Annotated in this window: 86 protein-coding genes, 2 tRNA genes and 1 riboswitch (2 of these 89 cut by a window edge); of the genes, 36 read left to right on the top strand and 52 right to left on the bottom strand. The window is 59.1% G+C overall.

Annotation, left to right across the window (positions count from 1 at the left end):
* Nucleotides 1–199, bottom strand: partial view of an ABC transporter permease subunit gene (locus OZX71_RS02455; protein ID WP_348519530.1) — the 5' end (the start) only. The gene continues 734 nt to the left of window position 1, outside the view; only the first 199 of its 933 coding nucleotides appear in the window; the start codon lies at nt 197–199; its stop codon lies beyond the left edge, outside the window.
* Nucleotides 200–581: 382 nt separating this feature from the next.
* Between OZX71_RS02455 and OZX71_RS02450 the strand changes: the two genes are divergently transcribed.
* Together OZX71_RS02450 and OZX71_RS02445 are read left to right on the top strand one after the other, a co-directional pair.
* Nucleotides 582–1418: an IclR family transcriptional regulator gene (locus tag OZX71_RS02450; protein ID WP_277160383.1), complete on the top strand. Its 837-nt coding sequence runs from the start codon at nt 582–584 to the stop codon at nt 1416–1418.
* Between the two features lie 125 nt (nt 1419–1543).
* Complete coding sequence (locus OZX71_RS02445) at nt 1544–2233, top strand: YesL family protein (protein WP_277160382.1); 690 nt, start codon at nt 1544–1546, stop codon at nt 2231–2233.
* A gap of 26 nt (nt 2234–2259) precedes the next feature.
* On the opposite strand, the gene priA is transcribed toward OZX71_RS02445, so the two are convergent.
* From priA to OZX71_RS02365, 16 genes are all read right to left on the bottom strand, one after another.
* Nucleotides 2260–2982 (bottom strand): bifunctional 1-(5-phosphoribosyl)-5-((5-phosphoribosylamino)methylideneamino)imidazole-4-carboxamide isomerase/phosphoribosylanthranilate isomerase PriA, encoded by a 723-nt coding sequence (gene priA, locus OZX71_RS02440; RefSeq protein WP_277160381.1) that lies wholly within the window; start codon nt 2980–2982, stop codon nt 2260–2262.
* Nucleotides 2983–3146: 164 nt separating this feature from the next.
* On the bottom strand, nt 3147–3845 hold the full coding sequence (gene hisH / locus OZX71_RS02435) for an imidazole glycerol phosphate synthase subunit HisH (protein WP_277160380.1): 699 nt from the start codon (nt 3843–3845) through the stop codon (nt 3147–3149).
* Nucleotides 3846–4138: 293 nt separating this feature from the next.
* On the bottom strand, nt 4139–4885 hold the full coding sequence (locus OZX71_RS02430; RefSeq protein WP_277160379.1) for a hypothetical protein: 747 nt from the start codon (nt 4883–4885) through the stop codon (nt 4139–4141).
* The gene (gene hisB, locus OZX71_RS02425) at nt 4885–5487 is read right to left on the bottom strand and encodes an imidazoleglycerol-phosphate dehydratase HisB (protein ID WP_277160378.1); all 603 of its coding nucleotides are present in this window, start codon (nt 5485–5487) and stop codon (nt 4885–4887) included. Before hisB ends, OZX71_RS02430 begins: the two co-directional genes overlap by 1 nt.
* Nucleotides 5488–5654: 167 nt before the next feature.
* Nucleotides 5655–6818: a histidinol-phosphate transaminase gene (locus OZX71_RS02420; RefSeq protein WP_277160377.1), complete on the bottom strand. Its 1164-nt coding sequence runs from the start codon at nt 6816–6818 to the stop codon at nt 5655–5657.
* Nucleotides 6819–7023: 205 nt separating this feature from the next.
* Nucleotides 7024–7422 carry a GNAT family N-acetyltransferase gene (locus tag OZX71_RS02415; RefSeq protein WP_277160376.1) on the bottom strand — a complete coding sequence of 133 codons (399 nt, stop codon included), beginning with the start codon at nt 7420–7422 and terminating at the stop codon, nt 7024–7026.
* A gap of 82 nt (nt 7423–7504) precedes the next feature.
* Nucleotides 7505–8902 (bottom strand): histidinol dehydrogenase, encoded by a 1398-nt coding sequence (hisD, locus tag OZX71_RS02410; RefSeq protein ID WP_277160375.1) that lies wholly within the window; start codon nt 8900–8902, stop codon nt 7505–7507.
* A gap of 83 nt (nt 8903–8985) precedes the next feature.
* The gene (gene dnaE, locus OZX71_RS02405; protein WP_277160374.1) at nt 8986–12555 is read right to left on the bottom strand and encodes a DNA polymerase III subunit alpha; all 3570 of its coding nucleotides are present in this window, start codon (nt 12553–12555) and stop codon (nt 8986–8988) included.
* 95 nt (nt 12556–12650) lie between these two features.
* Entirely contained in the window at nt 12651–13574 is a 924-nt protein-coding gene (locus OZX71_RS02400; protein ID WP_277160373.1) for an RluA family pseudouridine synthase, read from the bottom strand.
* Entirely contained in the window at nt 13571–14137 is a 567-nt protein-coding gene (locus OZX71_RS02395) for a signal peptidase II (RefSeq protein WP_277160372.1), read from the bottom strand. Before OZX71_RS02395 ends, OZX71_RS02400 begins: the two co-directional genes overlap by 4 nt.
* 13 nt (nt 14138–14150) lie before the next feature.
* Nucleotides 14151–15422, bottom strand: coding sequence for a DivIVA domain-containing protein (locus tag OZX71_RS02390; protein WP_277160371.1), 1272 nt, complete (start codon nt 15420–15422; stop codon nt 14151–14153).
* Nucleotides 15423–15516: 94 nt separating this feature from the next.
* A complete protein-coding gene (locus OZX71_RS02385) occupies nt 15517–15795 on the bottom strand; it encodes a YggT family protein (RefSeq protein WP_277160370.1) in 279 nt (92 codons plus the stop codon).
* Between the two features lie 6 nt (nt 15796–15801).
* Nucleotides 15802–16287 carry a cell division protein SepF gene (locus tag OZX71_RS02380; protein WP_277160369.1) on the bottom strand — a complete coding sequence of 162 codons (486 nt, stop codon included), beginning with the start codon at nt 16285–16287 and terminating at the stop codon, nt 15802–15804.
* A gap of 21 nt (nt 16288–16308) precedes the next feature.
* Nucleotides 16309–17490 carry a cell division protein FtsZ gene (ftsZ, locus tag OZX71_RS02375; RefSeq protein WP_277160633.1) on the bottom strand — a complete coding sequence of 394 codons (1182 nt, stop codon included), beginning with the start codon at nt 17488–17490 and terminating at the stop codon, nt 16309–16311.
* Between the two features lie 342 nt (nt 17491–17832).
* Entirely contained in the window at nt 17833–19146 is a 1314-nt protein-coding gene (dusB, locus tag OZX71_RS02370; RefSeq protein ID WP_277160368.1) for a tRNA dihydrouridine synthase DusB, read from the bottom strand.
* 371 nt (nt 19147–19517) lie between these two features.
* Nucleotides 19518–21038: a glycine--tRNA ligase gene (locus OZX71_RS02365; RefSeq protein ID WP_277160367.1), complete on the bottom strand. Its 1521-nt coding sequence runs from the start codon at nt 21036–21038 to the stop codon at nt 19518–19520.
* Between the two features lie 167 nt (nt 21039–21205).
* On the opposite strand from OZX71_RS02365, the gene OZX71_RS02360 reads away from it, so the two are divergent.
* Together OZX71_RS02360 and OZX71_RS02355 are read left to right on the top strand one after the other, a co-directional pair.
* Entirely contained in the window at nt 21206–21583 is a 378-nt protein-coding gene (locus OZX71_RS02360) for a thiamine-binding protein (RefSeq protein WP_277160366.1), read from the top strand.
* An 88-nt stretch (nt 21584–21671) separates the two neighbouring features.
* Complete coding sequence (locus tag OZX71_RS02355; protein WP_277160365.1) at nt 21672–22721, top strand: LacI family DNA-binding transcriptional regulator; 1050 nt, start codon at nt 21672–21674, stop codon at nt 22719–22721.
* 165 nt (nt 22722–22886) lie between these two features.
* Here the strand turns inward: OZX71_RS02355 and OZX71_RS02350 are convergent, their stop codons facing one another.
* The 6 genes from OZX71_RS02350 to OZX71_RS02325 form a co-directional block, all read right to left on the bottom strand.
* Nucleotides 22887–23687, bottom strand: coding sequence for an isoprenyl transferase (locus OZX71_RS02350; protein WP_277160364.1), 801 nt, complete (start codon nt 23685–23687; stop codon nt 22887–22889).
* A gap of 2 nt (nt 23688–23689) precedes the next feature.
* The gene (recO, locus tag OZX71_RS02345) at nt 23690–24412 is read right to left on the bottom strand and encodes a DNA repair protein RecO (RefSeq protein WP_277160363.1); all 723 of its coding nucleotides are present in this window, start codon (nt 24410–24412) and stop codon (nt 23690–23692) included.
* A 143-nt stretch (nt 24413–24555) separates the two neighbouring features.
* Nucleotides 24556–26271 (bottom strand): alpha/beta hydrolase, encoded by a 1716-nt coding sequence (locus tag OZX71_RS02340; RefSeq protein WP_277160362.1) that lies wholly within the window; start codon nt 26269–26271, stop codon nt 24556–24558.
* Nucleotides 26272–26313: 42 nt separating this feature from the next.
* On the bottom strand, nt 26314–27570 hold the full coding sequence (locus tag OZX71_RS02335) for a DivIVA domain-containing protein (RefSeq protein WP_277160361.1): 1257 nt from the start codon (nt 27568–27570) through the stop codon (nt 26314–26316).
* A 123-nt stretch (nt 27571–27693) separates the two neighbouring features.
* Complete coding sequence (locus OZX71_RS02330; RefSeq protein ID WP_277160360.1) at nt 27694–28608, bottom strand: hypothetical protein; 915 nt, start codon at nt 28606–28608, stop codon at nt 27694–27696.
* Complete coding sequence (locus tag OZX71_RS02325; protein WP_277160359.1) at nt 28590–29081, bottom strand: hypothetical protein; 492 nt, start codon at nt 29079–29081, stop codon at nt 28590–28592. Before OZX71_RS02325 ends, OZX71_RS02330 begins: the two co-directional genes overlap by 19 nt.
* Before the next feature lie 314 nt (nt 29082–29395).
* On the opposite strand from OZX71_RS02325, the gene OZX71_RS02320 reads away from it, so the two are divergent.
* Nucleotides 29396–29469: transfer RNA gene (locus OZX71_RS02320), tRNA-Val, on the top strand.
* Nucleotides 29470–29824: 355 nt separating this feature from the next.
* Nucleotides 29825–31144 (top strand): serine hydroxymethyltransferase, encoded by a 1320-nt coding sequence (glyA, locus tag OZX71_RS02315; protein WP_277160358.1) that lies wholly within the window; start codon nt 29825–29827, stop codon nt 31142–31144.
* 224 nt (nt 31145–31368) lie between these two features.
* Here the strand turns inward: glyA and OZX71_RS02310 are convergent, their stop codons facing one another.
* Both OZX71_RS02310 and OZX71_RS02305 read right to left on the bottom strand, forming a co-directional pair.
* The gene (locus OZX71_RS02310; protein WP_277160357.1) at nt 31369–31785 is read right to left on the bottom strand and encodes a DUF3052 domain-containing protein; all 417 of its coding nucleotides are present in this window, start codon (nt 31783–31785) and stop codon (nt 31369–31371) included.
* Nucleotides 31786–31921: 136 nt separating this feature from the next.
* A complete protein-coding gene (locus OZX71_RS02305; protein ID WP_277160356.1) occupies nt 31922–32986 on the bottom strand; it encodes a S16 family serine protease in 1065 nt (354 codons plus the stop codon).
* Nucleotides 32987–33197: 211 nt separating this feature from the next.
* On the opposite strand from OZX71_RS02305, the gene OZX71_RS02300 reads away from it, so the two are divergent.
* Nucleotides 33198–34838 carry a zinc-dependent metalloprotease gene (locus tag OZX71_RS02300; protein WP_277160355.1) on the top strand — a complete coding sequence of 547 codons (1641 nt, stop codon included), beginning with the start codon at nt 33198–33200 and terminating at the stop codon, nt 34836–34838.
* 155 nt (nt 34839–34993) lie between these two features.
* On the opposite strand, the gene OZX71_RS02295 is transcribed toward OZX71_RS02300, so the two are convergent.
* Complete coding sequence (locus OZX71_RS02295; protein ID WP_277160354.1) at nt 34994–36496, bottom strand: ATP-dependent helicase; 1503 nt, start codon at nt 36494–36496, stop codon at nt 34994–34996.
* Nucleotides 36497–36587: 91 nt separating this feature from the next.
* On the opposite strand from OZX71_RS02295, the gene OZX71_RS02290 reads away from it, so the two are divergent.
* Entirely contained in the window at nt 36588–38414 is a 1827-nt protein-coding gene (locus OZX71_RS02290) for a phosphotransferase (RefSeq protein ID WP_277160353.1), read from the top strand.
* Nucleotides 38415–38589: 175 nt separating this feature from the next.
* On the top strand, nt 38590–38814 hold the full coding sequence (locus OZX71_RS02285) for a DUF3107 domain-containing protein (RefSeq protein WP_277160352.1): 225 nt from the start codon (nt 38590–38592) through the stop codon (nt 38812–38814).
* Nucleotides 38815–38994: 180 nt separating this feature from the next.
* Here the strand turns inward: OZX71_RS02285 and OZX71_RS02280 are convergent, their stop codons facing one another.
* Nucleotides 38995–39879, bottom strand: coding sequence for a PHP domain-containing protein (locus tag OZX71_RS02280; RefSeq protein ID WP_277160351.1), 885 nt, complete (start codon nt 39877–39879; stop codon nt 38995–38997).
* 104 nt (nt 39880–39983) lie between these two features.
* Between OZX71_RS02280 and OZX71_RS02275 the strand changes: the two genes are divergently transcribed.
* Nucleotides 39984–40658 carry a vitamin K epoxide reductase family protein gene (locus OZX71_RS02275; RefSeq protein WP_277160350.1) on the top strand — a complete coding sequence of 225 codons (675 nt, stop codon included), beginning with the start codon at nt 39984–39986 and terminating at the stop codon, nt 40656–40658.
* A gap of 140 nt (nt 40659–40798) precedes the next feature.
* On the opposite strand, the gene dapF is transcribed toward OZX71_RS02275, so the two are convergent.
* A complete protein-coding gene (gene dapF / locus OZX71_RS02270; protein WP_277160349.1) occupies nt 40799–41698 on the bottom strand; it encodes a diaminopimelate epimerase in 900 nt (299 codons plus the stop codon).
* Between the two features lie 216 nt (nt 41699–41914).
* Between dapF and murI the strand changes: the two genes are divergently transcribed.
* Together murI and OZX71_RS02260 are read left to right on the top strand one after the other, a co-directional pair.
* Nucleotides 41915–42691, top strand: coding sequence for a glutamate racemase (murI, locus tag OZX71_RS02265; RefSeq protein ID WP_277160348.1), 777 nt, complete (start codon nt 41915–41917; stop codon nt 42689–42691).
* A gap of 167 nt (nt 42692–42858) precedes the next feature.
* Nucleotides 42859–43704 (top strand): patatin family protein, encoded by an 846-nt coding sequence (locus tag OZX71_RS02260; protein WP_277160347.1) that lies wholly within the window; start codon nt 42859–42861, stop codon nt 43702–43704.
* A 341-nt stretch (nt 43705–44045) separates the two neighbouring features.
* Here the strand turns inward: OZX71_RS02260 and OZX71_RS02255 are convergent, their stop codons facing one another.
* Together OZX71_RS02255 and OZX71_RS02250 are read right to left on the bottom strand one after the other, a co-directional pair.
* Complete coding sequence (locus tag OZX71_RS02255; protein ID WP_277145582.1) at nt 44046–44942, bottom strand: SPFH domain-containing protein; 897 nt, start codon at nt 44940–44942, stop codon at nt 44046–44048.
* Nucleotides 44943–45188: 246 nt separating this feature from the next.
* On the bottom strand, nt 45189–46091 hold the full coding sequence (locus OZX71_RS02250; RefSeq protein WP_277160346.1) for a CrcB family protein: 903 nt from the start codon (nt 46089–46091) through the stop codon (nt 45189–45191).
* 443 nt (nt 46092–46534) lie between these two features.
* Here OZX71_RS02250 and OZX71_RS02245 point away from each other — a divergent pair, with 443 nt between their 5' ends.
* On the top strand, nt 46535–47947 hold the full coding sequence (locus tag OZX71_RS02245; protein WP_277160345.1) for an FAD-dependent oxidoreductase: 1413 nt from the start codon (nt 46535–46537) through the stop codon (nt 47945–47947).
* A 273-nt stretch (nt 47948–48220) separates the two neighbouring features.
* On the opposite strand, the gene OZX71_RS02240 is transcribed toward OZX71_RS02245, so the two are convergent.
* Nucleotides 48221–51106 (bottom strand): ABC transporter ATP-binding protein/permease, encoded by a 2886-nt coding sequence (locus OZX71_RS02240; protein ID WP_277160344.1) that lies wholly within the window; start codon nt 51104–51106, stop codon nt 48221–48223.
* A 17-nt stretch (nt 51107–51123) separates the two neighbouring features.
* Here OZX71_RS02240 and OZX71_RS02235 point away from each other — a divergent pair, with 17 nt between their 5' ends.
* The 5 genes from OZX71_RS02235 to OZX71_RS02215 all read left to right on the top strand — a co-directional run bounded on the left by OZX71_RS02235 (nt 51124) and on the right by OZX71_RS02215 (nt 55324).
* Nucleotides 51124–51393 (top strand): hypothetical protein, encoded by a 270-nt coding sequence (locus OZX71_RS02235; RefSeq protein WP_277160343.1) that lies wholly within the window; start codon nt 51124–51126, stop codon nt 51391–51393.
* A gap of 94 nt (nt 51394–51487) precedes the next feature.
* Entirely contained in the window at nt 51488–52654 is a 1167-nt protein-coding gene (locus OZX71_RS02230; RefSeq protein ID WP_277145587.1) for an ABC transporter ATP-binding protein, read from the top strand.
* The gene (locus OZX71_RS02225) at nt 52654–53421 is read left to right on the top strand and encodes an ABC transporter permease (RefSeq protein ID WP_277145588.1); all 768 of its coding nucleotides are present in this window, start codon (nt 52654–52656) and stop codon (nt 53419–53421) included. Before OZX71_RS02230 ends, OZX71_RS02225 begins: the two co-directional genes overlap by 1 nt.
* Nucleotides 53422–53502: 81 nt before the next feature.
* Nucleotides 53503–54237, top strand: a complete 735-nt coding sequence (locus OZX71_RS02220) for a TetR family transcriptional regulator (RefSeq protein ID WP_277160342.1) — start codon at nt 53503–53505, stop codon at nt 54235–54237.
* A 457-nt stretch (nt 54238–54694) separates the two neighbouring features.
* On the top strand, nt 54695–55324 hold the full coding sequence (locus tag OZX71_RS02215; protein ID WP_277160341.1) for an NAD(P)H-binding protein: 630 nt from the start codon (nt 54695–54697) through the stop codon (nt 55322–55324).
* Between the two features lie 141 nt (nt 55325–55465).
* Here OZX71_RS02215 and OZX71_RS02210 read toward each other — a convergent pair whose 3' ends face one another.
* Nucleotides 55466–56521, bottom strand: coding sequence for an acyltransferase family protein (locus tag OZX71_RS02210; protein ID WP_277160340.1), 1056 nt, complete (start codon nt 56519–56521; stop codon nt 55466–55468).
* 161 nt (nt 56522–56682) lie between these two features.
* Nucleotides 56683–56804, top strand: a riboswitch (TPP riboswitch).
* Between OZX71_RS02210 and OZX71_RS02205 the strand changes: the two genes are divergently transcribed.
* The 4 genes from OZX71_RS02205 to OZX71_RS02190 all read left to right on the top strand — a co-directional run bounded on the left by OZX71_RS02205 (nt 56796) and on the right by OZX71_RS02190 (nt 61428).
* Nucleotides 56796–57731 (top strand): hydroxyethylthiazole kinase, encoded by a 936-nt coding sequence (locus OZX71_RS02205; RefSeq protein WP_277160339.1) that lies wholly within the window; start codon nt 56796–56798, stop codon nt 57729–57731. (Overlaps the previous riboswitch by 9 nt.)
* A gap of 46 nt (nt 57732–57777) precedes the next feature.
* On the top strand, nt 57778–58515 hold the full coding sequence (locus OZX71_RS02200; RefSeq protein ID WP_277160338.1) for a thiamine phosphate synthase: 738 nt from the start codon (nt 57778–57780) through the stop codon (nt 58513–58515).
* Nucleotide 58516: 1 nt separating this feature from the next.
* Nucleotides 58517–59536, top strand: a complete 1020-nt coding sequence (locus OZX71_RS02195) for a hydroxymethylpyrimidine/phosphomethylpyrimidine kinase (protein WP_277160337.1) — start codon at nt 58517–58519, stop codon at nt 59534–59536.
* 74 nt (nt 59537–59610) lie between these two features.
* Entirely contained in the window at nt 59611–61428 is a 1818-nt protein-coding gene (locus OZX71_RS02190; RefSeq protein ID WP_277160336.1) for a bifunctional hydroxymethylpyrimidine kinase/phosphomethylpyrimidine kinase, read from the top strand.
* 12 nt (nt 61429–61440) lie between these two features.
* On the opposite strand, the gene OZX71_RS02185 is transcribed toward OZX71_RS02190, so the two are convergent.
* The 5 genes from OZX71_RS02185 to OZX71_RS02165 all read right to left on the bottom strand — a co-directional run bounded on the left by OZX71_RS02185 (nt 61441) and on the right by OZX71_RS02165 (nt 71404).
* The gene (locus tag OZX71_RS02185; RefSeq protein ID WP_277160334.1) at nt 61441–64953 is read right to left on the bottom strand and encodes an ABC transporter permease; all 3513 of its coding nucleotides are present in this window, start codon (nt 64951–64953) and stop codon (nt 61441–61443) included.
* 5 nt (nt 64954–64958) lie between these two features.
* Nucleotides 64959–65660, bottom strand: a complete 702-nt coding sequence (locus tag OZX71_RS02180) for an ABC transporter ATP-binding protein (RefSeq protein WP_277160333.1) — start codon at nt 65658–65660, stop codon at nt 64959–64961.
* A 135-nt stretch (nt 65661–65795) separates the two neighbouring features.
* Nucleotides 65796–67970, bottom strand: a complete 2175-nt coding sequence (locus OZX71_RS02175; protein WP_277160332.1) for a TetM/TetW/TetO/TetS family tetracycline resistance ribosomal protection protein — start codon at nt 67968–67970, stop codon at nt 65796–65798.
* 438 nt (nt 67971–68408) lie between these two features.
* Nucleotides 68409–70865 (bottom strand): heavy metal translocating P-type ATPase, encoded by a 2457-nt coding sequence (locus OZX71_RS02170; protein ID WP_277160331.1) that lies wholly within the window; start codon nt 70863–70865, stop codon nt 68409–68411.
* Nucleotides 70866–71011: 146 nt separating this feature from the next.
* Entirely contained in the window at nt 71012–71404 is a 393-nt protein-coding gene (locus OZX71_RS02165; RefSeq protein WP_277145600.1) for a cupredoxin domain-containing protein, read from the bottom strand.
* Nucleotides 71405–71718: 314 nt separating this feature from the next.
* Here OZX71_RS02165 and OZX71_RS02160 point away from each other — a divergent pair, with 314 nt between their 5' ends.
* The gene (locus OZX71_RS02160; RefSeq protein ID WP_277160632.1) at nt 71719–72030 is read left to right on the top strand and encodes a metal-sensitive transcriptional regulator; all 312 of its coding nucleotides are present in this window, start codon (nt 71719–71721) and stop codon (nt 72028–72030) included.
* 91 nt (nt 72031–72121) lie between these two features.
* On the opposite strand, the gene OZX71_RS02155 is transcribed toward OZX71_RS02160, so the two are convergent.
* On the bottom strand, nt 72122–74128 hold the full coding sequence (locus OZX71_RS02155) for an ABC transporter transmembrane domain-containing protein (RefSeq protein ID WP_277160631.1): 2007 nt from the start codon (nt 74126–74128) through the stop codon (nt 72122–72124).
* Nucleotides 74129–74198: 70 nt separating this feature from the next.
* Nucleotides 74199–76001, bottom strand: coding sequence for an ABC transporter ATP-binding protein (locus OZX71_RS02150; RefSeq protein ID WP_277160630.1), 1803 nt, complete (start codon nt 75999–76001; stop codon nt 74199–74201).
* A 456-nt stretch (nt 76002–76457) separates the two neighbouring features.
* Between OZX71_RS02150 and OZX71_RS02145 the strand changes: the two genes are divergently transcribed.
* The gene (locus tag OZX71_RS02145; protein ID WP_277160330.1) at nt 76458–77726 is read left to right on the top strand and encodes an MFS transporter; all 1269 of its coding nucleotides are present in this window, start codon (nt 76458–76460) and stop codon (nt 77724–77726) included.
* Nucleotides 77727–77897: 171 nt separating this feature from the next.
* Nucleotides 77898–78500, top strand: coding sequence for a TetR/AcrR family transcriptional regulator (locus tag OZX71_RS02140; RefSeq protein WP_277145602.1), 603 nt, complete (start codon nt 77898–77900; stop codon nt 78498–78500).
* Nucleotides 78501–78512: 12 nt separating this feature from the next.
* Here the strand turns inward: OZX71_RS02140 and OZX71_RS02135 are convergent, their stop codons facing one another.
* The 3 genes from OZX71_RS02135 to OZX71_RS02125 form a co-directional block, all read right to left on the bottom strand.
* The gene (locus OZX71_RS02135; protein WP_277160329.1) at nt 78513–79787 is read right to left on the bottom strand and encodes a glutamate-cysteine ligase family protein; all 1275 of its coding nucleotides are present in this window, start codon (nt 79785–79787) and stop codon (nt 78513–78515) included.
* A 266-nt stretch (nt 79788–80053) separates the two neighbouring features.
* The gene (locus OZX71_RS02130) at nt 80054–82399 is read right to left on the bottom strand and encodes a glycoside hydrolase family 3 N-terminal domain-containing protein (RefSeq protein WP_277160328.1); all 2346 of its coding nucleotides are present in this window, start codon (nt 82397–82399) and stop codon (nt 80054–80056) included.
* A 182-nt stretch (nt 82400–82581) separates the two neighbouring features.
* Nucleotides 82582–83919 (bottom strand): MFS transporter, encoded by a 1338-nt coding sequence (locus tag OZX71_RS02125; protein WP_277145605.1) that lies wholly within the window; start codon nt 83917–83919, stop codon nt 82582–82584.
* Between the two features lie 214 nt (nt 83920–84133).
* On the opposite strand from OZX71_RS02125, the gene OZX71_RS02120 reads away from it, so the two are divergent.
* Nucleotides 84134–86461, top strand: a complete 2328-nt coding sequence (locus OZX71_RS02120) for an alpha-L-rhamnosidase C-terminal domain-containing protein (RefSeq protein ID WP_277160327.1) — start codon at nt 84134–84136, stop codon at nt 86459–86461.
* A 24-nt stretch (nt 86462–86485) separates the two neighbouring features.
* On the opposite strand, the gene OZX71_RS02115 is transcribed toward OZX71_RS02120, so the two are convergent.
* Together OZX71_RS02115 and OZX71_RS02110 are read right to left on the bottom strand one after the other, a co-directional pair.
* A complete protein-coding gene (locus tag OZX71_RS02115) occupies nt 86486–87121 on the bottom strand; it encodes a TetR/AcrR family transcriptional regulator (RefSeq protein ID WP_277145607.1) in 636 nt (211 codons plus the stop codon).
* A gap of 70 nt (nt 87122–87191) precedes the next feature.
* Complete coding sequence (locus OZX71_RS02110; protein WP_277160326.1) at nt 87192–89387, bottom strand: beta-galactosidase; 2196 nt, start codon at nt 89385–89387, stop codon at nt 87192–87194.
* Between the two features lie 219 nt (nt 89388–89606).
* Here OZX71_RS02110 and OZX71_RS02105 point away from each other — a divergent pair, with 219 nt between their 5' ends.
* Nucleotides 89607–90734, top strand: a complete 1128-nt coding sequence (locus tag OZX71_RS02105; RefSeq protein WP_277160325.1) for a tRNA-dihydrouridine synthase — start codon at nt 89607–89609, stop codon at nt 90732–90734.
* A 228-nt stretch (nt 90735–90962) separates the two neighbouring features.
* Here the strand turns inward: OZX71_RS02105 and OZX71_RS02100 are convergent, their stop codons facing one another.
* The 3 genes from OZX71_RS02100 to nrdD form a co-directional block, all read right to left on the bottom strand.
* Nucleotides 90963–96047, bottom strand: a complete 5085-nt coding sequence (locus OZX71_RS02100; protein ID WP_277160324.1) for an acyl-CoA dehydratase activase-related protein — start codon at nt 96045–96047, stop codon at nt 90963–90965.
* A gap of 301 nt (nt 96048–96348) precedes the next feature.
* Nucleotides 96349–97068, bottom strand: a complete 720-nt coding sequence (gene nrdG, locus OZX71_RS02095; RefSeq protein WP_277160629.1) for an anaerobic ribonucleoside-triphosphate reductase activating protein — start codon at nt 97066–97068, stop codon at nt 96349–96351.
* A 196-nt stretch (nt 97069–97264) separates the two neighbouring features.
* A complete protein-coding gene (gene nrdD / locus OZX71_RS02090) occupies nt 97265–99661 on the bottom strand; it encodes an anaerobic ribonucleoside-triphosphate reductase (RefSeq protein ID WP_277160628.1) in 2397 nt (798 codons plus the stop codon).
* Nucleotides 99662–99986: 325 nt separating this feature from the next.
* On the opposite strand from nrdD, the gene xseA reads away from it, so the two are divergent.
* From xseA to pntB, 4 genes are all read left to right on the top strand, one after another.
* Nucleotides 99987–101315 carry an exodeoxyribonuclease VII large subunit gene (gene xseA / locus OZX71_RS02085; RefSeq protein WP_277160323.1) on the top strand — a complete coding sequence of 443 codons (1329 nt, stop codon included), beginning with the start codon at nt 99987–99989 and terminating at the stop codon, nt 101313–101315.
* Nucleotides 101316–101394: 79 nt separating this feature from the next.
* Nucleotides 101395–101721 carry an exodeoxyribonuclease VII small subunit gene (locus OZX71_RS02080; protein ID WP_277160322.1) on the top strand — a complete coding sequence of 109 codons (327 nt, stop codon included), beginning with the start codon at nt 101395–101397 and terminating at the stop codon, nt 101719–101721.
* 247 nt (nt 101722–101968) lie between these two features.
* Nucleotides 101969–103582 (top strand): Re/Si-specific NAD(P)(+) transhydrogenase subunit alpha, encoded by a 1614-nt coding sequence (locus OZX71_RS02075; RefSeq protein ID WP_348519527.1) that lies wholly within the window; start codon nt 101969–101971, stop codon nt 103580–103582.
* Nucleotides 103583–103586: 4 nt separating this feature from the next.
* A complete protein-coding gene (gene pntB, locus OZX71_RS02070; RefSeq protein ID WP_277160320.1) occupies nt 103587–104975 on the top strand; it encodes a Re/Si-specific NAD(P)(+) transhydrogenase subunit beta in 1389 nt (462 codons plus the stop codon).
* Nucleotides 104976–105074: 99 nt separating this feature from the next.
* Here the strand turns inward: pntB and OZX71_RS02065 are convergent, their stop codons facing one another.
* From OZX71_RS02065 to OZX71_RS02055, 3 genes are all read right to left on the bottom strand, one after another.
* Nucleotides 105075–105275 (bottom strand): hypothetical protein, encoded by a 201-nt coding sequence (locus tag OZX71_RS02065; protein WP_277145615.1) that lies wholly within the window; start codon nt 105273–105275, stop codon nt 105075–105077.
* Nucleotides 105276–105380: 105 nt separating this feature from the next.
* Nucleotides 105381–106451, bottom strand: coding sequence for an endonuclease/exonuclease/phosphatase family protein (locus OZX71_RS02060; RefSeq protein ID WP_277145616.1), 1071 nt, complete (start codon nt 106449–106451; stop codon nt 105381–105383).
* Nucleotides 106452–106715: 264 nt separating this feature from the next.
* Nucleotides 106716–108365, bottom strand: coding sequence for an ABC transporter substrate-binding protein (locus tag OZX71_RS02055; protein ID WP_277160319.1), 1650 nt, complete (start codon nt 108363–108365; stop codon nt 106716–106718).
* Between the two features lie 253 nt (nt 108366–108618).
* On the opposite strand from OZX71_RS02055, the gene OZX71_RS02050 reads away from it, so the two are divergent.
* Entirely contained in the window at nt 108619–109551 is a 933-nt protein-coding gene (locus tag OZX71_RS02050) for an isoaspartyl peptidase/L-asparaginase family protein (protein WP_277160318.1), read from the top strand.
* A 201-nt stretch (nt 109552–109752) separates the two neighbouring features.
* Here the strand turns inward: OZX71_RS02050 and OZX71_RS02045 are convergent.
* Nucleotides 109753–109825, bottom strand: a tRNA-Arg gene (locus OZX71_RS02045).
* Between the two features lie 264 nt (nt 109826–110089).
* Here OZX71_RS02045 and OZX71_RS02040 point away from each other — a divergent pair.
* Nucleotides 110090–110866 carry a DUF4391 domain-containing protein gene (locus OZX71_RS02040; RefSeq protein ID WP_277160317.1) on the top strand — a complete coding sequence of 259 codons (777 nt, stop codon included), beginning with the start codon at nt 110090–110092 and terminating at the stop codon, nt 110864–110866.
* Nucleotides 110867–111110: 244 nt separating this feature from the next.
* Here OZX71_RS02040 and OZX71_RS02035 read toward each other — a convergent pair whose 3' ends face one another.
* Nucleotides 111111–111563: a very short patch repair endonuclease gene (locus OZX71_RS02035; RefSeq protein ID WP_277160316.1), complete on the bottom strand. Its 453-nt coding sequence runs from the start codon at nt 111561–111563 to the stop codon at nt 111111–111113.
* Between the two features lie 274 nt (nt 111564–111837).
* Here OZX71_RS02035 and OZX71_RS02030 point away from each other — a divergent pair, with 274 nt between their 5' ends.
* The 3 genes from OZX71_RS02030 to OZX71_RS02020 all read left to right on the top strand — a co-directional run.
* The gene (locus OZX71_RS02030; RefSeq protein ID WP_277160315.1) at nt 111838–112863 is read left to right on the top strand and encodes a bile acid:sodium symporter family protein; all 1026 of its coding nucleotides are present in this window, start codon (nt 111838–111840) and stop codon (nt 112861–112863) included.
* A gap of 182 nt (nt 112864–113045) precedes the next feature.
* Nucleotides 113046–114104 carry a Gfo/Idh/MocA family oxidoreductase gene (locus tag OZX71_RS02025; protein WP_277160314.1) on the top strand — a complete coding sequence of 353 codons (1059 nt, stop codon included), beginning with the start codon at nt 113046–113048 and terminating at the stop codon, nt 114102–114104.
* A 260-nt stretch (nt 114105–114364) separates the two neighbouring features.
* On the top strand, nt 114365–115343 hold the 5' portion of the coding sequence (locus OZX71_RS02020; protein WP_277160313.1) for an ATP-binding protein. The gene runs 218 nt beyond the window's last position; the window shows 979 of its 1197 coding nt (coding positions 1–979); the start codon lies at nt 114365–114367; its stop codon lies off the right edge, out of view.

Here is a 115343-nt window from a genome sequence, read left to right as displayed (position 1 = left end):
TCTCAAACCACTGCAGCCCTACGAATTTGCTTTCCGAAAGCGGGATCGGCGGTTGATAATCAAAGAACGCGTAGATCCACCCGAACAACGGGATGTAGTTGGACAAGACGCAGAGCAAAAGAAACGGCGAGACAAGCAGCCACAACTTGAACCCGTGGGATATCCGCCGATGCCTGCCTCCCTTTGAACTACCTTGCACCTGTCTCTTGTGGTTTTTGGCTTTGCCAGCAATTGACTCTTGCACCAATGGGGCTTTAAGCGTGGCGTCTTTGCGTGACGATTCCACTATTCCTCCTTCTACTGCGACTTCATGAACAGTCCGAACCGTTGCGTCGACAACGACGACTCCGTCAGCTCTTCCTTGAAGATATCGGCCACAATCCAACGAACACTGCCCGACACCATTCACTACAATGACATGTACCCGCAAAAGCAAGGCATCGGTCTTTGTCGGCAACCCAGCACCGGTCAACTCGTTCGTTAGAACAAGTTATATCGTGAGGAAATCGAGACAAAAATTCCATTTCCACTCAGTGGAAAAACAGAAAGGTCCCAATTGCCTGCCTATTTATAATTAAGCCATGAACAAGCAGAATCGCTCATCAACGGCTCCGTGCGCCAAAACCGCATCCGAAAAAGCCGGTATGATCGAACGGATTTTCGCGATTCTCGATTGTTTTACCACAGAAGACCCACAACTCAACCTCACACAAATCTCCAACCGCTGCGGACTTCCGATAAGCACCACCAGCAGAATTCTTTCAGGTCTGGTCGCCCACGGAGCCGTGGAACGATGGCGCAACGGCAATTATTCAATCGGTATGCATCTGATCAATCTCGCCCAGACGGCGCAACCGATGCTCTCCATTCAGGAAACCGCCTCGCCTTGCCTGGACAATCTGGAACGAGCCACCAATCTTCATGTCCAGTTGGCTACCCTGCAAGGTACCGGCGCTCTCATCATCGACCGCAGGGACGGACATCAGCAGTTGCCTTTGTATTATCACGTCGGTGACGTTTTGCCTTTGGTCCCTACTGCCGTAGGCAGAGTCCTCTTGGCTTTCGCTTCCCCGGCATTGAAATCCAAGATTCTGGACAACGACGATTTTGTCTGGCCCTCGTATGAAGTCGAGAGGCCATCCGCGAAAGATATTTATGCAGAACTGGACAAAATTGAACATAATCGAATAACATTTTTCGATCTCACCAACATTCCCGTGAATTCGGTCGCCGTCCCCATCTTCGATCGCGGGATGACGGTCGTCGCAGCCATCAGCATCGTGGTCAAAACCGGAACCGTACCCCTTGCGCCCAAACTGGCCACACTGATCAAAGCCACCGCCATGGATATCCAGCGTAGACTTGCCGGCCCAAAATCAAAACGCATATTACCCCCTTGGGACGCAGGCGATCAATGACAGCCAATTTATACAAATATCCTAATTATATACAATTAATCAATCTAACGTTTATTATCGGGTAAGCCACAGTCACACCCGGACGGAACAGCGCCATCACCGATTCCAAAGGAGCCATCTTCGCCATGCATTTCAATATCAACAGCCCATTTTGGCGATTCATGACTCTATGTGTCCGCTACTTTATCCTGAACCTTCTATTCCTGCTTACCTGTATTCCTATCATCACTATCGCTTCCGCCAGAACAGCGCTTTACAGCACCGTCTTCGCCTACGACGACCATGAGGACATCAATCTGGGAGGGGAATACCTTCATCGCTTTGCACGCGAATTCCTGCGTTCATTAGCAGCATTTCTCATATTCGCTTTAATCGGCGCAATTATCGTTTTCGCCTTGTCCTTTTGGAATTCCTTGGGTTCAAACTCGTCCTATATCGTACTTCCGGTACTTGTCATAGCAGGAATCATACTATTGATGACCTTCGAATTCTACTGTCCTCTACAAGCCCGATTCGAGAACAGTTTCAAAGCCACACTGTTGAACGCGTTGAGGATACCATGGGCGACATTTGGCAAAACACTTGCTATCGTGGCCATAGACATCGCCGCAATCGCCTTGTTCGTATTCACCAAATACGTACGCATCGCTTGTCTGTTGCTGGGGTTCTCCTGGCTTGCCTATGCCAAATCGCTCATTTATCTGAAAATCTTCGAGCAAATCGGCCAAATGAGCCAGCGACAAGACCATTTGCCGGATACCTCCGGACCGATTTCCTCGAAAGACAACTCAATACCCACCGCTTCGCTGATGTAAATGGATGAAATTTTCGGCAGAAACGATTAACGTATGGCGGCCAAGGCCTCCTTGAGCGTGAAGGCGTGGGCGTAGAGGGATTTGCCGAGAATCGCCGCATCAACGCCGATGTTTTCAAGCGCCGCGACCGCGCGGATGTCGTCGAGACTGGAGATACCGCCGGAAGCCGTGACACGGGCCGGGGTGCGTTCGGCGACTTCGCGCAGCAGCGTGAGGTTCGGCCCGTCCATCATGCCGTCGTGGGCAACGTCGGTGACCACGTAGCGCCGGCAACCGGCTTTATCGAGCATGGCCATGGTCTCGAAGAGGTCGCCGCCTTTGCTCACCCAACCGCGACCGGCCAGGGTATGGCCTTTGACGTCCAGGCTGATGGCCACTTTGTCACCGTATTTTTCGATGACCCTGGCCGTCCACTCCGGGTTTTCCAGCGCGGCGGTGCCGATGTTGACACGTGCGGCGCCGGAAGCAAAAACGGCCTCAAGACTCGCATCGTCGCGGATGCCGCCGCTCATTTCGATATGGACCTTGCCGCCCAGTTTCTCGCCGATCTCACGCAGTTCCGAGCGGTTGTCACCGGTGCCGAACGCGGCGTCCAGATCGACCAGATGAATCCAATCCGCACCTTCGTCATACCACGCCTGCGCCGCCTGAAACGGGCTGCCGTAATCGGTTTCGGACCCCGACTTGCCCTGACGCAGGCGCACGACCTTGCCACCTCGGACATCAACGGCCGGAAGCAATGTCAGCATATTGTTCTCCTTGCTTTCAGTGGCGATTTCTTTCGACCACCGGTTAATAAGTAACACAGAATATCAAAACGCAACCGTTCGGAACACCGTCTGCAGCACCTCTGATGAGCCTATAATCCATACCTCTGCCCTGCCATAGACCACGGTTTTACAACGTTCCGGGTTCAGAGCATCGCCGCCCAGTTCTTGAGCAATTGAGCCCCCGCCTCCCCTGATTTCTCCGGATGGAACTGGGTGGCCGAAAGTGGGCCGCGTTCGTAGGACGCCACGAAACGGCTGCGCCCGTAATCGCAGAATCCCACCTTTTGCATACTCACCTCGTCGATGGACGATTGCGCGTGGCCGTGATAGCCGTCACTTCCCAATGCCACGGCATTCGCCGCCGCCACAGGACGCGCGGGAATGGAAGCACTCATGGAAGCGTAGGAGTGCACGAAATAGAAACGTTGGTCGCCAAGCCCGTCGAGAATCACCGAATCCTGTGGGGCGTCGATTGTGTCCCAACCCATATGCGGCACCACGTCCGCGTCGAGCAGATCCACGCTGCCATCGATGACGCCAAGCCCCCGTGCAGCCGTTCCGCCTTCCGTGCCCTGCGCGAACATGACCTGCAGGCCGACGCACACCCCCAGCACCGGGCGTCCGGCCTTGAGGCGCTCGACAATGATCCTGTCGCCGCCGACGGCCTTGAGACCGTCCATGCACGCCGCGAAAGCACCGACACCGGGCACCACCAGCCCATCGGCCTCAAGCGCCTGCCGGCGGTTGCTGGTCAGGGTCGGCTCGAGGCCGATATGGGCCAGCGCACGCATCATCGAGCGCACGTTGCCGAAGCCGTAATCGAACACCACCACTGCGGTCATGTCACTCCCCGTTTCTTTTTACGTATCTGAATAATTCCAGTATTGTCCAAATTTCCGCAATTCATCGCAATCATTCACCATGCGATATAGGCAGTCAATTCAGATGCTGCAAAACAGGGTATACAGCCTCAGGTTCGAACCTGCTCGGCCCGTCACGAAACCTCATGCCGTTTCTTTGGCTTTGCGGCAGAAACTTCCATCCACGCTTTGGCTTTGCGGCAGACACTTCCGTCCACGCTTTGCCACACCGCCAACTTAACGCCAATCGCCATCGCGCTCCAGGAAGACCTCGTTTACTGAATGCTCGGTTTGCCGCGCCCGCGTGGACGCGTGTGGTCGGCAATCACTCCCAAGGCCTTTTTACGGTCGAAATCCGCGGTCGCCACAATGTGTTCGCCTTGCTCTTTGAGCCCCGAAATATCGGTGATACCGAGCATCAGGTCCTCAACGCACCTCGGAGTGGTGGTGAACAACACCGGAGGCGCGAACTGCTGCCCCGGCTCACCAGCCACGTAAAGGGTGGAAACGAGCTTGTCCGCACGATTGACCGAAAGCACCGCGGGCATGCCGTTGACCACGCTGGTCAGATCCCTCGCAGCGCCTTCAGGGGCGTCGCCGTCGAGATTGTGCAGCACGGCGACGGCACCGTTTTCGTCGGCTAGGCAATCGGCGGAGATATCGGCGATCTGGCAGAACGCGGCGAGCAGATCCGCCGAAATCAACCTGGTGATCAGTATGGCAACCTTGGCGCGATTGCCGATAAGCCCTTCGAGCTCTTCGTCGAAGTCCATCTTGTCCAGTTCGTCGGTAATCTTGCGGTCGGACTGCTCTGAGGCGTCGTCTAAGCCGTTCGTGTCGGATTCGGCCGGTTCGTCCTTGCCGACGTTCTTGCCATCAGGGTCGTCTGCGAATTCCTTTTCGAAACCGGCCAGCGCCGCTTCGAGCTCTTCGTCGCTGAACAACCCGCCGTTATCGTCGCTGGAATTGGCCGGATCGTTGATTCCGTCGTTACGCTTGTCGTCATCGCGAGATTCGCTCATCACAGCGCCCCTTTCGTGCTGGGAATGATGCCGGCGATGCGCGGGTCCGGTTCAACCGCAAACCGCAGTGCACGGGCCAGCGCCTTGAACTCGGCTTCGGCGATATGATGCGGGTCGCGGCCTGCGAGCACCTGCATATGCAGGCACAGCTCGGCGTGGAAGGCGATGGATTCCATGACGTGACGCACCAGCGAGCCGGTGAAATGCCCGCCGATCATCGCATATTCGAACCCGGCCGGCTCACCAGAGCAGACGGCATACGGGCGGCCGGAGATATCGACCACGGCGCGGGCCAAGGCCTCGTCAAGCGGCACGGTGGCGTCGGCGAAACGGCGGATGCCGCGCTTGTCGCCCAGAGCCTGCTTCAACGCCTCGCCGAAGACAATGGCCGTGTCCTCGACGGTGTGGTGCACGTCGATGTCGGTGTCGCCGCTGGCCCGGATTTTCAGGTCGATCAGCGAATGCTTGCCGAGCGCGGTCATCATATGGTTGTAAAAAGGCACCGACGTGTCGATGTCGGTTTTGCCGGTGCCGTCAAGATTCAGGCTCAGCTCCACCTTGGACTCGCTGGTTTCGCGTACTATCGTCGCCGTTCTTGCCATATCCGCTCCTTTTCTCGCCGTTCACACTTCAATATCCATACCATCATAATTCATCGCGGAGCCAAGCGGAATCCTCCGATACATACACAATGTTTGCATTACAAAAGCAATGGATTCACGAGCGTTTAAAGACGACTGGCAAACGTAAGAAGGAGATACGTTAACCACTACTCGTTGTCGAGTTGTGCCAGCACTTGCGTCAACGCCTCGCGGAAACGGGCCATCTCCTCGTCAGTGCCCATGCACACGCGCAGCCAGCCGTCGGGGCCGACCACGCGAATCAGCACGCCGCGCTTCAGCAGCTCGTCGAAAATGCGGTCGCGATCCTCGAACGAGCCGCCGAAGAGCACGAAGTTCGATTGGGAATCCGCGACCTCAAGCGCCTTGCCATGCCAAGTCAGTGTCTTCAGCCACGCGGCGGTGGCCTCGCGGGTCTTGCGAAGATGCTCGACCTGACTCAGCTGCTCGTCGGTGTGTTTCAAGGCCGCAAGCGCCGTAGCCTGGGTGACTGCGGAAAGATGGTAGGGCATGCGCACGATGCGCACACAATCGATAATGCCCGGTGCGGCGGCAAGGTAGCCCACGCGTGCGCCGGCGAAGGCGAAAGCCTTGCTCATGGTGCGGCTCACCGCAAGGTTCGGGTAACCAGCCAGCAGTTCAAGCGCACTCGGCGTGCCGGGAGTGCGGAATTCGATGTAGGCCTCGTCCACCACGACCACAGGGTGCACGCCGGCTGCAGCGCCATCCACCTTGGCGTTTTGTGCGGTCTTAAGCACCGCCTCAAGCTGATCGGGCGGCAGAATGGTGCCAGTCGGGTTGTTCGGGCTGGTCAGCAGTATGATCGACGGCTGTTCGCGTTCCATCGCCGCAAGCAAAGCCTCAAGATTGAGCGAGAAATCGGGATTGCGATCAACCGTGACCCAACGTGTGAACGTGTCGCGCGCATATTCGGGGTACATCGAATAGGTCGGATCGGCCCCCAAAGCCTTGCGTCCCGGACCACCGAAAGCCTGGAAGAGCTGGAGCATGATCTCGTTGCTGCCGTTGGCGCCCCACAGCTGCTCGACGCCGAGCTTCACACCCGACTCGCGTTCAAGATAGCGCGAGAAAGCTTGACGCAGCGCAATATGCTCGCGGTCGGGGTAACGGTTCAAGCTCGGGGCGATCCTGCGGACGTCTTCGGCGATCTCGTTGACCACGGCCTGTGCGGGCTGGTACGGGTTCTCGTTGACGTTCAGACACACCGGCACGTCGAGCTGTGGCGCACCATACGGCACCTCCCCGATCAGGTCATTACGCAGCGGCAGTCCCTGCGGAATCGTATCGGTCATCTTGCTCTTCCCTTCATTTCAACAATGTCCTATTTCTAGCGTCCGATACCGGCCATGCAAGAAAACGGTCACTGAACCACTCTAAATGACCACTTTCTAGCATCTCATCAGCTCGATGCAAGAAACCGGCCACTAAGCTGCCATAAATAAGCACTTTTCTGCGTCCAGCAACGTTCGTGCCGAAAAACAGTCAGTCACAGCGAACTTAGAATGGACGTCTGGCGATGATGAATGCGTTGTCGGCATGGTGGAAACCGATGCGAGGATAATATTGCATCGCACCGCTTGCCGCCAACAGCACCAACGACACATCCGGACCAATCGTACTGCGAACACCGTCAACCAATTTTCGGCCGATACCTTGGCGCTGGTAATCGCTGTCAACTGCCAGATCCGAGAGATAACAGGCATAGCTGAAATCGGTCAAGGCACGTGCCACGCCGACAAGGCGTTCGCCATCCCACGCCGTCCATAAGACATCGGCATTGTCGAGCATTCCCTGCAACCTGGCCAAATCCTTGGTCGGACGATGGATTCCGGATCGATCGAATACGCAAGCAAGTTGCCCGGCGGTAATGTTCCGCTCATGCGCGTAAACGATCATATCCGATTCCCTCCAGATAATTTCAATAGCCTCGGAATCAGCGACTTCAGACCGCCGATCCCGAGGCCGAAAATGAACGAGGCTACTTGCGCAGGCCGGCCTTGCGTTCCTGGTCCTTCAAGGTGGCCTTGTCGTATGGGTCGTCGACGAAACGGCTCAGCACGCACTCGCCGTGGGCCGGCAGATCTTCGGAGACGGCGAAGGCGTTGATCAGCGACGCCAAGGGCTTCAAACCCTGCTCGTCGTATTCGATGACCTCGACCGGCTTCATGAAGGTGTGCACCCCCAGACCGCAGGCGAAGCGGGCGGTGCCGCCGGTGGGCAGCACGTGGTTGGATCCGGACATGTAATCGCCCAGCGGAACCGGCGAATACGGGCCGCGGAAGATGGCGCCGGCGTTCTTGATGCGCGGCACGACCTCGTCGGGATTTTCGGTCTGGATCTCCAAGTGTTCGGCGGCGTAGGCGTTGGCGGCATCCACCGACTGGTCGAGCCCGTCGGTCAGGATGATGCCGGACTGGCGACCGGTCAGCGACGTGGCGACACGTTCGTGCGACATGGTGCGCGGCACGCGCTCATCCAGGCTTTCCTGCGTCTTCTTGGCAAGTTCCTCGCTGTCCGTGATCAATACGGAACCGGCCAGCTCGTCGTGCTCAGCCTGACCGATCAAATCGGCGGCCACCCAGCTCGGGTTGGCGGTCTTATCCGCGAGAATCGCGATCTCGGTAGGCCCTGCGACCGCGTCGATGCCGACGATGCCGGAGACCATCGATTTGGCCGTGGCCACGAAGATGTTGCCCGGACCGGTAATCTTGTCGACCGGTTCACAGAGCACTTCCCCGTCCTGCGGCTCGCTGCCGTTGGCGCCGTAGGCGAACATGGCGACGGCCTGTGCCCCGCCGACCGCGTAGACCTCGTCGACGCCGAGAATGGCGCAGGTGGCGAGGATGGTCTTGTTCGGCAGACCGTCGTTGTCGGCGGCGGGAGGGGTGGCGATGGCCAGCGAAGAGACGCCCGCGACCTGGGCCGGCACGGCGTTCATGATCACGGAAGTGGGATAGACCGCCTTGCCGCCGGGCACATACAGGCCCACGCGCTCGACCGGGATCCAGCGCTCAGCGACACGTGCGCCCTCGGCCAGGTCGGTGTAGAAGTCCTTGGGAACCTGAGAATGGCAGACCTTGCGGATACGACGTACCGATTCCTCGATGGCGGCGCGAACCTCGGGATCGAGCTCTTCGAGCGCACTTTGCATCGCTTCGACGGGCACGCGCAAATGGTGCGGGCGAATGTGATCGAATTTCTCCTCGAAATCACGCAAGGCCGCGGCTCCACGGGCCTTGACGTCATCGAGGATAGGGCGCACAGCGCTGCTGGCTTCGTTCGTACCCATTTCGGCACGAGGCATGGCCTCCAGCATTTGCGCGCGGGTGAGGCGCTTTCCGCGCAGATCGATAATTCGCATGGTGTTATTTTCCATACTTTCTTATCATATTCTGAACAATCTCTCAGTATGAGACCCAACTCACATTCTGAGATTCATCGTTCCTCGGACATTGGCGCCTACGCTGCGGGCAGGCACTTGGCGCCGAAAAGAATCTTGATTTCGGCGAACAGCGACGTATCGCGTTTGACGCGGAACCGGTCGCCAAACGTGAGCACCTGGGCGTTGCCGGCAGAATCCATAATGGCCAGTTTCACCTCGCAGACCCCCGGGTGCTTGGTGAGTATCTGCCCCAGATGCATGACGTGCGAGCGATTCAGCGCGGTCTGAGGCAAGGTGAGCACCAACGGGCGTTCGTCCTCGGCCACCAGGTTCGGCACTTCCATTTCGTTGGCCCGCAGGCTCACCGTCTCGTCACGCAGCTCGACCTGCCCGCGAATCTGCACCACCTCATCGACGGCCATCGATTCGGCGGCCGACGTGTAGGCGCGCCCGAAGAACATGCATTGTATGGAACTTTCCATGTCTTCGATGGTGACGATGGCCCACGGATTGCCCTTCTTGGAGACACGGCGGTCGACGGAAGTGATGAGCCCGGCGATGGTGACCTGCGCCCGGTCGTCCATGTTTTTGGCGCTGTTGAGCAGCTGGGCGATGGACATGTCGCGCAGACTGTTCAACACCGACGCCATACCGGAAAGCGGGTGGTCGGAGACGTAGAGGCCCAGCATCTCGCGCTCGAAGTTCAGTTTTGTCTTCTTGTCCCATTCCTCGATATCAGGGACGCTGACCTGGGCGTCGCCCATCGCGTCCTCGCCGGACCCGTCACCATCGCCGTCGCCACCGAGGTCGGCGAAGAGGTCGAACTGGCCCTCAGCCTCCTTGCGTTTGAGGCTGATGACGGAATCGATGGCGGTCTCGTGGATCTGGAAGAGCGCACGGCGGTTCGGGTCGATGGAATCGAAGGCACCCGCCTTGATCAGCGATTCGATGCATCTCTTGTTGAGCGAATCGAGCGGAACCCGGCGAATGAAGTCCATGAAGTTGACATACTTGCCGCGCTTGCTTTCACGCTCGGTGATAATACCGTCAACCGCCTTGTCGCCGACATTGCGGATGGCGCCCAGGCCGAAGCGGATGATGTCGCCGACAGGGGCGTATTCAAGCCGGGACTCGTTGACGTCCGGCGGCAAGACCTTGATGCCCATGCGCCGCGCCTCGCCCAGGTAGAGCGCGGTCTTGTCCTTGTTGCTGCGTTCGTTCTGCAGCAGGGCGGCCATGAACTCGACCGGATAGTGGGTCTTCAAGTAGGCGGTCCAGTAGGAGATCAGCCCGTAGGCGGCGGAATGGGCCTTGTTGAACGCGTAGCCCGCGAACGGCACGAAGATGTCCCAGACGTCCTGTGCGGCCTTGCGCGAGTAGCCGTGCTCCTTCATGCCCTCGAAGAACGGCACCTGCTCTTTAGCCAGCACCTCGGGCTTTTTCTTGCCCATGGCGCGGCGCAGCACATCCGCTCGGCCCAGCGAGTAACCGGCCAGTATTCGCGCTGCAGACTGCACCTGCTCCTGATAGACGATCAGGCCGTAGGTCTCGTCGAGCACGGGCGCCAGCGCCTCGGCCACCTCGTCGTTGATCGGAGTGATCGGCTGCAGGCCGTTCTTGCGCTTGGCATAGTTGTTGTGCGAATCCACATCCATCGGGCCCGGGCGATAAAGGGCGATCAATGCCGAAATATCGTTGAAGTTGTCGGGCTTGAGGCTTTTGAGCAGCGCGCGCATGCCGTCGCCATCGAGCTGGAAGACGCCGAGGGTGTCGCCCCGGGTCAACAGGTCGTAGGTCGGCCTGTCATCCAGCGGAATCTTGGTGTAGTCGATGGACTGCTTGCCATTGAGCTCGATGTTCTTCAGGGTGTCTCGGATGACCGTCAAGTTGGACAGGCCCAGGAAGTCGTTCTTGACCAGCCCCAGCGTTTCGCAGGTATGGTATTCGAAGGTCGTGGTCACCGTGCCGTCGGTGCGTTCCAGCAGCGGCGAGGTGTCGGTGATCGGCGTGGCCGACATGATAGTGGCGCAGGCGTGCACACCGGTCTGGCGGATCAGCCCTTCGATGCCCTTGGCTTCCTCGGTGATGCGTTTGGCGTCCGGGTCGGAATCGTAGAGCTCGCGGAATTCGCGTGCTTCGGCGTATTTCTTGCTGGTCGGGTCGAACATCTCCTTAAGGCTCGCGTCCTTGCCGTTCTTGCTCGGTGGCAGCGCCTTGACGATGCGGTCGCCCACAGAGAACTCGTAGCCCATGATGCGCGCGGAGTCCTTCAAGGCCTGCTTGGTTTTGATGGTGCCGTATATGACGCACTGCGCCACCTTGTCGTGCCCGTATTTGTCGGCCACATAGTCGAGCACCTTCTGTCGGCCTTCTGGGTCGAAATCGATATCGATATCAGGCAGGGAGACACGCTCGGGGTTGAGGAAGCGTTCGAAGATCAGGCCGTGTTTCAACGGGTCGAGTTCGGTGATACCCATCGCGTAGGCCACCATGGAGCCTGCCGCCGAGCCACGGCCCGGGCCGACCATCACGCCGTGGGTCTTGGCCCAGTTGATGTAGTCGGCGACGACGAGGAAGTAGCCGCAGAACTGCATCTGGCAGATCACACCGCACTCGTAGTCGGCCTGGCGGCGCACATCGTCGGGCACGTTGCCGTCGTAACGCTTCTCAAGACCCTGCTGCACGTCGTGCAAGAAGAGCGAGGTTTCGTCCCATCCGTCCGGGCAGTCGAAAAGCGGCATGAACGCGCCGTCCTCGTGGTCGTCGAACATGACGTTGCAGCGTTCGGCTACTTCCAGCGTGTTGTCGCAGGCCTCGGGCAGGTCCTTGAAGAGCGCTCTCATCTCTTCGGCCGATTTGATGTAATACCCTGAGCCGTCGAACTTGAAGCGGTTCGGGTCGTCCAGGTGCGAACCGGAGTTGATGCAGAGCATCGCGTCCTGCGAGCCTCGGTCGGCCTCGTGGACATAGTGGGAATCGTTGGTGGCGATGATGGGGGCGCCGAGGTCTTTTGCGATCTTGAGCAGGTCGGTGGAGACGCGCTTCTCGATTTCGAGATTATGGTCCATCAGTTCGATATAGAAATTATCCTTACCGAAGATATCCTGCAGCTGGTGCGCGGCACGCAAGGCCTCTTTGTACTGCCCCAGGCGCAGTCGCGTCTGGATGATGCCGGACGGGCAGCCGGAGGTGCCGATGACGCCTTTGTGATACGTTTCGAGCACGTCGTAATCCATACGCGGCCACTTACCGACGCGGCCTTCCAGATTGGCCACAGACGAAGCCTTCATCAGGTTGACCAAGCCTTCGTCGTTTTCGGCCCAGAGGGTCATATGGGTGATGAAGCCGCCACCGGAAACGTCGTCGCTGCGCTGGGCTTCGGTGCCCCAGTGCACACGGGTCTTGTCGGTACGCGACGTTTCAGGCGTGACGTACGCTTCGATGCCGATAATCGGCTTGATACCGGCGCTTACGGCAGTATTCCACATCTCGTAGGCACCGTGCATATTGCCGTGGTCGGTGATGCCGATGGCCGGCATTTCAAGTTCTTTGGCTCGGTTGATCAGGTCGGGAATCTTGGACGCACCGTCGAGCAACGAATAATGCGTGTGGTTATGCAGCTGAACAAAATTTCCCGAATTGGCCATAGTCTCCACGATACCGAATCGACCAGACCCGAACGCTTTTCCGTACGCTGAAATTTGGAATTGGCAGTACCGCCGTCGCGGGATAAACCACACAGTCAGAAGGAAAGCTTGTCCTCGCGCACGATATTCAGCGCATGCGCCAAATCGGCGGGATAGCGGGACTCGACTACGGTGCGAACGTGGGTGCGCGGGTGTTTGAACTCCAGACGCATCGCGTGCAGCCATTGGCGCGTCAGACCCAGGCGTTGCGCGAATACGGGGTTGGCGCCGTACATCGGGTCGCCTACCAGCGGATGGCCGATGGAAGAGAAATGCACCCGAATCTGATGGGTGCGTCCCGTCTCGAGATTGACGCTCACGAGCGTCGCCTCGTTGAAACGCTCCAACACGTCGAAATGCGTGATCGCCCTTTTGCCGAGCGGTGTGACGGTGAAACGGAAATCCGAGACTTTGGCCCGTCCGATGGGCGCCTCGATGGTCGCCTTGTCGTTGACGAGGTTACCCTGCGCCAAGGCATGATAGATTTTGGTCACTTCATGATGGGCGAATTGACGGCGCATCTGAAGGTATGCCAAATCCGATTTGCAGACCAGCATCAATCCGCTGGTACCGACATCGAGTCTGCTGACGATACCATGCCTGCCGGGAGCCCCCATGGAAGTGATATGCACTCCCCGGGCCAGAAGACTACCCAGCACCGTCGGCCCCGTCCAGCCCGCAGAGGCGTGGGCCGCGACACCGACCGGCTTGTCCACCACGACGATATCGTCGTCCTCATAGACGACGGCCATGCCTTCCGCCAACGGTTCAGGCTCGGGATCAGGCTCGACGATATCGAATTCGACGGTATCGCCACCGGTCAGCGTCCCGGATTTCGAAATATGTCTTTGTAATACAGAAACCTCACCGGCTTCGATCAGCTCGACGGCCTTGGAACGCGAAACACCGAGCATCTTGGCGACAGCGACGTCGAAACGCTTGCCAATCAACGCATCCGGGGCGGGAACCAGTCGACTCATCGGCCGTCCGCTCCCCTGCTTTCGGCGCTATCTGCAGATTGTTCTTTGCTCTCCTGGCTCTCTTTCATATCTTTTGCGCTGAACGGCACATTCGCCAACAACAAGACAACGATAAGCACCGCCGCGATTCCGAGTTCTATATCCGCTACATTGCCGACCGACCAGCCGTAGTTCAGGAAGTCCACAACCGAACCGTTGAGGAACCCGTGAGCAAAAACAACACGGTCGATGAGATTGCCGAAAGCCCCGGCGAACGCCAACGTCAGCGCAGCCGTCCACCACAGCGAAACCGTGGTCATAGCCAGATACACGAGTACCACACAAGCCACCAGCGCCAGGCAGGAAATAAGCCAAGTGACCGACGAACCCATTCCAAGCGAAGCTCCAGGGTTATGTACCAATGTCAAGCCCAACAGTTTCGGGACAACAATGATGGTCCTGCCGTCGGCCAGTGCGGCTTGCGCCCACAGTTTGGTCAGGCGGTCGACCAGCAACGCCACGACGGCAACGATAACGAAAACGGCCACACGATCGCGCGGCCGTTTAGGGGATGTATTCTTCATATCGATGGCCGAATCAGTCCTTGGATTCTTCCATCTTGTTGTACGTGTTCGTATCGCTGACCTGGGAGACAAGCTGGCCCAGGAACTCGGTCAGGCGGGTACGGTATTCGGTCTCGAACTGCTTGAGGCTCTGGATATTGGACTCGATGACCTTGGACTGCGAGGCAAGGTTGTCGCGCACCTGCTGCGCATAGGTCTCGGCAGCGGCACGGGTCTTCTGATCGTATTCGCCGGCACGACGCTGGACTTCGGCCTCATAGGTATCGGCCGAAGAATGCTTCTGGGTGGAATAATCGTCGGCAGCGGTACGGGTCTTCTGCGCGTACGCATCGGCTTCCGAACGGGTCTGCTTGGAATATTCCTCGGCCTTGCCGCGGGTCTGCTTGGCGTACTCGTCGGATTCGTTGCGGGTGCGGGTCGAATAGTCGTTGGCCTTGTTGACCAGATCGTTGTACTTGGACTGGCTGGCGTCGGTAATCTCCTTGGCCTTGGCCTTGCCCTTATCCACATACTGATCATGCAGCTGCATGGCGAGCGTCAACATGGCGGTCGCACGTTCGGGCTCGCTGGAAGCACCGGCCGCGGCTCCTGCGATCTTCTGGAGGCTGCCGGTCTCGGTGTTCGGCTCGATCTTGGAAACCTGGGCACGCAGCTGGTTCTCACGCTGCTTGGATTCCTCAAGCTGGCGGGAAAGATCCTGCAACTGCCGGGCCTGCTGGCTTGCATTGGAAAGCTGCTTCTTGGCCTGCTCGAGTTCACGGGACAGCTTCTCGTTGCCGTTGCGGAATTCATCGCGCTCGTGCTGGACCGCGACAAGCTGGTTGTCGATGTCCTTCTTGCCTGCGGCCTGTGCCGCCTGGGCTGTGAGTTGATCGATCTGCGAATTCAAGCGGTCAACCTGATCCTTCAACTGCTTGTTCTGCTCGGCGAGCGCCCTGTTGCTTTCCTCGGCCTCGGCAAGCTTGGAGGCATCCACACTTGCGTTAGGCTGGTTGGCGGTGCTCTGTTGCTGGCTTGCCGCCGTCTTCAGGGTCTGGTTCTCGCGGCTCAGGGCCTGCACCTGGCTGGTCAGATCGGAAATCTTGGAATTGAGCTTGCTGACGTCCGGACCCAGCGACTGCGTCGACTGGCCGTTGCCGTTCGCCATGGCTTGCTTGCCGAGAGCTTCGACGGTCTCGGTCACCTGATCGAGGAAGTCGTCGACCTCTTCGACATCGTATCCTTCTTTAAAACGTACAGTTTGGAAGGCATGTTCCCTGATATCTTTCGGCGTTAACAGTGCCATATACTTTTACACCTCACTTTGGGCATAATGCCTCTGATTTTTACTCTTGAATACATGCTACACCATGCAGTATACCCTCACACCGGAAAGATACTCAGATGATGAATCCCACCACGGCCAGAATGAACCATAGAACCATCGGCGTGACATCCAATCCACCATTGCCCATCCGAATGATGGGAATGTAGCGACGCAACCAGCGCAGCGGCGGATCGGTCAGCACATAGAAGACATTGACGATCGACCCCATCACGCGCCCTGGGCGCCAACGCGGCATCAGCACAAACACCCAGTCGATCAGCACCCTGATAAAGAGCACCGTCTCATAGACACCGATGAGCCACTTGATCAGATAAAGAATGGTGAACAGCATAAAACCTCAGAACAAATCGTCTTCGGATTCATCGGATGAGGACTGGTCCACCTTGATGTTGACCTGGGCCGGGCTCAACAGGAAAACCCTTGGCGTGACGCGTTCCAGCGACCCGCGGACCCCGAAGACCACACCGGCCGAGAAATCCACGATTCGGTAGGCGATGGCTTCCGAAACACCGGTGAGGTTCAAGACCACGGGAATGCCGTCACGGATGGCACGGCCAACCTTTTGGGCTTCGTCATAGGTCTTGGGGTGAATAGTGGTGATGCGGTTGATACGACCTGCCGGGAAAGGCTTGGCGGTTCGCGTTGAGGAAGGACTGTCCTGAGAGCGGGTAGCCGGAGTCGCTTGTGACGTAATAGGCGTCACGGTAGTGTCCGAATCGAAATCAGAGGATGCGCCATCTTCGATTTCCTGCGCTTCGTCATCATCATCAACGACATCAGCCATACCGAGATATGACATCGCCTTTTTCATGTATCCAGCCATAAAAATCCTTTCGTCTGCTCTTTAGCGCAGGAAATCGGGGATATCGAGATCGCCGGGATCGTCGGGCGAGGACGATTCGTCTGGATCATCATACGGACCGGTCTCCGGGGTATGCGCGACGGTCGGAGTGTCCAAATCGGGCACATGGCGCACCAGAGGAGTCTGCGGTTCGGTCTCATAGGTGTGGGCGGCAGACCCTGCCGAATTTGAAACCGTATCGAGGCTCTCGGCGTCCTTCTTGCCTTCGGCGTCGAAACCGGCCGCGATGACGGTGACACGGACCTCGTCTCCATAGGCGTCGTCCAGAGCGAGACCCCAGATGATCTGCGCCTCCGGATGGATGGCCTTGCGCACCAGCTCGGTGGCGTCGCTGGCCTCCTGCAGCTTGAGGTCGGTCGGGCCGGCGATGTTGATGAGCGCACCGTGCGCACCCTCGATGCTCTCTTCCAAAAGCGGGGAGCTGATGGCGATCTCGGCGGCCTGGGTGGCGCGGTCCTCGCCGCGAGCCGAGCCGATCCCGAACAGGGCCGTGCCCGCGCCGCGCAGGATGGCGGTGACATCGGAGAAGTCGACGTGGATATAGGAGTTCATCGTGATGAGGTCGGTGATGCCCTGCACGCCGGCCAGCAACGCGGTATCGGCGGTCTTGAAGGCATCGACGATGCCGATGGTCTTGTCGGAGAGCTCCAGAAGACGGTCGTTGGGAATGACGATGAGCGCGTCGACTTCCTTGCGCAGATTCTCGATGCCGAGCTTGGCCGAAGCCGCACGCTGCGGGCCTTCGAAAGCAAACGGACGGGTGACCACCGCGATGGTCAAAGCACCCTGCTGGTGCGCCGCACGCGCGACGATGGGGCTGGCGCCGGTACCGGTGCCGCCACCCTCACCGCAGGTGACGAAGACCATGTCGGCGCCCTTGAGCGCTTCTTCGATATCCGACTGGTGATCCTGCGCGGCCTTGGCGCCTTTTTCGGGGTCAGCCCCGGCTCCCAGCCCGCGGCTGGAATGGTCGCTCAGGGAAATCTTGACATCCGCGTCACTGCGGAGCAGATCTTTCGCGTCGGTATTGATAGCTACAAATTCAACGTTCTGCAAGCCTTCGGCAATCATACGATTGACGGCGTTGCCACCGGCACCGCCGACACCGACCACCTTGATGCTCGTCTTATCGTTGAAATTGTCATTCTGGGCAATCTCGCTCACCATAGTCTCCTGTCACTTCACGGTTATGCCTATTACTCTATCGCAGAACACGCCTAAATTAAGACTATTTCCCGGGGTGTACCACATGTTTTTTGATTTCTTTATTCCGAATCGTTGATATGAACGGATAACTGACGTGGCGGAGTGGAGATATACAATGTTCGGGACGCTCCGGGCTGAGCCGTCAAGCAGGAAGTCCAGTGGACTTCCTGTAGGCTCAGTGAGCGCGATATATCGAGCGCGAAGGCAAAATCTAAAGATTTTGTACAGGCCAAGTCTTTACGCCCGAACATCGTATATCTCCACTCCGCCACTCAACCACACGAATTCTATTGTGTCTAATCAGTAGCTGGCGTCCATCGGGTCGTCGCCGAACAGCCGCTCGCGCTCCTCGTGGGTCGTGGTGCGTGAATCGAACCAGCCGTATGGGACGTGGACCTTTTTCGCGTAGCGAACACGGCCGCGGGGCTTGTCGGTGACGCGCTCGGGATAGGTGACGGTTGGGTCGAGCTTGTCCATCACGGCCTTGACATCGTCCAACGTCTCGGACTCCATGAACGCGCGCCGGGTCGAGCCACCGACCGGGAAGCCTTTGAGATACCACGCGATGTGCTTGCGCAGGTCGTGCACGGCCATCGTCTCGTCGCCGTCGTAGAAGCGCAGAAGCAACTGACCATGCGCCATGATGATCTGGAAGACCCCGCCCAACGTCGGGCTGAAACGTTCGTTGGAACCGGCGAAGGCGTGCTTGATGTCGGAGAAGATCCACGGGCGGCCTTGGCAGCCACGCCCGATGGCGACTCCGGCACAACCGGTCTGGCGCACCATTTCCAGCGCGTCCTCGGCGCCCCAGATGTCGCCGTTGCCGAACACCGGCACGTCCACGGCGTCCACGAGTTCGGCGATGCGGCTCCAGTCGGAGTGACCGCCGTAGTATTCGGCGGTCGTGCGCGCATGCAGCGTCACCGCCGCGCAGCCCTCATCCTCGGCGATACGGGCCGCATCAAGGAAGGTGGTGTGCTCGGCGTCGATGCCCACGCGGATTTTGGCGGTCACCGGGATATTCGCGTCGCGGCACACCTCGACCACTCGATGGATGAGCTCGCGGAACAGATCCGTTTTCCAAGGCAGCGCCGAGCCGCCACCTCGCTTGGTGACCTTGGGCACCGGGCAGCCGAAGTTGAGGTCGACGTGGTCGGCCAGATTGCCGTCGACCACCATGCGGGCGGCCTGCGCGGTGATGTTGGGATCGACGCCGTAGAGCTGGAGCGAACGAATCTTCTCGGTCGGTGCGAAACGGCACAGGCGCAGCGCCTTGGGATTGCGGGCCACGAGCGCGCGTGCAGTGACCATCTCGGCCACGTAGAGCCCGTCGGGCCCGTAGGCGCGGCAGATCGAGCGGAACGGCCAGTTGGTCACGCCTGCCATCGGAGAGAGCACCACCGGCGTCTGAACGTGGATGGGTCCCAAATCGACCGGAGCGATTTTCGGCAGCGGCTTGCCGTCGGCGTCGGCCTCGTATTCGCCGGCCGCGGCACTGGTTTCGCTCGGATCGAGCCCGGGAAGCCCCTTGAGCTCCTCGTCCCAGCCCTCATCAAAGTGCTGCCGAGCCTCCGAATAATCCACTTTCTTCAGCCATTCCTCAAAGTTCTTCACGTATCCCCTATTCGCTTATTAACTTTCAAATTCGCCAACAATATTCTTACTGACGTGCTTGGAGGTCGGGATATACAATGTTCGGGACGCTCCTTGGCCGCTCGGCCGTGTCTTACGCCCGAACATCGCATATCCCGACCTCCAAGACTCAACCTTTTATTCACTTACCAATCGAATAATTATTAAGAGATTGCTTCAAGCTGTTATAGCAAAGAATCAGAATATGATGAGTGCTTGGGGCTGGGATATGCGATGTCAGACCGTAAAGACTTGGCCTGAGCGGCCCGGAGCGTGTCGGACATTGTATATCCCAGCCCCAAGCACGTCAGTCCAAGTCTTGACAGTGTCTTTGCCTTATTCTTTTGAACGACTCAGTACAGGCCGCCTGCTTCGGCGACCTTGACGGGGGCGGACTCGTCGATGCCGGATTCACGAGCGAAATCGACGCCACCGTCGGCAGCGGTGTTGCCGACGATCGAGGCCGGACCTTCGGGGTAGCGCACGCGCTTCTCGCCGATGCGGTCGGCGACGTACTGGGCCACGTTGTCGAGGTCGACGCGCTCCTGCTTCATGGAGTCGCGCTCACGGATGGTCACCGCATGGTCGTCGGCCGTGTCGAAGTCGACCGTGATGCACAGTGGGGTGCCGATCTCGTCCTGACGACGGTAGCGACGGCCGATGGCGCCGGCCTCGTCGTAGTCGATCATCCAGTCGTGCTGGCGCAGCTCGGCGGCCAGATCATGGGCGATGCCCTGCAGCGGCGCCTTCTTGCTCAACGGGAAGACGGCGGCCTTGACCGGGGAAAGGCGCGGGTCGAGGCGAAGCACGGTACGGCGGTCGACGCCGCCCTTGGTGTTCGGCGCCTCGTCGACGGCGTAGGCGTCCACCAGGAAGGCCATCAGCGAACGGGTCAGGCCCGCCGCCGGCTCGATGACGTAGGGAATGTACTTCTTGCCGCTGGCCTGGTCGAAGAAGGTGAGGTCCTCGCCGGAGTGCTCCTGATGCGCGGAGAGGTCGAAGTCGGTGCGGTTGGCCACGCCTTCGAGCTCGCCCCAGTCGCCGCCCTTGAAGCCGAACTTGTATTCGATGTCGACGGTGCGCTTGGAATAATGCGCGAGCTTCTCCTTGGGATGCTCGTAATGGCGCAGGTTCTCCGGGTTGATCCCCAGGTCGGTGTACCAGCGGGTGCGGGTGTCGATCCAGTACTGGTGCCACTCCTCGTCCGTGCCGGGCTCGACGAAGAACTCCATCTCCATCTGCTCGAACTCGCGGGTGCGGAAGATGAAGTTGCCTGGGGTGATCTCGTTGCGGAAGGACTTGCCCATGTTGGCGATGCCGAACGGCGGCTTGCTGCGCGAAGAGGTCATCACGTTCTTGAAGTCCACGAAGATGCCCTGAGCGGTCTCCGGGCGCAGATAATGCAGGGAGTTCTCGTCGTCGACCGGGCCAAGGTGGGTGCGCAGCATCATGTTGAAGTCGCGCGGTTCCGTCCACTGGCCGCGGGTGCCGCAGTCGGGGCAGACGATGGACTTGAGACCGTCCTCGGGCATCTTGTCGCCGTGCTTCTCGGCGTAGGACTCCTGCAGCTTGTCGGCACGCTGGCGCTTGTGGCAGTTGAGGCATTCGATCAGCGGGTCGTTGAAGACCTTGACGTGGCCGGAGGCCTCCCAGACGGCGGAGGGCAGGATGATGGAGGTGTCGACACCGACGACGTCGCCACGGGTGACGACCATCGAACGCCACCATTCACGTTTGATATTGTCTTTCAGAGCGACGCCGAGCGGGCCGTAATCCCATGCGGAACGCGTGCCGCCGTAAATCTCCCCCGCGGGGAACACGAAACCACGACGCTTGGCCAGCGACACCACTTCATCAAGTTTGGATTGAGCCACGACACACCTTCCGATTATCGGCTTTAATCAGCCGTTCCATGACATTTGCTTGTGTGCCTACTTTATCGACATAGCGTGACACATCCGCCAAACGCGGCAACCAGCAATGCCAAGCCTTGCAGGTAGCATGCTACTGGTGATTCAAAGAGATGAAAAAGGAGATCGACATGAGTGAAAACCCCGACCGCAACGCCGTACAGCAAAGCGTTCCCACCGATCCGAAAACCGGCAAACCCTATATCAACACGGTTGCCGCAGTGGCCATCGCCCCCAGCGGGACGGGCTCGGAATTGAGCGAGTACGTGGCGCAATCCGTCAACGTGATTCGCCAGTCAGGACTGCCCAATGAGACCAACGCGATGTTCACCAACATCGAAGGCGATCTTGACGACGTGCTCAAAACCGTACGGGACGCCACCATGGTGTTGGCGGCCCAGGGCTATCGCACTGGCGTCACACTTAAACTCGACATACGTCCCGGTTTTTGCGGACAAATCAAAGAGAAACAGCAACTTGTTGACGACATTCTAAGTCAAACGAAATAAACCGCCAATTTCCAATGAAATGAGCATGAATTTTAAAGAGTAGTCATCGCGTTTTACTTAGTCCGTAAATGGGTATAGATTAAAAAGCATGATGACAATGAAAGACGTCGCGGAGAAGGCCGGAGTCTCGATCTCCACTGTCTCCTTGGTACTCAACAACAGGGATGCCGGGCGCGTAAAAACGCAAATTGCAGCAAAGGTGCGCGAGATAGCCGACGAACTCGGTTATAAGCCGAATCCGATGGCACGAAGCCTGCGTACCAGCAAAACCGGAATTCTGGGTTTCGTCGCCGACGAGATCTATGACATCCCCTATACCGCGCAGACTCTGCAGGGTGCTCAGGATGCTGCCAGCCATTACGGCTATATCATCCTGTTTGTGGACACGGACGGGTCGGCCAGCCAGACGGACCAGATTTCCGTGCTGCAGCGCTATGGCATGGACGGGTTCCTCTATTCCAAGCCGTCGAGCCAGGTCACCGAGGTTCCCGAAGACCTCGTGCATTCGCCGCTGGTGCTGATTTCCACCAACACGGTCGACAACCGCTTCCCCATCGTCGAGCCCGACGAATTCGCCGTCGGGCTCGACGCCACCAAGATGCTGATCGATTCCGGTGCCAAGAAAATCGCCTATATCGGCAATGCGGCTCCGACCATCGCCCAGGCCACCAGACTTGAAGGCTATCGCAGAGCGCTCCATGAAGCGAAGATTCCTTTCGATCAGAAAATGGTCGTCAACGTTTCGCAGGACGGCGACGCGCTCGGCATGGTCTCCGCGCTTTTCGATGACGTCAAGCCGGATGCGTTCTTCTGCTACAACGACGCACGCGCCTGGTACATCTACGAATGCGCCGCACGCCGCGGCCTCACCGTTGGCAAGGATCTGTCGGTCATCGGCGTGGGCAACGACAGCAATATCGTCGACACTTTCTCCCCCAAGCTGACCTCGGTGGCCATGCCCTATTACGAAATGGGCTATTGGGCGGTCTGCAAACTGGTATCGCTGATCGAGAAGCGTTCTTTGGGAGACAATCCGTTCCCCGACAATCTCATCGATTTGCCACCGATTGATTCCGCCATTCCGGCATGCATCCATTGCCAGATCATCGGCGACGAATCGGTTGTCGGCAAGAAATAAGACAGTCATATCTTTGAATTTCTGACGATAAGATACGTAGATAGATGATCGTTGCATTCGAGGTCGTCAGATATCAGTGATGGTTCTTCCCAATCAGTTTGGAAGAACCATCACTTGTTTTTTGTTGTCTACCTTGCGCGGTTTGTGCGCCGGCCCGGCGACTCGTCACTTTGCCTTGGTCTTGACTCCGCCGAAACGACGGTCGCGGTGAACGTAATGGTCGATGGAACGCCAGAGGGCTTTGCGTCCGTAATCAGGGAACAGTTCGGGAGCGAAATCGAGTTCCGCGTAGGCCGCTTCCCACGGCAGGAAGTTCGAGGTGCGCTGCTCGCCGGACGTGCGGATGACCAGATCGCAATCGGGAATATCGGGGTTGTAAAGATGGTCGGCAATCATCGATTCGGTGACGCGATCGCCGCTGATCCTGCCGTCTCGCACATCACGGGCGATGGCCGCCGCGGCGTCGGCGATTTCGGAACGGCCGCCGTAATTGATGCAGAAGACCACGTCGATGGTCGAGTTGTGCTTGGTCCGCTCCATGGCCACCTCGAGCTCGTCGATCACCGACTTCCAGAGCCTCGGCCGCCTGCCGGACCAGCGCACGCGCACCCCCCACTCGTCCATCTGCGCCACCCGGCGGTGGATGATGTCTCGGGAGAAGCCCATCAGGAAACGCACTTCCTGCGGGCTGCGCTTCCAGTTTTCCGTGGAGAAGGTATACAGGCTCAGGTAGCGCACACCAGCCTCGATGGCGCCGGCGATGGTGTCGAACACGACCGGCTCGGCGGCCTGATGGCCGTGCGTGCGGGTCAGGCCGCGCTGCTGGGCCCAGCGCCCGTTGCCATCCATGATCACGCCGACGTGACGGGGGACCTTGCCTTTCGGAAACGCCGGGATAATCGACGGATCGGAAAAGGGAGCCGCCGGAACGTCAAGCGAGGTATAGTCCACATGTTCAAAAGCCATACTTACGAATCTAGCAACTTCAGCGAGCGGATGGGGCGTTCGAGATAATATTCACCCCATTCTTCAACAAATCGCCGAATTTCGGCCTGCAAAGGTGCACGATCAAGTACTTTCCAGTCCCCTTCGACAAGCGCCTCCATCTGTTCACGTCCGTCCAGGTCGATACGTTTCGAATCCGGGGTGTGGTCGGTAGAGCACAGTATCCCGCCGGAGGCCACGGAAAAGTAATCGAGGTCGTCACGTCTGCCACAAACCGTACAGGAGGAAAGGCGCGGGGTCCAACCTGCCTGTGCCAAAGCCCGCATGACGTAGGAATCGCTGATGGCCTCGGCCGGATGGAGCGCACGTGCCAGAGCCGCCAGTGCAGCAATCAACAGCATGTATTGGCGCTGTGCCGGCTCGTGCTCCGTGGAAACCAGTTTGTCGGTCGTCTCGGCGATGACGTTGGCGGCGGTGTAGGCATCGTAGTCCACACAAATGCGCGCGGCGTAGGAGGAAATGGAAGCGGCCTGCGAAATGACGTCCAGCGAACGGCCCTCGGCGATGAGCAGATCGTCGCGCATGAACGGCTCCAGCCTGCCGCCAAAGCGCGATTTGGTGCGACGCACGCCCTTGGCGACGGCGCGCACTTTGCCGTGGGTGCGGGTCAGCAAGGTGATGATACGGTCGGCCTCGCCGAGTTTCACGGTTTTCAAGACCACGCCCTCGTCGCGATACAGCGCCATCCGCCTCACCTCCCCGATTCACTTCACAGATTCACTACACGGATTCATACTACGAGCACCACTTGTCGCATGGACGAAACCACAGTATCCATCGACATTCATGTCTATCGAAATCAAGCCGATACGCCATCCGACATGTCTGATCAGAAAATGAACAAGCCCCAGAACGCGAAGAACAGCAGGACGCTGAACATCGCCGCCGCGACCAGCCAGAAGAAGACACGGCCGAACCGTTTCGAAGCGAACACCGGCTCCCGGCCGCTGACCACATCGCTGATCGCCCCTTTGCGCGGCGGGAATTGCGCCAGTCCACGCACCTGTGCCACTTCGATGCAACGGGCCAGAATACGGGCCCAGGCCCAGACAACCAGCGTCGAAACCACCTGGATGACCGGCCAGCTCCAATACATCATGCCGGGGTCTTCCGTAGGCGCACCGCCCCAACCAAGCCTGACCACGGCCATGATGACCTGCCCAAGTCCCGCAGCGAAGAGCACGAACGTCGCCAACGTCGTCACGGCAACGGCCAAAAGCTCACTGCCGAAGCCCCGCATGAAACCGAACACCTTGTTATGATTACGACGAACCAGACGCCAACCCTTCATCGCACAGCCGATCAGCGCCATGAGCAACGCCGCAGCAAGCAGAACCACCATGCCGACGTTGACGATCGTGCCGTAGACGGTGAGGCTGCGATCCGCCTTCAGCTCCACCGGCACCGCGATGGATTGCCGGATGGTGGTGCCGGCGACGGGCTCGCTGCTCTGCTTGAGACCGGCGACGGTGCCCACGGCCCACGAGATGACGTCATTGATGTAATCATCCGCAAACGGAGTGCCGTTCTCCGCCTCGTCGCCGAGCCGAAGAACATGGTTGGCCACAGCATAGCTGCGCACCGTCACGTTGCGGTTACCGGCGCGATGGGCGGAATAGAGAATATGTTCCAGCCCCTCGACCTGCGCGGTCAGGACGTCTTTCGAGCCATAGACCACCATGGTCGGCACTGCGTAAGCCTCGCGCAGATCCACCGGAAAATCAAGGTTATGGAGCCCCATCATTTCGGTATCGGCATGGAAGAGCCTGCGCACGATTGATTGATAGCCGTTATTGGCACCGACCAGCGAGAAGTCCTGCCCGACGAAGAACCCCAAAGACTGTCGGGGGCCGTAGACCATTGGGCTCAAGAGGAGCTGGAAGGCGATGCGTTTGTCATATTTGATGACGTAGGGCGAAATCCATGTGCTCTCGGAAGTCGCGTAAAGACCGACCTTATCCGCATCGACATTGCGCTGCGTACGCAGGTAGCGCACGACCTGGTCATAGGCCTTGGCGCTTGCTGGATAATCGCGGGTGATGTCGTTGGTCGACCAGACGGGCTTGTCCATCACGGCAGTGACGAACCCGGCCGATGAAAGGTCCGCGGCAGCGTCACCGAAGCTGTTTTCCGCGGTTCCGTAGCCTGCACCGTGCATGAATACGACTCCGGGATGCCTGACGTTCGTGCCTACCGGGTCCTTCGGTGCCCGAAGAAGAACATGGACATGCTGAACCTCACCGGTGGCAGGCCGCCTGACGTCCAAAGTGACCGTACGCGAAGAGACCTTGAAACTGTCGCGATGCGCCAACGGCACACCTTGGGGATTATCGAACGTCACACCGGTATTCGGCGAAAGCGTGGACACCGACTGACCGGTCGGCTCCCTTTTCCACGGCACGCTGGTGAGATTGGAAACCGTGACAAGAATGCCCAAAAGCACGATAAAAATAGGGATGGTCACCAGAAGACGGCGACCAAGTCCCCACGACGTGTTGGCTTGATTATCGGCTGTATTGGACAGTTCGTTTGGCACAGTGCTCATGATAAACGACCCATGGCACAGCATTCGCTTTGAGTGGATGCCTCACTCACTGGCCTGCTGATCATCACCTTTGAAAGCGCTGTAATCAGGGAACGAGATATCAGGAATATCAACATCGGGATTGTTGAGCGCCGGTACCTGAGGAGCGCTGAAAGCCGCCGTCTCGGTGTTGTCGGAAGCATTCGCACTGGCCTGCGCCATGTTCGCCAAAGCGGCCAATGAGGAATTGGCATCCGTCGCAGTGTCTTGCGACGAAGCAGAAGCATTACTGTTATTGTCCTGTGTTCCGACGCCATCGGGCAAGTTCGGGATTACCGGGGCAGCGGCGTCGGGAACTGTCGTATTGAAATCGAACGTCGAAGAAGTCGCGCCGAAATCATCGGTCGACGCCGGCTGGGCATTCGTCTGGACCGCATCAAAGGAGCTCGATGATGCGGCAGGCTGCGTCGTTGTTGCCGGTTGTGCAGACTGATACGAGGAAGCGAGGGGCTGAGCGGCCGGAACCGTGGGATCGGCCGAGGGACCCGATACGTTATCGGCGATCAACGGGCTGACCGGAACATTGTTGAGCCCAGAAACCGGCTGCGACTGCGGGGCGACCGGAACCGTGCGTGCCCCAACTGGCTGGGCGGCTGCGGCAGCGGCAGCGTTCTTTTCGTTGTAATCGGTGATACGCGCATAAGACTCAACACGGCTCAACAGCTGAACGCACGCATCGAGATAATAATCAACCTGGCGCTCGTCGTAACCCCGGCTGCCCTTACGCTGGGTGAAAATAACGTTGGCCACGGTGCTTGAATTCAGATCGGCAAGGTCCTTGGCTTCCTCGCCGCTCATGGACCTGACGCCCAGATCATCTGCGGATTTGGTAATGATCTGATCGACCAGACGGTCCACCTGCTTGACATCATAGGAAGGACGCTTCTTCTCCCCACGAATGAAACGATCTTTGTGGCTGCGCTTGGCATGAGCGCTTATCATGCTGTAAAGCTGCTGGGTACGAGCCTGCCACGCGACAGCACCATTGCCTGCAATCTGGCGGGCCGTCTCCTTGTCGACGACCGCATGCTCAAGGCGCGCCAACGCGGCGTCGACCTCGGCAATGACGTAACCACCTTTGGTGAACGTAAACGCGGCGCTCTGAATGTCCTGCTGGGTAAGCTCGCCATCATTCCTGTCATACATCTCGTGGGCACGTTCCAGGAACTCATTCACCTGGTCAACGTCATAACCCCACTTGCGCTTTCCAGCATATTCTATTCCCGTCGAGCTTTGGTTGTTCTCCGACTGTTCAGCCATCAGTTCTGCCTCCTGAGGTGATCTACGCAATGTTCCCAGTATACGTGGCCGTTACGACGCAACCCGATGGCCCTACTACTTTCACTTAAACCAGAACGAATAAAGGACATCACCATCGACGACTCACTTCGCCGCCCACGCCGGCGGGCCGCCCAAAAACTCATGGTCCCCGTACAACCACGAACGGAAACGACACACCCACGCACGCAGGCCACGAGAGCGGGGCGCGGCGCCCGCGATGCGATCCCGGCACCAGGCCACGAACCCCTCCACATCGGGCAACACCGACCGATCCACCAACACACAACCGTCCAAATCCGCAAGTTTCACATCCGGTATAGCCGGGATGATGTCCATCGACGCCTTCCCGCCCGCCGAAGGAGACAACACCACCGCATGCTCCGTCAATCGCACGCAATCCAGCTGCGACCAAGAAGCACGCACCGTATACTCCTCGCCGTTCACACGACGCAGCAACACCACGCCGCCGCCATCGACCCACAGTCGGCACGGCGTCAGCCAACGCCTATCGAATACACCGTTCTTCCACTGCCCCACCGCACTGCGCATCTCCGGATCAGTTCCACTCGGCACCGGGAACCACTGCGACACCAATCTCGTCGACTGATTCATCACAACCCGACGAGGAAACGGACCACCGCAAAGCAGCAAACACACAGCAAGAAGCCCGACAAGAACAAGAACCCACCATTCATCATTAGGAAAATACAAGGTCCCATTACTCAGGAAAACCACCAGCAACAGCACAACGACAAACACGGAGCCCGGCACATAGATATGACGTAACCCACGCCCATAGGCGTTCGACGCCATGGCGAACTCCCACCACATCGGACCGGTCAACGTGAAATCAAACGACCAAGCACCCGGCGCAGACGAATCCGAAGACCGGCCGCCAGCCCCGACGGCACTCGACACATCGGCATCCACGTTCTGAACATAGCCCGGCACACCCTTGTAAACGGAATCCACATCCGCAAGCCTGATCACCTTGAAAATCATTTGACCTTCACCCATCTGACATACCGGTTCAACACCAAACCGGGAAACGAACCAATCGCCAACAGACAGATACCGAAGACCGCCCAATACCGGTCACGAGAGGCAAACACGCCCACCGCCGTGAGCACACACAGCACCGGCATATAACGGCACAGCAGCGACACCACACGTTTTACTCTCGCACTTCTATGCAATGCCAGCACCAACGCTCCCGCGCCCACAACCACCAATGTCAGCGCCGCCACCGCCAACGCAGCCAAATCAGGCCACGGCATCACACGCCCCAGAGCAACGGGATGGCGCACCAGCAGGTCGCCGGCCCCAAGGCAAATCGCCACCAAGCACCAGAGCAACAAGCCCATCAAAGCAAACAGGCCCCCGACAAACCCCATGATCACGCGCAGCCGCAACGGATGCAGCGACCAGAACTCATCATCCGACATCACCCACGGCCCAATCAGCTTCGAAAAACGATCACGCAGCCTCATCACTCACCCCCGATCGAACACACGGCACCGCGGTTCGCCTTCTTCAACCTTGATCTCTTTGCATTGCACGTCATCGTCACCGCCGTCTTCCGGCATGCTACCACCAAGCATCGTCGCAGAAAGCTCTTCATTATCACCATCCTCAGGTCGGAGGAGGCGTCACCATGACGTTTGAGAGACGGGGAAGGAAGATCGAAGGTCTCAAGAAAGTACAATCGTAAAACATAATGACCATATTCGCCGCCAACGGCACGGCACGCCAATCCGCCGACACCCCGCTGGGCAACGGTTGCGGTAAAGTAAAAAAGGTCTTCGGGCGATTAGCTCAGCTGGTTAGAGCGCCACCTTTACACGGTGGATGTCGGGGGTTCGAATCCCTCATCGCCCACGTTTTCGATTCCTCAGAATCCCACGATTCCCAAGGATTGTGGTTAATCAGAACCTTTCGACCGGATTCTGGCTTTGTTATTCCGGCTTTTACTCAAAGCCGCCTTGCTGATCACCCGGACTGCATTATCACCGTTAACGAACGATCAGTCCTCGTTAATATGAGTTTGTCCATAAATAGAACATGCAGGGCATGTTTCGGCTTCGTTCTGGCATAATGGCTGATACACAGCAAGGAGGCAAATCCTTTATCGCTGTGCAATCCGTGAAATCCATTCCCTTTAAGGACGGGCGGAGCGGAAGCAAATGCCGCATCGACGGCAGCAAAATATCACATCATCAAGAAGGAGTTCGAAATGGCTGAATCATTCAAAGCCGACACATCCAACCCTGCAGTCGTGCAGAGTTCGTCGGACGTGTTCAATGCACCCATCGCGATTGCGGACCCCGAAATCTCGTCGCTCATCGACGATGAGCTCAAGCGCCAGCAAAACGGTCTTGAGATGATCGCTTCCGAAAACTTCGTGCCTCGCGCCGTGCTTGACGCGCAGGGCTCCGTCTTGACCAACAAGTACGCGGAAGGCTACCCCGGACGCCGCTACTACGGCGGCTGCGAGTTCGTCGATGGCATCGAGACGCTCGCGCGCAACCGCGCCAAGGAGCTCTTCGGCGCCGAGTTCGCCAACGTCCAGCCCCATTCCGGCGCTCAGGCCAACGCCGCCGTCTATCAGGCGCTGATCAAGCCGGGCGACACCGTGCTCGGCCTGGCGCTCGATCATGGCGGCCACCTGACCCACGGCACCAAGATGAACTTCTCCGGCAAGTTCTACCACGCCGAATCCTACGGCGTGAATCCCGACACCTTCCTGATCGATCCCGAAATCGTACGCCAGCGCGCGCTCGAGGTCCATCCGCAGCTGATTATCGGCGGCTGGAGCGCCTACCCGCGCATCGAGGACTTCAAAGCGATGAAGGAGATCGCCGACGAGGTGGGCGCAAAGTTCTGGGTCGACATGGCCCACTTCGCCGGTATGGTGGCCGCGGGCCTGCACCCAAGCCCTGTCCCCTATGCCGACGTCGTCTCCTCGACCGCACACAAGACGCTGGGCGGACCGCGTTCCGGTTTCATCCTGGCCAAGAAGGAATACGGCAAGAAAATCAACTCCGCCGTCTTCCCAGGACAGCAGGGCGGGCCGTTGATGCATATCATCGCCGCCAAGGCCGTGGCCTTCAAGGTCGCCGGCACCGAGGCTTTCAAGCATCGCATGGAACGCACGCTCGAGGGCGCCAAGATTCTGGCCGAACGCCTCAACGCGCCCGATGTGGCGGCACAAGGCATCACCGTGCTGACCGGCGGCACCGACGTGCATCTGGTCATGGTCGACTTGCGTAATAGCGAGATGGACGGGCTGACCGGCGAAAACCTGCTCGCGCAGTGCGGCATCACCGTCAACCGCAACACCGTACCGTTCGACCCGCGCCCAGCCTCCGTGGCCTCCGGTCTGCGCATCGGCACCTCGGCGCTGGCTACCCGCGGTTTCGCCGCCCCGCAGTACGAAGAGGTCGCCGACATCATCGGCACCGCCCTCGCCGCAGGCCCGGATGCGGATGTGGAGGCGTTACACGCCCGCGTGACCAAGCTGACCGAAGATTTCCCGCTCTATCCGGGACTCTAGGCCGCAGCTGCATTCGAACAACGTCAAAGTCCCCATCGGCTTATCGTCGGCGGGGACTTTCTTCGTATTCTCCGTCATTGATCAAGATACAATACAAGCAATAACCGCGAATCCGAGTCCACAAAAGACGAAGATCTCCGCCAACAAGACGTCAGCAGAGACCTTTCATATTCTCAAGCGTATGTATTTTTAAAAACGGCTGGCTGCGCCAAACCGTTACAGCTTCAGCGTCCTTTGCCGAAGGCACGCAGACGAATGCCGTTCCAATCCTCGGAAACCGTCAGTGGCGTGGCCGCGTTCATACCGGCGGTCTTGGCGGCGGACTGTACCGTATTAGAGGCGGGAGCGCCCGGACGCCCCGGCTTGGGGGTAAGAATCCAGAGTGGGCCGTCTTCACCGATGACCCCATGTGCGTCCATGATGGTGTCGGCCAAGGCGTCCTCGTCATCGCCGTCGCGCCACCAGATGATGACGCCATCGACAGCAGAATCATAATCCTCATCGACCAGATCCTGATCGGTCAAATCCATGATTTTCTCTCGAGTGGATTCACTCACGTCGTCATCCCACAGCCATTCCTGTACGATGTCACCTTTGTGAAAACCGAACTCTTCAGCGTTTTTTGATGCCGTTTCATTCACCCTTCCAATATAGCAAACATACGGAACAGCACGCCCAAAGTCGCGGCACCGTATCCACATTGCGGGCAATACCAGACAGTTGGCGCAATCTGTTCAGTCAATATCCATCAAATCGTGCACATAGCCCTCCGCAAGGTCAATCCGCCGTGCAATGCGGCAGGTTATCGGCCCTGCCCTGCCCAATGGCCACCAAAGAGCGGTAGGCTTGCTCCAGCGTCGAGACTTTGACATCGCGCAGGCCGTTCGGCACATGGCCGACGACCTCGTCGCAATTGCTGGCGGGGGCGAGGAAATAGGTGGCGCCGTCACGTTTGGCTCCGAGCATTTTCAGCTGGATACCGCCGATTTTGCCGACCTTGCCTTTGCTGTCGATGGTACCGGTGCCCGCAATCGTCTTGCCGCCGGTCTCGTCGACGCCGGTGAGCTTGTCGATGATACCCAGCGCATACATCATGCCGGCTGAGGGACCACCGATGTCGTCGACGTGCATCTCCACCTTGGCGTGCGAGGCTCCGGCGATCTTGTGTCGCTTTGCAAACGCGAGCGCCGCCGTGGTGGCGGAGTCCTGGGAACCGGTCATCTGCTTGGCGGAGGTTTTTTCATATTCCTGAGAGCTCTGGCCTACGGGGAACACGGCTTCACTGGGCATGACCTGCTGATGGGGGTCGATCCATGCGATCAGGGTTTGGATGCCGAGCGCCGGCGAGCCCGGGACGCCCTGGGCGTTGACGGTCAGCAGCAGCAGCTTGCCACGGCTTTTGTGCGTGGTCGCGTCGGTGATGGCGATCACCTGCTTGCCGTCAGAGGTACCCAGCACGTCCTGCGTCGGACCAGGCGTTTCAATAACGTAAGGACTGGGCAGAAGCAGCACCAAAAAACACAGCACCGCACAAATAACGCCGGCAAAATACCGCAACGAATGACGCGAACAATAACGGGTGAAACGATGCCAGATACCAAGACGACCGCGAACGTCGATGGCCGCTTCATCGCTCTCGGCGCCCGTATCAAAAGGAGAATCGGCATCCGCACCGATCGGGCTTGCAGCATTGCCTGAAGCACGATTGCCTGAAGCCGGCACACCGATAATGCCGTCGAAATCATCGTTACCGGGCAACGACGAACCCGTCGTATCTTCGCCCACCGGTGATATAGGCGTCTGATGGCCTTGATACCTCTGGTCCTGATTGCTGCGTGACATAATCAACCAGTATGCTGCCTTGCCCAGACGCAACGCCTTCATAAAACCCACGAGCGTAACCAAAAGACATCGCCGGCCACGATATATTCCCAGCTTGGCCGCAATCTCGTCGGTAGCGGAAGATTACAGCGATAAGACCATAGAAGACAATAATATGGGAAGACAAACGGACGTTATATTGCCGGGACTTGAAAGATAAAGGACTATACCGATGGACGAAAACGCGATACACCAATGGTTGATCGACTGCTTCGGTCAGATGCAGGGCGACATGGCATTCCAACAGCTCAACGCACTGCCCGACGCGGTCAAAGACCAGCTCCTCGGCCAGGATCCGACCAAGCTGCCCAAACCCGCCGAAGTGAAGGCGCTGATGAACGCATTCACCACCAGCGGACTCAACACGGTAGGCGACATGCAGCAAAGCGCCGAGCAGGGGCCCGTCAACGTGAAACTGGCGACCTCACTGGCCTTGGCCATCGCCAATGACGAAGGCAGCGAGCAGACCGTCACGGCGAGCGAGGGCGAAGCCGTGCGTCAGGCGATGAGCGAGGCGAACCTTTGGCTTGACACCGCCAGCACCATCGACCCGGCTCCGGGCGAACCGCAGGTATTCACCCGCGCCGACTGGGTCAATGCGACGGTCGATTCGTGGGCGAAATTCGCCAGCCCGGTCGAGCAATCCATGAGCGATGCGCTTTCCAGCGTCGTTTCGGAGCGCTTCGGCGACGCCTTCGGTGACGGCGAGATAGCCGGTGTCTTTGCAGGACCGATTCCCGTGCCGATTCCTGACAATATGAAGGACCCGGCCAATCTCATCAAGATTCTCGGCAACACGGCTTTCTCCACGCAGCTCGGGCACGCGGCAGGCCAGCTTTCGCATGAAGTGCGCGGCAGCTTCGACCAGGGCATCGCTCTGCAGAAGAACCCTGCCGGGGCGCTGATCGCGCAGAACGCCATCGAATACGCCAAGACGCTGGAAATCGACCAGGCCGAAGTGCTGGCGTTCCTGGCGCTCGAGGAAGTGGCGCACGCCCGTCTCTTCGCCCATGTGCCATGGCTCATGCCCCGCTTCGAGGCACTGATCGGCAAGTACGCCCGTGGTATCAGCATCGACCTGGACGCCATGGAGGAACAGTTGCGTGATGCGACCTCGATGGATCCCGATTCGATTTCCGGGGCCGTGGATCTGACGAAGGTCGGCATCGCCGATACCCCAGAGCAGAAAGAGGCGCTCGAAAGCCTCGAGACGCTTCTGGCCTTGGTCGAAGGCTGGGTCGACGCGGTGACGTGGAAGGCCGGAGTGGCCCATATCCCGCACATCGACCAGTTGCGTGAGATGGTGCGCCGTGAACGTGCGGTCGGCGGACCGGCGGAACGTACCTTCGAAAGCCTGCTCGGCATGGAACTGCGCCCCAAGCGCATGCGCGAGGCCGCCGACATCTGGGAGAAGATCGGCGCGCAGGAGGGTGACAAGGCCCGTGACGAGAAGTGGTCACATCCCGATCTGTTGCCGAAGCTGCCGGGTATCGACGGCGAGCAAGCGCAGGTCGCCGACACCGAAACATCGCCATCCGACGCCGATACGAATCCTGACGCGAACATCACCGCCTTCGCCGCGGACGGCAGCGATACCACTGATTCCAAGCACGGCATCGACTGGGACGCCGAACTCGAGAAATTGCTTGACGCCCAGGGCGACGACGATGGCGAGAACAGCGAAACAACCGCCAAAGACGACAGCATCGAAACCGGCAAGGACGACGAATCATCGAAATCCGATAATGATGACGGCGCATCCGACAAAGGCGATGGCAACCAGCCGGATAATGGCGACAAACCGCAAAACTGAAGTCGTCTCTGAAGGCTGAAAACCGAATAGAGCAGCACAGGCAAAGGCCGGTATCGACATATCACAAGTCGATACCGGTCTTTCTTATGATCGCGCAATCATTGCCAGAGGCAGATTCCACAAACCGATCGAAAAGACCGATCGAATCCGCGAACCTACCAGAAACGGCTCGGGGTGCGCGAGAAGGTCGAGGTACCGTCCTTGCTGCGCGCGTAGGAAAGATGCAGGGAATCTTCGGCTCGGGTGACGGCCACGTAGAAGAGACGGCGCTCCTCCTCCAAGGCGTCGCCGGGGGGCGGGGAACCGTACGGCAACAGGCCTTCCGAACAACCGATGATGAACACGTGCTTGAATTCCAGACCCTTCGCGGCATGAATCGAAGAGACCGTGACCCCCGGTTCACGCCTGCTCGCCAAAATCTCCATGGCCTCGCGACGGCTTTCATTGCCGTCTTGAAGAACCGTGTCTTGCACCCCGACGTCGTGACGGGTGCGGTAGGCGATTCCCTGCGCTTTCAAGGCCTTGCAGACCACCTGCTGCTGGGCGTTGAGACGGGTCAGCACCGCGCATTGCGACGGTTTGGCGCCGCCGGCGATGAACTGGGCGATGCGACCGGCCACGCCCTGCGCCTCCTCGGCGTCGCTGTCATAGGCGGTTTTGACCACGCGCATGCCCTCGCTCTTGTCCCTGGCGGAGACCAGACGCAGATATTGGTCCCGATCCGGCGCACAGGAAAGGACACGGTTGGCCATCGAGACGACCTGAGGCGTGGAGCGGTAATCGGTATTGAGATTGATATCGGCGCGCAGATCGCCGAACTCCCCCGCGAAATTGAGCAGGTCGTAGCTCGAGGCCCCGGCAAATGAATAGATCGTCTGGGCCGGGTCGCCCACCACACACACATTGCGGTTGTCGCCCAGCCAAAGGTCCATCAGGCGATGTTGCAGGGGCGAGACATCCTGATACTCGTCGACGGTCAGCCAGCCGACGGACTGCCGAATCTGCGCGGCCTGCTCCTCAAAGCCCTCAAGCACATGGCAGGTCAAGAGAAGGATGTCGTTGAAGTCCATTTCGCCGCGTGAGGTCTTCTCCTGTTCATAGCAGGTGCAGACATCGGTGAAACGTTGCGGGTCAAGCCCGGCCGGCGGCAGCCTGTGAGTGGCCGCGCACACCCGCCCGTAATCCTCCGGGGCTATCAGCGAGACCTTGGCCCAGTTGATCTCGGCGAGCAGATCGCGCCTGGCGATACCGTCGTACTGGTCGGATCCGGTGGCCCGTTTGAGCGCTCTCGCGATGATCTCCTGAGGATCGGCGACGACGTGCGGGAAGGGAGCGATGCTGATGTCGTACCAGACCTTGCGCAATTGGTGCAAGGCGGCGGAATGGAAAGTGGCTGCGGTGACCTTGCCCGCAACGCCAAGCGATGCCAGTCGCTGCTTCATCTCATCGGCGGCCTTCACCGAAAACGTCACCGCGAGCGTCCGGCTCGGGTCCCACTCGCCTTTGGCACAGGCATAGGCGATGCGCCGTGTGACGGTGCGCGTCTTGCCTGCACCGGCACCGGCAACGATGCGAACCGGGCCGTCAAGGGCTGTGGCGGCAGCGCGTTGGGCGTCGTCAAGCCCTTGAAGCTTGGCCTGCGTATCCCTGGTGTCCATATCTGCCATTCTGCCAGCCACACCCGATAGCCCTGTAATTCCTTGAAAGCTGGCGAACTCAAGGACATAGGGGTGTATTAATCTGGTAGATGTGACTTTACGAAGCAAGTTTATGCTGGCGGCCCTCGCCTCAGCCGCCATGCCCGAGACATCCATGGCCGGGGTGTGCGAGTACAACCGCAGCGACAAGGCCGACAATGACGCCGGCATCGATTACGCCGTGGTGCAGGACACCGCAGGGCGGCAGTACGACGTGTTCGTATCCAGCGACCCCAAAGGCAAAAAGCTTCTCGCGGGACGTGCGAAAGCGGCTGGTGTTCTTGCCTCGTCCCATGAAATGAGCGGATTGGGCTTCGCGCTGGACCGCGCCTTGGCGTTCAGTACCGCGGGGAAAGGCAGCGCAACCGGCAAAAACTCGGTGCTGGTCGCACCACACGTCGAGGGAGAGGCACGCCGACTTGATTTGCTGACCTGCCAGGACGCGGCAAGCGTGGGCACCGCCATCGGAGCCATCCACCGCCAGCGCACGGATTTCCTCGACGATGCGAAATACCCGGCGTTCACCACCGGACAGATTCGCGCCCAGCTGACCGGCTGGATCAAACGGCTGCAACAGGCCGGCCATGTGCCGCCTGCCATCACCTCCAGCTGGGCCAAGATCATCGACGCCGAAGGCCTCTGGTCCTTCTCCACCACCCTGACCCATGGAGGGTTCGCGGACGGGGATTTCCTCTTCTCCGGTTCCACCATCACGGCTGTGAACAACTGGCAGGACATGCAGATCAACGACCCCGCACGCGACCTGGCTTGGATGTTCGCCAAAATGGACGGAGACCATCGCGATGCGCTGATGAACGCCTATGGCGGGATCATGGGCTCACGAATCGACGATCTCATTCTCCTTCGCGCCAACCTTTGGCTGCAGATGCAACAGGTCGGCGATTTCATCGAGGCGCTTTCACGCGCGGACAATGCCAGGATTCTGCAGTTCAAGGCGCAGGTCGAGCATCTTGCCCATCAGCTGACGGTGGTTGCCAACAAGGCCAAGGGTGCGGCAACCGCGGCTGCGGCGGTCGTACCTCCGAAAGACGATGCCTCCGCCAAAGAGCGCGAAGACCCACGCTTCTCCAAGCAGGACGAGGACGAAAGCGACAGGACCGGTTCCGCAGAAGTCACCAAACTTGTCGAGGCAAGCGACAGCACCGCCGACCGTCCGGTACATTTCGCACCCCAACGTTCCCGCGTCCTGGAAGATGACGACGATGACCGCACCGACGACCGGCAAAAGCCGACGGCACCAGTCAGGCCCCTCTACCCCGATATGCCGAATCCTTCATCTTCGGCCACGATGGTGCTGACCGAAGCCGAAAAGAAGCCCGTCTTGAGCGACGACGAAACAGAAGACCCCGAAGACGACAACAGCGCCGAAACGCAGGCCGATGACGGCAAAGACCGAACCGGCAAGCCCGAAGTCGCCTGGCACGTCCAGTATTCGCAAGAGGACGACGTCTACAACAGGGCGACAAAGAAGGGGAAAGTCGACCACGACGCCCCCACGGCCCTGATTCCCCTGCTTGAACAGGAACAGCAGGCATTGCACGATGCTCAGATGGGGCTTGAGGAAGCCGAGGAAAAGGCCGAAAAGAACCGTTCTCTATCAGGCACCAAGATCGAAGTCCAAGACGACCAGAGGGGTGGCGGCGCACAAGCGTCCGAATCCGGAATCGCCAAAGAACTGGATGACGCGGCCCAACAGGATGACACATCGAACGATGACGACACAGCCGATAATGACACGTCGGTATCCGACGAAACCGACCGTGACGCTCACGATTCCGACGATGCGGACAGCCAGCCCGAATCAGACGATTCCGCAGATGCCGACCATACCAGGTCAACGAGCGAAGACGAGAGGTAAAAGGCGCGCCCGGCCGACGGCAACCAGCACGTCTCTGTCTATATAAAACCAGCGAAACCGATCCGTTCTGTCGCCCGAGAGTGGACAAACGCGGCAATCCTAGCCAAAAGCGTAATGACCAGCCTTCGGGCACAATAAAACCTAAGAACAATCCCCAAAAGGAAAGAGGTAGCACATGGATGTCGAACTCGGAATCCAAAACGTGGCACGTCCGGTCAATTTCACGACCGAGCAAAGCGCCGAAGAAGTGAGCAAAGCCATTTCGGACGCCGTGTCGAAAGGCGAGCCGATCGATCTGGTCGACGACAAAGACCGCCATATTATGGTGCCGGCCGGTGCCCTGGGCTATGCCATCGTCGGTTCGGAGACCAAGCACGCTGTCGGGTTCGGAGCCCTGTAGACGAAACTTCGCGGCGATAATTACGCCTGCAGAATAACATATAGCAACTTTGCCCAGTTTTTTGTGACACATCTCACATAATTGGGCATTTTTCTTGTTCAACGTATGTTGTGCCGACATCACTGTTCCGAAGCCTGTGGTTCAAGACCCGGAAACGCAACGCCCACCAACAACAGCGGTTCATGAGACCAACCCGATGGCACCGCGTTGCACGATTTGCGCCACCACGTCATCGCCGGTCAGATTCTCCCCCAACTCGTTCGGCTTGCCGGCCCCATGCCAGTCCGAACCTCCGGTGACGAGCAAACCGAGCTCGTCGGCAAGTTTCAACAGACGCCGGCGCTCGTCGCTTCCGTTTCCACGATGCCACACCTCAAGACCGCCCAGTCCGGCATCGGCCAGTCTCCTGATTTGGAAATCGGAAAGCAAGCGCCTGTTGCGGCTGTAATCGCCGGGATGGGCGACGACACTCACCCCTCCGGCCTGCCGAACCACCTGCACGACCCGCAAAGCGGTAGGCGAAGGCGTCGGTATGTAATACTTGCTGGAAGACGAGATGGCTCCCGCAAACGCCTCGGAGCGCGTGCGATAGAACCCAGCCGCCACCAACGCATCGGCCATGTGGGGCCTACCCACCGTCGTTTTCTCGCCTTTTTTGATTTGGTCTCTCACATCGTCCCAGGTGATGGGGAAATCCTGTGCCAGACGCGAGACCATACGTCTGGCACGCTCGATACGGGCTTTGCGCGTCGAACGGAACAGCTCAACGATGCCTTCGTTTTCCGGGTCGTAGAGATAGGCAAGCATGTGAACGGAAACATGGTCGTCCTGTGCGGTGATTTCGCTGCCGCGCAACAACGGAAAACCGCGACTTTGCGCGGCAATCTGTGCATCATTCCAACCCGCAGTGGTATCATGGTCGGTGATTGCGACGCCGTGCAGTCCTTTTGCGCATGCAATGTCGACCAGTTCGGCGGGGGTCTTGGTACCATCGGAAAAGACCGTATGACAGTGGAGGTCCCAGCCGGAAACCGGTCCGCAATCGTTATATTCGTCGCTAGTCATAGACCTATCGTAGGCCTATGAGCCCGACAGCCGGTGAAATGCCAAGGGAACAGAAAGCAGGGATATGCATGTCGACTAAACACAGCGCAGCCGCCGTGAGGAACATGGAACGAGCATCGATCGCTCCCAACGGCCAACCGACCCTTGAATTTAGCGACAACCGCGAGCCCAAAGGGTTCTTCCATGGACCCATCTGGAACTATGGCGTGATGTGCCTCGGGGCGGGCATCGGCCTGTTCGCCTCGCTGATGCTGGCAGCCGATACCCTCAAGCTCGCCCGCAACCCGAACAAGGCGTTGGGCTGCGACGTGAACTCCGTGCTCTCCTGCTCCACCGTCGCGGAATCCTGGCAGGCCGAGATCATCAAGATCGGCGGGCTGAGCTTCCCGAACGCGTTCTTCGGCATCTGCTTCTATTCGGTCTTCGTCACCGTCGCGGTGGTCGGCGCCTGCAACGTCAAGCTTCCCTACTGGTTCTCGGCAGCGGCCTGGATCGGCGGCGTCACCTGCATCTCGTATGCCTATTGGCTGATGAGCCAGTCCATGTTCGTCATCAAGGCGCTCTGCCCTTGGTGCATGACCATGATGTTCGCCACCACGTTCATGTTCATGGGGCTGACGCATGCCACGGTAACGGTACAGAAAATCCCGCGCAAGCATTGGCGTAAGGGCCTCAATACCTACTATCGCATGCGGTACGACTGGATGGTCGACATCGTCTGGATCTTCGCGATCATCGCGCTGATCTTCGTGCGCGAAGGCGCCGCGATCTTCGCCTGATACACCTTTGGATTGTTATCAAAAACCCGCACAGCCGTCGTAAGAGACGACCGTACGGGTTTCTTTTTACTCGAATATCGGTTTCCAGTTTGCTTTTGCGGCGTTCAGATTGTTGTCGGTCGGTGAAACGTTTCCGCCTTTTACAGCAGCTCCACTTTCGCCACGATGAGCGCGGCACCGGTAAGCAGTACGTCGTCGTCGCCCACATCGACATGCACCAATCCCCCGCGAATGGCGATGTCCCAATGGCTCACTCCGGTTTTCGCCCTCAACGTCACCGCTGTGGCGCCAAGCCCGGTGCCGCAGGAAAGCGTCTCCCCGCACCCACGCTCATTGACCCGCATGGTGGCACGGCCTGTATCGGAGGCTTTGTCACAGGCGTCGATACGCACGAATTCGGCGTTCTGATCGGTCTCGATTGACGGCATGACCGTCGGCTTGACGACGAGATTCAGATCCTCGAGTGCGGGAAGCCCGGCCTTGCCGTCCTCCACGACGGAAACGACGTGGGGGTTGCCCATATCCACAAACGTCCCGGCGGCCTCACCATCAGTCCCGGCAATGGTGACCTTGTAGGTGTCCAAATCCCCGATTCTGCCGGCTCCCAAGCTCACCTGGAACACGTCGTCGCCGTATGGCGCCACCGCACCCAGCGAACGCAATGTCTTGACCCCGGCTCGCGTACCCAGTCTGAAAGGCGCGCCGCCCGGGGCCGCGGCAAAGCCGGCGCGCTGGGCAAGCAACGTCGTCACACGGGTGCCGTTGCCGCACATCTCGGCCAAGGTCCCGTCGGCATTGCGATAGTCCATGAACCATTGCGCATCGCCGTCGCGGCAAAGCGCCACCTGAAAAGCGGAAAGGTCGCTGACATACTCCGGTTTCGTCAGACGTATCAGGCCGTCGGCACCAATGCCGAAATGACGGTCGCAGACATGGCGAACCTCGTCGCCGGTCGGCTCGAAACGGCCCTCGCGGTCGATGTAGATGACGAAATCGTTGCCGGTACCGTGGCCTTTATAGACGAAGTGCGGAAGACTCATAAGCGACAGTCTACCTGTTGCCACGCTCAAGGGCGGCAAGTGAACGTGTCGGGATGCACCATCCGCCCGAGCCGGGCGCCGAGCGCCGCCGCAGCAGCAGATCCGACGATTCATCCAATTGGCTATCATGTGCATGTTCGCTGAAAACGATAGGATACAACAGCGAAATCGCTAAGCTTAGATCAGAACGGTTAGATCGTGGTGAAAGAGGACAGCATGGCATCAAACGCTCCGATAGGCGTGTTCGACTCGGGACTGGGCGGTATCTCGGTGGTGCGGGAAATACGCAGGCAAATGCCGAACGAGCGCATCATCTATTTCGGCGATTCGGCCAACGCCCCGTACGGTACCAAGACGCCTGAAAAGGTGCGCAGACTTTCCTTCGCCATCGTCGAACGCTTCATGCGCCTGGGCGTCAAGGCCATCGTCATCGCCTGCAACACCGCCACTTCGGCCGCCGTCGATGATCTGCGGGCGACCTACGACCTGCCCATCATCAGTATGGAACCGGCGCTGAAAGTGGCATGCGACCGTGGGAACGGAACACCGCAACGCGTCATCGTCGCCGCCACCCCGCTGACGCTTCGTGAAAAGAAGTTCACCGCGTTGATGCACCGTTTCAGCGCCACCAACACCATCTACCGCCAGCCTTGCCCGGACCTCGTGGAAATCGTGGAGCACGACCGGCTGGAAGACCACGAGCTGGTCATGGCCACCTTGCATCGCTATTTTGACGGCTATGACCTCGGCTCCATCGACTCCGTGGTGCTCGGCTGCACGCATTTCGTCTTTTACCGCGACTATTTCCGGCAGCTGCTTCCCGCCTCCACCGCCATCATCGACGGCAATGAAGGCACCGCCCGTCATCTGTACGACCTGCTGAAAGCCTCCGATGAGCTGGCCGATCCCACCGCCGTTGGCAGCGTGACGCTTCAGAACTCGGACACCAGCGAGCGCATGGCCGCCCTGGCCGCCAAACGCCTCGACTTCTGATCGGTTGTCAAACCCGTCTTTGCGCCTCGCAGACCTTCCTGAAGCGATAATTCGTCACCATATCACCGTTTGCACAACCTCCGGCCAAGGGCGAAACAATGTCCGTAAGGCGGACGTATGCTCGGTTAACCAAACAGCATGACTTCGGCTTTGAAGGAAGGTAAGAGATGACGAAAACTGCTTTGATCGACGTCGGCGGGGGCTTCCGTTCCATTTTCGGTGCGGGCGTGATGGACAAGCTCATGGACCTCGGCATCGCCGTCGACAAGTGCTACGGCGTCTCCGCGGGCAGCGCGAACATGATCTCCTATATCTCCGGCCAGCGCGGACGCACCTATACGTTCTATACGCAGTATGCCAGCCGCAAGGAATACGCGAGCGCCGACAACTTCATCAAGCTGCACAATTACGCCAATCTGGACTACATCTACGGCACGCTTTCGAATTCCGACGGCGAATATCCGGTGGATTATCCGGCCTTCGCCGCCTCCCCTACCAAGTTCACTGTGGTGGCCTGCGACGCCCGCAACGGCTACGCGCGCTATTTCGACAAGTCGGATGTGCACCAGGACGACTACGACATCATGAAAGCCTCCAGCGCGGTGCCGGTGGCCTGCGAACCCTACGTCATCGACGGGGTTCCCTATTACGACGGCGGCATCGCCGACCCGATTCCGGTCGAACTGGCAGTGCGCGAAGGCTACGACCGCATCGTGCTCATCCTCACCCACCGGCGTGATTTTGTGCGCGAGGCCAAGAAGGACGCCGCGCCCGCAGCGCTGCTGAAGCGGACATACCCAGCTGCCGCGGAACGGCTCAAGAACCGCTATCGCACCTACAACGAGGAGATGCAGGTCGCCGAAAAGCTCGCCGCCGAGGGCAAGGTGCTGATCCTGGCACCCGACGACCTGTGCGGGCTCGATACGCTGAGCAAGACCGACGAGGGCCTGGAAGCGATGTACCGCAAGGGACTCGATGCGGCCGATGCCATCCCCAAGTTTCTTGCCAGCTGACGGCCGAAGGAACCGATCTCATACCAGTGCAGGGAAACAGCCGCTTACGACCATTCACCCCCAGCAACAACATGCAAACCTGCCGGAAAACGGACTGCCGCAGCGGCGCACATGCAGTTTCCCAGCACCGCTATGTTCAACAATTGGCAGCATAAGCGTTGGGCGGACTCCACAGATGAGTGAGGAATCCGCCCAACGTAATGACACGACGTTGTGCCTAGGCCAATTGTCCAAATATTTGGACATCTTGACCAATATTGTCCATTATAGTAAACAAATTGTGACTCCGCTCACAAATCAGCAAAATTGTGGACCTTGTCGCGAACCTTGCCGATCCGTCTCTACTTCGCCTCGTTGGAGGTGACCATGGCCTTGGTGACCTCGTCGAAGAGCTGCTGGTAGCCGCCGGGCGTGGAGGCAGGAAGCACCACCGTCTTGGCGTTGCCAGATTCGCTCAGCGAGCGCATCACGTCGAGGTACTGGTTGAAGAGCACCACATTGTTGACGTCGGCGATGTTCATACCCACGGCCTGCAGGCTCTTGATCTGGTCGACGATGCCGTTGGCGATCTCGCGGCGGTAGTTGGCTTGACCCTCGCCCTGCAGACGGGTCTTTTCGGCGTCGGCGGTGGCCTGCGTCTCGATCTGGATGCGCTGGGCATCGGCGCGCTGGCGGGTGGCTTCCTTCTCGCGCTGGGCGGCGTTGATGGAATCCATCGCGGTCTTGACCGCAGGGCTCGGGTCGATGGCGGTGATCAGCGTCTTGACGACGGTGAAACCGAACTTCGCCATCTCGCCGCCCACCGTCTTCTGCACGTCGGCGGCCACGTCGTCCTTCTTGGCGAACGCGTCGTCGAGCGAGAGCGCGGGGATGGCGCTACGCAACGCGTCCTCGACGTAGCTGCGCAGCTGGCCGGCCGGATCGCGCAGCTCGTAGTATGCGGTGGCCACGTTGTTGGGATCGACACGGAACTGCGTGGAGGCGACGACGGTGACAAAGACGTTGTCGAGCGTCTTGGTCTCGAGTTTGACGTTCAGCTGGTTGACGCGCATGTTGGTCTTGGTGGCGATGCGGTCGACGAACGGAATCTTGAGATGAATACCGGCCAATTGCACCTTCAGGAACTTGCCGAAACGCTCGATGACATACGCCTGCTGCTGCGGCACCACGAAAATACCGGCGATGATGAGCGCGATGATGATTACCAGAACGACAATCAGGAAGATAAGTCCTACCATGATTTTCCTTTCCAACCCTTAACCTTCACAACAACACAAGCAATGCCGCCACCACGTCATCGGTCATGTGGCACCCTTTAGTCAAGCGTACCAGAACCCCTAAGGGCCTTGCGTATGGATAGCCCATGAGGCAGAAAGACCAATATTGAAAAGTCGACGGATTGCGCGTCAAAAGAAAATTCCATACCACATCTCCGGCCATGACAGCGACGCGGAGCCAAATCGAAACCTTACCTCATCCGCAACCTAGACCAGCATGCCAAGCAGCAGAAGCCCCAGGCTTACGGCCATCATGCCGGCCGTGTGGATGAAAGCCCAACCCGGTTTGCCGCCGAGTATCAGCTTCGCCCCTTCCACGCTGGCGGTGCTGAACGTCGAATAACCTCCAAGGAGCCCCGACGCAAGAAGATATTGCACCGTCGACGATCCGGTATTTCTCGCGCACCAACCGGTCACCAGGCCCATCGCGAGGCTCGCGGTAAGGTTGACGGCAATCGTGCCGCAGGGAAGGGGAAGACGGATATGGCTGTTGACCCACGCATCGACGCCGTAGCGCGCAAAAGCACCCAGACCGCCAAGCAGCGAGGCCACGACCAACAGGACCAACGCGCCGCCTTCCCGCCAGTGGCCCCAATCGGACAACAGCGCCAGAAGGACGAAACAGAAGAAGATGATGAAAGCGACCGTCATCAATGGGCGGCGATCGGGTTCTGCCGAGTCGCTGAATTCGACAGGCTGCGATGCGTTGATCCTGACGCGGCGTTTGCCAAAGACCTCGCCGATCTTCAACCCCAACATCGCGCACAAAAGACCGAAGATTACGCTGCCCAGCAGATACGACACGGCAACGCCCAAATGTCCGCCATTGACACGCTTCGCGACTTCAAGCATAAACGTGCTATACGTGGTGTACCCGCCGATCAGGCCGGTGCCGAGGCCAAGTCTCGTCACCTTCCACGTTCCGATATCCGCACCGAGACGGGACATATACGCCGTGACAAATCCGAGGAAGGCGGCCCCGGAAAGATTGATGCCCATCGTCATCGAAGGCCAGGCTGCATCGACAGGCGGCATCGCGCCCAAAGCCAAGCGGACCAAGGAACCGCAGGCCCCTCCGACGACAAGGCTTATCGCGATCATGGCAGACATTGCATTGACAGTTTTCGCCTTACCGCCCATGCTCACCGCCTCTCATACCCTCGACACTGCGTCCGGAGTCGATGGGTGCATGCGCTGAACATCGGTGAGCCGAAAGCATCATTCATGGTCCCCCAAAAAGTATCTCGGCAAGCCGACAATCGACGTCATACATACAGCAGTCGGCAAATGTCATATACATAAAAATCCGGTATGCGCTTCTTGCGAGGAACGATATGTAAAAATTCGACATTTATCGTGGGCCATCGCAAAATACTTGCCGTTATCGTATTTCAAGGTATGAATTCGGCTGAGAAATCAAACTTAAAACGTTTTAACCAATCCATAACCGCAACGAAACCGTCGAGTCTTTTAGGTATTATATTTGAAAAGGACAAGCATCACCCTTTTGTGAAGTAATACAGGGTTCCTGGAAATCGTCAAAGGGAGTTTTCATGACTACAGTCGCCGTCATTGGTTGCACGCACGCCGGAACGTTTGCCGCCACTTCCATTCTTCGTAACCATCCCGACTGGACGGTAGACGTATTCGAAAAGAACGACACCGTCTCCTTCCTTTCCTGCGGCATCGCCCTGTGGGTGGGCAACCACGTCAGCAGCACGGAAAAGATGTTCTATACCTCGCCCCAAGAGCTTGAAAAGGCCGGTGCGCACATGCACATGCGTCATGAGGTCAACGACATCAACGTCAAAGGCAAAAAACTCGACGCCACCGATCTCGAAACCGGCAAATCCAAGCAATACCGCTTCGACAAACTCGTCATCACCACCGGGTCCTCCCCCGCCACACCGTTCATCCAAGGCCTGCGCGAAGCATTGGACAACGGCCAGGCGATGCTGTGCAAAGACTACAACGACGGAAAGCGCATCGTCGAACGCACGAAGAGCATCAAGTCGGTCGTGGTGGTCGGCGCCGGATATATCGGCTGCGAGCTCGCCGAACAGCTGAGCACCCGCGGCATCAAGGTCACGCTGGTCGACGCCCTGCCGCATGTACTCGACAACAACTACGACGAAAACGTCACCGATCAGGCCGAGGCGGCATTCAAGGACCACGGCGTCACCTTGGCCATGAATCAGAAGGTTGTCGCTTTCCGTCCCGAGTTCGGCAGCGACGGCGTTGAATCCAGGGTCACCGTCGTCACCGAACTCGGGGAATATACCGCTGATCTGGCCGTCTTGGGGGCCGGTTTCGTGCCGAACACGAGCCTCGTCTCCGCCCAGCTGCGCACACTTGGCTACGGTGCCATCATCGTCGACAAATACATGCGTGCCGCCACCCCCGAAAACGACATCCTCGATGACGTCTTCGCCGCCGGCGACTGCGCGACCGTGCATTACAACCCGACAAACACCGACGAATATCGTCCCCTGGCCACCAACGCCATCCGCGAAGCGTCGCTGATCGGAGAAAACATCGAAGAGCCCACCAAGGAATACGCCGGCACACAGGCTACCAGCGCCATCCAGCTCTACGATCTGTCGATGTCCTCCAGCGGCATGACCCTCGATTTGGCCAATCGGCGTCATATCGAGGCGGATGCTGTCACCATAGAGGAAAACTACCGTCCGGAATTCATGCTTTCCACCACTCCCGTCATCGCAACCATCGTTTACGAACGCGCCACCGGTCGCATTCTCGGAGCCCAGTTTGCAGCGAAGCATGACATCTCAATGGCCGCGAACCTTATCTCCGTGGCAATCCAAGCAGGATTCACCGTTGACCAGCTGGCGGGTACCGACATGCTCTTCCAGCCCAACTTCGACAAGCCGGTCAACTTCGTCAGCTCCCTGGCCATGACCGCCGCAGCCAAGCGCAGCGGTGAGCTCCAGGCCGGCAAACGCTAGTCCGGCGTCACAATACCAACGAGACATTCGGCCCCGCCCACAAGACCTGACTTGCTGGCGGGGCCGAACTGTTGGTAAGGGATGTAGAGACACTCACAGAATCAGAGCCGAAATCGTGACTATCTCCGCGAATCCGTATGAGATACAGAGATAATCACAGAATCAGGGCGAATAATGTGATTATCTCTGCAGATTCGTGCGAGATGCAGAGATAATCACAGAAAACGGCACATTTTCGTGATTATCTCTGCACGGACGCCGATGCCAGCCAAACTACTCGGTGCGCAACGCAGTGGCTGGGTCCTGCTTGGCGGCCTTGCGCGACGGGATGAGCCCGCCGATCAAGGTGAGGACTACCGAAAGGACGATGAGCACGATCGCACCGGTCAGCGGCAGCGCGGCGTTGACCTGGTCGGTGCCCATAAAGTGGTGCATCACCGCGTTGCCCGGCACGATCAATATCAGTGTGACCACAATGCCGATCACCCCGGCGCACAGGCCGATGATGCCCGTCTCGGCGTTGAAGACCGTGGAGACGTTGTGCTTCGAGGCGCCCATCGCGCGCAGGATGCCGATCTCCTTGGTGCGCTCGAGCACCGAGATGTAGGTGATGATGCCGATCATGATCGAGGAGACCACCAGCGAGACCGCGACGAAGGCGATCAGCACGTAGGTGATGACGTTGATGATGGTGGTCACCGAGTTCATCATCAGGCCCGCATAATCGGTGTAGACGATGCGGTCCTTTTTCTTCGCGCCGTCGTTGTAGCGCTTGATGGCGTCCTCGATATCGTTCTTGGCGTCGAAGCTGTCGGCGTAGATCTTGATGGAGCTCGGGGCGTCGCGGCCGATGACGCCGAAATCGGCGAGATTGCCGGAGTAGGTGCCGGTGGAGACGTACTGGTTGTAGATCGAGACGAGCATGTTCTCGGGCGCCGTGGCGAGATAGTTGCTGAAGGCCTGCGCCACCTGCTGCTCGCCCATGCCGGAAATCGCCTCCTGCGGGTTGCTGGCCACGGCGGCATTGCCGGCGGCGGCCGCAGCGGCATTACGCTGCCGGGTGACGTCGGCGGACTGGTCGGCACTCGCCGCTCCCATGCCGCCGGGCGCCTGGGTCATCAGCGTCTTGGCCATGTTCGCCTGGTCCGAGACGGGCAGCGAGGCGACGTAGGCCTTGGCGTTGGCGGCCTTCGTCGCGTCGTCGGAAGGCGCAAAGGTCATGCCGTTCAAGATGTTGTGGGTGCGATCGGCCTTCTGTGCGGCCACGATCTCACTGGATTTCGCGTGGTCGATCAGCTGGTCGGTGAGCATGCGCGTGTAACCGATTCCCGGCGCCAACGGCGTGGTCTTGGCATTGGCATCGGCACGGATGACACCTACGACCTTGAGTTTCACCGCGGACCCGGAGTCCATGAGCTTGCCGATCTGGTCGGCGTCGTTGCCCACATATTTGTAATGGCCGTCCGCGCCCTTGACATACTGGTCGGCTGCGGGCAGCAAGGTCAACGACTGGTTCATCGCCTTGGAATAGTCGATGCGCTTGGTGTCGGTCTTGACCTTTTCGCCGCTGTTGAGCCGGTTCATCATGTCGTTGTAGTCGGCTGAAGGAAGCAGGCCGAGCTCGTAGACCTGGGTCAGCGGGATCTGGTTGTTCTTGTCGAGTACGAGGACCACCTGGTCGCTTGACTTGGGCCAGTGGCCTTTGACCATCCGGTAGTTGTCGCGGATCACCGAGCTGATGGGCTGCTTGTCGGCGTGCTCGCCGGGCATGATCTCGGCGAAGGCATCGGGGGCCTTGTTGGCGTCGGTTTTGCCGGTCAGCATCGCCATCTGTTTGGATTGCAGGTTCGAGATATCACCGGAGGACGAGTTGAGCCCGGCGATGGTGCTGGCCGCGCTCTGCATGCCCTGTGCCCCGCCGACTTTCACTCCGCTGACGTCAACGAGCGTGTCTTTCGAATCGTGGGTGAATACCGAGAATTTGGGGGCGTAGGAATATTGGATGCCGACGTCGCCGACATACTTGCGCACGTCGTTGCCCGGCTTGTCAAGATATTGCTTGAAGGGGCTCAGGTTGTTGGTGGTGATGCCGGAAGTCATCGACGAGGCGCCTTTGATGCTGGAATCGTCGGGATAGATGCCGTTGCGGCTCTTGCCCGATTCGTTCTTCTTGGCATCGGCGCTGGCCTGGGCGGTGTTCATGATCTTGTTCATGTCGAAGGTCTGCTCGTTGATCTCGATGGGATACGAGGTCAGCGTCTCCTTCTGGATGTCGGCGATATACCGGTTCACGCCTGTGGAGACCGAAAGGATCAGCGCGATGCCGATGATGCCGATCGAGCCGGCGAAGGAAGTCAGGATCGTACGGGCTTTCTTGCTCTTGAGGTTGTTGAAGCTCAGGGCCACCGCGGTGGCGAAGGACATCGAGGCCTTACCCATCGTGCGGTGGACGGCCGGCTTCTCGTCCGCCATTTCTTCGGCTTCGACGGGGCGTGAATCACCACGAATCACACCGTCCTTGAGTTCGACAATACGGTTGGCGTATTGATGGGCGAGGTCGGGGTTATGGGTGACCATGACGACCAAGCGGTCCTGCGCCACTTCCTTCAGAAGGTCCATGATCTGCACGGACGTCTCGGAATCGAGCGCTCCCGTAGGCTCGTCGGCGAGAACGATGCTCGGATCGTTGACCAACGCACGGGCGATGGCCACGCGCTGCATCTGACCGCCGGAAAGCTGGTTTGGTTTCTTGTTGATATGCTCGCCCAGGCCGACCTTTTCCAAGGCTTCTTTGGCACGCCTGCGACGCTCGACGCGGGAGACGCCGGAAATCGTCAAGGCCAGCTCGACGTTGGAGAGGATGGTCTGGTGCGGAATGAGGTTGTAGCTCTGGAAGACGAAGCCGACCGTGTGGTTGCGATAGGAGTCCCAGTCTCGGTCCTTGTATTTCCTGGTCGACGTACCGTTGATCACCAAATCGCCGTCGTCGTAGCGGTCGAGCCCGCCGATGATGTTCAGCAGGGTGGTCTTGCCGGAACCGGACGGGCCCAGAATGGCGACGAACTCGTTGTCGCGCAGGGTCAGGCTCACGTGGTCGAGCGCCTTCTGAATGAAATCACCGGTCTTGTATTGCTTGCTGATGTCTTTGATCTGTAGCACGAATTCCCGCCGCCTCTATGTATGTGCGTGTCTTCACCACACCGCACGTCGTCCTGCCACTTTACCCCGACGCACGGCCCGGTTCGCCGTCGGCGAGCGGTATGGAGAAATTGCGCCGCCGCGTCGAAAAGCAGGAAAACCACGTGCGGAATCTGCTTTTGAACGCGCTGAGTCAATGCGATGCGTCAAAAAGCAGCGTTATCACCCTTGCAATCTGCTTTTTGACGCAATCACACACTTCCCTGCGTCGAAAAGCAGAGAAAGGCGGCGCGGCTGCCGCTTTTTGACGCGATGAGTCCGATATCGCTCACACAGAGCACCCGATTATCGCCGTGAGCGAACAGAGCCGCCCTCGTTGTGAACAATGTTAACATCGTTTATGTGAACGCTGTTAACATCAGACAGGGCGACACCGAACATGGTCTCGCGATCGACTGTCATCATCTGAAGAAATCATTCGGCGACCATCAAGTGCTCAAAGGCATCGATCTTGCGCTCCCCTACGGCTCGATGCTCGGGTTGCTGGGACGCAACGGCGCCGGCAAATCGACGCTTATCTCGATCCTGACCGGCCTGAGCCGGCAGAGTTCGGGGCGGGCGACGGTCTGCGGCATCGACGTCAAGCACTCGAAATCCGGCGAACTCGGACACGCTGTCGGGCTGGCTCCGCAGCAACTGGGCCTCTACCCGCAGCTGACCGCCATGCAGAATCTCGTGAACTTCGGCATGCTGCAAGGATTGAGCGGAAAACGCGCCAAAGCCCGCGCAAGCGAACTGCTCGAGATCTTCTCCCTCGAATCTCAAGCCAAGCAAAAGGCATCCCGGCTTTCCGGCGGCCAACAACGCCGCCTGCATACCGCCATCGCTCTTGTACACCACCCACGCCTGTTGTTCCTCGATGAGCCGACCGTCGGCGCGGATATCGACGCCAGGGCCAGCATCTTTGAGGCTGTCAAAGCCATTGCGGCCGAAGGCACCGCCATCGTCTACACCAGTCATTATCTCGACGAGTTCGAACGACTCGGGGCCGACATCGCCTTCCTCGACGGCGGACAAATCGTCGAGAGCGGCACACAACGCGAAGTCATCGACCGGCACGCCGAAGCGGTGATCGAGGCGACGTTCGAAGGTGGCACACAACCAGACATACCCGGTTGGACAGTGGCTGACGCCCACCTGGAACGTCGGTATGGAAAGAGCGGCCCCGGCGAGGCGCTCGCCCAGCTGACAACCGTCTCCAACCGTCTTGGCCTGAGGCTGTCGGACGTGAAAGTCACTCGGGCCAGCCTTGAGAACGCCTACCATCACATCATCAGCGAGCCCGACAGCAAAGGTATCAACGATATTGCGGCTCAGATAAATACCGTCACCACAAGCAGCGAACCCAGCAAACCCACCGACTCCGAAATCCGCGATGAGGTCGTCACCGCATCCACCAAGAACGCCCCGAACGGGGCCGTAAAGGATTCCAGCGTCTCAGCCATGGCGCGCAACAGCGCTGATAACACCGCCAACAACCATACGCCAACCATGAAGGAGAACGACTGATGTCACTTCAACGCATTGGCGCCGCCACGCGCCTGAACCTCACCCTGCAGGCCCACGACCCGGCGGCCTTCCTCATCGACACCGCCGTGCCGATCATGCTCACCCCCTTCATGGTGCCGGGCATGAAGAACACCCTGCTGGCCGAAGGCTATCGCAACGTCAACGGCACCGAGCTGGCCGTGCCCGCCTTCGCCATCCTCTTCGCCTTCTTCACCGTGCAGTTCATCGTCGAGATGTTCTTCGACGAGCGCAAATGGGGCACGTGGGACCGGCTGCGCGTCTCGTCGACTCCGGTCGGGCAAGTCGTGGCCGGCAAGATTGTGGTGGCGCTGCTGATGGAGGTCGCCCAGTTCATCATCGTCGTCGCAGCGGCCGTGCCCATCGACGGCTATCGCATCCACGGCGACTTCTGGGCGCTGGCACTGACCGCGGCGGTGTTCCTGGTGATGGTCACGCTCTTCGGCGTCGCGATCACTCTCTTCGCCAACTCGCAGATGACGGCCATCTCCATCTCCGTGCTCATCGGCATGTTCGCCGCCTGCGTCGGCGGGGCCATCACCCCCGTGAGCACCTTCCCCGGCTGGGCCAAGCCCATAGCCAAGCTCTCGCCGATCTACTGGACCTTGAACGCCATCGAGCGCATCAGCCTCAAGGGCGCGCACGTCGGCGATACCCTCAAACCGACGGGCATCATCGTGGCCGTGAGCGTAGTATTGGCGTTGTTGGTGCTCATCGGATTCCACAGGCAGGCCAAAACAGACCGTTAGACAATGAGGCGTGTCCGTTGCCCGGCTCTCCGATTGGGCTTACCAGTATCGGAAGCCGGACAACGGATAAGCGGGGAGCATATGACAAGCAAAGCCGAAGCGGGAAAATCCAGCGCCAGCAAAGGCAGGGCCACGCTCAACCGCGAGACGCTTCTGAAAAACGCACTGGCCATCGTGGATGAGGACGGCCTTGACGGCCTGAGCCTTCGAGCACTGGGCAAGCGCATCGGCGTCTCCTACACGGCCCTGTACCGCCATCTGCCCGACAAAAATGCCCTTTTGAACGGCATCGCCGAACAGATCTGGCGAGAAACGCTTTCAGGAGTAAACAAGGATGCCGATTCCATCGCCCGAATAGGCGGTGATTGGCACGAATACATCCGTTATTATGCGCTGCATCTGCACACCACGTTGCTGCGCCACCCCAACGCCGCCGTTTTGGTGGCCACGCACCCGATCGACACCCTGGAGCAATATCAGCTCCTCGCCGAGGCCATCAAACCGTTCATACCCATACTTGCCGACGAAAATCAACCCACGGACTTGCTGGGCCTGATCCAAGGCGCCACCATCCTGACCACCGGTTATGTGCTGGCCGAGGCCGTCACTCCGTTCGGCGACACCGGGCGATCGAGCGTCGAACCGTCCGACGAGACCCGCGAGGAAGCCATGCGCCAATCCCCCGAACTGGCCATGTTGTTGGCACCGTTGAGAGACACCGACAACCCATGGAGCATGCAAGCCGAATACCGCAAGGCTCTCGACGCGCTGATTGAAGGCTGGAACGACGGGTCGACGAACCGACGGGGGCAATAGCGCAATCGACGACCATCACGGCCTGACAACCTTGGATTTCGCCGTCCCTCATCACTGCCAGCCGACGTCAACGCACCCCACACGAAGTTCGAATTCCCATTCAGGCCCGGAGTGCACAGCGGTCAAGTCACGGCAACGGCACAACCTTGATTTCTGCCATCAATGCGGTCAACGCTCGTTCCACCCCGACAAGCCACATGTCGCTTCACCTCATATGGTCTACCGGCTCACCCGCATTCGCCCCATGGCATATTCCACCGACAGTCAACAATGGCTCATTCGCTTGGAATACCAGCGTTTACGCGATATATCTACTATCTCACTAATCCACAGCCCACACAGCGCCTCGATTGACATTACAGTGACAAGTAGCGCCGCATATCAGTGCAACAACAGACTTTGACGCCAGGATGGGGGTCGAATCCACCCAAGCGCCGCAAAAACAAAGGAACCAATCATGAGCAAGAACATCGCAGTAGTCGCCGCCAACGGCAAGGCCGGACGGCGCATCGTCGACGAAGCCGTCAATCGCGGCATGGACGTCACCGCCGTCGTACGCGGCGAGAACAAGACCGCCGCCCAGCACGCCATTATCAAGAATCTTTATGATTTGACCGCCGACGACCTCGCCGGATTCGACGCGGTGGTGAGCGCCTTCGGCGTCTTCGACCCGGCGAAATTCGACGAATACAGCACCTCGCTCAAGCACTTGTCCGACATCCTCTCCGGCACCGACGCGCGCCTTTTGGTGGTCGGCGGCGCAGGCAGCCTCTACACCAACAAGGAGCACACGGCCCATCTTTCGGATTCGTTCCCCGATGAGATCAAGGGCGTGCCGCTGGCGATGGGCAAGGCGCTCGACGCTCTGCGCCGCCGCGACGACGTGCATTGGACCTACATCAGCCCCGCCGGCGATTTCCAGGCCGCGGGCCCGCGCACCGGCCACTACGTGCTTGCGGGCGAAGACTACACCACCGACGCGGACGGCAAGAGCGCCATCAGCTACGCCGACTACGCCATCGCCATGGTCGACGAGATCGAGTCCGACCATCCGCACGACCGCGAGCGCATCTCCGTACGCTGGTAATCGGTTATTTATCAGGTCAAAAAGTGCGTTTAAGGTTTCCTAAAACGCACTTTTTCAATATGTCAGGTCGAAAAGTGCGTTTTGAGTCTGCTAAAACGCACTTTTCGACCTGAAACCCGCTCAACACACACACCGCAGGCCCTATCCTTTCACCACAGCCTGCTTTCTGCGCAGTGAAGGGAAGTAGACGGCATTGATAGCGGGGATGCGGTAGAGCACCAGCGCCATGACGGCAATCAGCACCGACTTGACGGCGAAAATGAGGAACGGCTCGGCCTGATAGCCGATAATCGGCTGGATCTTGGACATGATGGTGACCCATGGCAGCACATCGTTTTCCAGCAGATGCGCGCAGAAAATCGCCAGCGTGTATCGTCCGATAAACGCCAATGCCGTATTCAGGTACGGTATCCAGCGATCGACGAGTTGCGAGGCTCCGATGATGCACAGCGAGCCGCATACCGATCCGACGATGGAGAGCAACGGGGTCTGCCCGTACACGTTGGTCGCCAAACCGAACGAGCTGTATTTCCATATCGCCAGGCCCCATACCGCCAGCGACGGCAGCCAGAGGACTGGCCAACGGCGGAAAAGCCCGATGACGTCAAACCGTTTCCCGAGACATCCCAAATACACGAACAACGACGCCGTCAGCCCCGCCTGCACGCTGAACGGCAGCCAGGCATAACGGGACGACAGATATCCAAGCGCGAAGAATCCAATAATCCACAAAGGCGTGGCAGGCAAGCGGTAGGCGATATGCACGAGCAGATGGGCCCAGAACAGCGCCAGAAGGAACCAGATGGCCCCGATACTCCTGGACATCGCAATCAACTCGTTGCCGGTATTCGCACCTGAACCGTACAACGCCGCGAGCAGCCAGGTACCCGTGACATGGGCCGTATCGTGGTGCAGGGCCAAGGCAAGCACGGCGTGAAGGACCACCACCGCGGCGGCGGTCAGCGCATAGGTGAGCAACAGTTCACGGGATTCCTTGCGCCAGGCGAAGGGACGGTCGGCATGCATGAAATAGCCCGACAGTATGAAGAACAACGGCATGTGGAACGAAAAACAGAATATATAGACCAGCCGGGCCGCACCGCTCATCGGCACGACCATCAGCACGCTATGGCCAAGGACCACGCATATCATGGCAATGCCTTTCGCAATGTCGAAATATCGTATTCTCGAGGCCATAGCCAATCTCCTGTGTCCAATCATCAACTGCCGCAAACAACCGTCTGCAGTATATCGTCGCCCCTTGCCTCCCTGCCAAATCCGCGACAGACGCATACTCCGCTTCCAGACCGTGACGGCAGAATCCACCGCTTGTCCAATGAAGCGCATAGCGTCTTGAGCTGTAAGTGCAGGGGAACCTGCGGGACCGCTTCGGCGTGCGCGCAAGTTGAGACGAGCACAACGCTCGACCCTTGGAACCTGTTGGTTAATACCATCGTAGGGAGACGCGAATATGGTCAATGACGCATACTCATCAGCAAACAACAATCTCGGCAATCTCAAGGATCTGGCGGCGGACGACCCGTTGCGTTCGAATATCCGCAAGGCCGCACAGACCGTGCGTGACACCACGCCGCTGGCACAGTCCTTCACCAACTTCGTGACCATCAACCTCGTGGCCAACGCCCAGCTGGCGGCGGGCGGCACCGCGGCTATGAGCTTCCTGCCCGACGACATCGCGGGCGGGGAGGCGGCGAGCGGAGCCAGTTACATCAACGTGGGCACGCTGCTGCCGTTCTACAAGGATGCATTAAAAGCAATCACCGAGAAATTCCACGCCGACCACCACCGCTGGGTGCTCGACCCGGTGGCTGCGGGAATGGGAACCACGCGCACCGCCATTTTGAAATCGTTCAAGGCGGTGCCTCCGACCATCATCCGCGGCAACGCTTCCGAGGTTATCAAGCTGCGCGAGATGTGGGAGCTGCCGATGAGCGAAGATACTACAGCTGCGACGGACAGCGCCGCACAGCAATCCAGCGGGCCGGTCGGTGTGGAATCTGCCGATGACGTCGAAGCGGCTGAAGCCTCGGCCAAGGCACTGGCCCGATTCATCGCCAAGTCCGACGCTCAGGGCCAAGGCGCGGTGGCTGTTTCCGGCGAAACCGATCTGGTCACCGACGGCGAGCACACCTATCGTCTGCCCGGCGGCAGTGCGATGATGACCAAGATCACCGGAGCCGGCTGCTCGTTGGGCGGTGTGACCGCGACCTATCTGGCCGTCGCCGACCCGCTGACCGCAGCCCTCGCCGCAAGCGCCCTCTATAACCGCGCCAGCGAAACCGGCGAGGCCAACTCGCACGGTCCGGGTTCCTTCCAGGTCGCTTTCTTGGACGGCCTCTGGTCGACCACGCCCGCGCAGATCGCCGTCTCGCCGATCCTCGCCTGAATACACCACACAGCGTATTACTTGACCACAGAGAATCGAGCCAATTATGACTGTCAACAATTCATCATTCGCATCCATGCGCAAGCACTTCGACCTGAGCTCCTACCTCGTGCTCGGACCGGCGGACACCAAATCGCGGCCCGTTCCCGACATCGTGCGACAGGCGCTGGCCGGTGGCATCACCTTCCTTCAGATTCGCGTCAAGCCCGGCGATGCCCGGGATATCGTCGAAATCGCGCGACAGAGCGCCGAGGTCATCGCCCAGGCCGGCGCGTCCGAAACCGTCCCACTGGTCATCGACGACCGCGTCGACGCGGCCTGGCAATGCCGCGATACCGGCATCAAGGTCGACGGCGTGCATATCGGGCAGGACGACATGAACCCGGCCGAAGCGCGCAAGCTGCTCGGACCGGACGCCATCATCGGGTTGAGCTGCAAGGTGCTCGATGAAGTCAAAGCCGCCAATGAGCTTCCCGACGGCACCATCGACTACATCGGCGCGGGGCCGCTGCATCCAAGCACCACCAAGCCAGACTGCATCGTCATCGGCGCCGATCACCAGCGCCACACGCAGGACACCGAATCCATCAACGGCCTATGCCGCGAATCGCGCTACCCCATCGTCGTGGGCGGCGGCGTGAAACTGGAAGACCTGCCGGAGCTGGCACAGACCGAGGCCGCCGGCTGGTTCGTCGTCTCGGCCATTGCCGGCGCCGACGACCCGCACGCCGTTGCCCGGGCCATGGTGGACTCGTGGAACGCCACACGCGCCAAGCGCCTCTGAGATGTCGCAGCGTACAACGCAAAGCGCTTCCAGCGTTCACTTTTATCAACTGCCGACGGTGCTCTCCATCGCAGGCAGCGATTCGTCTGGCGGGGCCGGCATCCAGGCCGACCTCAAGACGTTCATGGCCTGCGGCGTCTACGGGATGAGCGCCATCACCTCGATCACCGCACAGAACACCACGGGTGTGCGAGCCTCTGCCGCCACGTCGCCGGAGCTGTTGGCCGAGCAGATCGATGCCGTTTTCGAGGACATCCGGCCCGACGCCGTCAAAATCGGCATGGTGCCCAGTGCCGAACTCATCGAGGTCATCGCCGATCGACTCCGACACTTCAATGCCACCAACATCGTGGTCGACCCGGTGATGATCGCTTCCAGCGGCGAGAGGTTGAGCAGCAAGGCCTCGGTCGACGCATTGTGCACGAAGCTTCTGCCGCTGGCCACCCTAGTGACACCGAACATCCCCGAAGCCGAAACCATCGCGAATCTTGGGACTCAACGCGTCTGCGACGGCGGCGACACTTCTGCCGACACGGCGGATAACACCACAAAGCCAATCAACATCAACGACACGAGCGATACAATCATCGCCTCCGATTCAGCCGACACCGACAATAACAATCAGACGGTTGCAACGGTTGGCTCCACGCCAACGCACGAGCTCATCATCAGCGACGAAGCGAGCACCATCACTGCTGCCCGTACCATCGCTGAACGTTGTGGCGGCTGTGCAGTGCTCATCAAAGGCGGGCATCGGCACGGCGCGGCCAACGACCTGCTGTTCGACAACGGCGAGCACACGTGGTTCCGTCACACCCGCATCACCAACCCCAACACGCACGGCACCGGCTGCACGCTTTCCAGCGCCATCGCCGCAGGACTGGCCAAAGGCGAATCGTTGACCAAGGCCGTGCAAAACGCCAAGGACTACCTGACCGGTTGCATCGCCGCCGGCCTCGACCTCGGAGCCGGCTCAGGGCCGATGGACCACGCATGGGCTTGGCGCAACAGCCAAAACTAGATAGAGAGAACTGGGCGATCAACGATACTGCTCGTTATACTCATTGCAATCGAATTCGGGAGCATTCAGAACCATTGGATACCAATAATACGACAACCACATGCAACAACGATTCACAACAGGCCATCGCCAAGCTGCTGAACATGCAGCAACGTTACGACAAGAACCTCGGCACGACCCTGCCTTCCCGCCTACGCGTGCTTTCCATCGAAGGCTCCGACCCGATCGGCGGGGCTGGCACGATGGCGGATATGAAGGCGTTCACCGCGCAAGGCGTCTTCGGCTATGCGGCGATGACCAGCATCTTGGCGCAGAACACGCAAGGCGTCACCGATATCGTCAACGTCGAGCCGTCGTTCCTGCTCGCCCAGCTCAAGGCCGTGAGCGACGATGCGGATATCGACGCCATGAAAATCGGAATGCTCGGCACACCGGAATTGGTCGATACCGTACGAAAATGGCTGGAAGCGCTGCTGCAGGATTATGAGGCTCGCGGCAAACGCCGGCCCACAGTCGTGCTCGATCCGGTGATGTACGCCAAGTCCGGCGACAGTCTGCTCACTGCCGAGGCCGAAGCGGCATTGACCACCTTGATTCCGCTGGCCGACATCATCACGCCGAATGCGATGGAACTGGCCGCTCTCGACGCGATGAGCCATGAGACGAAATTAGACAGCGACAGTGCGCACGATAAAACTGCCGGAAACAAGCCTTCAGATACCACCATTTCGCCCGATATGCCAGCCAAAACCAAACACCATGTTCCGGTTCCTCATGCCCCCAAATCCTACGAAGACATGGAACAGCTGGCGACATCCGTGGCCATCCACTTCGGCGTCGCCGTCTACGCAAAGGGCGGGGCTTTGGCGTTGAACGGCAGTGCGGAATGCACCGATATCCTTGCGGTTCCGGCATCGTACGGCGAAACCGGTACAAACAACACAACGACAACCGATCAACCGACCGGACCCGTTTCGAAGCAGCCGGCGGTATCGGTAACCGTCACCCGCGTCGAAGGCGCGGCCGTTCGCACCCGCAACGTGCACGGCACCGGCGATACGCTTTCCAGCACGTTGGCGGCCTTGCGTCCACAGTGCGACGATTGGATCGAAACCGCGAAACGGGCCAAGTCGTGGATGACCGGAGCCATCGCCGCCGCCGACAATCTGCACGTCGGCCACGGCCACGGACCCGTGGATTTCACTTGGCAGCACTCCCCCACCGGACTGAGCTTCACCGAGGACTATTGGCGCCGCACCGCCGAAATCCGCGAGCGCATCGCCACCATGCCGTTCCTCGAACACATGCTCGACGGGACGTTGCCGCTTGACGACTTCTCGTTCTACCTGCATCAGGACGACATCTACCTGACCGATTACACCTCGCTGCTGGCGCTGGCGAGCAGCCGTGCCGCCGACCCGCACGAACGCGCGTTCTTCGCCGACGCCGCTTCGTACGGCCTGGAGGAAGGGCTGACGTTCCATCGACAATGGTATCGGGAGCACGGTTTCAGCACCGAACGCGCACCGATGAGCGAGACGACCGCCGCCTACCTCGGTCACGAACACCGCTTCACCGACACCGGTTCCTACTCCGCGCTGGTAGCCGTTCTCATGCCTTGCTATTGGGTCTATTCCGTGGTCGGCCAGGAAATGCAGGCACAGGTCCGCGAGCGCAGGCTCGACCTCGGCCACCACCCCTACGGCCTGTGGATCGGTATGTACGCCGACCCCGGTTTCGCCTCGCGCACGCTCGAGGAACTGCGTATCTGCGACAGGCTGGCGGCCGACTCGTCCATGGCCGATTACCACCGGATGATGGATGCCGCCTTGGGCTCGACCGAACACGAATACCGTTTCTTCAATCAGGCCTTGACCCGCCACAGCCGTTGACCGGTCAAGTTTTCAGTCGACGGACTTCAGCGCCTCAAGCATGTCAAGACGTTTAAGCTTGGTGCTGACAAACCATCCCAGCGCGGCGGTGATGAGCCCGACCACAACCACCGGCACCACGAACGGCAGCCAGCCGATCGACGGGTCGAACATCACGTCGTCCGGCGGGACAGCGGTGATGATATAGCGGTGCAGCCACGCGCCGAATCCGTAGCCGACGACGATGCCGAGCGCCGAGAGCAGGATAGTTTCACGGTAGATGTACATCGTGGTCTCGCCGTTGTAGAAGCCCAGCACCTTGATGGTCGACAGCTCGCGGACGCGCTCGGAGACGTTGAGGTTGGTGAGGTTGTAGAGGATGACTACGCCGAGCATGGTCGCCACGATGATCAGCACCCACATGATCTGATTCAAGGCCTTGACCACGACGTCGATCTGGTGCATCAGGGTCGTGTTCTGCACCACGCCTTGGATGCCCCCCAAGCGCATGAACGAGGCCGCCTGCCGCTTGGTGTTGGCCATGCTGCCGTCGCGCAAGGTGACCATATAGGCGTTGGTGGCGTAACGTTGCCCGAAAACCGCGCGATAGGCCGCGGGGCTCATCACCATAAAGTGGCCGAGATACATCTCGCAAACACCGGTGACCTTGACGCGGTAGGTTGTTCCGGCGCTGTTCTGGAAGTCGACGGTGCCGCCCTTCTTGGCGTGCACCAGATTCGCGAAGCGCTCGGAAATCACGGCCCCGTTGTTTTCAAGCGCCAACGGATGGTGGCCACGGCGCGCATTCAGCTTGATGTAGTCGTTGAAGCCCGCAGTGTCACGCGGCACGATCATGGTCACGGCCTGCTTGTCGCCGTTGCGTCCGGCGACCTTGCTCACAGACTCGTAATACACGGGCATGGAACGCTTGATATCCGGTTTCTCCAGTCGGCGATCGATGGCCCTGCTCTGCTGGTCAGTGACGTGAGCGTTTTGTGCAGCGATAAGATTGTAATGCATCACGCCGCCGAACTGGTGCTCGTTGATACCGGAGATCGAACCCTGCACCGCGAATCCCGCCGTCAGCAGCGCCACCGAACCACACACGCCGAAAATCGTCATAAACATGCGCTGTTTATAGCGGAAGATGTTGCGTGCGGTCACCTTGTGGGTGAAGTTCAGGCGGTTCCAGATAAAGGGAATGCGTTCCAGCAGGATCTTGGACCCGGCGCTCGGCGGTTTTGGCAGCATGAGCGCGGCCGGCCGTTCCTTCAGCTCGCGGGCCGCACTCCATACTGCCGGCACCACGGCGCTCAGCATGGCCAGCACAAAGGCAAGCAACGTGACCTGCCAGTGGAATCCGAGGCGGATAATCGGCACGTTGAAGCCGACCTTGTAGGCGTTGTAGACGATCATCGGCAGGAGCGTATGTCCGGCGAAGATGCCGATTGCCGCACCCAGAATCGAGGCGATGAAACCGTAGACGACGAATTTCTTCATCACATCGCGGTCGGAATAGCCCAGCCCTTTGAGCGTGCCGGCGTTGATACGCTCTTCGTCGACGAAACGGGTCATCGTGGTGAACGTAACCAGCGCCGCGACCAGATACATGAAGTACGGGAAGATGCGTGACAGCGAATCGACGATCACGGAAATCGAATCGTAGATCTTGTAGCCGTCGGCCCCGGGGGTCTCGCGCTTGGAATCCACGGAATAGACCGGCGCGTCCACGGCGTTCAACATCGCGGTGGCATCGTCGAGCTTGCGCTCAGCGGCTTTGATCTTCGATTTCGCGCCGGGCTCGGCCTGGTCGAACTGGGTCTTTTTGGCGTTGTATTCGCCGGTTTTATCGCTCAGTTGCGTCTGCGCGGCGTCGATCTGCGCTTGGGCCTGCTGCCGCCTGGCTGCCAACTGTTGCTGGGACTGCTGGACCTTGGAACGGGCTTGCGCAAGCTGTGCGGCAGCCTGGTCGAGCTTTGTCTTGGCCGCCGCAAGTTGCTGTTGTTTTTGGGCAAGCTGGATATTGCCGGCATCCGCCTGGGCTCGTTTGGCATCGAGCTGGGCCTGTGCCGCTTGAATCTGAGCAAGACCGGGCTTGTAGGTTCCGTCGATGAAAGCATCACGGCCTTGCGTCGCCTCCGCGTATTGCTGAGCGATGACTTGGGCTTGGGATTGGAGCTGCTGCAATTGCGCATTGAGTTGGGTGAGCTGGGCTTGCAGTGCGTCGTGCTCGGCACCGGAAAGTGAAGGAAGCTGAGCATTGCCGACGGCAATCTGCTGTTGCAACGCGGCTATACCCTGCGTGACCTTCTGTTGTGCGGCTATAACCTGAGAGACCGCATCATCAGCTTGCTTCTTGCCCGCCTCGAGCTTGGCCGAGTTCCCATCAATCTGCGCCTGCCCGGCTTTCAGCTGCGCGTAGGCATCGCTGACCTGCTGGCTCGCCGCCGCAATCTGCGCAGCCCCCGAATCATACTGCGCTTTGTTGGTATCGTATTCCCTCTGTCCCTGCGCAATCTTGGCTTGGGCTGCGGCGATCTGCTGCTGCGCCGACGCGACCTGCGTGGCCAGCTGCTGCTTGGAATCGGCCAGCTGCTGATTGCCGTTGTCAAGTTGAGTTTTCGCGTCGCTCAATTGCCGCCGAGCGCCTTCGAGCTGCGCTTTGGCGTCGTTGACCTGCTTTCGTCCGGTATTAATCTGCGGTTTGACCTGTTTTTCAATGGCCTGCCGCCGCGCCTTGGGACGTCCGGCAAGAATCCGGTCAAGCGCCTTTTTATGCACTTGCAACGCATCGTTGTAAGCTGCAGAATAGTGGTCGCGCATATGGTCGAGGTCGGTATAGGTCAGCCTGGCCATCATATAGTCGTCGGATTTGAACGCGCCCGGCGTCACCACCGCGTACCCGTCCAGCGAACCGGAGCCGGAGGTCGAAGGACCGCTGTTCACGTGACTCAGGATCTCGGTGGAATCCACGACCCCCACGACCTTGAAGCTGTCGTGACGCAGGACCTTACGGCCCAGGGCATCCGCTTTTTCGCTGATATGCATCGTGGAGCCGATAGGATACCGTCCTTGGTGCGCCGAGTCGACGGCCACCTCACGCGGCGTCTTCGGCATACGACCATTCACCAGATGGTAGGTCGAGACCTCTTTGGGTGCGGAAAGCACGCGGATGCTCTCGTCGCTGTGCGCCACGACGACGTCCTTGAGGTACCCGTATTCGATACGCGAGGCGCCGGGAGCCTTGTCGATCTGCTGACGGTCGGCCTTATCGAGTCCGTAGCTGGAAATGACGCTCAGATCGGCCAGATGATGCTCGGCGAAATAGGCGTTGCCGGTGTCACGCATATCAGGCCCGGAGACCGTAAGCCCGACCAACGCGAAGGAACCCAAGGCCACCAGGCAGACGATGGAGAAGAAACGGCCTTTTGATTTGGAAAACGACTGCCAGATATCGTGCCAAAGCATCCGTTTGGAACCGCGGAATCGTACGGTGTCAGGGCTTTCCTGCCTTGACCTCGAACGCCTCGTGTATTTATCTGTCATACCCCTCACCATTCGATGTCGTTGATGTCGGCCGGAGCTGCGTGTTCTTCGACGGACTGCACCCGGGCGTCGCGCATGTGGATGACGCGGTCGGCAATGGGAGCGATGGCGGCGTTGTGGGTGACGATGATGACGGTCGAGCCGAACGCACGCGACTGGTCCTGCAGGATGCGCAGCACCTGTTTGCCGGTGTTGTAATCCAACGCTCCGGTCGGTTCGTCGCACAGGAGAATCTTCGGTTTCTTGGCCACGGCGCGGGCGATGGCGACACGCTGCTGCTCGCCGCCGGAAAGCTGAGCCGGGAAATTGTCAAGCCGGTTTTCGAGTCCGACGTCGATGAGCGTCTGGGTCGGGTCGGCGGCATTCGGCACGATTTCGGCGGAAAGCTCGACGTTTTCGCGCGCCGTGAGGTTGGAGACAAGATTGTAGAACTGGAAGACGAAGCCGACGTCATAACGGCGGTAGGTCGTCAGCTGTCGGGCGTCATATTGCGCGATGTCGTTGCCGTCGACGATCACCTGACCGGCGTCGCAGGTGTCCATCCCGCCCAAAATATTGAGCAATGTCGATTTTCCGGCACCTGAGGCGCCAAGGATGACCACCAGCTCACCCTGGTTGATGGAAAAGGTGACGTCGTGGTTCGCATAAATGGTGGTATCCCCGGTTTTATATTGCTTCGTCTCGCCCCGCACGTCGATATATGACATTTCTCGTCCTCCACGCTTCATTCCGCGGTCGCCGATAACGGTCAAAACCGCGTTTCCCTATCGATAATAACGACCTGCGGGGATGAGGTGTGTCATCGTGAAATCGTTAGAAAATCAACAAAAATATGTCTAGTTTCAGCCTTGAAGCACTTGACCGAGATGTGCGAAATCGGGGACCTTGTTCCATTTGACCGCGTAGCCGGCGCCGTGGGCGCAGAAGACGGAATCGGGCGTGTTTTCAAGATCGGTTTCCGGATCATAGCCGGTTTGTTTGATGATTTCGTCGGCATTATGACAAGGTCGATAACCGGCGAAAACACAGGTCAACGAGCCTTGGCCGTGGGTGTAGGCATTGACTTCCATCGCATAATCGCGCATCTCGCTAACCGGGGCAGCACCTTCCAGCTCGGCGTAATCGCCGTCGGATCGCGGAGCGTCGAACGTACCGCTCATTCGCTGGATATCGGCCATCGCACGGCCCAACAAGTCCTGCGGCACCGCGAGACGGAAGCTGTAGAACGGCTCCAGAAGCCGGCACTTGCCCGCCGTCTTGAGCTCCATCAGGCCTTGACGCACCGCACGGTAGGTCGCCTCGCGGAAGTCGCCGCCTTCGGTATGCTTCTCGTGGCCGCGGCCGGCAATCAGCGATATCGTCATATCCGTGATCGGCGAACCGGTGAGGACGCCGAGGTGTTCCTTTTCACGCAAGTGGGCCAGAATCGCGCGCTGCCAGTTGCGGTCGAGATCGTCGAGGCTGCAACGGGACTCGAAATGCATGCCGCTGCCGCGCTCGCCCGGCTCAAGCTCCAGATGGACTTCGGCATAGTGACGCAACGGCTCAAAATGGCCAATTCCTTCAATCGGCGCGGTGATGGTCTCGCGATAAAGAATGCCGCCCGTATCGAAATGGACGTCAATACCGAAACGGTCGTGCATCATCTGGGTGATGATCTCAATCTGCACAGCGCCCATCAGCTGCACATGAATCTCGCCGAGCCGCGACACCCAGCGCACGCCCAGCGCCGGATCCTCGTCTTGGAGCGTACGCAACGCCACCAGTATCCTGTGCAACTGTGGCGTAACCTCAGCGGGCTTGGAGAGTTGCTGGGTTGATGACGAATCGTCGTTCGGTGTTTCGTCGACATGGTTTTGCGACTCGGCGTCTGCTCCCGCCTTGCCCGGCAAAACCGTGTAGGTCAACACCGGTTGAAGCACGGACTCCCCAGCGTCAGTCTCGCTTCCCAGGCCCTCGCCCGGGAAGGTTTTCGTCAAGCCGGTTACCGCGCATACGTCGCCAGCTGCGACTTCGTCGGCCAGCTCGAATTTGGCCCCGGAATACCGCCGAAGCTGATCGACCTTCTCCTGCCAGATTTCAGTTTCGGGCAATCCATTATCAGATTGAGCACCATTGTTCTTGCTCTGATTACCGCTCATAGATTTGCCGGACGAGTGAGCGCCGGCATGCTTATCGGCATTTTCCGGTTTTCCAAAATCATCATCACGCTTGTTGGTCAGCGTTTCCTTCACCTTGAGAGCACCACCGGTGACCTTGAGCCAAGTGAGGCGATTGCCCTGCCCGTCATGCGAGATCTTATAGACGCGAGCGCCAAACGCGCTCGGATAGCTTTTCTGCTTCGTGAACCGTTCGAGCCCGGCAAGGAACTCGTCGATACCTTCGAGCTTCAGCGCCGACCCGGAATAGCAAGGAAAAATCCGGCGCTCGGCGACCATCGAACGCAAGGTGTCATCCGAAATTTTGCCGTCGTCCAAAAGCTCGTCCATCGCCGTGCCACTCTCGTCAAACAATGCGACCTCTTCTTGCTTTCCCGGTTCAGCGTCGCCTTGAAAATCGACACAACCTTCGGCGAACCGCTGTTGCATCTGCCCGATCAGCCCGGCTTTATCGGCTCCGGCGGCATCCATTTTGTTGATGAAGATGAACGTTGGTACGTTATAGCGCGCCAGCAGGCGCCACAACGTTTCGGTATAGCCCTGCAGCCCGTCATTCGCACCGACCACGAGAATCGCGTAGTCCAGCACGGTGAGCGTCCGTTCCATTTCGGCCGAGAAATCAACGTGTCCAGGCGTGTCGAGCAGGGTGAATTCGAAATCACCTTGACGCAAAATGGCCTGCTTGGAGAAGATGGTGATACCGCGCCGTTTCTCCATCGCGTCGGTGTCGAGGAACGCGTCGCCGTGGTCGACCCGCCCAAGCTTGCGTATCTCTCCGGTGCGATAGAGCATCGCCTCGCACAGCGTGGTCTTCCCCGCGTCCACATGCGCCGCAATCCCCACCACCGCTCGTCTCATTCGTTGCCCCTATTCAATATTTCGACCGTCTATCCAAGACCAATCATAAAACGAACCTTGCTTTAGCCGCCAAACAGACAATATGAAACGGGCATGGTGAAGCGGGCCAAAAGAATTTGGGAAGAAAGAACAAGCGACGTCGCTTCACCACACAACCTGCGGATTCCCAGTCCTCCAGTAAAACCGGATACCCGTAATTTTCAGCGAAAGACAAGAGACAAGGCCTTCATCGAATCACTGATTACAGTGTACACGCCCCGATTGTCTTTTGCGACTTTTTTATAAATAATTGTCCCGAAATATATGAAACCAATCTTGCTTGTTGAAAAACAATAAGCGCCCACACTGACCGCGTAGTCATCAAACGTCATTTCCGTAACACACGAAAAGAAGTCAGGACTTGGCCAGAGCGCGGGCGCTATATACCGGTTTCGACTTTCAGCCGACGTATTTGGCCGGGTCGGCGGCGAAGTTGTCGACGCAGCCCTGGCTGCAGAAGTAGTAGGTCTTGCCGTTGTAATCCTGGCTGCCGGCGGCCGTCTTCGGATCGATCATCATGCCGCAGACCGGGTCCTTGACGGTGCTCGCGCCGCTGTTCATATTCATATCCATAGTGGTTCCTTCTTTCGCTTTCGCGGGTTGGTTGTTCTTGTTATGCGACGCATCCTCAGATGCGCCAACAGATTTTGAAGTGTCTTTGAGCTCGACGTGGCGGTCCCGCAGCTTGAAGGCGAAACGACGCGGCTTGACCGTCTCCGGGTCGAAACCACGCAGGCGGTTGGCGTTCAGGACCACGGAAAGCGAGGAGAACGCCATCGCGGCCCCGGCGATCATCGGGTTGAGCATGATATGCCAGATCGGGTAGAGGATGCCGGCGGCGACGGGGATGCCGATGCCGTTGTAGCCGAAGGCGAAACCGAGGTTCTGCTTGATGTTGCGCATGGCTGCGCGCGAGAGGTCGACGGCCGTCACGAGTCCGGTGAGACTGCCGGACACCAGTGTGATGTCGGAGGATTCGATGGCCACATCGGTGCCGGTGCCGATGGCAAAACCGACGTCTGCCGCCGCGAGTGCCGGGGCGTCGTTGATGCCGTCGCCAACCATGCCGACCATGTGGCCTTCATTCTGCAACCGCACGATTTCGGCGGCCTTGCGTTCCGGGCGCACGCCGGCGATGACACGATCAACGCCGACCTCGTTGGCCATGGCGGTGGCGGTCGCTTGGTTGTCGCCGGTCAGCATGACCACCTGCAGCCCGCGCTCGCGCAACGAGGCGATGGCCTTGGCCGAATCAGGCTTGACAGTATCCGCCACCGCGAGCACGGCGACCGATTTTCCATCCACAGCGGCCAGAATCGGCGTCTTGCCTTTTCGGGCATAATCGGCGAACATCGTTTGGGTCTTGCGTGATGACGACATATCGATTTGTCGGGCTTTCATCAATTCCTCATTGCCGACGACGACATCGTGGCCTTCGACTTTCGCCGCCACTCCACTGCCTGGCACGGCCTCAAACGAATCCACCTTCGGCACTTCCAGCTTGCGGCGCCGGGCACCCTTGACGATGGCCTGCGCGAGCGGGTGTTCGGAGACCTGCTCGGCTCCGGCGATCAAAGAAAGCAGATGCTCTTGATGCGTCTTTTCACCTGTCCTATCGTTCTCGTCTGTCCCGTCGTTATCGTTTTCGGCTGGCGAACCCCCAATCCAGCCGATATCGGTCAGCTCTGGCGTACCACGCGTGATGGTACCGGTCTTGTCGAGCACGATGGTGTCGACGTCGCGCGCGGTCTGCAACGCCTCGGCGGAGCGGATGAGCACACCGTAGCGCGCCGCCTTGCCGGTCGAGATCGTCACGGAAAGCGGGGTCGCGATGCCCAGGGCGCACGGGCAGGCGATGACCAGCACGGCCACGGCGGAGACCAGTCCGTACAACCCTTGCGGCGCCGGGCCCAGCAGCCACCAGACGACGAAGGTCCAGATGGCGATGAGGATGACGCCCGGCACGAAGTAGCCGGAAATCCTGTCGGCGAGCTTTTGGATCGGCGCCTTTGAGGTCTGGGCGGTGCGCACCAGCTTGATGATCTGCGCCAGCACGGTGTCGCGGCCGACCTTGGTGGCCCGGTAGCGGAGCGTCCCGTTGCCGTTGATGGTCGCACCGGTGACGCTATCGCCAACGCCTTTGGCAACGGGGATGGATTCGCCGGTAATCATGGATTCGTCGACGGAGCTGCGGCCGTCGACGACCTCGCCATCCACCGGCAGCTGCTCCCCCGGCTTGATGACGACGATGTCGCCGACCTCGACCTGCTCGGCGTCGATGTCCAGCTGAATGCCATCGCGTTCAACGTGCGCCCGCTTGGGCGTGAGGTTGATGAGCGCGCGGATCGACTCGCCCGTGCCGAGCCGGGCGTGCGCCTCGAAAAGCTGGCCCAGCAGCATCAGCGTGATGATGGTGCCCACGGACTCGAAATACGGCTCGCGCGCGCTCGGCGGCAGGATGCCGGGAGCGATGGTGACCACGACGCTGTATATATAGGACGCGGCGGTGCCCAGCGCCACCAGCGAGTTCATCTCCGGGGCGCGGTGAGCGAGCGCCAGCCAGCCGGTGCGATGGATCGGCCAGCCGGAATAGAACATGACCGGGGTGACGAACACGAGCTCGACCCACGGATTAGTGAAGAAGCCGATAACCCCCATCGGCACGAACGCCTTCAACCACATACCGAACATGGCGAAGACGAACACCGGAATCGTCAGCACCGCGGCGACAATAAGCCGGCGTTGAAGCGTCTTGATCTCGCGCTTGCGCTCGGCATCCGGATCGGCACCGTTCTGCCCGTTTTCGGCGCCGTTGGCCCCTGGCTGCCCCACGGTCTGGTTACGCACTTGGCTCATATCTGCTCCGTCTCATTTCCGTACTATCCGTAGTTGTCAATATTCCCGCCGACAACGGCAATTCCTCAATCTCGTTCAACACGTTGCGTCAATCCGTCCGCAAGGGCAACAACCGTCACCACGGCCGAACCCAATCGATCAAACGTTCAGCCGTTGCCTTTCGCGCCTTTCGGCAGCACATGCACCATACCGTGCAGCATATTCATCCCGCAGGCGTAGGGCAGGTCTCCGGGCTTGCTCGGCGTGAACTCGACGTCGGTGGTCTTGAACGCCGGCAGGGTCTGGTCGATGCCCAGGTCGCTGAAGACGACATGCGACGAGCACTCACCGTCCTCCTGCCGATCGAATTGCAAGCGCACCGGAGTTCCGGCCTCGACGTCGACGACAGCCGGGGTATACCCGCCTTTCACCACGATATGCGCGGTCTGTACCGCCCCCTCGCGGCTGGCCTGCGCGGCCTTGCGCGGCGCAAAGAAGTACCAGACGATGGCCACGCTCACCACAAGCGCCGCCAGAACCACCGCAACATTGATAAACATACGACCCCCTCACCATCCGCCGCCCGCACCGTCTTGCGAGAGTGCTGGCAGCTTCGCTGTAACTGAAATTAACCATACCCCCTAGGGGTATACTGTGTCAATAGATTCAGCTCAGCATCGCAACGAATGCCACACATCACCAGCATGTGGCCAGCGATTAGCCAATGAGGAGGGAACATATGGCACAACTTCAGCAGGATGAACAAGGCAACAGCAAAACTTCGGACATCGACAGAAAAAACCGTCGTGACAAGGCCACGAACACTGATAGAAAAGGCCTTAACGACATGGGGAGCGATACGAAGAACATCGACCTGTCCGAAGGCTCCTGCGAGCACTGCGCCCACGTCGGCTACGTCCAGGACAAGAAGAAACTGGTCACCCGGCTGCGTCGCATCGAAGGGCAGGTGCGGGCGATCACCGCGATGGTGGAGAACGACACCTATTGCATCGACGTGCTCACCCAGATCGCCGCCGCCAACAGCGCCCTCAAGTCGGTGGCGCTGCTCCTGCTCGAAGACCATCTCGACAGCTGCGTCGCCACGGCCGCGGCCAAGGGCGGCCCGGTGGCCGACGAAAAGATGGACGAGGCCGTCGCCGCCATCAAACGCCTGGTGAAATCATAAGCCCAAGGAACCCGAAGACAACGAAACCCTACCGCGGCTTGACCGTCCGGCAGGGTTTCGTTTATTGATGGAATTCTTCGCTTTGCCAGCTTTACTCCAACTCGAGCTTGCCGGTGTAGAGCTGGTAGTACTCGCCGTGCTGGGCGATGAGCTCGTCGTGCGTGCCGCGCTCGATGATGCGGCCGTGGTCGAGCACCATGATGATGTCGGAGTTGCGCACGGTGGAGAGGCGGTGGGCGATGACGAAGACGGTGCGCCCGGCCATCAGGTTGTCCATGCCCTGCTCGACGACCTCCTCGGTACGGGTGTCGATGGAGCTGGTCGCCTCGTCGAGGATCATAGCGGGCGGATCGGCCACGGCGGCGCGCGCGATGGAAATCAGCTGGCGCTGACCTTGCGAAAGGCCGCTGCCGTCGCCCTCAAGCACCGTGTTGTAGCCTTGCGGCAGCATGCGGATGAAGCCGTCGGCGTTGGTGCGCTTGGCCGCGGCGATGCATTCCTCGTCGGTGGCGTCGAGCTTGCCGTAGCGGATGTTGTCGAGCACCGTGCCGGTGAAGAGGTTGACGTCCTGCAGCACGATTCCCAGCGAGCGACGCAGGTCGTCCTTCTTGATGTTCTTCACGTCGATGCCGTCGTAGAGAATCTGGCCTTCCTGGATGTCGTAGAACCGGTTGATGAGGTTGGTGATGGTGGTCTTGCCCGCACCGGTGGCGCCGACCAGGGCCATCTTCTGGCCGGGCTTGGCGAACCAGGTGATGTCGTGCAGCACGGTCTTGTCGGGGTTGTAGCCGAAGGAGACGTTGGTGAAACGCACGTCGCCGCGCAGCAGCGTCAGGCGGCCGTCGGGCGAGGTGACCGCCTTCTCGTGAGCCTTCATCGCAACCTCGCGGGCCGAGCCCTTGAGCTTTTTGGCGGCCTCGAGCGAACGTGTGCCGTCGTCGCTGGCCTCGCGCTTCCAAGCCCAGTGGCCGGTCTCGTGATCGGTTTCCGTCATCGTGCGGCCGTCCTCGCCGAGCTCGACACTCACCAGACGCACGGTGCCGTCGTCGGATTCGGCGGGTTCGTCGATGAGGTTGAAGATGCGGGCGGCGCCGGCCAGGGCCATCATGATCATGTTGATCTGCGAGGAGATCTGGCTGATCGGGTTGATCAGAGCCTTGGAAAGGGTGAGGAACGAGACGATCGCGCCGAGGGTCAGCGTGCCGGTGCCGCTGATGCCGAAGTTGAACCAGCCGTTGATGCCGGCGATACCGCCGACGATGGCCAGCAGCACGTAGAGCACGTTGCCCATGTTGCCGATGACCGGCATGGTGATGTTCGCGTAGATGTTGGCCTGGGCGGAGGCGTGGAAGAGCTCGTCGTTCTTCTTATCGAACCGGGCCTGCGTGGCGTCCTCGTGATTGAAGACCTTGACGACCTTCTGACCGTTCACCGACTCCTCGACGAAGGCGTTGACGTCGCCGATCGTCTCCTGCTGGCGCACGAAGTAGCGGCCGGAGCGGCTGACGATGACACGCACCAGCAGCAGCATCAGCGCCACGAAGACGACGGTGAAGATGGTGAAGGGCACGGAGAGCCAGAGCATCGCGAACAGGGCGACGACCACCGACGAGCCGGAGATCAGCAGCTGCGGCAGCGACTGGGAGACCATCTGGCGCAACGTGTCGGTGTCGTTGGTGTAGCGGCTCATCATGTCGCCGTGCTCATGGGTGTCGAAGTAGCGAATCGGCAGCTTCTGCTGGTGGTCGAACATCTGGTCACGCACGGTCTTCAGCACACCCTGTTCGATGTCAACGACCATGTAGTTCCACATGAACGAGCAGAGCATGCCCACCGCGTAGATGGCGCCGACCACGACGGTCATCTCGATCAACGGCTGCCAGTCCGGGGTCTGCGCGTGGATGAAGGGCATGATGCAATTGTCGATCAGTGGCTGCAGCACGAAGGAGGGCAGCGACTGGGTCACTGCACATACCAGGATGCCGATGATGACCACGATGCAGCGCCAGCGATAATGGAAAATGTAGCCCATCAGACGCTTGGCGGTGCCCTTCGGCGCCTTTTTCATCGGCGGAACGGCGGGTTTGGACTTCTTCATGGCCTTGCCGGCCTTCTTCGATTGCTTGTTCACGCTATCTTTCACGTCTTTGGTAGTAGTCAGGTTCTGCTCACTCATCGTCGTCATCCCCCTTGCCCTGGTTCTTCGTCTGGGATTCATAGATCGACCGGTACTCGCCGCAGGTCTTCAACAACTGCTCATGCGTGCCGTGGTCGAGGATGCGCCCCTCGTCCAGCACGACGATCTCGTCGGATTCCTGCACACTGGCGAGGCGCTGGGCGATGATGATCTTGGTGGTGTCGGGAATCTCCGTGGCGAAGGCGTTGCGGATCAGCTTGTCGGTCTTGGTGTCCACGGCGCTGGTCGAGTCGTCCAGAATCAGGATCTTCGGCTTCTTCAACAGGGCTCGGGCGATGCACAGGCGCTGTCGCTGGCCGCCGGAGACGTTGGAGCCGCCCTCCTCGATATAGGTGTCGTAGCCCTTCGGGAATTCTCGGATGAACCCGTCGGCCTGTGCGAGCTTGCAGACGCGCACCACGTCCTCGTCGCTGGCGTCGGGGTTGCCCCAGCGGATGTTCTCGGCGATGGTGCCGGTAAACAGCACGTTCTTCTGCAGCACCATGGCCACCGCGTCGCGCAGGGCGACGAGGTCGTAGTCGCGCACGTCGTGGCCGCCCACGGAAAGCGAGCCGGAGCTGACGTCGTAAAGCCGCGGAATGAGCTGCACCAGGCTGGACTTGGACGAGCCCGTGCCGCCTACGATGCCGATGGTCTTGCCGGAAGCGATGTCGAGATTGATATCGTCGAGCACCGGTTTCTCGGAGCCTTCGGAGTAGCGGAAGGTTACGTCCTTGAACGAGACGGAACCGTCCGGCACTTCGGTGATCGGATGGCTATTGTCACGCACGGTGCTCACTTCGTTCAAGACCTGGCAGATACGCTCGGCGTCGGCGCGGGAGATGACGACCATGACGATGATCATGGAGACCATATTGAGCGCCATCAGGATCTGCATGGCGTAGGTGACCAGCGCGGTGAGGTCGCCGGTCGTGAGGCCCAACGCCGGGTTGTTGTGCGAACCGACGATCTGCTTGGTGCCCATCCACGAGATGATGAGCATGGCGCCGTAGATGCAGGTGTTCAGAATCGGCCAATTGAAGGCGATGACGTGCTCGGCGCGGCAGAAGTAGTCGTAGATGCGCTTAGAGACGGCGCCGAACTTGCGGCTTTCGTGCTCCTCGCGGTTGTAGGACTTCACCACGCGAATGCCCTGCAGATTCTCGTCGACGATGTTGTTCAGGTGGTCGTAGGTGTGGAACACCTTCTCGAAAATCGGGTGGACGGAGAGCGAGAGCGCCGTGAGGCCCACGCCCAGAATCGGGATGATGATCAGGAAGACCATCGAGATCGAATGGCTGATCCTGAAGGAGAAAATCCAGGCGACGATAACCATCATCGGCGCACGCACGGCCACGCGGATAATCATCTGGAAGGCGAACTGGACGTTGGTGACGTCGGTGGTGAGCCTAGTGATGATCGAGCCGGTCGAGAAGCGGTCGATGTTGGTGAAGCTGAAGGACTGCACCTTCTCAAACAAATCGTGGCGCAGATTCTTGGCGAAACCGGAGGAGGCGATGGCGGCGTAACGCCCGGACATGAACCCGGCGAACAGCGAGACGATCGCGCAGCCCAGAAGGATGATGCCGAACTTCCAGATCGCCGGCATCGACCCGCCGGAGACGCCTTGGTCGATCAGCTGCGCCATGACGGTGGGGATGAGGATCTCGAGGATGCTCTCGACCATCACGAAAACCGGTGTCAGCCATGTTTCGCGCTTGTATTCTCGCAGGCTGTGCAGCAACGTGCGAATCAGATGCTTGGGATGCTCCCGGTCCGTTGCCGTCACCTGCATATTTTGGGGAGCATCAAGTGCCTTGCTCATCCAACCCTCTTTTCACATACCTAACTCGTATTGGCGCAACCGTCGCTTCTCCCCCATGACTCTCGTCCCGCTTCGCACCAGAACACGCCTAAATCCGTAGCACGCATCCGGTCGAAAACGAGGGACTACCGAAGCCGACAGACTATATAACGCTATTACGAACCGGCTACAATACAACCTGCCGCAACCCGCGCGGAACAAGCCGAAATTCGCCATTCTTCGACGTTCTATCCGTTTGCCGTTTTTAAGCTTGCAGAATATTCACGAAACACTGAAATACCTGCTTTTATTGATTTTTCAATTAAACGGGACGAGCGATTTCGGACGATTACCGTATTTATTGTTTTTTATACATAATTACTCTGATATAATACTTACCGACCGGACGGTAACCATGTTGTTGCCGCGGAATCAAGGAGGACATGCATGGATGCAGAAATATATGTGACGCCGCCGAATCTCGCGCCCGATACCCAAAAACCACTGGAGCACAAATTCCGCTTCGCCATTGGTTTCCTGGTCGTCTCGCTGATGTGGGGCATTCCTTTCAGCATGGGCTCAGGCGTGTTGCTGCCGCAGGTTTTCTCGGGCATCAAAGGCATCTCCGCAGAAGGCGCACTCGGCACCATGAACGCCGTCAGCTCGATTTTCGCACTTGTCTCGAACATCGTTTTCGGGACCTTCTCCGACGTCTCCAAATTCAAAATCGGCAAGCGCACCCCCTGGATCGTCGCCGGCGGTGTCATCGGCGCCGCGGGTTACTTCCTGACCGCCCACTCCACTTCGCTGATGTGGATGGTCATCGGCTGGTGCATCGTACAGGTCGGCATCAACTGCCTCATCGCCCCGGCCGTCGCCGTACTCTCCGACCGTATCCCCGAGGACGTGCGCGGCACCTTCTCGGCGCTCTACGGTGCCGGTCAGATCGCCGGCATCCAGCTGGGCAACTTCGTCGGCAGCTTCTTTTTGACCAAGCTCAACACCGGTCTGACCATCGGCACCTGCATCTTCCTGTTCTCCGGTCTGCTCACCGTCATCATCTGGCCGCGCGAGAAGTCCGCGGAGAACAACACCAAGGCGACAACCGCTCTCGACATCCTCAAGTCGTTCATTCCGCCGACCAAGAACTGCCGCGACTTCTACCTCGCCCTCTTCGGCCGCCTCACCTTCGTCATCGGCACGTTCATGATCTCGGGCTACCAGCTGCTCATCCTTGAGCGCTACATCCATCTGAGCATCAAGGATGCCGGCACCGCCATGCAGGTCATGTCAATCATCACGCTGGTCGCCACCATCCTCGCCTCGATGGTCTCCGGCCCGCTTTCCGACTATCTGCATCGCCGCAAGTTCATCGTCGCCATCGCCTGCGTCATCATCGCCTTGGGCATGCTCGTCGCCTGGATCATCCCCACCACCACGGGTATCTACGTCTACGCCACGCTCGCCGGTCTCGGCAACGGCTGCTACATGTCCGTCGATCAGGCGCTGAACGTCGACGTGTTGCCCAATCCGCAGGAAGCCGGCAAGGATCTCGGCATCCTGAACCTCGCCAACACCATCGGCCAGGCCCTCGCCCCCGCCTTCACCACCCTGTTCATCGGACTTACCGGCGGCTACAGGGCGGTCTTCCCCGTCGCCATCGTCTTCCTGCTCGTCGGCACCATTTTCATCATGATGATCCGCCGGGTCAAGTAAGACTTCCGATATGCCCGCGATGCCGTGTCCGATGTTTTATAGGGCACGGCATCGCTGTATAGCAGAAACAACTATCATTGAAGAGCAAAGAATATACGACAGCGAGCCGCATTCGGTCTAGCTCGTAAGGAATAATAAAAGATTGTCGTATATAAAAGAGGCCTTTGAATCATGCTGCATCTCACCCACGCCAAAAAACGTGACAACGGCACCGATAGCCGCACCGCGATCCTCAACGCCGCCGTCGTCTCGTTCGGTCAACGCGGGTATTACGGGACTTCGCTGCAGAAAATCGCCAATACCGTGGGCATGACCAAGGCCGGGGTGCTCCATCACGTCGGCAGCAAAGAGGGGCTGCTCAATATCGTCCTCGACGAGATATACGACCCAGGCACCGAAGCCATCATGGATCATTTCAGGATGACCGACAGGCCGAATGTGGCACGCATGTGGCGCGAGGTCGTGGCCATCAACGCCAAACGGCCCGAGCAGGTTCACATGTTCTCGACGCTGGATGCGGAAGCCATCGATGCGAAGCATCCGGCACACGAATACTTCAGAAAACGCGATCAGAACCTGCTTGAGGAAATGCTGCGGATTCCTTGGTACGTACCCGTTGGCACGAATATCGAGCACTTGCTGCAGGCCGGTTTCAGCATGATGGACGGCATCCAGCTGCGGTGGCTGCGCGCCCCGGAACGTGACCTGAACGAGATGTGGGCCGAGTGCGAGGCCGAACTGATGCCGATGCCGATGTGGGAGGGGTATCGGTAAGTAAAGCGAGGTTTACCTCTGAAACACCTCGGGATGAACCGGGTCGCCGGGAATGTCGGCACGGGTGTCTTCCAGTTCTAGCGCATCCTGCCATTCATCCATGGTCAAGCCGAAAGGCCGGGCATTCATGCCGCGAGCCTGCAAATCGGCTTTCGCTTCTTCGACATCCACAACGGAAAGCCCTTCAACGAACGACTTCCAGCGTGCGAAATTCACATCGTCGTAAAAATTGCGGCCCACAGTCTGCGTCAGCAGTTCCGCACGCTCGATGGGCAGCGAATCCCAATGCCGCAGCTCGATGACCTTTTTCAGGCGGACATCGTTGAAATGCGTGGATAGGATGTGGCCGACCTCGTAGGCATTGAGCTCGCGGTCGGGGTAGATATCGGCGGCGTTGCGCCTGAAGGCGACGAATTCCTGCTCGTCCTCGCTCAAGCCCGCAGCCTCCGGCGTGTGCGTGAGGTCGGCGAACATCAGCGGGGTGGCCAAAACGTCGCGGGCGTAATCCTCCCAGCCGAAGCGAGGGTCGAAAAGCCCGGGCGTGATGCCGGTGCGCTGCTGGTCGGCCTTGTCCCAGATGCGCTGGCGCAGCAGCGGGAAGGGATTCGGGGCGCCTTCGAAATACGGCGAGTTGCGGAAGAACATGGAGATGATGGGTCCCAACGCGGTGCCGACGCGCATTTTGGCGATGGCGTCCGCCTCGTCGCTGTAGTCGATGCTCACCTGGGTGGAGGCCGAGCAGCGCATCATACAGGGCCCGTATGAGCCGACATGGCCGAGATACTCGTTCATCGCCGCGTATCGGCGTTTGGGATTGATGGTGATGTCGGCAAAGCTGGTAACCGGCTGGTAGCCGTAATTGATCAGCCGAAAGCCGAGGTCATCGAGGATAGGATTGATTTCGCTGCGGAATGTCGCATAGATATCGAGCAGCTCCTGCGGGGTGTGCAGCACGCCGATTGAGGTCTCGAACTGACCGCCCGGCTCCAGCGACAGGCTGATGCCCGGCCGTGCAAGGCCGAGCAGATGGCCGTCTTCGACGAATTCCTTGTCGGGGTCATAGTAAGGACGAAGGCGTTCCAGAAGTGTTTCGATGCCGTCGGTTTCGGCGTAATCGACCGCCCGGTCGCTGCCAGTACGCACGGGAAGATGCTCGATCTCGACACCGTAGCCGTCGTCGCGCTCCGGCTTGGCACCGGAAGCGAAGAAACGCAGCAGACTGGCCACATGCTTGCTGTTGACTTTGGCGCCAAGATGGGCGTAGCTCACCCGTGGAGTAGTGTTCATACCTTTTATCGTATGCGCTCGCGGCGAGTTTATCGAGCGATTACGCGGGTTGCGCAGTGTTTTTGCGTGACGAAGGACATATATGCGGTTTGGAAACCACAGAATATCGTTGGGCGACATCATCGATACCAAACGCCTGCTCTCACCAGGTGAAACCCAATCCTACGCACCGTTTCCGGCCCATATCCCCGATACAACAGCAATGTGCGCGAATCCGTCAGTCTTGGCGACGGATTCGCGCACATTTCAGAAACCGACCAGCGCGATCACTCGACCGTGAACGTCGTGCGCTTCAGGTCGCGGCGACGGGAGGAATGGCCGACCAGCAGCTCGAACTCGCCGGGCTCGACGATGCGGTTGGCGTCCGCGTCGACGATGGAGCACGCGGAGACGGGGATGTCGAGCGTTACGGTCTTGCTCTCCCCCGGCTTCAGCTCGACCCTGCCAAACGTCTTCAGCTCGCGGTCCGTCCAGCTCACCGACGTGACCAGGTCGCCGACATAGGCCTGCACCACTTCGGTGCCCGCGTTGCTGCCGGTGTTGGTCACCTCGATCGAGACATGCAGGGTCTCGTCGGCGCCGAACGGCGTTTCCCCGCCCTCGATCTGCGGCTCGCCGTAGGAGAAGGTGGTGTAGCTCAGGCCCTCGCCGAACGCGAACGCCGGATCCTGCGTCAGGTCGGCGTAACGCCAGGCGTGCTGGCCGCGAATCTGGTTGTAATAGACGGGAAGCTGGCCGGCGTGACGCGGGAAAGTGATCGGCAGACGGCCGCTCGGGGCGGTGACGCCCATCAGAATCTCGGCGATGGCGCGGCCGCCCTCCATACCCGGGCTCGGCGCCCAGAGCAACGCATCGGCGTTCAGGGCGCTTTGCGGCAGCACTTGCGGCTTCGAGCTCAGCAGCACGACGACGAACGGCTTATCGTCGGCCTTGGCGACTTCGGCGAGCGCATCCAACAGCGCGACCTGGCCGCCCTGCAGCTCCAGGGTCGCCGAGGACCGGCCCTCGCCGATCAGCGGGATGGTGTCACCGACCACGGCGATAACGGCATCCGACTGGCGGGCGTTCTCCACGGCCTCATCAAGCAAACGCTGGTCAAGCGGCGCCGGGAACGCCACCTTCGGACGCGGCTGCCCATCGGGGAACACCGGACCGTTCGGATCATCCTTGAGCACCACCACGTTGGCACCTTTGGTGTACGTGACTTCAAAATCATCATCCTTGCCGAGCGCCTTAAGACCGTCGACCACCGTCGTAATCATCTCGCGCGGCTGTCCCTCCGGCATCCAGGAGACCTGGCCGGAATTGCCGGCCCAGTCGCCCAGTTGCGTCTGGGCATCGTCGGCGAGCGGGCCTGCGACGGCGAGGCGATGAATGGACTTCGCATCAAGCGGCAGCACAGGCTTGTCCGCCTGCGAGTCGTCGGCGCCATCGGCGCCATCCGCGTTCCAGGCTCGCGAGCCGTTGCGCAGCAACACCACCGATTCGCGTGTCAGCTCAAGGTTGACCTGGCGGTGCGCCTCGTTGCCGATGACCGCGTCGATGCGCTTCTGGTCGGGCAGGCGGGGATCCTCGAACAGTCCCAGACGGAACTTCACGGCGAGAATCCTCGAGACGGCCTCGTCGATTGCGGACTCGTCGAGCAGACCCGACTTGACGGCCTCGATCGCGCCTTCGTAGAACTGCGGCGTGGTCATCACCAGGTCGTTGCCCGCCTTGACCGCATCGGCCGCGGCGTGCACGAAATCAGGCTTGACCTTCTGTTCCCAGACCGAACGGCCGACGTTGTCCCAATCGGTGACCAGCATGCCCTTGTAGCCCCAGTCGCCACGAAGCTTGTCGCTCAAGAGCCAGTGGTTGAAGGTCACTGGAACGCCCTCGATGGACTCGTAACCGAGCATGAACGTGCCGGCGCCCTCACGTGCCACGCGTTCGAAGGGCGGCAGGAACCACGAGGCGAGCTTGCGGTGCGAGAGGTCGGCCTCGCTGGCGTCACGTCCGCCTTGCGTCTCGGAATATCCCGCGAAATGCTTGGCGCAGGCCAGGATCGCGTCTTTTGCCAGCGGCTCGCCCGCCTTGGCGCCGCCCTGATAGCCGCGCACCATGGCACTGGCGAACTCGCCGATCAGCGTCGGGTCCTCGCCGAAGGTCTCGCCCACGCGGCCCCAACGGGTGTCACGCGAGATGCAGAGCACCGGCGAGAACGTCCAGTGCACGCCGGTCGCCGAAACCTCCTCGGCGGTGGCCCGCGCCATCTTCTCGACCTTCGCCGGATCCCAGGAAGAGGCCATGCCGAGCTCTTCGGGATAGATCGTCGCACCCTCCCAGAACGAATAGCCGTGGATGCAATCGTCGCCGATCACCAGCGGGATGCCGAGCCTGGTCTTTCTGCGTACCATATCGACGGCCTTGAGCAGATCGGACGGCCGGGTGTGCAGGATCGAGCCGACGTGGCGCTCGACGATCAGGTGCTCGAGGTCGCCGCCCCTGGCGTCGAGCTGCATCATCTGCCCGACCTTCTCTTCAAGCGTCATACGCCCCAACAGGTCAGCGATACGTTCGCCGTCGCCTAAGGCCGGGTTTTGGTACGGTAACCTTTTATCTTCCGTCATAAATCTCCATAAAACGATGTGATCAACAGATACGTCTACGTAATTCCAACTTACTCATAGCGCATGATGGCAATAAACCAAAAATCTTTCTTGTCAAACCTTGCCAAACAGACAAATATCTGGTTCATTCGCAGAATTCTTGTTTTCTACAAATGAACCAGATAATGTAACTCTGTAGCGGTTTAGCGTACGCTCTTGATGGACAGGATAAATACCGATCCAAGAATTGCCATGCAAATCGAAACCGCGAAGGCGACCGGATAGCCGCCGGTGACCATGACTATCGTGGACGTCAGCACAGGGCCAATCATCTGACCCAATGTTGTGGCAAGATTCAAGATACCGAGATCCTTGCCAGCGGTCTCTTTATCTGAAAGAACGTCAACGTTCAGCGCCTGATCAACCGACGAATACACGCCATAGCCCAAACCCGCTATTCCTGCGTACAGGTACATGCCCATCGTCGTCGGCATCACCCACGGCATCGCCACGCCAATGGCGAACAGCACGGATGCAATGACCACAGGAACCTTACGACGCCCCAGGAAATCCGACAACGGACCGGAAACCGCAGGACCGGCCAACGAAACAACCATAGAGATGATAGACATCACCGACATCGTCTCCGCAGCCTTGGTATTGCTCTGCCCGACGTGATCGGTAATGATATACAGCTGATAAGCCGCAATCATCTGATAGCCCATCAGCATGCAAAGACGACCTGCAAAAGCCTTGTAGAAATCATGATTGGTCTTAAACCTTGGAGGAGTAAAGGAAACCAAAATGTCTTTGAGCCCGCCGGAAGTCTTGGGGAGGAAGTCCGCAGACTTCTCTCGCGGCACCAAGACCAGCAAGAGCAAGCCGCTGACAAGCATGAAGGCGCCGGCAGAGATCGAAGAAGCCGTTTGATTATTCATGAGCTTTGTCGCCAGCAGAGTACCCAAAGGCGCTCCCACAGTCGACCCGGCTCCGTAAAAAGCACTCATCGTTCCACGGATACCCGATGGCACTCGATCGGAAATCATGGCGACCACAGGAGCAATCATCATGTTGAGACCAGCCATCGCCAAACCGAAGCACAGCACCATCAGGAAAGCATTTGGCGCCATGCCAGTAAGGAACATAAAAATACCGCCGATAAGAGAACCGATCACAATCCAAGGCGTACGACGTCCGAAATGAGATCGAGTCCGATCGGAGAAATTACCGAATATCAGATTCGAAAGCAGCGAAAACACGGAGGATACCGTGCCGTTGATGGCGATGACCGCTTCCGGGTTCGGAACCATCTGCTTCAGACGCAGCGGGATGATAAAGGCCGATACAGAATTGATGCCGATCATCCACAAAATACCAAAGCCAAGGAATGCCGCCCCATAACGAGCTATGGTGACCGCGCCAAACGGCTTTCCTGTTTCCGGAGACAGCGTCGGATCTTTGTCAGCCGCAGCGATGGCTGCATTGTACTGCTCTAGTCGTGGTGAAGCCGAAGCCACAGTGCTCATGTCTTCCTGGTCCATAGGACCCCTTTCTCTAACATCTTCCTCGATAGAAGAAAGGAAAAATAATATTTATCTTTCCAAACAAAGATAGTATCATAAAATAATCGAACTGCAAATTGTCAACCAATAATAACGAACTCATATCAATGATTATTCAATAAAAATAAAGTATGCTATATTTATCTTGTCTTTACAAGATACCATTTATCGATATTTCAGCAAAGGAGCATCGATGGAAAACAACCAAACCCCCAGCACGACCGCTCAAAGCCATTGGATATGGCCTGTCGCGCCAAACGGACAGTCTGATACGGCAGCGGCGAAACAACGGGCCGTTTTCGCCAACTTCCGGAAAATACTTCACATCAATACCATTCCGGAACACTTCCAGGTAAGAGTCTGCGCTGACGCCCGTTACAAACTATTCGTCAACGGAACGTTCATTCAGGCCGGTCCCGCCAAAACAGATTCGAGTAGACGATGCTACGACCTTTGCGACATCGCCGGAGCACTGCATAAAGAGGACAACGTCATCGCAGCTACAGTGCTTCATTACCCATCCGATGCCCCTGGCAACAACAGCGTCGTCTCGACCACATGCCCCGGGTTCTGGCTGGAATCCATGGATTGCGACACTGTCACAGGCAATCCCACTCTGGCAACCGACGCTTCTTGGCAATCGCGTATCGACACCAATCGAAGAATCGTCAGCGAAAATCCATTCTTTGCTCCATTACAGATTATGGAGGATTATGCGCCTTCCGTCACCGACAACCACTGGATGACGTCGAACAGTTCCTCTTTCATGGATTGGTCAAACTCATACGAATATACCGCCGCGCAGCTGCCTTCCATCCTGCGTCCCGATAGTCTTCAACCCCGAGCTATCCCGTTCATGCGGGACACTTCACGCTCCTTCCGTTCAGGTCCGTCGCTTCCGGTCACGCTCGAACCCGGAACCGTCAAGGAATTTGTCGTAGACGCCGGCGAACTCATGACCGGATATCTCAAATTGGCTCTAACCGGCGGAGCAGGCAGTCGCATCGACATCCTCCAATCAGAGGGCTACGTCAAATACGCTCCCGAACATCCTTCAGCATTCGAAGACCAGCCAGTGAAAGGAGACAGGACCGACAGCGAACACGGGGTTCTTGCCGGCTACACAGACACGTATCACCCCACGGGCCGGGGCACCACAAGCGAGCCCGAAATCTACGAGCCCTTCTGGCTGCGCACGTTCCGCTTCGTCCGTCTGAAGGTCACTGCCGGGAAAAAGCCCGTGACCATTGTGCGGTTTGACTATCGTCAGACGGAATACCCTCTTGACGCCACGACAACGGTCAACATTCAAGACAAGACGCTGAACAACATCTGGGATATGTCATTGCGCACACTGCGGCGCTGCATGCACGAAACCTACGAGGACTGCCCGTTTTACGAGCAATTGCAATACATTATGGATTCTCGTACTGAAATTCTCTACACGTATGCAGTCTCCGCCGACGATCGGCTGGCCAGACAAGCCATCGAGGCGTTCTCGAACGCCAAACAAGCCGAGGGACTGCTCAATGCCAGCTGGCCGAATAACACGAGAAACGTCATTCCCGGGTATTCCCTTTATTTCGTGGGCATACTCTACGACCACATGATGTACTTTGACGACACGGAACTTCTGAAGAAGCATATGCCCCTTGTGGACGACATTCTCGGTTACTTCCATGACCGCTTGACCAAAGACGGCATTGTAGGTAAAGTCGGCGGCATAGACGCCCCGGATCCTTGTTGGTCGTTCATCGACTGGACATCGGAGTGGAACAAGACAAGAGGCGTTCCTACGGCTATCCTCGATGGTCCGTTGACCATGGAAAGCCTGCTCTATATCATGGCGCTGCAATATGCATCGAAGATATACAAGCATCTTGGCGATCAAGGCAAGGCGGAGACGTGTGCCAGAGAAGCAAGCGACATACAAAAGGCCGTCAATCTCCTCTGCCGCGATGCCCATGGAATGTATACAGATGGACCCTCCTGCTCCGACATCAGTCAGCATTGCCAGGTATTCGCCGCATTGACGCATACCAGCGATATCGAGCAATCCCGGAAAAACGTCATGACGACACTTGAGGATCCGAAACACTATGCGCAATGTTCGATCGCGATGGCATATTATCTCTTCCGGGCTTTGGAGGAACTTGACCTTTACGACGAAACATCAACATTATGGACTCCGTGGCAGAAGATGCTCAGCAACCATATGACGACCTGCGCGGAAGACGACCTCAAACAGCGCAGCGACTGCCATGCCTGGGGTGCGTTGGCCCTCTACGAATTACCGTCAGCAATACTGGGCGTCAAACCAAGTTCACCGGGGTATCGAAGCGCGAGGATTTCCCCCCATGCGGCCGGGCTGGAAAAAGCCTCCGGCTCAGTCGCCACCCCGCACGGTCCCATACAAGTATCTTGGAAGAAGGACAACGGAAAGGGGCAGTCAGACATGTCGATTTCCTTCAACGCACCCAGCGACATTGAGGTTGAAGTCATCAAGCCGCATAAACAATAGATTGCCGTCGATTATGGTATTTGCTCATAACGATCGATAACCATCCCAGATCGGGGAGGGAAACAGCAAGGACTCGATATCAAGCCATTCGGTCAGCATATCGATCGGAGGTTTACGCAGCCACCGCAGTTGTATACCGTCCAAAAACTCCATACATCTGCGCACAGAAGGCCGCATGTTGTTCCACTCCCCTATCTCGGGCGGTATCTTCCATATGAATTCCGAATAGTGCTCCCAAATCTGCTGTGGCCGATTCGTGAAAAGCTTATGCAGAGGATGATTGGGATTGGCCGCTTCGGTCGACAGAACATTGTAGAGCTGCACAAGGGATTTACGCTGGGCATTATATCCGACCAAATAACGCATATATGCCGGGAACAGCAAGTTATTGCTATCGCTTCCCGGCAATCCCGACTGTATGAATTCTTCAGGAGTGCCCGCATTGTCGTATATTTGCGTGATAACAGAAGAAAGCAGACTTTCCTTATTCTTCACATAATGCATCAAGCCGGGCTGACTCATACCTATCGCATCGGCGATATCAGTCAGCGTAAAGCCGTTGTATCCCCGTTCACTCATCAACCGCGTAGTTGCATCGATAATTTCTTTTCTACGTTGTTCCGGAGATTTACGTATCCGCTTCCCCTTTGAGTTAGCCATAATTGCCAGTATAACTTACCGCATCAAACAAACCATCGAATCGACCGGCACCGATCCCGTCGGCCGGATATCAGCGTGCCCCCTTCTGAACGACGGCAACGGCCAGATTCCAAGGCCCAATCGTCAACTCGTCTCCGGCCTCAATGCAAGTTCCGGACGCCGGACCGGACGCGTGATCCACAATCGCCGATCCGTTGGAAGCGACCTTGATGCCTCCTACGACCACCTTGCCTGATATTGGCGAGGCGAAGGACACCGGATCAGGTGAATAGTTCAGGAAATAAACGATGCGTTCACCGTTCTGATTAAACCCGACACGCACTGTCACCTGCCCGGCCAAGCTGACGCCCAACGACCTGACGCCTGCAGCATTGGCAGCATCGCGAACCACAGCACGCATTGCGTCAGCATCAAGAACAGTACCGACCCACTGCGCCCAGCCGAAGCCAAAGACGTGGCGGGTGATCGCAGCGTAGACTCCCCAAGCCGGATGGTCATAAGCAGCCAAAACCTGCGTGCCGTTGCCATTCGGTTTCAGCAGCTCAATCAACGCCTTGGCCTTGGTTTCCGGTTGCGTCACTCTTTTCGTCTCGGTCTCAGCTTCGGCTTGGCTTCGAGCCTTTGGTACGGCAAGAGCAGCTCCGTAGTCTTTTGCCGCCGGCACGACACCGACATCATTCGGCCGCGTGAACTGGTTGTAGCTCATGCCAAACACGTCGGTCAGCCCATGCGGAGCCCGGTCGTGCCAGACCGTCACATCATCGTCGGCGACAAACGAACGCAGCGAGGAGAGCAGGTGGCCGCCAGCTTTGACGTAGGCGCGCAACGTATCGACAGTACTTTGCGGAGCGCAATACAGCGCCGGCGTCAACACGAGTCGATATTGGTTCAGAGTCGCAACATCGACGTCTGCTGGCACGAAATCGGTTTCTATATTCAACTCGAACAACGCATCGTAATACATTCGAACGATGTCGTTGTAACGCAGCCCGCCGTCAGTCGGGAATCCGGTTTCCAGCGTGAACCAGTCAAGTGCGCCCAGCGCCTCGTTGGACACCATGATGGCAACCTGGTTGCGCTTGCGCAAATGCTTTAAGCAACTCTGCACCTCAGGCCGGGCGATTTCCTGCCCAAAAACACCGGCTTCCTCATACGTCGGATTTGGCTCAAAGTCGTGGCTCAACAGACCCTTCCAGTAAGTCTCGAAAGAATTGTGGATAGAATGCCAATGCCAGTACATCACGCTGTCCGCACCGCTGGCCAGGTGGCTGTAGGCCTGCAAACGAAGCTGACCGGGATAGGGCAACCAACCATGCTGGCCTTGCGCCTCGGTTTCGAGCACGAGATAGTTCTGTCCGCCTTTGGCCGAACGGGCCATATCGCCACCGAACGCGATCTGCTTGCCGGTAAGCTCGTCCTCGCTGGGATGGTAGATATCGACACCCACGATATCCAACGCCTTGGCCGCCTCGAAATGGCTGACCGCCGGCTGCACGCCGAAGGAATAGCCGCGCCATTCATAATCGAAATTATGGGTGACGAACTGGTCGCCCCTGGCGTATTCGCGTACGATACCGGCCTGCCAAGCCAGGTATTGCGCTACTTGCGAACGCCTGAACCTGTCGAATTGCGCGCGCAACGACTCGTTGACGGCTCCGGTTACGTCGGGAAAATCCTCCCAAGCATTGATGCGGTTCGACCAATAGTCAAGTCCGAACGCGGCATTGAGCACATCCAGATCGTCATGGAACCGCTCGCGAAGATATTTGACAAACAACATCTGCATATCGGGCGAGACGCAGTCATAGTATTTCGTCTCGTTATCGACCTGATAGCCGATGACCGCGGGATTCTGGGCGACATGAGCGATCAGTCTTCTGATGACACGTTCGGCATAGTACCGGTACGAAGGATTGACGATATCCATAATCTGCCGGGCGCCATATTTGCCGGGACCCTCCGGGGTCACCGCAAGCACGTCGGGATGCATGCGCACCAGCCACGTCGGCACGGCGTAGGTCGGCGTGCCGATAATCACAGAAATGCCATGCCGCTCAGCCGCGTCGAGTACACGGTCGATATGGGAGAAATCGAAGACACCCGGTTGAGGCTCGCACGTGCTCCACGTCGATTCGGCGATGCGGATGGTATCGATGCCGATATGCCGCATCATCTCCATATCCTTGTCAACCCGGTCAAGCCCACGCGGCACATACTCGTCGTAATACGCCGCACCGAAAAGAATCCTGTCCGGCAACTTTGCCAATCGATCTGTTCCGTTCATATCTGCCTACGCAATCTTCTGTACTGTCGTCCTTGACTTTCAAGTCGACTCCGACCTCACTACCGGTGATATCCATCATGCATCACCATGGCTACGAAACTATACCATCGTGTTTCGTCCCGTGCCGTCGAGTCAACGTCGAAATCAATCCGCCATGCTTAGAATGGGAATATCGAAATCGGTGAGATAAAGGAGCAGAACATGACCACAGACCATCGCAGCACGCTGTTTTCGCCATTGATCCTTCCTACACCCGACGGAACGGGGTTGACCTTGCGCAACCGCACCATCCTCTCCCCCATGTGCCAGTATGCCGTCGAGAAGATGGACGGGGTGGCCACCGACTGGCACCTGCAGCATTACGGGTCCATCGCCGCCGGCGGGTTCGGGCTGCTCACCATCGAGTCGACCGGGGTTGATCCGGTCGGCAGGATTTCACCGCGAGACCTCGGCATGTACAGCGACGAACAGGAGGCCGCTCACCGGCACCTGGTCTCCTTCATCCACTCGCAAGGCGCGGCTGCAGCCGTACAGCTCAACCACGCGGGTGGCCGCGCCTCAGGCAAGCCTTGGCTTCCCGGCATGCACGGCGGTTCGGCACCGATCGAGGACGGTGGATGGCAGACGGTGGGGATGACCGACCAATCCATCGCCAAAGGCTATCGTCCGACGACGAAACTGGACAAAGCCGGCATCGAACAGATCGTCTCGGATTTTGCCGCGGCCGCACGCCGCGCCGACGCCGCCGGCTACGACGTCATTCAGATCCATGCCGCACACGGCTATCTGCTTCATCAGTCGCTTTCTCCGCTGACCAACACCCGCGACGACAAATACGGCGGCACCGAGGAGAACCGATTCCGGCTCACGCGCGAGGTCGTGGACGCGGTACGCGAGGTGTGGCCGAAAACCAAGCCGCTCGGCATCCGCATCTCCGCCACCGACTGGGTCGAAGGCGGGCTTGATGTGGAGGCCACGTCGCGTCTGATGCGCGATCTGGTCAAAAACCATGGCATCACCTGGGTCGATGTGTCCTCCGGCGGGCTGGTCAACACACCGCTGCAGCCTTCCGGCCCCGGATTCCATGCGGTGTTGGGAGCACAGATCAAACGTGCCCTGGCCGACACCGACGCGATCGTCAGCGTGGTCGGCGGCATTTGTAGCCCGGAACAGGCCGAGACGATGCTGCGCACCCGCCAGGTCGATGCCGTCTCGATCGGACGCGCCGCGATGCGCAACCCGCACTGGCCCGCGATGGCCGCCGCGCGTCTGGGCGTGCCGCGCGAAGCCATCCCCGCCGCCGCGCAATACTGGCGTGCCGAATGGTGAGACTTGGCGGCTGAGCAGTAAAACTCAGTGCGCCGAGTGGGGCTACTGATTTGGGTATTGAGCCCTCGTGCTCTTTCATTTCATCTATCGCATCTTTTATGGACCGATGGCATAAACCGGTATCATGGCCTCTCGGCCAACAACGGAAGCCGGGCGATACCCGCCAACAGGTATCGCCCGGCTTTCAGATTGTTGATACGGCTTCAATCAACGACTATCGACGACCGTTCAGTCGGCCTTGGCCAGCTTCTGGTCGGCCTTCTTTGCGGCGGCGATCATCAGCTTGATACGGTTGAGCTGGTTGGCGGCCGAAGCGCCCGGATCATAATCGATCGAGACAATGTTGGCCTCAGGATGCAGGCGCCGGATCTTGCCGAACATGCCACGTCCGGTGACATGGTTGGGCAGGCAGGCGAACGGCTGGGCACACACGACGTTCGGGCAGCCGGACTTGATGAGTTCCAGGATCTCGGCGGTCAACAGCCAGCCTTCGCCGGCCTGCACACCGATCGAGGTGACCGTGGAGGCCATCTTCACCAGCTCCGGCATCGGGGTGTCCTGGCTGAACTTGCCGTGCGCAAGGTCGATGGCCCGGCGCACCGGGTTCAGGATCCGGTCGAGTCCCCAACGCATCAGCGCATAGAGCTTCTTGTTGCCGCCCATGCCGGTGTTCTTCTCGTTCCAGTCGGTGATGTAGGGACGGGTGGTCATGAATTCCATGATGCCGGGCACCACGGCCTCGCAACCCTGTTCCTCGATCTGGTCGACCAGATGGTTGTTGGCGTCGGGATGGTACTTCACGAGAATCTCGCCGACCACGCCGACGCGCGGTTTGCGTGGGATGTTGCGCAGCGGCAGGGCGTCGAAACTCTTGACGATCTCGTTCAACAGCGTCTGGTAGGGCAGATAACCCTTGCCGATCTTTCGCTTGGCGGTCGCCGAATGGCCGTGATGCTCGATGGTCTCGCGCACGATCTTGTCCCACATCTCATAGAGCTTGTTGGCGCTGCCCTTGACCTTCTCATACGGCCGCACGCGGTAATGGCACTTCATCAAGAGGTCTCCGATGACCAACGCCTTGACCGCACGCCACAACAGCGTCGGGGTCGCCGTGAAACCGGGGTTGTCCTCGATGCCCTGAGTGGAGAGCGCGATGACCGGCACCTGCGGGTAGCCGGCGTCGACCAGCGCCTTGCGGATCAGGCCATAATAGTTCGTGGCACGGCACATACCGCCGGTCTGCGTGATGGCCAAGCAGACCTTGTCGGGGTCGTACTTGCCCTTGATGATCGAATCGACCAGCTGCCCCACGACCATGATGGCCGGGTAGCACGCGTCGTTGTTGACATATTTGAGGCCGGTCTCCACGTCCTGCTGGTCGGCCATCTTCAAGACGTCGAACTTGTAGCCGCCGGAACGGATCACGGCCTCGACCAGGCTCATGTGCACCGGGCTCATCTGCGGGGCGACGATGGTGTAGTCGCGGCGCATGGTCTTCTCGAAACGCACCTTGTGGGCGTAGGCGGAAATCGTGCCCTTGCTGCGTTTCTTGTCTTTGCCGTCAGTGGACTTGCCGGCGTTCGAAGCGACGTTTGCCCGCTCGGTTTTCGCGCTGCCTGCGGCGGCACTCTTGCCATTGGCCCGGCGTGAAGCCTCTTTCATGGACTGGGTGAGCTTCGGATTCGCCTTCATGACGCTGTCGAGCAAGACCTGACGGCCCGGGGTCGGAGCCTTGGAACCGGTTTTGCGGAACTCGCCCTGACGATCGGCTGGGGCTTCCGCGTTATCGGAATCATCAGAAGAATCAGTGGAATCGACAACTGCAGACGCAGCAACGTTCTGTTTGGCGGTTTCAGCCTTGTTTTCCGCTGCATCGACGGCAGCCTGGGCTGCAGCCAATTGCGCTTTGGCTTCTTCGAGCTTGTTCTCGGCGTCCTTCAATTCGGCTTCGCGCTTGGCCGCAGCCTCTTCGCGAGCCTTCGCCTCGGCAGCCTCCTTGGCCATTTCGTCGGCACCGCTTTCGGCGCGCTCTTCTGCAGCAACCTGCTTGGATTCCGCCACGACTCTCTGATTGCCGGCATCGCCAGCAGGCTTTGCTTCAATCTCAGCCTTGGCCGCGGCACGCGCGAGCTTGGCCTTGTTGGCCTCGCGTTCCTCGATGGCCGCCTTGAGCGAGCGCAGACGAATCTTCGCCGCACCGAGGTTGCTGACCTCGTCGATCTTCAGCAGCGTGTAGACGTCGGCCTTGTCGGCCAAAATCTCGCTGACCTGATCGGTGGTGATGGCGTCGATGCCGCAGCCGAAGGAGTTGAGCTGCACCAGTTCGAGCCCCGGGTAGGAGGCGACGAAATTCGCCGCCGCATACAGCCTGGAATGATAGGCCCACTGGTTGGCCACACGCAACGGCATGTTGATGACCTTGCGATCGCCCACCTCGCGGAACCCGCCTTCGTCCTTGGCTCGCGGGTCCTTCTCGCCTTCGCTCAAAAACTCGCTCAAGTGCAGGTTCTGGCCCGGCTGCAACTCGCAGATGGAGTCCTCGGAGAGCACCACCATTCCCAGCGAGCAGATGGTCTCGGGGATGCCGTGGTTGATTTCGGGATCGATGTGGTAGGGGCGGCCGGCCAGCACGATGCCGCGGCAGTCGTGTTCCTTCATATAGGCGAGCGCGCGCAGGCCTTCCTGCTGCACGTCGTGCTTGAAGATCTTGTCTTCGGCGTACGCGGCCTTGACGGCCTTTTCGGCCTCTTCGCGGGTGACGTTGGTCCACGCGAATTCCTCGACGATGCGGTCGACCATCAGCTCATGGTCGGCGAGGTTGAAGTAGGGGCGCATGTAGCGGATGCCGGGTTCGCGCAGCTCGGCCATGTTCGCCTCGATGACGACCGGGTAGTTGGCGACGATCGGGCAGTTGTAATGGTTGTCGGTGTCGCCTTCGACCAGGTTCTCCTCGTAGGAGACGCACGGGTAGAAGATGGTCTTGACCCCGCGGTCCAGCAGCCACTTGATGTGCCCGTGCACCATCTTGGCCGGGTAGCAGATGTTTTCCGAGGCGATGGATTCGATGCCGGATTGGAAGAGCTCGTGGCTCGATCGGCCGGAAAGCCGGACCTTGAAGCCGAGGTTGGTCAAGAGGGTGAACCAGAACGGGTAGTTCTCGTACATGTTCAGCGCGCGCGGGATGCCGATCTCGCCGCGGTAGGCCTTTTTGTCGGTCAGGCGACGGTAGGCGAAGACGCGCTTGTACTTGTAATCGTAGAGGTTTGGCCGGTCGCTGCGCTCGGCCTTGGCGTCGGCACCGCGTTCGCAGCGGTTGCCGGTCACGTAACGCGAGCCGTCCTGGAAGGTGGTGATGGTGAGCTTGCAACGGTTCTGGCAGCGCTTGCACACGTCACGCTCGGAGGTCATCGACAGGTGGTCGAGTTCGTCGCCCTCGACGATGGCGGATTTGGTGTGTTCCGCGCTCTCGTCGAGTTCGTGGGCATCCTCATAATGCATGCGGGCGGTCAGCGCCGCGCCGAACGCACCCATCAGGCCGGCGATGTTCGGCCTGGTCACCTTTTTGCCGGTCAGCAGTTCGAAGGCGCGCAGCACGGCGTCGTTCAGGAACGTACCACCCTGCACCTCGATGGTGTCGCCGAGCTGGCCGGAATCGCGCAGCTTGATGACCTTGTAGAGCGCGTTGCGCACCACGGAATAGCACAGGCCCGCCGCGATGTTCTCGACGGTGGCGCCTTCCTTCTGCGCCTGCTTGACCGACGAGTTCATGAACACGGTGCAGCGCGAACCCAAGTCGACCGGGTGGTCGCTTCTCAGCGCAGCCTGGGTGAATTCCTCGATGGTCAGGCCCATGGAATAGGCGAAGGTCTGCAGGAACGAGCCGCAGCCCGACGAGCAAGCCTCGTTGACGGAAATCGAGTCGATGACGCCGTCGGCGATGGCGAGGTACTTCATGTCCTGCCCGCCGATGTCGATGACGGCGGTGACGCCCGGGCTCACCATTTCGGCGCCGCGATAGTGCGCCATGGTCTCCACCACGCCCTCGTCCAGGTGCAGGCCGGTGGTGATCAGTCCTTCCCCGTAACCGGTGGCGCAGCTGCGTGCGATCCACGCCTCGGCCGGCAATTCGTTCTCGATCTTGCGTACGATTTCCACGGCCGCATCGAGCGGGCTTCCGTCGTTAGTGCCGTAGGACGACCATACGATCTCGCGGTCGTCGTTGATCAGCGTCGCCTTGATGGTGGTCGAGCCGGCGTCGATACCAAGGAAATGCGGGCCCTTCGCGCCTTCAAGCGTGCCGACCTTGATCTGCTCCTTATGGTGGCGTTCGTTGAATTCGCGCCGGTCCTCTTCGGTCGGGAAGAGCGGCGGCATCGTCGCAGTGTCGACCGGCTTGTTCTTCAAGGCCTCAAGGTCGTCGATGATCTCCTGGCAGCTGCGAGGCTCAAAGTGCTGGCCGACATCGAGCTCGTTGTCGTCGCCGCACATGAGCGCGGAACCATAGGCCACATAAAGGTGGGCGTTCTCGGGAACGATGAACCTGTCGACCTTACCTTCAAGCGCGCGTGCGAAGGCCTCGCGAAGCTCGGAAAGGAAGAACAACGGCCCGCCGAGGAAGACCACGTTGCCGTGAATCGGACGGCCGGAAGCGAGGCCGGCGATGGTCTGCGTGGCCACTGCGGTGAAGATGGAGGCGGCGAGGTCGGGCTTGTCGGCACCGTCATTGATCAGCGGCTGCAGGTCGGATTTGGCGAAGACGCCGCAGCGCGAGGCGATCGGGTAGAGAATCTTGTAATTCTTGGCCATGTCGTTCAAGCCGCTGGCATCCGTATCCAGCAGGGTGGCCATCTGGTCGATGAACGCGCCCGTGCCGCCCGCGCAGGAACCGTTCATGCGCTGCTCCGGTGTCGGCTTGAGATAAGTGATCTTTGCGTCTTCGCCGCCGAGTTCGATGATGACGTCGGCTTCGGGGTAGACCTGGTCGATGGCCTTGGTTTCGGCAATGACCTCCTGGACGAACGGCACGTTCATATCGTCGGCCAGGCCCAGGCCACCGGAACCGGTGATGGCCAGGTTGATCGGCTGGCAGCCCCGCCCGTCCTCTTCAAGCTGTTTCTTGACGTCACGCAGCAACCCGGCCACCGTGGCGCGCACATTGGCGTTATGACGCCGATAATCGGCGAAGAGCACGTCCTTCAGGTCGCTGCTTTTGTCCAGCACAACGGCCTTGACCGTAGTTGAACCGATATCGAGCCCGACCCGCAGGGGCGTAACCTCATGCTCCGTTGTCTTGGTTTCCATCACGTCAGCCATGCCTGAATCCTCACCATTCCCATAAACCCGCCGCGTTTTTACGTAACCTGACGCTGTGAGTTTACACACATATACATTGCTAGATTAGTCTCGACACAGCCCAGCAGTAAGGAACTTCACCGTGATTCAGCTCACAGTAGTAAGCAGTGTGACCTACATCTCTTGACAACCATCACGTTTCATGCTTCTTCGCGTTGTCGCATTCGTTGTCCACCAGCTTTGTCACGTCGTAGTCAAAAAGGTTGATGAATCCCTCACCTGTTGCGTATCCTCTGAATACCCAAACCGCCCGAACCGTCGATCAGCTCGCGGCACCTTCGCCGGCGGAGCGGTCCTTGCCGTAGACCTCGGGGATGAAGCGGTGCTGGTCGTGGAGCTTGGACCAGATCACCGGTTTGACCGAACCGGATTCGTCGTGCGCGCGCAATGAGGCCGGCACGTCGATGATGCGCTGGTTGCTGGAGCCGCGGAATTGCAGAAGCGAGTCGTGGTGGTCTTTCATATATCGTCCGTCCACCAGGATGTCGACATCGCGCAGCAGCTCGAGCTTGTCGTCGCTTTCGCCGGGGCGCATGAGTTCCTCCCACGTGTAGCCCGTCCAGCACCAGATGTCCTTGCTGTGCCCGAATTCCTTACGGATGCGCTTGGCAAGACGCAGCAGCACGCCGGTGTTGAGCAGCGGCTCGCCGCCGAGGAAGGTGATGCCTTGAACGACGTCATTGCCCAGATCCTTGATGACCTTGTCCTCAAAACCCTGAGTATAAGGATGGCCGGCCTGAAAATCCCAGATGGATTCGTTGAAGCACTCGACGCAGTGGAACGGACAGCCGGAAACGTAGACGGAGCAGCGGATGCCCTCGCCGTCGGTCATCACCAGCGGCTTGTAGTCGGCGATCATGTCGTGGCTGAGCCGCTCGCTCGTCCACTGCCCCGCCTTCGGGTTATTGGCCAGCGCCGTGGGAATCCACGGCCCACGACCCTGCTCATCCGCGGCGAAATCATGCAACTTGCCACCTGCCAGCTTGCCCATATCGTTCCCCCTTTACTTCGACCGCCACCTCAAACTCGTGACGTGGGAAAATCTCTCGCACAATAATAAAAAAGAAGCTGCTTCATCACTCGGTAGTTCCAGCATCACCGGGCAAAGTAAAGGCGGTCACCGAACAACCAGTGAACCGCCTTTACCTCACTATCTGGAAATCTGGAAAACTACCGAATCAACGGGCCTCTTCGTACCATTCACGCTCGGTGCCGTCCTTCAGCACGACGTGGCCGGTCTCGCCGCTCATGTGCTTGGCGCGATGCGTGATCTCCTCGTGACGGCCATGCACCATCGGGCGCTGCACCGGGTTGCCGAGGTAGCCGCAGGTGCGCTTGGTGACGTTGCACTTGTCGGGGTCGGAGTTGCCGCACTCGGGGCATTTGAAGCCCTCTTCGGTCGGTTCGAAGTCGCCCTCGAAGCCGCAGACGTAGCAGTGGTCGATCGGGGTGTTGGTGCCGAGGTAGCCGATGCCGATGTTGTGGGCGTAATCCCACACGGCCTCGAGCGCCTTCGGGTTGGTCTGCAGCGTCGGGAACTCGCAGTAGTTGATGAAGCCGCCCGAAGCGTAGTACGGGAAGTCCTTCTCGTAGTCGAGCTTCTCCATCGGGGTTGGCGACAGCCAGACCGGATAGTGGAAGGAGTTGGTGTAGAAGTCGTGGTCGGTCACGCCCGGCACGCGGCCGAACTTCTCGCGGTCCATGCGGTTGAAGCGGTCGGTCAGCGACTCGGCAGGCGTGGAATAGAGCGAATAGTGATAACCCTCTTCCTTGGCCCACTTGGCACACAGCTCGTTCATCTTCTTCACGATCGAGAGCGCGAACTCCTTGCCTTCCGCGTCCCAGCTGTGGTCCTTCATCCAATCCTTGCCGTAGAAGACGCTGGTCGCCTCATAGAGGCCGATATAGCCGAGCGAGACGGTGGCGCGGTCGCGGTTGAAGAGCTGGTCGACGTTGTCGTTGGCAGCCAAGCGGCCGAAGGCACCGTAACGATAGAGCGTCGGCGCGTTGATCGGCTTGGCCTGCTTGCAGCGCATGATACGGAACTGCAAGGCTTCGTGAGCGACGTCCATGCGCTCGTCGAAGATCTTCCAGAAGCGGTCCTTGTCACCGCGAGATTCCAACGCGATACGCGGGATGTTGACGGTGACCACACCGAGGTTCAAGCGGCCTTCCTCCTCATCCTTGCCGGTGTCGGGATTGGTCCACCTGGGCAGGAACGAACGGCAGCCCATCGGCGCCTTGAAGGAGCCGGTGATCTTGACGAGGTTCTCGTAGAAGAGAATGTCGGGGTACATGCGCTTGGTCGAGCACTCAAGCGCGAGCTGCTTCAGGTCGTAGTTCGGATCGCCCGGCTCGGAGTTGACGCCGTGCTTGATCGCGTAGGTGAGCTTCGGGAAGATCGCGGTGTGGTGGTCGCGGCCGAGGCCCAAGATGCGCACCAGGAAAATGCAGCGGGTGATCTCACGAGAGAACCAAGAGGTGCCGAGCCCGAAGCCGACGGTGACGAACGGGGTCTGGCCGTTGGAGACGCGGTTGGAGTTGATCTGGTATTCCATGGTCTGCATGGCGTCGTAGATGGCCTTGCGGGTCATGATTTTGGCGTAGATCTCGCGGATCTGCTCGAGCTTCGGAGCGTCGGCGTGGAACGGAGTGTCCTGCGGAATCGGCTTGCGGTCGGCGTCGAAGTGCAGGGTCTTGGGCTCGTTGGCCTTCAGCCCGTCGACGATCTCCTGGGCCACATCCTCGGGCATGGAATCCGGGATCATGGTGTGGGCCTGGTCGAGGAACTTCTTATAGTCCTTGCGGGCGTATTCGTCGAGCATCTCGTCGGCGCGGTTGACGGTCTGGCCGCCGTACTGGTCGCCCGCGATGTCCTTGATGATCTGCGTGATCTGCGTGGCGGCGGTGCCGATGGACTTCGGGGTGTCCATCATCGCGTTGCCCAGCTCGAAGCCATTGTGCAGCATGTCGGCGAAGTTCGGCAGCGAGCAGTTGGTCTCGGCGGTGAACGGCGAGTAATCGGCATCGTGGAAGTGGATGTCACCCTTCATATGGGCGTTGGAGACGCGCTTCGGGAGCATCGAGAAGGCGGAGGCCTTGGAGACGGCCCCGGCCAAGAGGTCGCGCTGCGTGGCGTAGACGTTGGAATCCTTGTTGGCGTTCTCGCGCACCAGCGTCTCGTCCTTGTTGACCAAGCGGTCGACGGCGGCGTTGATATCGGTGGCCTTGGCGCGGTCGATGTCCTTGTTGAGACGATAGTTCGTATAGTTGCGAGCCACTTCGTAGAGATGGTTTTCGACCAGTCCGTGCTCGACGAGGTTTTGGATGTCCTCGATCTTGGCCGGGCCGCTGTAACGCTCCTTGACTTCGCCTTCGATGCCGTTGGCGAGATCGCGGATCATCTGTTCCTCTTCAGGACCGACTTCCTTGTTGAGATCCTTAAAGGCCGATTTCACTGCCGCGATGATGTTCACCGGGTCAAAATCAACAATCCGCCCGTCACGCTTTTCCACCAGTACGGTTTTTGTCGCCGTCGTTGGCTTTGCCGGCGCATCCAGAACCTGAGCCTGCATCACATACCTTCCTCTGCAACTAACAAGACGCCGACACAGATCTACAAATCACATGGATGAAATCACACGCGTGTAACTTTCTGTGTCTTCCCTCACTATACGACGCCCCAAATACTATATCTAGGGATTCAATCGGCGTTTCTCCCCCAGATTTAGTAATAATGGCGGAATAGTGCGGAAATTCATAGTTTAAAATTTTCACATTTGTTTTTTCGTCGGCTTGTCTCGCAAAAACCTTGAACATTTGTCCAGCCTCGAATCAAGGAATCTTGATATTCGTCTCAAGATAGCCTTCCTTGTCCTTCATCAAGAGGATTGTGGAATCATGGCATTCAACACGAGATATGGGTATGCGGCACCCAACCAAAACGCAAGTCCGGGCACCGATCCGGGACCGGGGGGCCAACTTGGGTTGAGACGTCCCGGCGAGCTGCCGCGGCTCGCGCGCGACACCACGCCCGAGAACCCCTGGCCGGTGAGCGTGGTCAGCCAGAAATACCATGACGCCGTGCGCCGCTGGCCCGGTTCATGGGTCGAGGGGCAGATCGTCGAAATCAACATGCGCCGCGCCAGTTCCGGCTATATCACCCTGCGCGACAATTTCGAGGACATCTCGATATCGGTGATGGGCTTCCGCAACTTCGTGGCCATGGCCTCGGGCTTCCACCAAGGCGACCGCGTGGTCATCCACGGCAAGCCCGACGTGTGGATCAAGGCCACGCGCCTGAGCTTTGTGGCCGACGACATCCGCCGCATCGGCGCCGGCGACCTCAAGGCCCAGATCGACGAGCTGCGCAAGAAGCTCAAAGGCGAAGGCCTGTTCGACGCCGAGAACAAGGTGACGCTGCCGGAATTCCCGAAGTGCATCGGCCTGATCTGCGCCCCCCAGGCACGCGCGGAAGGCGACGTCATCACCAACGTCAACCTGCGCTGGCCGGCCGTGAAATTCAAGGTGGTGCACGCGCACGTCCAAGGCGTGCAGTGCCCACAGGAGGTCACCGCCGCGATCCAAAAGCTTGACGCCGACCCGGACGTGGACGTCATCATCGTGGCACGTGGCGGCGGCAGTTTCGAGGACCTTATCGGTTTCTCCGACGAAGGCGTGGTGCGAGCCACCGCAGCCTGCGTCACTCCTATCATTTCGGCCGTCGGCCACGAGGATGACTGGACGCTGATCGATCTGGCCAGCGATCTGCGCGCTTCCACCCCCACCGACGCCGCAAAGAAAGTGGTGCCGGACGTGCGTGAGCAATGGCAGCTCATCGCCAACGCCCGCACGCAGATGAACATGCGCGTTCGCGCCCGCGTCGACAACGAAATCCGCGTCATCGAAGGCTACGCGAACCGGCCAAGTCTCACCCATCCGCGCACGATGCTCGAGCCGCACCAGCGGTTCCTGGACGAGTCGGTGCAGCGTATGCAGCTGGGATTGACCAGAATCGTGGACGACGCCAGCCTGACCGTCGAAAAACTGCACGCCAGCCTCAAGGCCCTGAGCCCGCAGTCCACGCTCGACCGCGGGTATGCCGTGGTGCAGGCGGCCAACGGACACGTGCTCGACGATGCTTCGACAGTTTCTCCGGGCGATACGCTGACCCTGACTCTGAAGAAGGGCGAGGTGGTCACGGAGGCGAAAACCGTCAATCCGAAATAACGGAAACGGCGGCAGCTTCCCGGCACCACGAATATCCAATAACATCAAGCAACAGCAACAAAGAATATAAGGACTAACGATGGCAACAGCAACCAAAGATGCGGCAGACAACAAGAACGAAAACACCAAGGCAGAGGCTCCGGCTTCGAGCCTCAGTGACAAGGAACGCGACCAGATCGCGCAGATGCCGTACGAAGAGGCGCGCGACAACCTCATCAAGGCCGTGCAGGCGCTGGAGGCCGGTGGCCTGAACCTCGACCAATCGATGCACCAGTGGGAGGTCGGCGAGGCGCTGGCCAAGCGTGCGCAAAACCTCTTAAACGAGGTGCGCGCCAAGCTCGAAAACGCCGAGGCCGAGCAGCAGTCGACGGCGGCGACGGCCGGTACGCAATCTAACCTCGAATAAAACGAGGTTAGATTCCGTCTTCGCGCGCGTCGAGCGCGCTCACATTGCCTAAACGAAGCTCACAGTGCTTCGTTTTTAACGGCTCAGCAATCTAACCTCGAATAATTTCGAGGTTAGATTCCGTCTTCACGCGCGTCGAGAAATGCATGATTCTTATTCTCGGTACTTTGCAATGAACGGCTATACTGGTAACTGAAAAGTGCCCAAAGACGGGATGTAAAAGCAACAGAGAAGTTGTGCAGTAACTATGATGATGCTTAAGCATCATGGCCCCATGAAAGGAGCAACTGTGATTATCGGAATACCTAAGGAGACCTCCCCGGGTGAAAGGCTGGTTGCGGCGACGCCGAAAACCGTCGGTCAGCTGAAAAAACTCGGTTACGGCGTCTCTATCGAAACCCACGCCGGAGAAGAGGCGAGTTTCTCCGACACCGACTACAACGAGGCAGGCGCAACAATCGGCGCGGCTGGGGATGTCTGGAACGCCGACATCGTAGTGACCGTCGACACGCCGACGCCTGAGCAAATCGCCCGGATGAAGCCGGGCGCCATGCTGGTCTCCCGCCTTGCACCGCACAGCAACGCCGAGCTGCTCGACACCCTGGCCCACCACAACATCACGGCCCTGGCGCTCGACGCGGTGCCGCGCATCTCGCGAGCGCAGTCGTTGGATGTGCTTTCGACCATGTCGAACGTCTCCGGCTACCGCGCGGTCATCGAAGCCGCACAATCCTACGGCGGCATGTTCGCCGGGCAGGTCACCGCAGCCGGCAAGACGGCTCCGGCCAAGGTCTTCGTCATCGGCGGCGGCGTGGCAGGGCTGGCCGCCATCGGCGCGGCCGCATCGATGGGCGCCGAGGTCCGCGCCTTCGACGTCCGCCCGGAAGCCGCCGAACAGATCGAATCCCTCGGTGCTACCTTCGTGCACGCCGAGGGCGCCCAGCAGGAGAAATCCGACACCGGTTACGCCAAAGCGCTGAGCGACGACCAGGAAAAGGCGACGCTGGCGCTTTACACCAAAGAAGCAGCGAACGCCGATATCGTCATCACCACCGCGCTGGTGCGTGGCCAAGGCGTCCTGACCATCACCAAGGAAGCGGTGGCCGGTATGAAACCCGGTTCGGTGATCGTCGATCTCGCGGCCAGCGGCGGCGGCGATTGCGAACTGACGCAGCCCGGCAAGAAGATCACCACCGAGGGCGGCGTGACCATCATCGGCTACACGGACCTCGCCAGTCGCATGCCCCAGCAGACCTCGCAGCTGTACGGCACCAATGTCGTCAACCTGATGAAGCTCCTGACACCCAAGAAGGACGGGCAAGTCACGCTCGACCTTGACGACGAGGTGCAGCGCGGCATGACCGTGACCAAGGAAGGCAAGATCCTGTGGCCGCCGCCAAAGGTTGCGGTTTCCGCCGCAGCCAAGGCCGACAACAAGCCCAAGCTGACACCCGAGGAGAAGCAGGCCCAAGAGCAAGCCGCCAAGGCCAAGGAAGCCGCTATTGCGGCACAAAAGAACAAACGCAACACCGTGCTGATGGCGATTGCGGCCATCCTGCTCGCCGTCGCGTTGGCGTTCGCCGACTCGAAGCTTACGATGACGTTCTCGATCTTCATCCTCGCGATTTTCGTCGGTTATTACGTCGTCTCGAACGTCACGCATTCGCTGCACACGCCGCTGATGAGCCAGACGAACGCCATCTCGGGCATCATCCTCATCGGCTCGCTGCTGCAGATCGGCTCGGCGAATACGCTCGTGACGGTTCTGGCCGTGATTTCGGCGGCCATCGCCTCGATCAACGTGTTCGGCGGGTTCCTGGTGACCTACCGAATGCTCAGCATGTTCAGGAAGGACGCGTGAAATCATGACACTCGAATCCATCGCCCAATCCGCCTACCTATTGGCGGCAGTACTGTTCATTCTCTCTCTGGCAGGTCTCTCCAAGCAGGAAACCGCCCGCCGCGGCAACATCCTCGGCATGATCGGCATGGCCATCGCCATCGTCGCGACCATCGCGCTGGCCTTGGTCGACTCGGCCCGTCCCGTGTGGGTGACGGCCCTTTTGATCGCCCTGGTCTTCATCATCGGCGCCTCCTTCGGTATTTACAAGGCACGCACCGTCGAGATGACACAGATGCCGGAGCTGATCGCGATGCTCCACAGCTTCGTGGGCATCTCGGCCGTGCTGATCGGCTACAATTCGTGGCTGACCGAAAAAAGCCCGAACGGCGCGCATCTGGCCGAGACCTATATCGGCGTGCTGATCGGAGCGGTGACCTTCACCGGATCGATCATCGCCTACCTGAAGCTTTCGGCCAAGATCAAGTCCAAGCCGCTGCTCATCCCCGGCCATAACCTCATCAATCTGATTGTCTTCATCGTCATGATCGCGATGATCGCCTGGTTCATCCCCACCAACTCGATCTGGCCGCTGGCCATCATGACCGTGCTGGCCCTGCTGCTCGGTCTGCACATGGTGGCGGCCATCGGCGGCGGCGATATGCCGGTGGTCATCTCGATGCTCAACTCCTATTCGGGCTGGGCGGCGGCCGCATCGGGCTTCATGCTCGACAACAACCTGCTGATCATCACCGGCTCGCTGGTCGGCGCTTCCGGCGCCATCCTCTCCTACCTGATGTGCAAGGCCATGAACCGCAAGTTCGTCTCCGTCATCCTCGGCGGTTTCGGTGAAAAGCCCGCCAAGTCGGGCGACGCCAAGGAGATTCAGGGTGAAGTCCACGAGACCAACGCCGCCGATGTGGCGCAGATGTTCAAGGACGCCCACTCGGTCATCATCGCTCCCGGTTACGGCATGGCCGTCGCCAAGGCCCAGCAGGCCGTGGCCGGCTTGGTCGAGAAGCTGCGCGCGCAGGGTGTCGAGGTCCGTTTCGCCGTCCATCCGGTGGCCGGACGTCTGCCTGGACACATGAACGTGCTGCTGGCCGAGGCCAAGGTCCCCTACGATATCGTCATGGAAATGGACGAGATCAACGACGACTTTGCCGACACCGACGTGGTGCTGGTCATCGGCGCCAACGACACCGTCAACCCGGCGGCCGCCGAAGACCCGAACTCCCCCATCGCCGGCATGCCCGTGCTGCACGTCTGGGAGGCCAGGCAGGTCGTCGTCCTGAAGCGTTCGATGGGCACCGGTTACGCCGGAGTGCAGAACCCGCTGTTCTTTAACGACAACACGTCGATGCTCTTCGGTGACGCGAAAGCCAGCGTGGAGGCCATCTCCAACGCGGTGTGACCTATTCAACGCATATAAGTCATATAAATAAAGGGTTGGGTCCTGTTCCAGTCATGACATTGGAACAGGACCCAACCCTTTGTTTCTAAGACTACAAACTCAGCCGAAGATGTCCTTCGCGGCCTTCGCCACGGAATCACCCATCAGTTCGCCAGTATCGTTTTCCGCGCCGAAGAGACGGTTCAGCGCCTTGTCGGCCTGCTCAACGGTCATAGGCTTTCCGATCTCCTTGGCGACCGCCTGCAAATCAGTGATGGTAGTAACCTTGGAAAGCTTGTCTACCAATGTTTTCTCGTCCATGAGCACTCCTCGTTGTAATCTCACTTGTACGTTCGGCATTCAACTGCCTGCCTCCCATCTTAGCCACCCATGTAGATGAATGTGTATCGTGTCACAATTTTCGGGTCATTTCACCGCGATGGTCGCGAGCAACGCGGCGTGATCCGACCCGGGAATCGCGACTGTGCCGACCTGCCCGGCGACGATTCCCCGGTCCAGGACGATATGGTCGATGCCCGCGAATTTGGGAAGACCGGGTCTGTTCGCCGGCCACGTGAAGACGAACCCGCTGCCGGAACTCTGTGCGGCATCGTGGAAACGCGAACCCAAGATGTTGCGCAACGGTGTGTGATCGGTGGTCGCGTTGAAATCACCCATCAGCACATATCTGGTGTGCTTGTGCGAGCGCATCGTCGCCACGTCATCAAGCGAGGCGTGCCACTGCGTCCAATAACCCGGTTTCGGAGACGTGGTATGCACCGAAACGAAGCGGACGGGCATCTTGCCGCCGGCAAACGAAACAGTGCCGCCTGGCATGAAGGAAGCGCTGGAATCGACGTCGTCGTCCGCCGGCGAATCCAACGCCGTGGCCGAAAACAGTGCGTTGCCGTACTTGCCGTCCGACGAGGAGATCTGCGAGTAAGGCAGGTACTCGTCGATACCTTCAGCGCTGAGGGCGCGCACGAACGGCTTCGTGGTCTCCTGCAGCGCCAGCACTTCCACGCGCTGGTCGCGCACCGCATCGACGATCGCCTTGGCCGAAGCCCGGCCTTTGTAGACATTGACGGTCATTACTCGGGCATAGGAATCGTGGATATCGGCATGGTTTTCGCCGACCGCCGAAATCGCGGCAGCGTCAAGATGGGTCTGAGCGACGAAATACGGATATTGCCGCCATCCCTGAAATCCAAGACACGCGATGGCCAACAGCGCGGCCATCCATCTGCGCGACACCAACGCAAGCAACAGCGCCAGAAGAGCGAGCAAGGCAAACCACGGGGTAAACGCGGCAACCGCAGGCACATAGGGCAACGACTGCAGCTCCTCGGGCAGCTCACGGCTGAACGTGCCCAACAGGGCCACAAGAAGACACAGCCAAGCCAGCAGCGCAACAATCGCACGCAGAAAACCGCCGCGCTTCTTCGCTTTCGGCGCGGGTTTCGGCTTTGCCTTCGATTTCGCCGTACGTTTCGACACCGCTTTAGTCTGAGCTTTGGTTTTGGCTTTGGTCTTCACATTACCCTTCGCATTACATATGGCACCGACAGCAGACGCTGTTCGTCCCATCATATAGAGGACCCGGAAAGAGCGGTGGGAAACACGGGAATCCGACAGAAATCTGTACACAGTTTCCGGCAAGCCTTAGCCAAGCATCTTCAGCAGAGACGGAAAGGGGGCGTTTCCCACACTTAAGCATGGAAACCGCCCCTTCAGCGAAAAGCCTATTCGCTAATGGAAAGCCTACTTGGTAATGGTGTTATAGGTCGGCACATTCGTATAGTCGAAATGCACATTGCCCACGCTCGGCGAGGAAGCCGCCGACACGTTGTTGCACCACATCGGGATGGCCGGCAAGTCGTTCAGGAGGATCTCCTGGGCCGCGTTGAAATCGGCGGTGCGCTTGGCCACGTCCTTCTCCGACTTCGCTTTGAGCAGTGCCGCGTCGAATTGCGGGTTCTTGTAGTCGCCGTTGTTGGTGCCATGCCCATCGGCCGATTCGGAGGAGTAGAGCGGGGTCATGTAATCCTCGGCGGAGGGATAGTCGAGCGACCATCCGGAGAAATAGGGGGTCTGGATGCTGCGGTCCAGCACGCGCTTGAGCATGTCGCTCATCGTCGGGTAGGCATCCGCCACGGCGTCCACGCCCAAGGTGTTCTTCAGTTGGTTGCACACCGCTTCGATCCACGGCTTATGGCCGCCATCGGTCGGATAGGATATGGTGAGCTTCTGTTTGAACGGGGAAATCGCGTCGGCCTGTTTCCACAACTGCTTCGCCTTGGCCGCGTTATGACGCAGGTTCGCGGTGCCTTTGAGGTTCTTCTGATGCTCGGGAACGCCCGGCGAAGTGAAGTCGGTGGCGGCGGTCTTGGTGTTGTAGAAGACCTTGTCGATGATCTGATTGCGGTCGATGGCCATGGAAATCGCCTGACGACGCAGGTCGCCTTCCTTGTTCAGCCCGAAATGCGCAAGACGTTCGGGGATGACGATGCCCATATAGACGGAACCAGGCTGGCTATAGGCCTTGATGGTCGAATCGGTGCGGAACGTCTTCAAGGCAGACTGCGGCACGTCCATCAGGAGGTCGAGATTTCCGGATTGCACATCGGCGTACGCCGCATCCGGACTGGAATAATCACGATATTCGATGCCGCCGTTCATCACCTTGCGGCTGCCGCGGTAATCCGGATTCTTCACCACCGTGATGCTCGTGTTGGGCCTCCACGATTTGAACATGTAAGGGCCGTCGCCGATCGGATGCTTGCCGAACGCCTTGATGTCCTTGTAGGCCACGCTGGGCAGCGGGGCGAACGACTGATGGGAGACCTGGGTGGGAAACACCGAATCCGGGGCGTTCAAGGTCACGATCAGCGTGTGATCGTCGGGGGTCTGGAGACCGGAAAGCTGGGCGTCGTCGGCGGCGTCCGGTTTCTGCAACGCGTCGTACCCCTTGATGATCGACATTCGACTGGCTTGTTTCTGGGCGTGTTTCGCATTGGCCGCGAAGCTCCAGGCCTTGGCGAAGGATTGGGCGGTGACGGCCTCGCCGTTGGTGAATTTCCAGCCGTCGTTGAGCTTGATGGTGTATTGCGTGGAATCCGCGTTGGCCGTAATGGACTTGGCGACCTCCATATGCTGCCTGCCCTTGGCATCAAAGCTCACCAGCCCCTCGAACAGGTAGCGGATGATGCGGCTTCCGCCCATTTCGTTGGTGTCCGCCGGCACCAAGGCGCTCAACGGTTCGGTGTTGTTCACCGAGATGATGCTGCTGGTACTGCCGTGTTTCGTGCTGGCAGTCTTGGCCTGGCCCGACCCGCAGGCCGCCATCGATACCATCGTCACTCCGGCCAGCGCAGCCGCAGCGAGACGTTTCCCCAATTGTGTTGATACCATATTTCTGTTTCCCCCTAGTCATGGCTCCACAGACGCGGAATACGTCCAACATCGGCCAAGAGGACTCGATGTGAATAGAAGCCAATCTGTTCAACAACAAAGACAGTATATAGACAAACCAACAACATGTACCCAACAATCTCAAAAACGGCATCGTGATTTTCGACCGCGTTTCGCTGGCCCACCGGCGTACTATACCCTTGTATCAACTCTGGCGTCAGCGCCAGCAATCAGTCGAAAGGAACACGAACCCATGGCTACGACCACCCTACCCGTCAAATCAATCGTCACCAAAGGCGGCGAAGACGGCATCCTGCTCGTCATCCACGGCGGCGCCGGCGGCCGCGGCAGGCACAGCACCCCCGAACGCGTGGCGCAGACCAGGAAGGATCTCGAACGAGCGCTTGAGGCAGGATATGCGCAACTTGAGGCCGGAGCCAGCGCCGAGGAAGCCGTCGTCGCCGCCGTCCACGTCATGGAGGACGCACCCGAGTTCAACGCCGGCCGCGGAGCCGCGCTGACCAGCGACGGCATCGCCCAGATGGACGCCTGTCTGATGGGCGGCGACGGCGAGGTCGGGGCGGTCACGGGCGTACGCACGGTCAAGAACCCCATCGACGCCGCACGAGCCGTCAAAGAGCAGACCAAGCACGTCCTCTTCGCCGAACCGCAGGACAAGGAGCTTGAAGACTGGGGCGTCGAGACACGCGAGGAAAGCTATTTCATCACCGAGCAGCGCAAACAGTCGCTGCTGGAAGCCCAGAGGGACGGCGACGAGTGGGAGAAGCACGGCACCATCGGCGCCGTCGCCCGCGACGCACAGGGCCACCTCGCCGCAGCGACCTCCACCGGCGGCATCACCAACCAGATGCACGGCCGCGTCGGCGACACCCCGCTGCCGGGATGCGGCACCTACGCCAACGACGAGACGGTGGCCGCCTCCGGCACCGGCATCGGCGAGGCATATATCCGCACGGTGGCCTGCCATCAGGTCTCCGAGCGCGTAAGGTTCGCCGGGCAGAGCGCCTTGGATTCCGCAAGCGACACGCTCGACGACATCGCCGCCCACCGCGGCTATGGCGGCCTCATCGTGCTGCCTGCCAAAGGTGAGGGCGTGATCGCCTACAACAGCGAAATGATGAACTGCGGCTACCAATCCCCTACAGACAGTTACGTGCAGGCCTGATAGAGAAACACAAATCCGATTGATCGTGGTTTTGGCTGTGGGTTCGATGTGAACGCGAACAGCAAAAGAGACGAAGCAACATATTCGCAAACGAATCCACAGCCCGCGGAAAAACGAGAGCCACGATGAAAACACGGAAAGACGAATCAGCTTCAATCCTCGATACCAGTCGGATTGCACCTTGCCCTCAAAGAAGATCTGTGCCCGGAATGAGATTCGAACTCACGACACCCGCTTTAGGAGAGCGGTGCTCTATCCCCTGAGCTACCCGGGCAACATATTGTATTGTACACGGAATCCTGTCCGGTACGCCACGGCGCGTAGATCCCGAAACGCAGAGCCCGATCGAAGGCGCCGAAAACGACGACGCACCACGGTTGCAACCGACAATTCCAGATTTCCATTCCCGGTTAAGATTGCGAATCGCGACTCTCCACGTTACGCAATACTTTAATAATCGGCAATTGCGATTAGTCTTAAACCATAGGTCGTCAATATGAAACGGCAAGATACCGCCCAAGGCAAAGGAAGGCCAACAATGACTGTTGCACACTGTGGGACCATATCAGCCCCCACACTCGGCTTGCCTGCAACTTGCGCCATCCCGGAGGCCAAAAGCGCACTTCCCAAACAGATGTTTTATTTGAAGCCGCCGGTTTCCTCGCGGCTCAAGCAGCGCTTCGTCGGAGACGTGGCATCGATCACCATGCTTGCCCTGCTGCGCCCGAACACCATCGGCGTGGCTGCCGGCAGGAAAGTCCGCGAAGTTCTGGTGATGGGCATCGAACAGAACTGCAAGGACGCGCCCGTCGAGGTGATGGAACATATCGCGAAACTGCGTTCGGGCTCGAACATTCTCTTCGTCTGCGTCCGCGACGCGAGGTTTGGCGACGAAAATGAAGGCAGTGCCAACTTCGCCAGCGCCAACGGCAACGCTTCCCAACCCAAAAGCGGCGAGACGCAATGCGCATTAGCGTTGCAACGCATTCTGCCGGTTCGCGCCGGGCATCAAGGGGAGTCGCAAATGCGGACCTACGTCGGCACATGGCAAAAGCCCCAAGCCGCGGCGCTGTCGGTGAACGGCGAAACGCTCGATGAAGTATGGCAGAGTCTGTGCGCCCAGGTCATTTTCGGCGACGACGACGGCAGCAACCTCGACGCGCGACTGGCCAAGCAGACGGCAATCGCCGAGCTCACCGCCCAAATAGCCAAGCTGGAAGGCGACCACGCCCGCGCGAAAGACGGTGCGAAACGCAACGAGATCTTCGTGCGTCTTCACAAGGCCAAGAAACAGCTGGAGGAGCTGCAGCAGTAAGCGACGTGATTTCGTCACTCCTGCTTCTCGGGATTTTGTGACACACTAAGCCCGCTCACGGTCGTGAAAGCCGGCAAATCTGGACCGATCGGAAGATTACGCCACAAGCCGTTTCCTCAGCATCGCAGACTTTCAGCAGCTATGCCTCACCGGAAAATCGCGACGAGAACAGCCTTCTCGACGTCTCAAAACTCCTGCAAACCAACGTATCGGCGGAAAAGACACGCAAACCGGTGACGATTCCTCAGCTTTCGGCAACCTCGTCGCCTACAATCCGGCGATAAAGCCGTTCCAGCGTATCCTCGCGGCGACTTTTGACCAGCTCGCATTCCCAAACCGTAAGAACCTTCCAACCGGCGGCCTCGAGCTCGGCTCGCTGACGGATGTCGCGGTCGCGGTTGCGCACCAGCTTGGCCGTCCAGAACTCGACGTTGGACTTGGGCATCGAGAATTTCGTGCAACCGGAGTGCATATGCCAGAAACAGCCGTTGACGAAGACGATCGTGTGCCACTTGGGCAGCACAACGTCCGGATGGCCCGGGTAACGCTTGTCGTTCTTACGAAAACGCAACCCACGGCGGAACAGATAGGAACGGACCAGCACTTCGATTTTCGTGTTTTTGCCGCGGATATGCGACATCGTATAGCTGCGGGTGCCCCGTTCGTATTTCTCCGGAACTTTCGATTGACGCGTCACGCCTCCATTTCACTTTCAGTATGCGACAAATACAAGAAGGAACTCGCAACAGATCATAACCAATGTTTGCCGCTTCACCGCCTGACACGCGGCAAGATTAACAGCAGACAGCCGCTAAACCCGCCGGGATTCGAGCAGCATCACCATTGTCGACTCAACATATGTCCACTATACGGACAGAAGGTTTCTATTTTTGAGACAAATCGACCGATTCGGAAAACTTCTCCCTAGCATGGCTCGCATACCCAAAAACAGGGAAAGAGGTTGAAGAAAGATGGAAAAGGTAAAAAAGGTAGCGGATTGGATCACCAAATGGTTCACGCTGATCGTCATTGTCTGGGCGGTGTTCAATTACTTCGTCCCGCAGACCAGCGAATGGGCCAAGCATGACACCAGCTGGCTCTTGGGCATCGTGCTTTTCGGCATGGGCCTGACGCTTTCGCTTGAGGATTTCGCACGAATTCTGAAGCAGCCGCTGATGGTCATCGTGGGTACCGTGGCCCATTACGTCATCATGCCGCTTATCGCCGTCGCCCTTTGCGCCATCTTCCACCTCGACGGCCCGCTCGCCGTCGGCGTCATCCTCGTGGGCTGCTGCCCGTCCGGGACCTCGTCGAACGTGATGAGCTTCCTGGCACGAGGCGACGTGGCGCTCGACGTTTCCATCGGCCTGCTTTCCACCCTGCTCGCGCCGTTCATGATTCCGCTGCTGATGCAGCTGCTCGCCTCGAAGTACGTGGCGATCCCCTGGCAGTCGCTCTTCCTGACCGCCGTCAAGGTGGTGCTCATCCCCGTCGCGCTCGGCGTCATCTGCCACACCATCTTCAAAGACAAGATCTCCAAGGTCACCGACGTGCTGCCGATCATCTCGCAGACCGCGATCCTCCTGATCATCGGCATCGTCGTCGCCGCCAACCACGCCGGCCTCTTCAGCACGGCCACCGCGCTGGCCATTCCCGTGGTCATCCTGCACAACCTGTGCGGCTACGGGCTCGGCTTCGGCTTCTCAAGGCTCATGTACAAGGTCTATCCGAAGGGCTTCGGCTACGCGCAGCAGAAGGCTATCACCTTCGAAGTCGGTATGCAGGACTCCGGACTGGGCGCCACGCTGGCGCTGACCTCCTTCGCCACTGCCCCGATCACCGCGATCCCCTCGACGTTCTTCAGCGTCTGGCACAACATCTCCGGCTCGGTGCTCTCCTCCTGGTGGCGCCGCCACGACGAGAAGAAAGGCCTGGTCGCGGCCGACGAGGCCGACGCCAAAGTCGAAACCACGAAGGCAGCTGCAGCCAAGGCATAGTTCTGCGGTCAAATAAGCAAGAATCAAAGATCCACGTATTAGGTGTCGCAAACGATAGGGTTGCGACACCTTTTTATACGCCATACAGCTCACAGACCCGTTTCCGCTATTCGGCGATCATATGAGGAATACCCTCTTCTAGACTGGTCATATATTCATTTGCGATGCGCAAGGAGATAACAATGAGCAGATTGAACGGCAACCGCACCGAAGCGGAGGGAAAGGGGCTCAAAGTCAATGTCGCGATTTTGGGCGCGGGCGGCATCGCGAAATCAATGGCCGATACGCTGGTGAAGATGACCGGCGATCCGCGATATAGCAGCTTGATCGAACCGTATGCGGTCGCCGCGCGCGACGCCGGCCGAGCCTCGGATTTCGCGAATAAATACGGATTCGATGTCTCGTACGGTTCCTACGACGAGCTGCTGGCCGACCCGAAAGTCGACCTCGTCTACATCGCCACTCCCCACGCGCTGCATGCCGAACAGGGCATCGCGTGCCTCAAAGCCGGCAAGAACATCCTGGTCGAGAAGTCGTTCACCGCCAACACCGCGCAGGCGCAGGAACTACTTGATGCTGCCCACGAGACCGGGCTGCTCTGCTGCGAGGCCATCTGGACGCGCTACATGCCCTCGCGCGCGCTCGTCGCCGACATCATCTCCTCCGGCGAAATCGGCGAGGTGCAGGCCGCGACGGCCAACCTCTGCTACCCCACCACGCACAAGGCCCGCATGACCGACCCCGAGATGGCAGGCGGGGCGCTGCTCGACGTCGGGGTCTATCCGCTGAACTTCTTCGACATGGCGCTCGGCGCCGACACCAGCGAGCGCACGATTTCCGAGATCGAGACCTCCATGGTCCCCTACAAGACCGGCGTGGACGCGACCGATTCCATCGCCCTGCACTACAGCGATGGCGTGATGGCCACGGCCACGGCCTCGATGATGTGTCCTTCGGACCGAACCGGGTCCATCTGGGGCACCAAGGGATACATGGTCTGCCAAAATATCAACAACATCGAAGGCATCGACCTCTACGGTCTCGACCATCGCCTCACCCGCCACATCGACGTCCCCGCCGAGCTCACCGGCTACGAATACGAGGTGGCGAGCGCCGCCAACGCGATCCTCGACGGCAAGAGCGAATGCGAGGAAATGCCCCACGCCGACACCCTGCGCATCATGAAGCTCATGGACCAGATCCGTGGCGAGTGGGGCCTGAAGTACCCGTTCGAACAGTGACGGTGTTTAACGCACGAGCAGCACAAAGGTCGTGAGATACAAAACCAGAACCGGCGGAAACTCGCCAATCCAGTGTTCGTATCTCACGACCTTTGTGTTTGGCGCCTCCAGCAAAAGCTACTACGCGGTCAGAGTCCAGTAAGTTGAAAAATACTTTTTAACTTATGCACCTCCTTAACCAAGTTGAAAAATACTTTTTAACTTGATATATTTTTACGAGAAGTTAAAAAATACTTTTCAACTTACGCATGCGAGGCATCATGATCGACAGACCGCAATATCTTCATCACTTGGAACAATGGCGGGAAAAGCCCGTCATCAAGGTGGTCACCGGCGTGCGACGCTGCGGCAAATCAACCATCCTGGAACTGTTCGCCAATCGCCTCATCTCGACCGGGGTGCCCCGTGACCACATCATCTCCATCAATCTGGAACGACTCGAGAACGAGCCGCTGCTCGACTATCACCGGCTCCATGAATTCATCATCAAGCGTTGCCAAGGCACAGGAACGCACTATGTAATGCTCGATGAAATCCAAAACGTGCCGAACTTCCAAAAGGTCCTCGACAGCCTGCAGACACGCCAAAACATCGACCTGTACGTCACCGGCTCAAACGCGATGCTTCTGAGCGGCACACTCGCCACGCTTATTTCGGGCCGATACGTCGAGATACCGGTCATGCCGCTTTCGTTCGCCGAGTATCGTTCGACGGCGCCCGAAGCGGAATCAATCCAACGAACCTGGTCACGCTACATCCATGACGGGTCCTTCCCCGCGACCACAGAATTCGACGGCGACGACACCCTCATCCACGACTATCTGGAAGGCATCCTCAACACCATCCTCATCAAGGACGTGTCACAACGTCTAGGAAGCACCCGCACCGGAGCGGTGGAGGCGGTCACTCGTTTCATGTTCGACAACATCGGCAACCTGACGACGGCGAAAACCATCAGCGACACGATGACCTCGTTCGGCACCCGCATCTCTGCGCCTACGGTAACCAATCTGTTGGAGGCGCTTTGCTCCGCGTTCATCCTCTACCCGGCCCAGCGCTACGACGTGAAAGGCAAACGCATCCTCAAGCAGGAACGCAAATACTACGCCGTCGACATGGGGCTGCGCCGCATACTCGTTTCCGGCAAAGTCCGCGATACCGGCCGAATCTTGGAGAACATCGTGTTCCTCGAGCTCAAGCGACGCGCAGGAACGGTATACGTCGGGCAAAGCACCGGCG

The organism is Bifidobacterium sp. ESL0764 (genome assembly GCF_029395515.1).
GTDB lineage: Bacteria > Actinomycetota > Actinomycetes > Actinomycetales > Bifidobacteriaceae > Bifidobacterium.
Note: the sequence above shows the minus strand (reverse complement) of the source record. Positions and strands in the feature narration are given on the sequence as shown.

Coding starts and splice junctions, on each gene's coding strand:
- OZX71_RS02250 (WP_277160346.1), bottom strand. CDS start 46,091: ATGTCTGCCATGATCGCGATAAGCCTTGTCGTCGGAGGGGCCTGCGGT.
- OZX71_RS02220 (WP_277160342.1), top strand. CDS start 53,503: ATGACAAGCAAAGCCGAAGCGGGAAAATCCAGCGCCAGCAAAGGCAGG.
- OZX71_RS02450 (WP_277160383.1), top strand. CDS start 582: ATGAACAAGCAGAATCGCTCATCAACGGCTCCGTGCGCCAAAACCGCA.
- OZX71_RS02200 (WP_277160338.1), top strand. CDS start 57,778: ATGACTGTCAACAATTCATCATTCGCATCCATGCGCAAGCACTTCGAC.
- OZX71_RS02350 (WP_277160364.1), bottom strand. CDS start 23,687: ATGGCTTTTGAACATGTGGACTATACCTCGCTTGACGTTCCGGCGGCT.
- OZX71_RS02055 (WP_277160319.1), bottom strand. CDS start 108,365: ATGGTATCAACACAATTGGGGAAACGTCTCGCTGCGGCTGCGCTGGCC.
- nrdD (WP_277160628.1), bottom strand. CDS start 99,661: ATGCAGGCTCAGGTTCTGGATGCGCCGGCAAAGCCAACGACGGCGACA.
- OZX71_RS02280 (WP_277160351.1), bottom strand. CDS start 39,879: ATGACTAGCGACGAATATAACGATTGCGGACCGGTTTCCGGCTGGGAC.
- OZX71_RS02215 (WP_277160341.1), top strand. CDS start 54,695: ATGAGCAAGAACATCGCAGTAGTCGCCGCCAACGGCAAGGCCGGACGG.
- OZX71_RS02325 (WP_277160359.1), bottom strand. CDS start 29,081: ATGAGGCTGCGTGATCGTTTTTCGAAGCTGATTGGGCCGTGGGTGATG.
- OZX71_RS02390 (WP_277160371.1), bottom strand. CDS start 15,422: ATGGCACTGTTAACGCCGAAAGATATCAGGGAACATGCCTTCCAAACT.
- OZX71_RS02120 (WP_277160327.1), top strand. CDS start 84,134: ATGGAAAACAACCAAACCCCCAGCACGACCGCTCAAAGCCATTGGATA.
- OZX71_RS02360 (WP_277160366.1), top strand. CDS start 21,206: ATGAGTGAAAACCCCGACCGCAACGCCGTACAGCAAAGCGTTCCCACC.
- OZX71_RS02180 (WP_277160333.1), bottom strand. CDS start 65,660: ATGTCATATATCGACGTGCGGGGCGAGACGAAGCAATATAAAACCGGG.
- hisD (WP_277160375.1), bottom strand. CDS start 8,902: ATGGAAAATAACACCATGCGAATTATCGATCTGCGCGGAAAGCGCCTC.
- OZX71_RS02170 (WP_277160331.1), bottom strand. CDS start 70,865: ATGAGCCAAGTGCGTAACCAGACCGTGGGGCAGCCAGGGGCCAACGGC.
- OZX71_RS02395 (WP_277160372.1), bottom strand. CDS start 14,137: ATGAAGAATACATCCCCTAAACGGCCGCGCGATCGTGTGGCCGTTTTC.
- hisH (WP_277160380.1), bottom strand. CDS start 3,845: ATGACCGCAGTGGTGGTGTTCGATTACGGCTTCGGCAACGTGCGCTCG.
- OZX71_RS02100 (WP_277160324.1), bottom strand. CDS start 96,047: ATGGCTGACGTGATGGAAACCAAGACAACGGAGCATGAGGTTACGCCC.
- OZX71_RS02150 (WP_277160630.1), bottom strand. CDS start 76,001: ATGCAGGTGACGGCAACGGACCGGGAGCATCCCAAGCATCTGATTCGC.
- dapF (WP_277160349.1), bottom strand. CDS start 41,698: ATGAGTCTTCCGCACTTCGTCTATAAAGGCCACGGTACCGGCAACGAT.
- OZX71_RS02305 (WP_277160356.1), bottom strand. CDS start 32,986: ATGTCACGCAGCAATCAGGACCAGAGGTATCAAGGCCATCAGACGCCT.
- OZX71_RS02235 (WP_277160343.1), top strand. CDS start 51,124: ATGTATGTGCGTGTCTTCACCACACCGCACGTCGTCCTGCCACTTTAC.
- OZX71_RS02165 (WP_277145600.1), bottom strand. CDS start 71,404: ATGTTTATCAATGTTGCGGTGGTTCTGGCGGCGCTTGTGGTGAGCGTG.
- OZX71_RS02400 (WP_277160373.1), bottom strand. CDS start 13,574: ATGAGTCGACTGGTTCCCGCCCCGGATGCGTTGATTGGCAAGCGTTTC.
- OZX71_RS02025 (WP_277160314.1), top strand. CDS start 113,046: ATGAGCAGATTGAACGGCAACCGCACCGAAGCGGAGGGAAAGGGGCTC.
- hisB (WP_277160378.1), bottom strand. CDS start 5,487: ATGGCAAGAACGGCGACGATAGTACGCGAAACCAGCGAGTCCAAGGTG.
- OZX71_RS02255 (WP_277145582.1), bottom strand. CDS start 44,942: ATGGTAGGACTTATCTTCCTGATTGTCGTTCTGGTAATCATCATCGCG.
- OZX71_RS02075 (WP_348519527.1), top strand. CDS start 101,969: ATGATGATGCTTAAGCATCATGGCCCCATGAAAGGAGCAACTGTGATT.
- xseA (WP_277160323.1), top strand. CDS start 99,987: ATGGCATTCAACACGAGATATGGGTATGCGGCACCCAACCAAAACGCA.
- OZX71_RS02185 (WP_277160334.1), bottom strand. CDS start 64,953: ATGACAGATAAATACACGAGGCGTTCGAGGTCAAGGCAGGAAAGCCCT.
- dnaE (WP_277160374.1), bottom strand. CDS start 12,555: ATGGCCAATTCGGGAAATTTTGTTCAGCTGCATAACCACACGCATTAT.
- OZX71_RS02080 (WP_277160322.1), top strand. CDS start 101,395: ATGGCAACAGCAACCAAAGATGCGGCAGACAACAAGAACGAAAACACC.
- OZX71_RS02130 (WP_277160328.1), bottom strand. CDS start 82,399: ATGACGGAAGATAAAAGGTTACCGTACCAAAACCCGGCCTTAGGCGAC.
- OZX71_RS02260 (WP_277160347.1), top strand. CDS start 42,859: ATGACGAAAACTGCTTTGATCGACGTCGGCGGGGGCTTCCGTTCCATT.
- OZX71_RS02195 (WP_277160337.1), top strand. CDS start 58,517: ATGTCGCAGCGTACAACGCAAAGCGCTTCCAGCGTTCACTTTTATCAA.
- OZX71_RS02140 (WP_277145602.1), top strand. CDS start 77,898: ATGCTGCATCTCACCCACGCCAAAAAACGTGACAACGGCACCGATAGC.
- OZX71_RS02380 (WP_277160369.1), bottom strand. CDS start 16,287: ATGGCTGGATACATGAAAAAGGCGATGTCATATCTCGGTATGGCTGAT.
- OZX71_RS02135 (WP_277160329.1), bottom strand. CDS start 79,787: ATGAACACTACTCCACGGGTGAGCTACGCCCATCTTGGCGCCAAAGTC.
- OZX71_RS02115 (WP_277145607.1), bottom strand. CDS start 87,121: ATGGCTAACTCAAAGGGGAAGCGGATACGTAAATCTCCGGAACAACGT.
- OZX71_RS02105 (WP_277160325.1), top strand. CDS start 89,607: ATGACCACAGACCATCGCAGCACGCTGTTTTCGCCATTGATCCTTCCT.
- OZX71_RS02385 (WP_277160370.1), bottom strand. CDS start 15,795: ATGCTGTTCACCATTCTTTATCTGATCAAGTGGCTCATCGGTGTCTAT.
- OZX71_RS02355 (WP_277160365.1), top strand. CDS start 21,672: ATGATGACAATGAAAGACGTCGCGGAGAAGGCCGGAGTCTCGATCTCC.
- murI (WP_277160348.1), top strand. CDS start 41,915: ATGGCATCAAACGCTCCGATAGGCGTGTTCGACTCGGGACTGGGCGGT.
- OZX71_RS02335 (WP_277160361.1), bottom strand. CDS start 27,570: ATGGCTGAACAGTCGGAGAACAACCAAAGCTCGACGGGAATAGAATAT.
- OZX71_RS02225 (WP_277145588.1), top strand. CDS start 52,654: ATGTCACTTCAACGCATTGGCGCCGCCACGCGCCTGAACCTCACCCTG.
- OZX71_RS02155 (WP_277160631.1), bottom strand. CDS start 74,128: ATGAAGAAGTCCAAACCCGCCGTTCCGCCGATGAAAAAGGCGCCGAAG.
- OZX71_RS02330 (WP_277160360.1), bottom strand. CDS start 28,608: ATGGGTGAAGGTCAAATGATTTTCAAGGTGATCAGGCTTGCGGATGTG.
- glyA (WP_277160358.1), top strand. CDS start 29,825: ATGGCTGAATCATTCAAAGCCGACACATCCAACCCTGCAGTCGTGCAG.
- OZX71_RS02145 (WP_277160330.1), top strand. CDS start 76,458: ATGGATGCAGAAATATATGTGACGCCGCCGAATCTCGCGCCCGATACC.
- pntB (WP_277160320.1), top strand. CDS start 103,587: ATGACACTCGAATCCATCGCCCAATCCGCCTACCTATTGGCGGCAGTA.
- OZX71_RS02300 (WP_277160355.1), top strand. CDS start 33,198: ATGGACGAAAACGCGATACACCAATGGTTGATCGACTGCTTCGGTCAG.
- OZX71_RS02430 (WP_277160379.1), bottom strand. CDS start 4,885: ATGAGCGAATCTCGCGATGACGACAAGCGTAACGACGGAATCAACGAT.
- OZX71_RS02175 (WP_277160332.1), bottom strand. CDS start 67,970: ATGAGACGAGCGGTGGTGGGGATTGCGGCGCATGTGGACGCGGGGAAG.
- OZX71_RS02245 (WP_277160345.1), top strand. CDS start 46,535: ATGACTACAGTCGCCGTCATTGGTTGCACGCACGCCGGAACGTTTGCC.
- OZX71_RS02415 (WP_277160376.1), bottom strand. CDS start 7,422: ATGATCGTTTACGCGCATGAGCGGAACATTACCGCCGGGCAACTTGCT.
- OZX71_RS02445 (WP_277160382.1), top strand. CDS start 1,544: ATGCATTTCAATATCAACAGCCCATTTTGGCGATTCATGACTCTATGT.
- OZX71_RS02295 (WP_277160354.1), bottom strand. CDS start 36,496: ATGGACACCAGGGATACGCAGGCCAAGCTTCAAGGGCTTGACGACGCC.
- priA (WP_277160381.1), bottom strand. CDS start 2,982: ATGCTGACATTGCTTCCGGCCGTTGATGTCCGAGGTGGCAAGGTCGTG.
- OZX71_RS02275 (WP_277160350.1), top strand. CDS start 39,984: ATGGAACGAGCATCGATCGCTCCCAACGGCCAACCGACCCTTGAATTT.
- OZX71_RS02050 (WP_277160318.1), top strand. CDS start 108,619: ATGGCTACGACCACCCTACCCGTCAAATCAATCGTCACCAAAGGCGGC.
- OZX71_RS02030 (WP_277160315.1), top strand. CDS start 111,838: ATGGAAAAGGTAAAAAAGGTAGCGGATTGGATCACCAAATGGTTCACG.
- OZX71_RS02040 (WP_277160317.1), top strand. CDS start 110,090: ATGACTGTTGCACACTGTGGGACCATATCAGCCCCCACACTCGGCTTG.
- OZX71_RS02125 (WP_277145605.1), bottom strand. CDS start 83,919: ATGGACCAGGAAGACATGAGCACTGTGGCTTCGGCTTCACCACGACTA.
- recO (WP_277160363.1), bottom strand. CDS start 24,412: ATGGCGCTGTATCGCGACGAGGGCGTGGTCTTGAAAACCGTGAAACTC.
- OZX71_RS02420 (WP_277160377.1), bottom strand. CDS start 6,818: ATGACCGATACGATTCCGCAGGGACTGCCGCTGCGTAATGACCTGATC.
- OZX71_RS02205 (WP_277160339.1), top strand. CDS start 56,796: ATGGTCAATGACGCATACTCATCAGCAAACAACAATCTCGGCAATCTC.
- OZX71_RS02210 (WP_277160340.1), bottom strand. CDS start 56,521: ATGGCCTCGAGAATACGATATTTCGACATTGCGAAAGGCATTGCCATG.
- OZX71_RS02285 (WP_277160352.1), top strand. CDS start 38,590: ATGGATGTCGAACTCGGAATCCAAAACGTGGCACGTCCGGTCAATTTC.
- OZX71_RS02065 (WP_277145615.1), bottom strand. CDS start 105,275: ATGGACGAGAAAACATTGGTAGACAAGCTTTCCAAGGTTACTACCATC.
- OZX71_RS02340 (WP_277160362.1), bottom strand. CDS start 26,271: ATGAGCACTGTGCCAAACGAACTGTCCAATACAGCCGATAATCAAGCC.